Annotated in this window: 88 protein-coding genes and 1 riboswitch; of the genes, 67 read left to right on the forward strand and 21 right to left on the reverse strand. The window is 72.9% G+C overall.

Annotated features, from left to right (window positions below):
• Positions 1–220 precede the first annotated feature (220 nt).
• The 7 genes from aroC to nusB all read left to right on the forward strand — a co-directional run bounded on the left by aroC (position 221) and on the right by nusB (position 6,615).
• The gene (gene aroC, locus J7I94_RS16820; protein ID WP_215167931.1) at positions 221–1,405 is read left to right on the forward strand and encodes a chorismate synthase; all 1,185 of its coding nucleotides are present in this window, start codon (positions 221–223) and stop codon (positions 1,403–1,405) included.
• Entirely contained in the window at positions 1,402–1,917 is a 516-nt protein-coding gene (locus J7I94_RS16825; RefSeq protein ID WP_215167932.1) for a shikimate kinase, read from the forward strand. The genes aroC and J7I94_RS16825 overlap by 4 nt, the downstream gene beginning before the upstream one ends.
• On the forward strand, positions 1,914–3,008 hold the full coding sequence (aroB, locus tag J7I94_RS16830; RefSeq protein ID WP_215167933.1) for a 3-dehydroquinate synthase: 1,095 nt from the start codon (positions 1,914–1,916) through the stop codon (positions 3,006–3,008). Before J7I94_RS16825 ends, aroB begins: the two co-directional genes overlap by 4 nt.
• Before the next feature lie 244 nt (positions 3,009–3,252).
• A complete protein-coding gene (locus tag J7I94_RS16835; RefSeq protein ID WP_215167934.1) occupies positions 3,253–4,143 on the forward strand; it encodes a Pro-rich N-terminal domain-containing protein in 891 nt (296 codons plus the stop codon).
• Between the two features lie 302 nt (positions 4,144–4,445).
• Positions 4,446–5,552 carry an aminopeptidase P family protein gene (locus J7I94_RS16840; protein ID WP_215167935.1) on the forward strand — a complete coding sequence of 369 codons (1,107 nt, stop codon included), beginning with the start codon at positions 4,446–4,448 and terminating at the stop codon, positions 5,550–5,552.
• A gap of 65 nt (positions 5,553–5,617) precedes the next feature.
• Positions 5,618–6,184: an elongation factor P gene (gene efp / locus J7I94_RS16845; RefSeq protein ID WP_215167936.1), complete on the forward strand. Its 567-nt coding sequence runs from the start codon at positions 5,618–5,620 to the stop codon at positions 6,182–6,184.
• A gap of 2 nt (positions 6,185–6,186) precedes the next feature.
• Complete coding sequence (nusB, locus tag J7I94_RS16850; protein ID WP_215167937.1) at positions 6,187–6,615, forward strand: transcription antitermination factor NusB; 429 nt, start codon at positions 6,187–6,189, stop codon at positions 6,613–6,615.
• A gap of 187 nt (positions 6,616–6,802) precedes the next feature.
• Here nusB and bldD read toward each other — a convergent pair whose 3' ends face one another.
• Positions 6,803–7,306 carry a transcriptional regulator BldD gene (gene bldD / locus J7I94_RS16855; RefSeq protein WP_190206437.1) on the reverse strand — a complete coding sequence of 168 codons (504 nt, stop codon included), beginning with the start codon at positions 7,304–7,306 and terminating at the stop codon, positions 6,803–6,805.
• A gap of 308 nt (positions 7,307–7,614) precedes the next feature.
• On the opposite strand from bldD, the gene pyrR reads away from it, so the two are divergent.
• The 14 genes from pyrR (at position 7,615) to J7I94_RS16925 (ending at position 24,286) form a co-directional block, all read left to right on the forward strand.
• On the forward strand, positions 7,615–8,190 hold the full coding sequence (gene pyrR / locus J7I94_RS16860) for a bifunctional pyr operon transcriptional regulator/uracil phosphoribosyltransferase PyrR (protein WP_215167938.1): 576 nt from the start codon (positions 7,615–7,617) through the stop codon (positions 8,188–8,190).
• 90 nt (positions 8,191–8,280) lie between these two features.
• A complete protein-coding gene (locus J7I94_RS16865; protein WP_215167939.1) occupies positions 8,281–9,252 on the forward strand; it encodes an aspartate carbamoyltransferase catalytic subunit in 972 nt (323 codons plus the stop codon).
• A gap of 5 nt (positions 9,253–9,257) precedes the next feature.
• Positions 9,258–10,544, forward strand: coding sequence for a dihydroorotase (locus tag J7I94_RS16870; RefSeq protein WP_215167940.1), 1,287 nt, complete (start codon positions 9,258–9,260; stop codon positions 10,542–10,544).
• The gene (locus tag J7I94_RS16875; RefSeq protein ID WP_215167941.1) at positions 10,541–11,116 is read left to right on the forward strand and encodes a hypothetical protein; all 576 of its coding nucleotides are present in this window, start codon (positions 10,541–10,543) and stop codon (positions 11,114–11,116) included. Before J7I94_RS16870 ends, J7I94_RS16875 begins: the two co-directional genes overlap by 4 nt.
• Positions 11,113–12,255 (forward strand): glutamine-hydrolyzing carbamoyl-phosphate synthase small subunit, encoded by a 1,143-nt coding sequence (gene carA / locus J7I94_RS16880; protein WP_215167942.1) that lies wholly within the window; start codon positions 11,113–11,115, stop codon positions 12,253–12,255. The genes J7I94_RS16875 and carA overlap by 4 nt, the downstream gene beginning before the upstream one ends.
• Entirely contained in the window at positions 12,248–15,556 is a 3,309-nt protein-coding gene (gene carB / locus J7I94_RS16885) for a carbamoyl-phosphate synthase large subunit (protein ID WP_215167943.1), read from the forward strand. Before carA ends, carB begins: the two co-directional genes overlap by 8 nt.
• A gap of 71 nt (positions 15,557–15,627) precedes the next feature.
• A complete protein-coding gene (locus J7I94_RS16890) occupies positions 15,628–16,734 on the forward strand; it encodes a quinone-dependent dihydroorotate dehydrogenase (protein WP_215167944.1) in 1,107 nt (368 codons plus the stop codon).
• Positions 16,731–17,579 carry an orotidine-5'-phosphate decarboxylase gene (gene pyrF, locus J7I94_RS16895; protein ID WP_215167945.1) on the forward strand — a complete coding sequence of 283 codons (849 nt, stop codon included), beginning with the start codon at positions 16,731–16,733 and terminating at the stop codon, positions 17,577–17,579. Before J7I94_RS16890 ends, pyrF begins: the two co-directional genes overlap by 4 nt.
• A gap of 285 nt (positions 17,580–17,864) precedes the next feature.
• Positions 17,865–18,188 (forward strand): integration host factor, encoded by a 324-nt coding sequence (locus J7I94_RS16900; protein WP_003977346.1) that lies wholly within the window; start codon positions 17,865–17,867, stop codon positions 18,186–18,188.
• Between the two features lie 37 nt (positions 18,189–18,225).
• Positions 18,226–18,819 carry a guanylate kinase gene (gene gmk, locus J7I94_RS16905; protein ID WP_215167946.1) on the forward strand — a complete coding sequence of 198 codons (594 nt, stop codon included), beginning with the start codon at positions 18,226–18,228 and terminating at the stop codon, positions 18,817–18,819.
• Between the two features lie 65 nt (positions 18,820–18,884).
• Complete coding sequence (gene rpoZ / locus J7I94_RS16910; RefSeq protein ID WP_003988945.1) at positions 18,885–19,157, forward strand: DNA-directed RNA polymerase subunit omega; 273 nt, start codon at positions 18,885–18,887, stop codon at positions 19,155–19,157.
• A 134-nt stretch (positions 19,158–19,291) separates the two neighbouring features.
• Positions 19,292–20,494, forward strand: a complete 1,203-nt coding sequence (gene coaBC / locus J7I94_RS16915) for a bifunctional phosphopantothenoylcysteine decarboxylase/phosphopantothenate--cysteine ligase CoaBC (protein ID WP_215167947.1) — start codon at positions 19,292–19,294, stop codon at positions 20,492–20,494.
• A 240-nt stretch (positions 20,495–20,734) separates the two neighbouring features.
• Positions 20,735–21,943: a methionine adenosyltransferase gene (metK, locus tag J7I94_RS16920; RefSeq protein ID WP_215167948.1), complete on the forward strand. Its 1,209-nt coding sequence runs from the start codon at positions 20,735–20,737 to the stop codon at positions 21,941–21,943.
• Between the two features lie 183 nt (positions 21,944–22,126).
• Positions 22,127–24,286 carry a primosomal protein N' gene (locus J7I94_RS16925; RefSeq protein WP_215167949.1) on the forward strand — a complete coding sequence of 720 codons (2,160 nt, stop codon included), beginning with the start codon at positions 22,127–22,129 and terminating at the stop codon, positions 24,284–24,286.
• Between the two features lie 118 nt (positions 24,287–24,404).
• On the opposite strand, the gene J7I94_RS16930 is transcribed toward J7I94_RS16925, so the two are convergent.
• The gene (locus J7I94_RS16930) at positions 24,405–24,950 is read right to left on the reverse strand and encodes a hypothetical protein (protein ID WP_215167950.1); all 546 of its coding nucleotides are present in this window, start codon (positions 24,948–24,950) and stop codon (positions 24,405–24,407) included.
• Between the two features lie 308 nt (positions 24,951–25,258).
• Between J7I94_RS16930 and fmt the strand changes: the two genes are divergently transcribed.
• The 7 genes from fmt (at position 25,259) to J7I94_RS16965 (ending at position 32,377) form a co-directional block, all read left to right on the forward strand.
• The gene (gene fmt / locus J7I94_RS16935; RefSeq protein WP_215167951.1) at positions 25,259–26,191 is read left to right on the forward strand and encodes a methionyl-tRNA formyltransferase; all 933 of its coding nucleotides are present in this window, start codon (positions 25,259–25,261) and stop codon (positions 26,189–26,191) included.
• Positions 26,192–26,269: 78 nt separating this feature from the next.
• Positions 26,270–27,688 carry an RsmB/NOP family class I SAM-dependent RNA methyltransferase gene (locus J7I94_RS16940; protein WP_215167952.1) on the forward strand — a complete coding sequence of 473 codons (1,419 nt, stop codon included), beginning with the start codon at positions 26,270–26,272 and terminating at the stop codon, positions 27,686–27,688.
• A 315-nt stretch (positions 27,689–28,003) separates the two neighbouring features.
• Complete coding sequence (gene rpe, locus J7I94_RS16945) at positions 28,004–28,690, forward strand: ribulose-phosphate 3-epimerase (RefSeq protein WP_215167953.1); 687 nt, start codon at positions 28,004–28,006, stop codon at positions 28,688–28,690.
• 145 nt (positions 28,691–28,835) lie between these two features.
• Entirely contained in the window at positions 28,836–29,879 is a 1,044-nt protein-coding gene (locus tag J7I94_RS16950; protein WP_215167954.1) for a sugar-binding transcriptional regulator, read from the forward strand.
• A 28-nt stretch (positions 29,880–29,907) separates the two neighbouring features.
• The gene (locus J7I94_RS16955) at positions 29,908–30,282 is read left to right on the forward strand and encodes a barstar family protein (RefSeq protein ID WP_215167955.1); all 375 of its coding nucleotides are present in this window, start codon (positions 29,908–29,910) and stop codon (positions 30,280–30,282) included.
• Positions 30,283–30,461: 179 nt separating this feature from the next.
• Positions 30,462–31,904, forward strand: a complete 1,443-nt coding sequence (locus J7I94_RS16960; RefSeq protein ID WP_215168005.1) for a GuaB1 family IMP dehydrogenase-related protein — start codon at positions 30,462–30,464, stop codon at positions 31,902–31,904.
• Positions 31,905–31,924: 20 nt separating this feature from the next.
• Positions 31,925–32,377 (forward strand): Lrp/AsnC family transcriptional regulator, encoded by a 453-nt coding sequence (locus J7I94_RS16965; protein WP_215167956.1) that lies wholly within the window; start codon positions 31,925–31,927, stop codon positions 32,375–32,377.
• On the opposite strand, the gene secD is transcribed toward J7I94_RS16965, so the two are convergent.
• From secD to J7I94_RS16985, 4 genes are all read right to left on the reverse strand, one after another.
• Entirely contained in the window at positions 32,366–34,663 is a 2,298-nt protein-coding gene (gene secD, locus J7I94_RS16970) for a protein translocase subunit SecD (protein ID WP_215168006.1), read from the reverse strand. The genes J7I94_RS16965 and secD overlap by 12 nt on opposite strands.
• 148 nt (positions 34,664–34,811) lie before the next feature.
• The gene (locus J7I94_RS16975; protein ID WP_215167957.1) at positions 34,812–35,402 is read right to left on the reverse strand and encodes a hypothetical protein; all 591 of its coding nucleotides are present in this window, start codon (positions 35,400–35,402) and stop codon (positions 34,812–34,814) included.
• Between the two features lie 47 nt (positions 35,403–35,449).
• Positions 35,450–36,160, reverse strand: coding sequence for a response regulator transcription factor (locus tag J7I94_RS16980; protein WP_251075275.1), 711 nt, complete (start codon positions 36,158–36,160; stop codon positions 35,450–35,452).
• A gap of 2 nt (positions 36,161–36,162) precedes the next feature.
• On the reverse strand, positions 36,163–37,236 hold the full coding sequence (locus tag J7I94_RS16985; protein ID WP_308114591.1) for a sensor histidine kinase: 1,074 nt from the start codon (positions 37,234–37,236) through the stop codon (positions 36,163–36,165).
• Between the two features lie 295 nt (positions 37,237–37,531).
• Here J7I94_RS16985 and J7I94_RS38380 point away from each other — a divergent pair, with 295 nt between their 5' ends.
• The 6 genes from J7I94_RS38380 (at position 37,532) to J7I94_RS17020 (ending at position 43,255) form a co-directional block, all read left to right on the forward strand.
• On the forward strand, positions 37,532–37,861 hold the full coding sequence (locus J7I94_RS38380) for a TraR/DksA C4-type zinc finger protein (RefSeq protein WP_308114587.1): 330 nt from the start codon (positions 37,532–37,534) through the stop codon (positions 37,859–37,861).
• A gap of 64 nt (positions 37,862–37,925) precedes the next feature.
• Positions 37,926–38,240, forward strand: a complete 315-nt coding sequence (locus tag J7I94_RS17000; RefSeq protein ID WP_215167959.1) for a TraR/DksA C4-type zinc finger protein — start codon at positions 37,926–37,928, stop codon at positions 38,238–38,240.
• Complete coding sequence (locus J7I94_RS17005; protein WP_215167960.1) at positions 38,237–39,094, forward strand: rod shape-determining protein; 858 nt, start codon at positions 38,237–38,239, stop codon at positions 39,092–39,094. The genes J7I94_RS17000 and J7I94_RS17005 overlap by 4 nt, the downstream gene beginning before the upstream one ends.
• 216 nt (positions 39,095–39,310) lie before the next feature.
• Positions 39,311–40,624 (forward strand): MFS transporter, encoded by a 1,314-nt coding sequence (locus J7I94_RS17010; protein WP_215167961.1) that lies wholly within the window; start codon positions 39,311–39,313, stop codon positions 40,622–40,624.
• Positions 40,625–40,683: 59 nt separating this feature from the next.
• Positions 40,684–41,472, forward strand: a complete 789-nt coding sequence (locus tag J7I94_RS17015; RefSeq protein ID WP_215167962.1) for a carbon-nitrogen hydrolase family protein — start codon at positions 40,684–40,686, stop codon at positions 41,470–41,472.
• An 85-nt stretch (positions 41,473–41,557) separates the two neighbouring features.
• Positions 41,558–43,255 carry an NAD(P)/FAD-dependent oxidoreductase gene (locus tag J7I94_RS17020; protein ID WP_215167963.1) on the forward strand — a complete coding sequence of 566 codons (1,698 nt, stop codon included), beginning with the start codon at positions 41,558–41,560 and terminating at the stop codon, positions 43,253–43,255.
• A gap of 12 nt (positions 43,256–43,267) precedes the next feature.
• On the opposite strand, the gene J7I94_RS17025 is transcribed toward J7I94_RS17020, so the two are convergent.
• A complete protein-coding gene (locus J7I94_RS17025; protein ID WP_215167964.1) occupies positions 43,268–43,963 on the reverse strand; it encodes a DUF5995 family protein in 696 nt (231 codons plus the stop codon).
• A gap of 174 nt (positions 43,964–44,137) precedes the next feature.
• Between J7I94_RS17025 and J7I94_RS17030 the strand changes: the two genes are divergently transcribed.
• From J7I94_RS17030 to J7I94_RS17060, 7 genes are all read left to right on the forward strand, one after another.
• Positions 44,138–45,289: a glycoside hydrolase family 6 protein gene (locus J7I94_RS17030; RefSeq protein ID WP_215168008.1), complete on the forward strand. Its 1,152-nt coding sequence runs from the start codon at positions 44,138–44,140 to the stop codon at positions 45,287–45,289.
• Positions 45,290–45,575: 286 nt separating this feature from the next.
• Positions 45,576–46,970 (forward strand): uracil-xanthine permease family protein, encoded by a 1,395-nt coding sequence (locus J7I94_RS17035; RefSeq protein ID WP_215167965.1) that lies wholly within the window; start codon positions 45,576–45,578, stop codon positions 46,968–46,970.
• Positions 46,971–47,642: 672 nt separating this feature from the next.
• Positions 47,643–49,250, forward strand: a complete 1,608-nt coding sequence (locus J7I94_RS17040; RefSeq protein ID WP_215167966.1) for an alpha/beta hydrolase — start codon at positions 47,643–47,645, stop codon at positions 49,248–49,250.
• A 471-nt stretch (positions 49,251–49,721) separates the two neighbouring features.
• Positions 49,722–49,910: a hypothetical protein gene (locus J7I94_RS17045; protein ID WP_215167967.1), complete on the forward strand. Its 189-nt coding sequence runs from the start codon at positions 49,722–49,724 to the stop codon at positions 49,908–49,910.
• Complete coding sequence (locus tag J7I94_RS17050) at positions 49,907–50,833, forward strand: MBL fold metallo-hydrolase (RefSeq protein ID WP_215167968.1); 927 nt, start codon at positions 49,907–49,909, stop codon at positions 50,831–50,833. Before J7I94_RS17045 ends, J7I94_RS17050 begins: the two co-directional genes overlap by 4 nt.
• Positions 50,834–50,990: 157 nt before the next feature.
• On the forward strand, positions 50,991–51,932 hold the full coding sequence (locus J7I94_RS17055; RefSeq protein ID WP_215167969.1) for an AraC family transcriptional regulator: 942 nt from the start codon (positions 50,991–50,993) through the stop codon (positions 51,930–51,932).
• Positions 51,933–52,505: 573 nt separating this feature from the next.
• A complete protein-coding gene (locus tag J7I94_RS17060) occupies positions 52,506–52,970 on the forward strand; it encodes a thioesterase family protein (protein ID WP_215167970.1) in 465 nt (154 codons plus the stop codon).
• On the opposite strand, the gene J7I94_RS17065 is transcribed toward J7I94_RS17060, so the two are convergent.
• The gene (locus tag J7I94_RS17065; RefSeq protein WP_215167971.1) at positions 52,930–54,141 is read right to left on the reverse strand and encodes an MFS transporter; all 1,212 of its coding nucleotides are present in this window, start codon (positions 54,139–54,141) and stop codon (positions 52,930–52,932) included. The genes J7I94_RS17060 and J7I94_RS17065 overlap by 41 nt on opposite strands.
• 168 nt (positions 54,142–54,309) lie before the next feature.
• Between J7I94_RS17065 and J7I94_RS17070 the strand changes: the two genes are divergently transcribed.
• Positions 54,310–55,572, forward strand: a complete 1,263-nt coding sequence (locus tag J7I94_RS17070; protein ID WP_215167972.1) for an ROK family transcriptional regulator — start codon at positions 54,310–54,312, stop codon at positions 55,570–55,572.
• A gap of 192 nt (positions 55,573–55,764) precedes the next feature.
• Here J7I94_RS17070 and J7I94_RS17075 read toward each other — a convergent pair whose 3' ends face one another.
• Complete coding sequence (locus J7I94_RS17075; RefSeq protein ID WP_251075276.1) at positions 55,765–56,187, reverse strand: hypothetical protein; 423 nt, start codon at positions 56,185–56,187, stop codon at positions 55,765–55,767.
• A gap of 252 nt (positions 56,188–56,439) precedes the next feature.
• Positions 56,440–56,570: riboswitch (FMN riboswitch) on the forward strand.
• 156 nt (positions 56,571–56,726) lie between these two features.
• Here J7I94_RS17075 and J7I94_RS17080 point away from each other — a divergent pair.
• From J7I94_RS17080 to J7I94_RS17120, 9 genes are all read left to right on the forward strand, one after another.
• Positions 56,727–57,329, forward strand: coding sequence for a riboflavin synthase (locus J7I94_RS17080; protein WP_215167973.1), 603 nt, complete (start codon positions 56,727–56,729; stop codon positions 57,327–57,329).
• Positions 57,326–57,970: a nicotinamide mononucleotide transporter family protein gene (locus tag J7I94_RS17085; RefSeq protein WP_215167974.1), complete on the forward strand. Its 645-nt coding sequence runs from the start codon at positions 57,326–57,328 to the stop codon at positions 57,968–57,970. The genes J7I94_RS17080 and J7I94_RS17085 overlap by 4 nt, the downstream gene beginning before the upstream one ends.
• Complete coding sequence (locus J7I94_RS17090) at positions 57,967–59,256, forward strand: bifunctional 3,4-dihydroxy-2-butanone-4-phosphate synthase/GTP cyclohydrolase II (protein WP_215167975.1); 1,290 nt, start codon at positions 57,967–57,969, stop codon at positions 59,254–59,256. The genes J7I94_RS17085 and J7I94_RS17090 overlap by 4 nt, the downstream gene beginning before the upstream one ends.
• 101 nt (positions 59,257–59,357) lie before the next feature.
• A complete protein-coding gene (gene ribH / locus J7I94_RS17095) occupies positions 59,358–59,864 on the forward strand; it encodes a 6,7-dimethyl-8-ribityllumazine synthase (RefSeq protein WP_215167976.1) in 507 nt (168 codons plus the stop codon).
• 13 nt (positions 59,865–59,877) lie between these two features.
• Entirely contained in the window at positions 59,878–60,150 is a 273-nt protein-coding gene (locus tag J7I94_RS17100) for a phosphoribosyl-ATP diphosphatase (protein WP_004990764.1), read from the forward strand.
• Between the two features lie 41 nt (positions 60,151–60,191).
• On the forward strand, positions 60,192–61,040 hold the full coding sequence (gene hisG, locus J7I94_RS17105) for an ATP phosphoribosyltransferase (RefSeq protein WP_215167977.1): 849 nt from the start codon (positions 60,192–60,194) through the stop codon (positions 61,038–61,040).
• A gap of 19 nt (positions 61,041–61,059) precedes the next feature.
• Entirely contained in the window at positions 61,060–61,542 is a 483-nt protein-coding gene (locus J7I94_RS17110) for a PH domain-containing protein (protein WP_215167978.1), read from the forward strand.
• A gap of 269 nt (positions 61,543–61,811) precedes the next feature.
• The gene (locus tag J7I94_RS17115) at positions 61,812–63,203 is read left to right on the forward strand and encodes a hemolysin family protein (RefSeq protein ID WP_215167979.1); all 1,392 of its coding nucleotides are present in this window, start codon (positions 61,812–61,814) and stop codon (positions 63,201–63,203) included.
• Positions 63,200–64,318, forward strand: coding sequence for a hemolysin family protein (locus tag J7I94_RS17120; RefSeq protein WP_215167980.1), 1,119 nt, complete (start codon positions 63,200–63,202; stop codon positions 64,316–64,318). Before J7I94_RS17115 ends, J7I94_RS17120 begins: the two co-directional genes overlap by 4 nt.
• Positions 64,319–64,328: 10 nt before the next feature.
• Here J7I94_RS17120 and J7I94_RS17125 read toward each other — a convergent pair whose 3' ends face one another.
• On the reverse strand, positions 64,329–66,200 hold the full coding sequence (locus J7I94_RS17125; RefSeq protein ID WP_215167981.1) for an AAA family ATPase: 1,872 nt from the start codon (positions 66,198–66,200) through the stop codon (positions 64,329–64,331).
• 457 nt (positions 66,201–66,657) lie between these two features.
• Complete coding sequence (locus J7I94_RS17130; protein ID WP_215168009.1) at positions 66,658–67,266, reverse strand: uridine kinase; 609 nt, start codon at positions 67,264–67,266, stop codon at positions 66,658–66,660.
• 209 nt (positions 67,267–67,475) lie between these two features.
• On the opposite strand from J7I94_RS17130, the gene J7I94_RS17135 reads away from it, so the two are divergent.
• The 3 genes from J7I94_RS17135 to J7I94_RS17145 all read left to right on the forward strand — a co-directional run bounded on the left by J7I94_RS17135 (position 67,476) and on the right by J7I94_RS17145 (position 69,902).
• Positions 67,476–68,855: a peptidase C39 family protein gene (locus J7I94_RS17135; RefSeq protein WP_215167982.1), complete on the forward strand. Its 1,380-nt coding sequence runs from the start codon at positions 67,476–67,478 to the stop codon at positions 68,853–68,855.
• A 143-nt stretch (positions 68,856–68,998) separates the two neighbouring features.
• On the forward strand, positions 68,999–69,139 hold the full coding sequence (locus J7I94_RS17140) for an SCO1431 family membrane protein (protein ID WP_215167983.1): 141 nt from the start codon (positions 68,999–69,001) through the stop codon (positions 69,137–69,139).
• A gap of 64 nt (positions 69,140–69,203) precedes the next feature.
• Complete coding sequence (locus J7I94_RS17145) at positions 69,204–69,902, forward strand: TetR/AcrR family transcriptional regulator (protein ID WP_215167984.1); 699 nt, start codon at positions 69,204–69,206, stop codon at positions 69,900–69,902.
• A 10-nt stretch (positions 69,903–69,912) separates the two neighbouring features.
• Here J7I94_RS17145 and J7I94_RS17150 read toward each other — a convergent pair whose 3' ends face one another.
• Positions 69,913–71,142 (reverse strand): glycoside hydrolase family 18 protein, encoded by a 1,230-nt coding sequence (locus J7I94_RS17150; RefSeq protein WP_215167985.1) that lies wholly within the window; start codon positions 71,140–71,142, stop codon positions 69,913–69,915.
• Between the two features lie 351 nt (positions 71,143–71,493).
• Between J7I94_RS17150 and J7I94_RS17155 the strand changes: the two genes are divergently transcribed.
• A complete protein-coding gene (locus tag J7I94_RS17155) occupies positions 71,494–72,666 on the forward strand; it encodes an acyl-CoA dehydrogenase family protein (RefSeq protein ID WP_215167986.1) in 1,173 nt (390 codons plus the stop codon).
• Positions 72,667–73,040: 374 nt separating this feature from the next.
• Here the strand turns inward: J7I94_RS17155 and J7I94_RS17160 are convergent, their stop codons facing one another.
• Positions 73,041–73,478: a hypothetical protein gene (locus tag J7I94_RS17160; RefSeq protein ID WP_215167987.1), complete on the reverse strand. Its 438-nt coding sequence runs from the start codon at positions 73,476–73,478 to the stop codon at positions 73,041–73,043.
• A gap of 225 nt (positions 73,479–73,703) precedes the next feature.
• Between J7I94_RS17160 and J7I94_RS17165 the strand changes: the two genes are divergently transcribed.
• The 4 genes from J7I94_RS17165 (at position 73,704) to fxsA (ending at position 77,848) form a co-directional block, all read left to right on the forward strand.
• Positions 73,704–74,144, forward strand: coding sequence for an Lrp/AsnC family transcriptional regulator (locus J7I94_RS17165; RefSeq protein WP_004002750.1), 441 nt, complete (start codon positions 73,704–73,706; stop codon positions 74,142–74,144).
• A 47-nt stretch (positions 74,145–74,191) separates the two neighbouring features.
• Positions 74,192–75,796 carry an amidohydrolase gene (locus J7I94_RS17170; protein ID WP_215167988.1) on the forward strand — a complete coding sequence of 535 codons (1,605 nt, stop codon included), beginning with the start codon at positions 74,192–74,194 and terminating at the stop codon, positions 75,794–75,796.
• A 566-nt stretch (positions 75,797–76,362) separates the two neighbouring features.
• Positions 76,363–77,223 carry a polyprenol monophosphomannose synthase gene (locus J7I94_RS17175; RefSeq protein WP_215167989.1) on the forward strand — a complete coding sequence of 287 codons (861 nt, stop codon included), beginning with the start codon at positions 76,363–76,365 and terminating at the stop codon, positions 77,221–77,223.
• Positions 77,224–77,269: 46 nt separating this feature from the next.
• Positions 77,270–77,848: an FxsA family membrane protein gene (gene fxsA, locus J7I94_RS17180; RefSeq protein ID WP_215167990.1), complete on the forward strand. Its 579-nt coding sequence runs from the start codon at positions 77,270–77,272 to the stop codon at positions 77,846–77,848.
• Positions 77,849–78,000: 152 nt separating this feature from the next.
• Here the strand turns inward: fxsA and J7I94_RS17185 are convergent, their stop codons facing one another.
• The 4 genes from J7I94_RS17185 to J7I94_RS17200 all read right to left on the reverse strand — a co-directional run bounded on the left by J7I94_RS17185 (position 78,001) and on the right by J7I94_RS17200 (position 81,484).
• A complete protein-coding gene (locus tag J7I94_RS17185; RefSeq protein WP_003977404.1) occupies positions 78,001–78,375 on the reverse strand; it encodes an RNA polymerase-binding protein RbpA in 375 nt (124 codons plus the stop codon).
• 280 nt (positions 78,376–78,655) lie between these two features.
• Positions 78,656–80,002: an MFS transporter gene (locus J7I94_RS17190; RefSeq protein ID WP_215167991.1), complete on the reverse strand. Its 1,347-nt coding sequence runs from the start codon at positions 80,000–80,002 to the stop codon at positions 78,656–78,658.
• A gap of 52 nt (positions 80,003–80,054) precedes the next feature.
• Complete coding sequence (locus J7I94_RS17195) at positions 80,055–80,822, reverse strand: glycerophosphodiester phosphodiesterase (protein WP_215167992.1); 768 nt, start codon at positions 80,820–80,822, stop codon at positions 80,055–80,057.
• Positions 80,819–81,484: a YitT family protein gene (locus J7I94_RS17200; RefSeq protein WP_215167993.1), complete on the reverse strand. Its 666-nt coding sequence runs from the start codon at positions 81,482–81,484 to the stop codon at positions 80,819–80,821. Before J7I94_RS17200 ends, J7I94_RS17195 begins: the two co-directional genes overlap by 4 nt.
• Before the next feature lie 101 nt (positions 81,485–81,585).
• On the opposite strand from J7I94_RS17200, the gene J7I94_RS17205 reads away from it, so the two are divergent.
• Positions 81,586–83,085: a PLP-dependent aminotransferase family protein gene (locus J7I94_RS17205; protein WP_215167994.1), complete on the forward strand. Its 1,500-nt coding sequence runs from the start codon at positions 81,586–81,588 to the stop codon at positions 83,083–83,085.
• A gap of 53 nt (positions 83,086–83,138) precedes the next feature.
• On the opposite strand, the gene J7I94_RS17210 is transcribed toward J7I94_RS17205, so the two are convergent.
• Positions 83,139–84,881, reverse strand: a complete 1,743-nt coding sequence (locus tag J7I94_RS17210) for a hypothetical protein (protein WP_308114590.1) — start codon at positions 84,879–84,881, stop codon at positions 83,139–83,141.
• Positions 84,882–84,918: 37 nt separating this feature from the next.
• Complete coding sequence (locus tag J7I94_RS17215; protein ID WP_215167995.1) at positions 84,919–85,113, reverse strand: hypothetical protein; 195 nt, start codon at positions 85,111–85,113, stop codon at positions 84,919–84,921.
• 278 nt (positions 85,114–85,391) lie between these two features.
• On the opposite strand from J7I94_RS17215, the gene J7I94_RS17220 reads away from it, so the two are divergent.
• From J7I94_RS17220 to J7I94_RS17240, 5 genes are all read left to right on the forward strand, one after another.
• The gene (locus tag J7I94_RS17220; protein WP_215167996.1) at positions 85,392–85,784 is read left to right on the forward strand and encodes an ankyrin repeat domain-containing protein; all 393 of its coding nucleotides are present in this window, start codon (positions 85,392–85,394) and stop codon (positions 85,782–85,784) included.
• 344 nt (positions 85,785–86,128) lie between these two features.
• Entirely contained in the window at positions 86,129–87,547 is a 1,419-nt protein-coding gene (locus tag J7I94_RS17225; protein WP_215167997.1) for a HEAT repeat domain-containing protein, read from the forward strand.
• A 360-nt stretch (positions 87,548–87,907) separates the two neighbouring features.
• On the forward strand, positions 87,908–89,038 hold the full coding sequence (locus J7I94_RS17230) for a glycosyltransferase family 1 protein (RefSeq protein WP_215167998.1): 1,131 nt from the start codon (positions 87,908–87,910) through the stop codon (positions 89,036–89,038).
• On the forward strand, positions 89,035–90,198 hold the full coding sequence (locus J7I94_RS17235) for a glycosyltransferase (protein ID WP_215167999.1): 1,164 nt from the start codon (positions 89,035–89,037) through the stop codon (positions 90,196–90,198). Before J7I94_RS17230 ends, J7I94_RS17235 begins: the two co-directional genes overlap by 4 nt.
• Complete coding sequence (locus tag J7I94_RS17240; RefSeq protein ID WP_215168000.1) at positions 90,195–91,052, forward strand: SGNH/GDSL hydrolase family protein; 858 nt, start codon at positions 90,195–90,197, stop codon at positions 91,050–91,052. Before J7I94_RS17235 ends, J7I94_RS17240 begins: the two co-directional genes overlap by 4 nt.
• A gap of 30 nt (positions 91,053–91,082) precedes the next feature.
• On the opposite strand, the gene J7I94_RS17245 is transcribed toward J7I94_RS17240, so the two are convergent.
• Positions 91,083–91,916, reverse strand: coding sequence for a putative hydro-lyase (locus J7I94_RS17245; RefSeq protein ID WP_215168001.1), 834 nt, complete (start codon positions 91,914–91,916; stop codon positions 91,083–91,085).
• Positions 91,913–93,235: an MFS transporter gene (locus J7I94_RS17250; protein WP_215168002.1), complete on the reverse strand. Its 1,323-nt coding sequence runs from the start codon at positions 93,233–93,235 to the stop codon at positions 91,913–91,915. Before J7I94_RS17250 ends, J7I94_RS17245 begins: the two co-directional genes overlap by 4 nt.
• A 128-nt stretch (positions 93,236–93,363) precedes the next feature.
• On the opposite strand from J7I94_RS17250, the gene J7I94_RS17255 reads away from it, so the two are divergent.
• Both J7I94_RS17255 and J7I94_RS17260 read left to right on the forward strand, forming a co-directional pair.
• Positions 93,364–94,059 (forward strand): GntR family transcriptional regulator, encoded by a 696-nt coding sequence (locus tag J7I94_RS17255; protein ID WP_215168003.1) that lies wholly within the window; start codon positions 93,364–93,366, stop codon positions 94,057–94,059.
• Positions 94,060–94,333: 274 nt separating this feature from the next.
• Positions 94,334–95,863 (forward strand): hypothetical protein, encoded by a 1,530-nt coding sequence (locus tag J7I94_RS17260; RefSeq protein ID WP_215168004.1) that lies wholly within the window; start codon positions 94,334–94,336, stop codon positions 95,861–95,863.
• The last annotated feature ends 89 nt before the right edge of the window (positions 95,864–95,952 follow it).

Genomic DNA, 95,952 nt, shown 5'->3' on the forward strand with positions numbered 1-95,952 from the left:
GTCGGCGAGTGACGACAACGCCGCAGATGCGCGTGCCAGACCCCGCGTCTGCGGCGTGATCCAAACGACAGGCCCTAGGCGCCCGCGGGCGGTCCGCTGTCCGGTTGGTGGACCGCCGCCCAGGTCACATCGGGGGACATGGGAGGATTGGGAGCGGCGGATCAGGGCCGCGCACCCGGTCGCGCCGTGATGGACAGGGCGCGAACACCGAGGAGCACTGTTGAGCAGGTTGCGCTGGCTGACCGCGGGGGAGTCGCACGGCCCCGCACTCGTCGCGACGCTGGAGGGTCTTCCCGCCGGCGTGCCGATCACCACGGAGATGGTGGCGGACCACCTGGCGCGGCGGCGGCTCGGCTACGGGCGCGGCGCTCGGATGAAATTCGAGCGGGACGAGGTCACCTTCCTCGGCGGTGTCCGGCACGGCCTGACCCTGGGCTCCCCGGTCGCGATCATGGTGGGCAACACCGAGTGGCCCAAGTGGGAGCAGGTCATGGCCGGTGACCCGGTCGACCCGGAGGTCCTCGCCGGGCTCGCCCGCAACGCCCCGCTGACCCGGCCGAGGCCCGGCCACGCCGACCTGGCGGGCATGCAGAAGTACGGCTTCGACGAGGCCCGGCCGATCCTGGAGCGCGCCTCCGCGCGGGAGACCGCCGCGCGGGTCGCGCTCGGCGCGGTGGCGCGGTCGTACCTGAAGGAGACGGCCGGCATCGAGATCGTCAGCCATGTCGTCGAGCTGGCCGCCGCGAAGGCGCCCTACGGCGTGCTGCCGACGCCGGCCGATGTGGAGAAGCTGGACGCCGACCCGGTGCGCTGCCTGGACGCGGACGCCTCCAAGGCGATGGTCGAGGAGATCGACCAGGCCCACAAGGACGGCGACACTCTGGGTGGTGTCGTGGAGGTGCTGGCGTACGGGGTTCCGGTCGGCCTCGGCTCGCACGTGCACTGGGACCGGCGGCTGGACGCCCGGCTCGCCGCCGCGCTCATGGGCATCCAGGCGATCAAGGGTGTCGAGGTCGGGGACGGCTTCGGTCTGGCCCGGGTGCCCGGTTCGAAGGCGCACGACGAGATCCTCACCACCCCCGAGGGCATCAAGCGGGCGTCGGGCCGTTCCGGCGGCACCGAGGGCGGGCTGACCACGGGTGAGCTGCTGCGGGTGCGGGCGGCGATGAAGCCGATCGCGACCGTGCCGCGCGCCCTGAAGACCGTGGACGTCGCCACCGGCGAGGAAGCCGCCGCCCACCACCAGCGCTCCGACGTCTGTGCCGTCCCGGCGGCCGGCATCGTCGCCGAGGCCATGGTCGCGCTGGTCCTGGCGGACGCGGTGGCGGAGAAGTTCGGCGGCGACAGCGTGCCCGAGACCCGGCGCAACGTCACCTCGTTCCTCGACGCCCTGGCCATCCGATGAGCGCACCGCTGCTCGTCCTGGTCGGCCCGATGGGGGTCGGCAAGTCCACCGTCGGCGCGCTGCTCGCCGAGCGGCTCGGGACCGGCTACCGCGACACCGACGAGGACATCGTCGCCGCCGAGGGCCGCGCCATCGCCGAGATCTTCGTGGACGAGGGCGAGGCCGCCTTCCGGGCCATCGAGAAGGCGGCCGTGCGGCGGGCGCTCGCCGAGCACGACGGCGTCCTGGCCCTGGGCGGCGGCGCGATCCTGGACGAGGAGACGCGCGCGCTGCTCGCCGGGCACCGGGTGGTCTACCTCTCGATGGACGTCGAGGAAGCGGTCAAGCGTACCGGCCTCAACGCGGCCCGGCCGCTGCTCGCGGTCAACCCGCGCAAGCAGTGGCGCGAGCTGATGGAGGCCCGGCGGCACCTGTACGAGAGCGTCGCCGTGGCCGCCGTACCGACCGACGGCCGCACTCCCGAAGAGGTCGCCGAAGCCGCCCTGGACGCACTGGAGTTGAAGGAAGCATGAGCAGCGAGGCAGTCACCCGCATCCAGATCGGCGCCACCGCGGGCAGCGAGGCCTACGAGGTCCTGGTGGGCCGGCAGCTCCTGGACGAGCTGCCCGGTCTCGTCGGGCCCAAGGCCAAGCGCGTCGCCGTCATCCACCCCGAGGCGCTCGCCGAGACGGGCGACGCGCTGCGCGCCGACCTCGCCGGGCAGGGCTACGACGCGATCGCCATCCAGGTGCCCAACGCGGAGGAGGCCAAGACCGCCGAGGTCGCCGCCTACTGCTGGAAGGCGCTCGGCCAGTCCGGGTTCACCCGCACCGACGTCATCGTCGGCGTGGGCGGCGGCGCCACCACGGACGTGGCCGGGTTCGTCGCCGCGACCTGGCTGCGCGGCGTGCGCTGGATCGCCGTACCGACCACCGTGCTGGCCATGGTCGACGCGGCCGTCGGCGGCAAGACCGGCATCAACACCGCCGAGGGCAAGAACCTCGTCGGCGCCTTCCACCCGCCCGCCGGGGTCCTCTGCGACCTCGCCGCGCTGGACTCCCTCCCGGTCAACGACTACGTCTCCGGGCTCGCCGAGATCATCAAGGCCGGCTTCATCGCCGACCCGGCGATCCTCGACCTCATCGAGTCCGACCCCGAGGCCGCCCGCACCCCGGCAGGACCGCACACCGCCGAGCTGATCGAGCGGGCCGTCCGGGTCAAGGCCGAGGTCGTCTCCTCCGACCTGAAGGAGGCGGGCCGCCGGGAGATCCTCAACTACGGCCACACCCTCGGCCACGCCATCGAGAAGAACGAGCGCTACAAGTGGCGGCACGGCGCCGCCGTCGCGGTCGGCATGCACTTCGCCGCCGAACTGGGCCGCCTCGCCGGCCGCCTGGACGACGCCACCGCCGACCGCCACCGCAGCATCCTCGAAGCCGTGGGGCTGCCGCTGCACTACCGGCACGACCAGTGGCCCAAGCTGGTGGAGAACATGAAGCTCGACAAGAAGTCCCGCGGCGACCTGCTGCGCTTCATCGTCCTGGACGGCCTGGCCAAGCCCACCGTCCTGGAAGGCCCCGACCCCGCCGTCCTCCTCGCCGCCTACGGCGAAGTGGGGCAGTAGGTACCACCGCGCACCATCTGCCCGATTCGCCCCGCGCGCCGGGCACTTGGGGCCGCCCCCGGCCGTTCACCAAACGACGGCCGGGGGCGGTACCGTTCTGCGACAGAGGCGGGGCCGGCCCCGCTGTCAGCGCCCATCGCCCGCGGTGAGTGAGCCGATGGGGGCGCGCCGGTGCCGACCTCCGGCACCGGCCGCAGCGCCCCGGCGGCGGACCGAGCCCGAGAACGAGACGGAGTGGCACCGGATGCAGCACGCAGTGGGTTCTCCGCTGCCGCCGCCCCACCAGCCGGGGCACGGACCGGCCGCCGGCTGGTCACCGGCCGCACATCACCCGGAACCGCCCCCGGGAGCGCACCGGGCGTCCGCCCCCGTACCACCGCCCCCGGCACCCGGCTACCCGGGCCCGCCCCCGGCGACCCCGCCGGTCCCGCCGCACGCGCCGCCACCCCAGCACGCTCCCATCGCGCGGCACATCCCGCCCCCGCCGGAGACCACAGGGCACGTCCCGCTGCCCCCGGGTCCGCCCGTGGCCGCGTCCAGCGTGCCGCCTGTCCCCAACGCCGCCTCCGACCCGGCGACCAGCGTCCTCGCCGTACTGCTGATCGGCCCGGCCGGCGCAGGCAAGACCAGCGTCGCCAAGTACTGGGCGGACCACCGCCGGGTGCCCACCGCCCACATCAGCCTCGACGACGTGCGTGAGTGGGTCCGCTCGGGCTTCGCCGACCCGCAGTCCGGGTGGAACGACCACTCCGAGGCGCAGTACCGCCTGGCCCGCCGCACCTGTGGCTTCGCCGCGCGCAACTTCCTGGCCAACGGCATCTCCTGCATCCTCGACGACGCCGTCTTCCCCGACCGCCCGGTCGTCGGCCTCGGCGGCTGGAAACGGCACGTCGGGCCCGGCCTGCTCCCCGTCGTCCTGCTGCCCGGCCTGGACGTCGTCCTGGAGCGCAACGCCGAGCGGGCGGGCAACCGCCGCCTCACCGACGAGGAGGTCGCCCGCATCCACGGCCGGATGGCCGGCTGGTACGGCTCCGGTCTGCCGATCATCGACAACTCCCAGATCGACGTCCCCGAGACGGCCCGCGTCCTGGACGACGTACTGACCCGCTCGATCGCGAGCCCGCCGAGCTGGTGACGCAGGGGGCGCCCTCACGGAAGGGGCGCGGGGAACCGCGCACCGGCCCCCGCCGGTGGGCAGTCGACGAACCATACGTCGGCCGAAGAGGAGCCCGCAGACCTGCCGACGCGGAGAGCCGTCCCCGGCCGAAGGGGCGCGAGGCTGTATCACTGTGCGGCTCCGCCGCGTGGGCGCGCCCAGCCCCCACCGGCCGGCACGCCACACCCGCCCGTCCCCTCCCTCTGGGCGGCGGGCGCCCCCACCGCCCACTCGGCCTCTCCTGAGCGGCGCCCCCCGAGCGGAGCTCTTACGCTCGGCTCATGTCAGAGGTGTACGCGGCCCGCCGGACGCGCCTACGTGAACGCTGCAATGCGGGCGGCAGCGCGGCGGCGCTGGTCTCCCGGCCCGCCAACGTGCGCTATCTCGCCGGTGCCGCCCCGCGCGGTGCCGTCCTGCTGCTGGGTGCCACCGAGGACCTGCTGCTGTGCGGCGAGCCCCCGGACGACCGTGCCACCGACGGACGACCCGACGAGACCCTGCGGCTCCGGGTCCTGCCCGGTGCCGGCGCCGACACCGCCGTCGCCGCCGGCGGCCTCGCCGTGACCCAGGGCGCCGACTCCCTCGCCGTGGAGGAGCACCACCTCACCGTGGCCCGGCACCGCGCCATCGGCTCCGTCGCTCCCCGGCTCCGCCTGGCCGACCTGGGCCAGGCCGTCGAACAGCTGAGGGTGGTCAAGGACGAGGAGGAGATCTCCTGCCTGCGCATCGGCGCCGAGATCGCCGACCAGGCCCTCGGCGAGCTGCTCGAATCCATCCTCGTCGGCCGCACCGAGCGGCACCTCGCCCTGGAACTGGAACGCCGCCTCGTCGACCACGGCGCCGACGGCCCGGCCTTCCCCACCTCGGTGGGGACCGGCCCGAACTCCGGGCGGCCCGGTCACCGGCCCACCGACCGGCGGGTGGAGGAGGGCGACTTCCTCTCCGTCTGCCTCGGCGCCACCTACCGCGGCTACCGCTGCGAGATCGGCCGTACGTTCGTCATCGGCACCTCGCCCGCCGACTGGCAGATCGAGCTGTACGACCTCGTCTTCGCCGCGCAGCGGGCCGGCCGAGAGGCCCTGGTGCCCGGCGCCGCCCACCGTGACGTGGACCGCGCCGCCCGCCAGGTACTGGACTCCGCCGGGTACACGGAGAACCTCCCCGTGCGTACCGGACACGGCGTCGGACTCGAAATCGACGAGGACCCTCAATTGACCCCGGCGGCCATGGGTAAACTGGACGCTTGTGTGCCGGTCACCGTCGAACCGGGGGTCCACCTCCCCGGCCGGGGCGGTGTCCGGATCGATGACACGCTCGTCGTACGCCCCGAGGCGGACGGCGGACCCGAGCTACTCACCATCACGACCAAGGAGCTGCTCGCGCTCTAGCCTCGCGCTGTGCGCTTGCCCCGGGGTCGTCCACGTCACAGTCCAGTCCAGGAGATTCCGCAACCGTGGCTTCCACGAACGACCTCAAGAACGGCCTGGTGCTCAAGCTCGAAGGCGGCCAGCTCTGGTCCGTCGTCGAGTTCCAGCACGTCAAGCCCGGCAAGGGCCCGGCCTTCGTGCGCACCAAGCTCAAGAACGTGCTTTCCGGCAAGGTCGTCGACAAGACCTTCAACGCCGGTGTCAAGGTCGAGACGGCCACTGTCGACAAGCGCGACATGCAGTTCTCGTACATGGACGGCGACTACTTCGTCTTCATGGACATGGAGACCTACGACCAGCTCCACATCGACCGCAAGGTCGTCGGTGACGCCGCCAACTTCCTCATCGAGGGCTTCGAGGCCACCGTCGCCCAGCACGAGGGCGAGGTGCTCTTCGTCGAGCTGCCCGCCGCCGTCGAGCTGACCGTCCAGGAGACCGAGCCCGGCGTCCAGGGCGACCGCTCCACCGGCGGCACCAAGCCCGCCACCCTGGAGACCGGCCACCAGATCCAGGTCCCGCTCTTCATCACCACCGGTGAGAAGATCAAGGTCGACACCCGCAGCAGCGACTACCTCGGCCGGGTGAACAGCTAACCGTGGCCGCCCGCAACACGGCCCGCAAGCGCGCCTTCCAGATCCTCTTCGAGGGCGACCAGCGCGGCGCCGACGTCCTGACCGTCCTCGCGGACTGGGTACGGCACTCCCGGTCCGACACCCGGCAGCCGCCGGTGAGCGAGTACACGATGGAGCTGGTCGAGGGGTACGCGGAGCACGCGACGCGTATCGACGAGCTGATCGCCCAGTACGCGGTGGGCTGGACGCTCGACCGCATGCCGGTGGTCGACCGCAACATCCTGCGCCTCGGCGCGTACGAGCTGATCTGGGTCGACGGGACGCCGGACGCCGTCGTGCTCGACGAGGCGGTGCAGCTGGCGAAGGAGTTCTCGACCGACGAGTCGCCGTCGTTCGTCAACGGGCTGCTGGGCCGGCTCAAGGAGCTGAAGCCGACGCTGCGGAGAGCCTGACCGGCAAGGGGCGCCGCGGGGCTGCGGCATTCGAGTGACGTGCGGGCGGTACGTGGTTGCTCGCGCAGTTCCCCGCGCCCCTGGGAAGTCGCCCTCACCGGCGTGGCCTCGCACATGCCGCCGGGGTGGCCGGAACCGACTGGTTCCGGCCACCCCGGCGGCACGTTTCTGCTGGTACGGGCGGTGCTCAGACTTCCTCGTGGGACGCCACCGCGCGGCGTGCGTCCGCGTCCAGGACACCCCAGCTGATCAGCTGCTCGGTGAGGACCGAGGGCGACTGGTCGTAGATCACGGCCAGTGTGCGCAGGTCGTCCTGGCGGATCGAGAGCACCTTGCCGTTGTAGTCACCGCGCTGGGACTGGATCGTCGCCGCGTAGCGCTGGAGGGGGCCCGCCTTCTCGGCCGGCACCGTGGCCAGCCGCTCCAGGTCCAGGACCAGCTTCGGCGGCGGCTCGGCGGCACCGCCGGGCGTGGTGCCCGGAAGCAGTTCCTGCACCGGAACGCCGTAGAAGTCCGCCAGCTCGGCGAGGCGCTGCACGGTCACGGCACGGTCGCCGCGCTCGTACGAACCGACCACGACGGCCTTCCAGCGGCCCTGGGACTTCTCCTCGACACCGTGGAGGGAAAGGCCCTGCTGGGTGCGGATGGCGCGGAGCTTGGCCCCGAGCTGTTTGGCGTATTCGCTGGACATATGGCTCCCCGGACACTGTGTCGACGCGACGGGCTCGGTTTCCTGCCGCGCGGCTGGTAACTCACTGTGAGGTTACGCAGCGTTACTCTGCCGCGTCAAGCCGAACGGTCCGCGTCGACTCTTCCGGGCCGATGGCGACACGTTAGGCCATCCGAGTGACTGAGGTACTCCGATGGGATGACAGAGGCGCGATCGGGGTGGCGATGGGGTGCGGTGAGGGTGCCAGTCGGCACCTGCTACCGTGGATGGCGCAAATCCGACGTCCTTTAAGGTCCGTCCCGTGAGGCGGAGAAGGAGGTCCGTTTCCCATGGACAAGCAGGACACCCAGCCCGGTTCACCGTCCGACGCGCGGCCCGTGCTGGAAGGCCCCGACATCGCGCGGGTGCTGACCCGTATCGCCCACGAGATCGTCGAACGCGCCAAGGGCGCCGACGACGTGGTGCTCCTCGGCATCCCGACCCGGGGCGTCTTCCTCGCCCGCCGGCTCGCCGCGAAGCTGGAGCAGATCACCGAGCGCAAGGTCCCCTGCGGCTCGCTCGACATCACCATGTACCGCGACGACCTGCGCATGCACCCGCCGCGTGCGCTGGCCCGCACGGAGATCCCCGGGGACGGCCTCGACGGCCGCCTCGTCGTCCTCGTCGACGACGTCCTCTTCTCCGGCCGCACCATCCGCGCCGCCCTCGACGCCCTGAACGACATCGGCCGGCCCCGCGCGGTCCAGCTCGCCGTCCTCGTCGACCGCGGCCACCGCGAACTCCCGATCCGCGCCGACTACGTCGGCAAGAACCTCCCCACGTCGCTGCGGGAGACGGTCAAGGTCCTGCTCGCCGAGGAGGACGGTCGCGACACCGTGCTGCTCGGCGCCAAGACCGACCGGTAGCACCTCGGGCGCCGGGCCGCTTCGGCGTGCCCACGCATGCGCCGAGCTGCCCGAAACCTCCCGAATGAACTGCCTTACGGAGCCTGACAGATGCAGCGTCATCTCATCTCGGCCGCCGACCTCACCCGCGACGACGCCGTCCTGATCCTCGACACCGCCGAGGAGATGGCCCGGGTCGCCGACCGGCCGATCAAGAAACTGCCCACCCTGCGCGGCCGTACCGTCGTCAACCTCTTCTTCGAGGACTCCACCCGGACCCGGATCTCCTTCGAGGCGGCCGAGAAGCGGCTGTCCGCGGACGTCATCAACTTCACCGCCAAGGGCTCCAGCGTCTCCAAGGGCGAGTCCCTGAAGGACACCGCCCAGACCCTGGAGGCCATGGGCGTCGACGCGGTCGTCATCCGGCACGGCGCCTCCGGAGCCCCGTACCGGCTGGCCACCTCCGGCTGGATCGACGCCCATGTGATCAACGCCGGGGACGGCACCCACCAGCACCCCACCCAGGCCCTGCTGGACGCGTTCACCATGCGCCGCCGGCTGGTCGGCCGGGACGCCGGGCTCGGCAAGGACCTCGACGGGCGGCGCGTCACCCTCGTCGGCGACGTCCTGCACAGCCGCGTCGCCCGCTCCAACGTCGACCTGCTGCACACCCTCGGCGCCCAGGTCACCCTGGTCGCCCCGCCCACCCTGCTGCCGGTCGGCGTCGAGACCTGGCCCTGCGAGGTCTCCTACGACCTCGACTCCAGGCTCACCGAGTCCGACGCCGTGATGATGCTGCGCGTGCAGCGCGAGCGGATGAACGCCGCGTTCTTCCCGACCGAGCGCGAGTACTCCCGCCGCTACGGCCTCGACGGCGACCGCATGGCGAAGATGCCCGGGCACGCCATCGTGATGCACCCCGGGCCGATGGTCCGCGGCATGGAGATCACCGCCGAGGTCGCCGACTCCGACCGCTGCACCGTCGTCGAGCAGGTCGCCAACGGCGTCTCCATCCGCATGGCCGTGCTGTACCTGCTGCTCGGCGGCAACGAGCCCGCCCAGACCCGCACTGAGGAGAAGTAAGACCCATGAGCAAGATCCTGATCCGTGGTGCGAAGGTGCTCGGCGGCGAGCAGCGGGACGTACTGATCGACGGCGAGACCATCGAGGCGGTGGGCCAGGGCCTGACCGCCGAGGGCGCGGAGGTCGTGGAGGCGGCGGGCAAGGTGCTGCTGCCCGGCCTGGTCGACCTGCACACCCATCTGCGCGAGCCCGGCCGTGAGGACTCCGAGACGGTCCTGACCGGCACCCGCGCGGCGGCGTCCGGCGGCTACACCACCGTGTTCGCCATGGCCAACACCTTCCCGGTCGCCGACACGGCGGGCGTGGTCGAGCAGGTCTGGCGGCTCGGCACCGAGTCCGGCTACTGCGACGTGCGGCCCATCGGCGCCGTCACCGTCGGCCTGGAGGGCGCCAAGCTCGCCGAACTGGGCGCCATGCACGAGTCCGCGGCCGGCGTCACCGTCTTCTCCGACGACGGCAAGTGCGTGCACGACGCGGTGATCATGCGGCGCGCCCTGGAGTACGTGAAGGCGTTCGACGGCGTCGTCGCCCAGCACGCGCAGGAGCCGCGCCTCACCGAGGGCGCCCAGATGAACGAGGGCGTCGTCTCCGCCGAGCTGGGGCTCGGCGGCTGGCCGGCGGTGGCCGAAGAATCGATCATCGCCCGGGATGTCCTGCTCGCCGAGCACGTCGGCTCCCGCGTCCACATCTGCCACCTGTCGACCGCCGGGTCCGTCGAGATCGTCCGCTGGGCCAAGTCCCGGGGCATCCAGGTCACCGCCGAGGTCACCCCGCACCACCTGCTTCTCACCGACGAGCTGGTCCGGTCCTACAACCCGGTCTACAAGGTGAACCCGCCGCTGCGCACCGAGCGTGACGTCATGGCGCTGCGCGAGGCGTTGGCGGACGGCACGATCGACATCGTCGCCACCGACCACGCCCCGCACCCGCACGAGGACAAGGACTGCGAGTGGGCCGCCGCCGCCATGGGCATGGTCGGCCTGGAGACCGCGTTGTCAGTGGTCCAGGAGACCATGGTGGACACGGGTCTGCTGGACTGGGCCGGCGTCGCCGACCGGATGTCCGTCAAGCCCGCGCAGATCGGACAGGCAGCCGGCCAGGGCCGCCCCGTCTCGGCAGGTGAGCCCGCCAACCTCACCCTCGTCGACACGGAATACCGTGGCCGGGTGGACCCCGCGGGCTTCGCCTCGCGCAGCCGCAACACCCCCTACGAGGGGCGCGAGCTGCCGGGCCGTGTGACGCACACGTGGCTGCGGGGCAAGGCCACGCTCGTCGACGGGAAGCTCACGTGACACCTGTAATCCTGCTGGCCGCCGAGAAGCAATCGGCGGAAGTGACCGACTGGGCCGCCCGCATCGGCTGGGTCGTCGGCCTCGCCCTGTTCGTCGCGCTCGTCTACTGGCTGATGCGCGAGGGCTGGAAATGGCGCGGCACCCTCCAGGGGGACCTCCCGGAGCTGCCCGCCGCGCCGGAGGACCCCGGCCCGGCGACACTGGCTGTGCTGTCGATGAGCGGCCGCTACCACGGCTCCACCACCGCCGGTCAGTGGCTGGACCGCATCGTGGCCCGCGGCCTGGGCACCCGTAGCCGGGCCGTGCTGACGCTGACGGACGCGGGAGTCGACGTCGTACGCCCCGGCGCCACCGACTTCTTCGTCCCGGCCGCCGCCCTGCGCGAGGCCCGGCTCGACAAGGGCATCGCCGGCAAGGTCCTCACCGAGGGCGGACTGCTGGTCCTGACCTGGGAACACGGCGGCAAACTGATCGACTCCGGCTTCCGCTCCGACCACGCGGCCGAGCACAACGAGTGGGTCGACACCCTGAACGACATGATCAACAAGAGGGAAACGGAAGGCGCGCGATGACGACCTCCATAAGGGGAGCCGGCAAGACTCCCGCAGTACTCGTCCTGGAGGACGGCCGGGTCTTCCGCGGCCGCGCCTACGGGGCCGTGGGGGAGACCTTCGGCGAGGCCGTCTTCTCCACCGGCATGACCGGCTACCAGGAGACCCTGACCGACCCGTCGTACGCCCGGCAGATCGTCGTGGCGACCGCCCCGCAGATCGGCAACACCGGCTGGAACGACGAGGACGACGAGTCCCGGCGCGTCTGGGTCTCCGGCTACGTCGTGCGCGACCCCGCGCGCGTGCCGTCCAACTGGCGCTCCCGGCGCTCCCTGGACGACGAGCTGACCCGCCAGGGCATCGTCGGCATCTCCGGCATCGACACCCGCGCCCTCACCCGCCACCTGCGCGAGCGCGGCTCCATGCGGGCCGGCGTCTTCTCCGGCGACGCCCTCGCCGACGACGCCGCGCTCCTCGCGCGCGTGCAGGAGCAGCCGCAGATGAAGGGCGCGAGCCTCTTCGAGGAGGTCGCCACCCAGGAGGCGTACGTCGTCCCCGCGATCGGCGAGAAGAAGTTCACCGTCGCCGCGATCGACCTCGGCATCAAGGGCATGACCCCGCACCGCATGGCCGAGCGCGGCATCGAGGTGCACGTCCTGCCGGCCACCGCGACCGTCGAGGACGTCTACGCGGTCGAGCCGGACGGCGTGTTCTTCTCCAACGGCCCCGGCGACCCCGCCGCCGCCGACCACCCGGTCGCCCTCATGCGGGGCGTCCTGGAGCGCGGTACCCCGCTGTTCGGCATCTGCTTCGGCAACCAGATCCTCGGCCGCGCGCTCGGCTTCGGCACCTTCAAGCTGAAGTACGGCCACCGCGGCATCAACCAGCCGGTGCAGGACCGTACGACCGGCAAGGTCGAGGTCACCGCGCACAACCACGGCTTCGCCGTCGACGCTCCGCTCGACAAGGTCTCCGACACCCCCTACGGCCGCGCCGAGGTCTCCCACGTCTGCCTCAACGACAACGTGGTGGAGGGGCTCCAGCTCCTCGACCGGCCGGCCTTCAGCGTCCAGTACCACCCGGAAGCGGCCGCGGGTCCCCACGACGCCGCCTACCTGTTCGACCGCTTCGTTTCTCTGATGGAGGGCCAGCGTGCCTAAGCGCTCCGATATCCAGTCCGTCCTGGTCATCGGCTCCGGCCCGATCGTCATCGGCCAGGCCGCCGAGTTCGACTACTCCGGCACCCAGGCGTGCCGCGTGCTCAAGGCCGAGGGCCTGCGCGTCGTCCTGGTGAACTCCAACCCGGCGACGATCATGACCGACCCGGAGATCGCCGACGCCACCTACGTCGAGCCGATCACCCCCGAGTTCGTCGAGAAGATCATCGCCAAGGAGCGCCCCGACGCCCTGCTGCCCACCCTGGGCGGCCAGACGGCCCTGAACACCGCGATCTCCCTGCACGGCAACGGCGTGCTGGAGAAGTACGGCGTCGAGCTGATCGGCGCCAACGTCGAGGCGATCAACAAGGGCGAGGACCGCGACCTGTTCAAGGAGGTCGTCGAGGAGGTCCGCAAGAAGATCGGCCACGGCGAGTCCGCCCGCTCCTACATCTGCCACTCCATGGAGGACGTCCTCAACGGCGTCGAGGCGCTCGGCGGCTACCCCGTCGTCGTCCGCCCCTCCTTCACCATGGGCGGCGCCGGCTCCGGCTTCGCCCACGACGAGGAGGAGCTGCGCCGCATCGCCGGGCAGGGCCTCACGCTCTCCCCGACCACCGAGGTGCTCCTGGAGGAGTCCATCCTCGGCTGGAAGGAGTACGAGCTGGAGCTGATGCGCGACAAGCACGACAACGTCGTGGTCGTCTGCTCCATCGAGAACTTCGACCCCATGGGCGTGCACACCGGCGACTCGATCACCGTCGCGCCCGCCATGACGCTCACCGACCGCGAGTACCAGGTGCTGCGCGACGTCGGCATCGCCATCATCCGCGAGGTCGGCGTCGACACCGGCGGCTGCAACATCCAGTTCGCGGTCAACCCCGAGGACGGCCGGGTCATCGTCATCGAGATGAACCCGCGCGTGTCGCGCTCCTCCGCGCTCGCCTCCAAGGCGACCGGCTTCCCGATCGCCAAGATCGCCGCCAAGCTGGCCGTCGGCTACACGCTGGACGAGATCCCCAACGACATCACGCAGGAGACCCCGGCCTCCTTCGAGCCGACCCTCGACTACGTGGTCGTCAAGGCGCCGCGGTTCGCCTTCGAGAAGTTCCCGAGCGCCGACTCGACGCTGACCACGACCATGAAGTCGGTCGGCGAGGCCATGGCCATCGGCCGGAACTTCCCCGAGGCGTTCCAGAAGGCGCTGCGCTCCCTGGAGAAGAAGGGCAGCCAGTTCACCTTCGTCGGTGACCCCGGCGACAAGCAGCAGCTGCTGGAGGCGTCGGTCCGGCCCACCGACGGCCGGATCAACACCGTCATGCGGGCCATCCGCGCGGGCGCCACCCCCGAGGAGATCTTCGACTACACGAAGATCGACCCCTGGTTCGTCGACCAGCTCTTCCTCATCAAGGAGATCGCCGACGAGATCGCCGCCGCCCCCGGGCTGACCGCCGACCTGTTCGCCGAGGCGAAGCGGCACGGCTTCTCCGACCAGCAGATCGCCGAGATCCGCGGCCTGCGCGAGGACGTCGTCCGCGAGGTGCGGCACGCGCTCGGCGTCCGCCCGGTCTACAAGACGGTCGACACCTGCGCCGCCGAGTTCGCCGCCAGGACGCCGTACTTCTACTCCTCCTACGACGAGGAGTCCGAGGTCGCGCCGCGCGACAAGCCGGCCGTCATCATCCTGGGCTCCGGCCCGAACCGCATCGGCCAGGGCATCGAGTTCGACTACTCCTGCGTCCACGCCTCCTTCGCGCTGAGCGACGCCGGGTACGAGACCGTGATGGTCAACTGCAACCCGGAGACCGTCTCCACCGACTACGACACCTCCGACCGGCTCTACTTCGAGCCGCTCACCCTGGAGGACGTCCTGGAGATCGTCCACGCCGAGCAGCAGGCCGGACCGGTCGCCGGCGTCGTCGTCCAGCTCGGCGGCCAGACCCCGCTGGGCCTGTCCCAGGCGCTCAAGGACAACGGCGTACCGATCGTCGGCACCCCGCCCGAGGCGATCCACGCCGCCGAGGACCGCGGCGCCTTCGGCCGCGTCCTCGCCGAGGCAGGCCTGCCCGCCCCCAAGCACGGCACCGCCACCACCTTCACCGGCGCCAAGGCCATCGCCGACGAGATCGGCTACCCGGTCCTGGTCCGCCCCTCCTACGTCCTCGGCGGACGCGGCATGGAGATCGTCTACGACGAGACCCGGCTGGAGTCCTACATCGCCGAGTCGACCGAGATCAGCCCGTCCCGCCCGGTCCTGGTCGACCGCTTCCTGGACGACGCGATCGAGATCGACGTCGACGCGCTGTACGACGGCGAGGAGCTGTACCTCGGCGGCGTCATGGAGCACATCGAGGAAGCCGGCATCCACTCCGGCGACTCGGCGTGCGCCCTGCCCCCGATCACGCTGGGCGGCTTCGACATCAAGCGGCTGCGCGCCTCCACCGAGGGCATCGCCGCGGGCGTCGGCGTGCGCGGCCTGATCAACATCCAGTTCGCGCTGGCCGGGGACATCCTCTACGTCCTGGAGGCCAACCCGCGCGCCTCGCGCACCGTGCCCTTCACCTCGAAGGCGACCGCGGTACCGCTGGCCAAGGCCGCCGCCCGCATCTCGCTCGGCGCCACCATCGCCGAGCTGCGCGCCGAGGGCCTGCTCCCGGCCACCGGCGACGGCGGCGAGCTGCCGCTGGACGCGCCGATCTCCGTCAAGGAGGCCGTGATGCCGTGGTCCCGCTTCCGGGACATCCACGGCCGCGGCGTCGACACCGTCCTCGGCCCGGAGATGCGCTCCACCGGCGAGGTCATGGGCATCGACTCCGTCTTCGGCACGGCGTACGCCAAGTCGCAGGCGGGCGCCTACGGGCCGCTGCCCACCAAGGGCCGCGCCTTCATCTCGGTCGCCAACCGCGACAAGCGCTCGATGATCTTCCCGGCCCGCGAGCTGGTCGCCCACGGCTTCGAACTGCTCGCCACCTCCGGCACCGCCGAGGTCCTGCGCCGCAACGGCATCGGCGCCACCGTGGTCCGCAAGCAGTCCGAGGGCACCGGCCCCAACGGCGAGAAGACCATCGTCCAGCTCATCCACGACGGCGAGGTCGACCTCATCGTCAACACCCCGTACGGCACCGGCGGCCGCCTCGACGGCTACGACATCCGTACGGCGGCGGTGGCGCGGTCCGTGCCCTGCCTGACGACCGTCCAGGCGCTCGCCGCCGCGGTCCAGGGCATCGACGCCCTCAACCACGGAGACGTGGGCGTCCGATCACTCCAGGAACACGCGGAATTCCTGACCGCGGCCCGCGACTAGCAGCCCCGAGGGGGACACCGGAAACGGTGTCCCCCTCTTCATGAGGCTCTTCCCGAGGACACCACACCACCATGTACAAGACTTTCTTCTCTCTCGTCTTCAAACGGATGGACGCCGAGCGCGCCCACCACCTCGCTTTCCGCTGGATCCGGCTGGCCGCCCGCGTCCCCGTGCTGCGCACCTTCGTCGCCGCCGTGCTCGCGCCCCGCTACAAGGAGCTGCGCACCGAGGCCCTGGGCCTGCGCATGCACGGCCCCTTCGGCCTCGCCGCCGGCTTCGACAAGAACGCCGTCGCGATCGACGGCATGGCGATGCTCGGCTTCGACCACGTCGAGATCGGCACCGTCACCGGCGAGCCGCAGCCCGGCAACCCGAAGAAGCGGCTGTTCCGCCTCGTCCCCGACCGGGCGCTGATCAACCGCATGGGCTTCAACAACGACGGCTCCCGCATCGTCGCCGCCCGCCTGGCCACCCGCGAGCCCGTCTTCCGGACCGTGGTCGGCGTCAACATCGGCAAGACCAAGGTCGTCCCCGAGGAGGAGGCCGCCGGCGACTACGTGAAGTCCGCCGAGCGCCTCGCGCCGTACGCCGACTACCTGGTCGTCAACGTGTCGTCGCCCAACACGCCCGGCCTGCGCAACCTCCAGGCGACCGAGGCGCTGCGCCCCCTGCTGACCGCCGTCCGCGAGGCCGCCGACCGGGTGGTCACCACCCGCCGGGTGCCGCTTCTGGTGAAGATCGCGCCCGACCTCGCCGACGAGGACGTCGACGCGGTGGCCGACCTCGCCGTGGAACTCGGCCTGGACGGCATCATCGCCACCAACACCACCATCGCCCGCGAGGGCCTCGGCCTGACCTCCCCGCTCTCCGTCGTCAAGGAGACCGGCGGCCTGTCCGGCGCCCCGCTCAAGGCACGCTCCCTCCAGGTGCTGCGGCGGCTGTACGCGCGCGTGGGCGACCGGATCACCCTGGTCGGGGTCGGCGGCGTCGAGACCGCCGAGGACGCCTGGGAGCGCATCCTGGCCGGGGCCACGCTGGTCCAGGGCTACAGCGCCTTCATCTACCAGGGCCCGTTCTGGAGCCGGGCGATCCACAAGGGACTCGCCGCGCGCCTGCGCCAGAGCCCTTACGCCACCCTCGCCGACGCGGTCGGCGCCGATGTGAGGAAGCCCCGATGACCCGCATGACGGAGCCCTTCGGCGCGCGGCTGCGCCGTGCCATGGACGAACGCGGCCCCTTGTGCGTGGGCATCGACCCGCACGCCTCCCTGCTCGCCGAGTGGGGCCTGAACGACGACGTCACCGGCCTTGAGCGGTTCAGCCGCACGGTGGTGGAGGCGGTGGCCGACCGGGTCGCCGTCCTGAAGCCGCAGAGCGCCTTCTTCGAGCGGTTCGGCTCCCGCGGCGTCGCCGTCCTGGAGAAGTCCGTCGAGGAGGCCCGGGCGGCCGGCGCGCTGGTCGTCATGGACGCCAAGCGCGGGGACATCGGCTCCACCATGGCCGCGTACGCCGAGTCCTTCCTGCACCGGGACGCCCCGCTGTTCTCGGACGCGCTGACGGTCTCGCCGTACCTCGGCTACGGCTCGCTGAAGCCGGCCGTCGACATGGCGCGCGAGCACGGCGCGGGCCTGTTCGTGCTGGCGCTGACCTCCAACCCGGAGGGCGCCGAGGTCCAGCACGCGGTACGGGGGGACGGACGGAGCGTCGGCGCGACGGTGCTGGCCCACCTCGCGGCCGAGAACGCGGGGGAGAAGCCCCTCGGCTCCTTCGGCGCGGTGGTCGGCGCCACGCTCGGCGACCTCTCCTCGTACGACCTGGACGTCAACGGTCCGCTGCTCGCGCCCGGCATCGGCGCCCAGGGGGCCACGCCGGCCGATCTTCCCGGGGTCTTCGGGGCGGCGGTGCGCAATGTGGTGCCGAACGTCAGCCGAGGTGTCCTTCGTCACGGTCCGGACATCAGTGCGCTGCGCGCGTCCGCGGACCGGTTCGCCGAGGAGATCCGGGCCGCGGTGGCCGCGGTGTGACTCTCGCCGCATTCCCGGTGCTCACCGAGCGGTCCCGTCGGACGGGGTCCAGGACCGCTTGAGCCTGGATACATCCTCAAATCCGAGGCAGTATGTGGTAAATGTCCGTCCTCGCAGAGGCTGACCAGGACTTTTCCGCTGTTCTCGCTGACTCTTGCGGACTTGACCGCTAGTCTCCGGGAAGAGTCAACGGGCAAGCGTGTTGCTCGTAGCTCCCCTGGTGTGGGGCGACTAGGTTCCTCACCGGTCCGTATCCGACAGTTCGACATCCGAGGTGACGTAGGCGTGGCTCTTCCGCCCCTTACCCCTGAACAGCGCGCAGCCGCGCTCGAAAAGGCCGCCGCGGCTCGCCGGGAGCGGGCCGAGGTCAAGAATCGACTCAAGCACTCCGGCGCCTCCCTCCACGAGGTCATCAAGCAGGGCCAGGAGAACGACGTCATCGGCAAGATGAAGGTCTCCGCCCTCCTCGAGTCCCTGCCGGGCGTGGGCAAGGTCCGCGCCAAGCAGATCATGGAGCGACTGGGCATCTCCGAGAGCCGTCGCGTGCGTGGCCTCGGCTCCAACCAGATCGCCTCCCTGGAGCGCGAGTTCGGCAGCACCGGCAGCTGAGTCCGGACCACCCCGGTATTGCTGGAATAATCGCCGCATGGCTGCAACACCCCGGGGGACGACCCCCGTACCCCCGGAATCACGTCCGCGGCTGACCGTGCTCTCCGGCCCCTCGGGGGTCGGCAAGAGCACGGTCGTCGCTCATATGCGCAAGGAACACCCCGAGGTCTGGCTCTCGGTGTCGGCGACGACCCGTCGGCCGCGCCCCGGCGAGCAGCACGGGGTCCACTACTTCTTCGTCACCGACGAGGAGATGGACAAGCTGATCGCCAACGGCGAGCTGCTGGAGTGGGCCGAGTTCGCGGGCAACCGCTACGGCACGCCGCGCGCGGCCGTGCTGGAGCGGCTGGAGGCCGGGGAACCGGTCCTGCTGGAGATCGACCTCCAGGGCGCCCGCCAGGTGCGCGAGTCCATGCCGGAGGCCCAGCTGGTGTTCCTCGCCCCGCCCTCCTGGGAGGAGCTGGTGCGCCGGCTCACCGGCCGGGGCACGGAGCCGCCCGAGGTGATCGAACGCCGTCTCGCGGCGGCCAGGATCGAGCTGGCGGCCGAGCCGGAGTTCGACAGCACCCTGGTCAACACCTCCGTCGAGGACGTGGCGCGCGAGCTGCTAGCCTTGACGAACGTCGTGTGATCGTTACCGGTCACTGAGACTCGATCTCCGCGACTGAATCTTTCCCATCCATCGGAAGGTAGAGCGTGTCCTCTTCCATCTCCGCGCCCGAGGGCATCATCAACCCGCCGATCGACGAGCTCCTCGAGGCCACGGACTCGAAGTACAGCCTCGTGATCTACGCGGCCAAGCGGGCCCGCCAGATCAACGCGTACTACTCGCAGCTCGGCGAGGGCCTCCTCGAGTACGTCGGTCCCCTCGTCGACACCCACGTCCACGAGAAGCCGCTCTCGATCGCGCTGCGCGAGATCAACGCGGGGCTGCTGACGTCCGAGGCCGTCGAGGGCCCGGCGCAGTAACAGCAGCCTGGCGCAGTAGCAGCAGGCAAGTAGTATTTTCAGCTTCACGCTGACTTATCCACAGGCCCGGCAGCACGGCTGCCGGGCCTGTGGTGTGTGATGGGGGCATACGTTCTTCAAGGTCGGGAGAGACGGTGGACAAGCCCAAGGTCGTGCTCGGGGTCAGCGGCGGCATCGCCGCGTACAAGGCCTGTGAGCTGCTGCGCAGGTTCACGGAGTCGGGGCACGACGTCCGGGTCGTTCCCACCGCCTCCGCGCTGCACTTCGTCGGCGCGGCCACCTGGTCCGCCCTGTCCGGCCACCCGGTCTCCACCGAGGTGTGGGACGGCGTCCACGAGGTGCCGCACGTCCGGATCGGCCAGCACGCCGACCTGGTGGTGGTCGCCCCGGCCACCGCGGACCTGCTCGCCAAGGCCGCCCACGGCCTCGCCGACGACCTCCTCACCAACACGCTGCTCACCGCCCGCTGCCCCGTCGTCTTCGCCCCCGCCATGCACACCGAGATGTGGGAGCACCCGGCCACCCAGGAGAACGTGGCGACGCTGCGCCGCCGCGGCGCCGTCGTCATCGAACCCGCCGTCGGCCGCCTCACCGGCGTCGACACCGGCAAGGGCCGGTTCCCCGACCCGGCCGAGATCTTCGAGGCGTGCCGCCGCGTACTCGCCCGGGGCGTGAGCACGCCGGACCTGGCAGGCCGGCACGTCGTCGTCAGCGCCGGCGGCACCCGCGAGCCCCTCGACCCGGTCCGCTTCCTCGGCAACCGCTCATCCGGCAAGCAGGGCTACGCCCTCGCGCGCACGGCCGCCGCCCGGGGCGCCCGGGTGACGCTGGTCTCGGCGAACGCCTCGCTGCCCGACCCGGCCGGCGTGGACGTGGTCCCCGTCGGGACGGCCGCGGAACTGCGCGAGGCGGTGCTGGCCGCCCTGCCGGACGCCGACGCGGTGGTGATGGCGGCGGCGGTCGCGGACTTCCGCCCCGCGGCCTACGCGACCGGGAAGATCAAGAAGCGGGACGGTCAGGAGCCCGAGCCCCTCACCCTCGTGCGCAACCCGGACATCCTCGCGGAGATCTCCGCCGGCCGAGCCCGCCCCGGACAGGTGATCGTCGGCTTCGCGGCCGAGACGGACGACGTCCTGGCCAACGGGCGCGCCAAGCTGAAGCGCAAGGGGTGCGACCTGCTGGTGGTGAACGAGGTGGGGGAGCGCAAGACGTTCGGCGCCGAGGAGAACGAGGCCGTGGTGCTCGGCTCCGACGGCACCGAGACCCCCGTACCGCACGGGCCGAAGGAAGCCCTGGCCGACACCGTGTGGGACCTGGTGGCCGGGCGGCTCGCATGACCGTCCCGTCCGCCTCTCGGCCCACTCGCACCTCGTACATTCGTCCGTGGCGGCCCTGGCCAAGGGTGCAGCTCATTGGGCACAATGCGAGTGCCGCAGGTCACAGCCTTCTTGAGAGTCGAGACGGGTGGGCCCGCGACCGAGTGCGACCGATAAACTGTTCACGGACGTCGCCGGGTGCAGCTCCCCGTGCCGTCCGACCATGATCAGCCAGCAGCCGCTGCAACCCCAGGGAGCGTTGTGTCCCGTCGCCTGTTCACCTCGGAGTCCGTGACCGAGGGCCACCCCGACAAGATCGCTGACCAGATCAGCGACACCATTCTCGACGCGCTCCTGCGCGAGGACCCGACCTCCCGGGTCGCCGTCGAAACCCTGATCACCACCGGCCTGGTGCACGTGGCCGGCGAGGTCACCACCAAGGCCTACGCCGACATCGCCACCCTGGTCCGCGGCAAGATCCTGGAGATCGGCTACGACTCCTCCAAGAAGGGCTTCGACGGAGCCTCCTGCGGCGTCTCGGTGTCGATCGGGGCCCAGTCGCCCGACATCGCGCAGGGCGTCGACACCGCCTACGAGAATCGCGTCGAGGGCGACGAGGACGAGCTGGACCGGCAGGGCGCCGGCGACCAGGGCCTGATGTTCGGCTACGCCTCCGACGAGACGCCGACGCTGATGCCGCTGCCGATCTTCCTGGCCCACCGGCTGTCCAAGCGCCTCTCGGACGTCCGCAAGAACGGCACGATCCCTTACCTGCGCCCCGACGGCAAGACGCAGGTCACCATCGAGTACGACGGCGACAAGGCCGTCCGCCTCGACACGGTCGTGGTCTCCTCGCAGCACGCCTCCGACATCGACCTGGAGTCGCTGCTCGCCCCCGACATCCGCGAGTTCGTCGTGGAGCCGGAGCTGAAGGCCCTGCTCGACGACGGCATCAAGCTCGACACCGAGAACTACCGCCTGCTGGTCAACCCCACCGGCCGCTTCGAGATCGGCGGCCCCATGGGCGACGCCGGCCTGACCGGCCGCAAGATCATCATCGACACCTACGGCGGCATGGCCCGCCACGGCGGCGGCGCCTTCTCCGGCAAGGACCCGTCCAAGGTCGACCGCTCCGCCGCGTACGCGATGCGCTGGGTCGCCAAGAACGTCGTCGCCGCGGGTCTCGCCTCCCGCTGCGAGGTCCAGGTCGCCTACGCGATCGGCAAGGCCGAGCCGGTCGGCCTGTTCGTGGAGACCTTCGGCACCGCCAAGATCGACCACGAGAAGATCGAGAAGGCGATCGACGAGGTCTTCGACCTCCGCCCGGCCGCCATCATCCGCGACCTCGACCTGCTCCGCCCGATCTACTCGCAGACCGCGGCGTACGGCCACTTCGGCCGCGAGCTGGACGACTTCACGTGGGAGCGTACGGACCGCGTCGAGGCGCTGCGCAAGGCCACGGGGCTGTAGGCCCAGGGCGGTCTCATCCGTCTCGCACGAGGCCCGGCGATCCCATCGGGGCGCCGGGCCTCGGTGTGTCCCGGACTGCCGGACTGCACCGGCCTCCCGGACTGCCCAGGACCGGTGACCGGTGACCGGTGACTGGTGACCGGTCGCCGTCGGCTGTCAGTGGGCTTTGGTAAGAATGCAGGTGTGAGCAGCGAGAACGAGCAGACGGGCGGCGGCGCGCAGGGTGCGCCGCCCGAGCAGCTCGCGCTCATCCGGGAGAGCGTCCGCAAGGCCGCCGTGCCCCGGGCCAAGCCGCGGACCTGGCGCGGGGCGGCGCTCGCCCCAAAGCTGCCGGTCGCGCGGGTGCTGGTCGACAAGGGTGTGCTCCACCTGGACCGGTACTTCGACTACGCCGTGCCCGAGGAGCTGGACGCCGACGCGCAGCCGGGAGTGCGGGTGCGGGTGCGGTTCGGGGCCGGGCGGGGGCGGGTCAGGGACGGGCGGCGCGAGGGCGGCGGGCTCATCGACGGCTTCCTCGTCGAGCGGCGGGCCGAGTCCGACTACTCCGGGCCGCTGGCCGCGCTGGCGCAGGTGGTCTCGCCCGAGCCGGTGCTCGGGGAGGAACTGCTCGGGCTCGCGCGGGCCGTCGCCGACCGGTATGCGGGCAGCCTCGCCGATGTGCTCCAGCTGGCCGTGCCGCCGCGCAACGCGCGGGCCGAGCGGCGGGCCTCGCCCGACCCGCTGCCCCCGCCGCCCGCGCCGGCGGCGGGCTCCTGGGAGCGGTACGCGCACGGGCCCGCCTTCCTGGCGGCACTGGCGTCGGGCGGCACACCGCGCGCCGTGTGGAACGCGCTGCCGGGTCCCGGGTGGGCCGAGGAACTGGCGCGTGCGGTGGCGGCGGCCCTGGCCTCCGGGCGGGGGGCGCTCGTCGTGCTGCCGGACGGGCGGGCGGTCGCCCGGCTCGACGCCGCGCTGACCGACGTCCTGGGTGAGGGACGGCACGCGGTCCTCACCGCCGACGCCGGCCCCGAGAAGCGGTACGGGCAGTGGCTGGCGGTACGGCGGGGTTCCGTACGGGCCGTGATCGGGACCCGCGCGGCCATGTTCGCCCCGGTCCGGGATCTGGGACTGGTCGCCCTGTGGGACGACGGCGACGACAGCCACAGCGAGCAGCACGCCCCGCAGCCGCACGCGCGGGAGGTGCTGCTGCTGCGGGCGGCCCAGGACAGGTGCGCCTTCCTGCTGGGCGGCTGGAGCTGCACCGTGGAGGCCGCCCAGCTCGTGGAGAGAGGCTGGGCGAAACCGCTGGTCGCCGGCCGGGAACAGCTGCGGGCCGCCGCTCCGCTGGTGCGGACCGTCGGGGACGAGGACCTGGCCCGGGACGAGGCCGCACGGGCCGCCCGGCTGCCGACCCTCGCCTGGCAGGCCGTCCGGGACGGGTTGCGGCACGGGCCGGTACTGGTACAGGTGCCCCGGCGCGGTTACGTACCGCGGATGGCGTGTGCCGTCTGCCGGGCGCCGGCGCGGTGCCGGCACTGTTCCGGGCCGTTGGAAGGGCAGGAGGCCGGGGCGGCGTCGCGCTGCGGGTGGTGCGGACGGGAGGAGGCCGGGTGGCACTGCCCGGAGTGCGGGTCGTTCCGGCTGCGCGCCCAAGTGGTGGGGGCGCGGCGCACCGCCGAGGAACTGGGGCGGGCCTTTCCCGCCGTACCGGTGCGGACCTCCGGGCGCGAGCATGTGCTGGACACCGTGCCCGGGGCGCCCGCGCTGGTCGTCAGCACGCCGGGTGCCGAGCCCGTCGCCGAGGGCGGGTACGCGGCGGCGCTGCTGCTCGACGGCTGGGCCATGCTCGGCCGGCCCGACCTGCGGGCCGGTGAGGACGCGCTGCGGCGCTGGATCGCGGCCGCCGCGCTGGTCCGGCCGCAGTCGGCGGGCGGCACCGTGGTCGTCGTCGCCGAGCCGACGCTCAGGCCGGTGCAGGCGCTGGTGCGGTGGGACCCCGTCGGCCACGCCGTGCGGGAGTTGGGGGAGCGGGCCGAACTGGGCTTTCCGCCGGTGTCGCGGATGGCCGCCGTCTCCGGGCCGGCGGAGGCGGTGGCGGAGTTTCTCGGCGCGGTGGAACTGCCGGGGGAGGCGGAGGTGCTGGGCCCCGTTCCGCTACCGGTCACCGCCGTGGGCCGGGCGCGGCGACCGGGGGCGCCGCCGCCCGGGGAGCAGTGGGAACGGGCCCTGGTGCGGGTGCCGCCGGGGCGAGGGGCGGCGCTGACCTCGGCGCTGAAGGCCGCGCAGGCCGCGCGGATGGCGCGGGGGGGTGCTAACGGCGCGACGCGGGTATGGGTGCGGGTCGATCCGCCAGACATCGGGTGAGGCGGCGTGCGTCGGGTGCCGGGGGGAGACAAACCGAGGGAAGACGATCGAGGGGAGACACACACCGCTGCCCTCCCGGAAGGGGACGGGAGGGCAGAGAGCGGGGGAGGTGCGCCGGTCAGCCGTTGCGCGGGCCGGGGAAGGCGGTGGGCCTGGGGTCCTCGCGCAGCACGGGACTGCCCGCCGTCGGCTGGGTCGGCATGGAGCGGGCGGCGGGGACCGTGGGGACGGGGGAGATGCCCGCGCCCACGTTCACCGTGCGGGAGCCCGGGGTTTCCGGCGTGTGCTCGGATTGCGCCGGGGCGGGCTGGGCGGTGGGGCGGCGGGCGCCGTACCGGCGGTGCACCGCCTGCTTGGTGACCCCGAGGGCGGAGCCCACCGCGTCCCACGAGAAGCCGAGCGAGCGGTCGAAGTCCACGGCGGCCGTGACCAGGGTCTCGACGCTGTCCCGCAGCTCCTGGGCGAGACGGACCGTCGGCGCGGGGGCGCGCCCGTAGACGACGAAGCCCGTGGAGGGGCCGGAGCGGCGCGGGCGGTAGACGTTGCCCAACTGGGCGGTGAGCGTGCGCAGCGCGTCCACCTGCCGGCGGACCCGCTCGATGTCCCGCACCAGCAGGTGCAGGCTGGCCCGAGCCTGGGCGTCGTGAGTTGCGTGGTCGGCCATGAACAAGCCTCTCGAACCGGCGTTGAGGGGAATCGGGCCGCGCGGGCGACCCGTGTGGTCAACTCTTTCTTGACCAACGCGGGATCGCTCCGCGGGTCACGGGGTGGGGCGTGGGGGGTTGTTGTGCGCGCCCCCTGGGCCTTCGGCCTTCGGGTGTTTTCTCCCATCCGCGCACCACCCGTTTCCATTCGGTCGAGAGGTGAGCGTCGCCGGTGGGGGCCGGGCGCCGTCGGCGGCCCGCGGTGGTCCGCCTCGTAGACTGGTGCGCTGCTTGCCGACCGTTCCCGCCCGAGAGGCCCGTCCCACTCATGAAGCTGGTCTTCGCCGGTACCCCCGAGGTCGCCGTCCCCGCCCTGGACGCCCTGATCGCCTCCGAGCGGCACCAGGTGGCCGCCGTCGTCACGCGGCCCGACGCGCCGGCCGGGCGCGGGCGCCGGCTGGTCGCCTCGCCCGTGGCCGAACGGGCCGAGGAGGCCGGGATCGAGGTGCTCAAGCCCGCCAAGCCGCGCGACCCCGAGTTCCTGGAGCGGCTGCGGGAGATCGGGCCCGACTGCTGTCCCGTCGTCGCCTACGGCGCCCTGCTGCCCCCGGTCGCGCTCGACGTCCCGGTCCACGGCTGGGTCAACCTGCACTTCTCGCTGCTGCCCGCCTGGCGGGGCGCCGCCCCGGTGCAGCATGCCGTGATGGCCGGCGACGAGATCACCGGCGCCTCCACCTTCCTCATCGAGGAGGGGCTGGACTCCGGGCCGGTCTACGGAACGCTCACCGAGACCGTCCGGCCCACCGACACCAGCGGCGACCTGCTGACCCGGCTCGCCCTCGCGGGCGCCGGCCTGCTCGCCGCGACCATGGACGGCATCGAGGACGGCACCCTGAAGGCCGTACCGCAGCCCGCGGAGGGGGTCAGCCTGGCTCCGAAGATCACCGTCGAGGACGCCCGGGTCGACTGGACCGCCCCGGCGCTGCGCGTGGACCGGGTGGTACGCGGCTGCACCCCGGCACCCGGCGCCTGGACCACCTTCCGCGGCGAGCGGCTCAAGCTGGTGCAGGCGGTGCCCGCGGCCGACCGGACGGATCTCGCCCCGGGGCAGCTCGGCGTCGGCAAGAACAACGTGTACGTCGGCACCGGCTCGTACGCCGTAGAGCTGCTGTGGGTGCAGGCGCAGGGCAAGAAGCCGATGCGGGCGGCGGACTGGGCGCGCGGGGCGCGGATCGCCGACGGGGAGCGGCTGGGCGGCTGACCGACCTCGGGAGGGGGCCGTGCCCGGGCCGACGTAGGCTGATGGGTGCACCTCTTCCCACACCCGGAGCACCTTTTCGTGAGCGATCAGCCTCGTCGTCCCCGCAAACCCGGCAAGCCCTACCGGCGGCCCCAGAAGGATCCCGTCCGCATCCTCGCCTTCGAGGCGCTGCGCGCCGTGGACGAGCGGGACGCCTACGCCAACCTGGTGCTGCCGCCGCTGCTGCGCAAAGCGCGGGAGAACAGCGACTTCGACGCGCGGGACGCGGCGCTCGCCACCGAGCTGGTGTACGGGACGCTGCGGCGGCAGGGGACGTACGACGCGATCATCGCCGAGTGCGTCGACCGGCCGCTGCGCGAGGTCGATCCGCCGGTGCTGGACGTGCTGAGCCTGGGAGTGCATCAGTTGCTGGGGACGCGGATCCCCACTCACGCCGCCGTGTCCGCCTCCGTGGAGCTGGCGCGGGTCGTGCTCGGGGACGGGCGGGCCAAGTTCGTCAACGCCGTGCTGCGGAAGGTCGCGCGGGACGATCTGGAGGGGTGGATCGGGAAGGTCGCGCCGCCTTATGACGACGACCCCGAGGACCACCTCGCCGTCGTGCACTCGCATCCGCGGTGGGTCGTCTCCGCGCTGTGGGACTCGCTCGGCGGCTCCCGGGCCGGCATCGAGGAACTGCTGGCCGCCGACAACGAGCGGCCCGCAGTGACGCTGGTCGCCAGGCCCGGCCGGGCCACGACGGAGGAACTGCTCGGCGAGGAGGCGGCCGTGCCGGGGCGCTGGTCGCCGTATGCCGTGCGGCTGACCGAGGGCGGGGAGCCCGGGGCCGTCGAGGCCGTGCGGGAGGGCCGGGCCGGGGTGCAGGACGAGGGCAGCCAGCTCGTCGCGCTCGCCGTCGCGGGCGCGCCGCTCGACGGGCCCGACCGGCGCTGGCTGGACGGGTGCGCCGGGCCCGGCGGCAAGGCCGCGCTGCTCGCCGCGCTCGCCGCCGAGCGGGGCGCCTTCCTGCTGGCCTCGGAGAAGCAGCCGCACCGCGCCGGGCTGGTGGCCAAGGCGCTGGCCGGCAATCCGGGGCCGTACCAGGTGATCGCCGCCGACGGGACCCGGCCCGGGTGGCGGCCCGGCACCTTCGACCGGGTGCTCGTCGACGTCCCGTGCACCGGGCTGGGTGCCCTGCGGCGCCGGCCCGAGGCGCGTTGGCGGCGGCGGCCCGAGGACCTGGACGGGTTCGCGCCGCTCCAGCGCGGGCTGCTGCGCAACGCCCTGGACGCGGTGCGGGTCGGTGGGGTCGTCGGGTACGCGACCTGCTCACCGCATCTGGCGGAGACCCGGGCCGTCGTCGCCGACGTGCTCAAGCAGGTCCCCGGCGCCGAACTGATCGACGCCCGGCCGCTGCTGCCCGGCGTGCCGGAGCTGGGCGAGGGGCCGGACGTGCAGCTGTGGCCGCATCTGCACGGGACCGATGCCATGTATCTGGCGCTCATTCGCCGGACCGCGTGACGCCCGGGGCGACGACGGGGCCGCCCTCGGTGTCCTCCCGGACATGTCCGTCGTACGGCCGGGCCAGGCCAGGCCGCGCCGCCGTCCCGGTCGTCGGCGCCGCCGAGGCGGCCGGTGAGCTGCCGCGCGCACGGCACCGTCCCGAACACCGGCTGCCCGATGCCGCGTGTCCCCGTGCCCCGTGTCCCCGTGCCCTGCGTGCCCCGTGCCCCGTGCCCTGTGTCCGGGCGCCCGCCGCACACCCGGAGAGTGCCGGGACAGGGTCAGGTCCGTACCGGAGAGACCCGCCAGGGCCGGGCATGGCAGGCTTGGACCATGGCCGTGCAGATCAACCCCAGCATCCTGTCCGCCGACTTCTCCCGCCTCGCGGACGAGGCGAAGGCGGTGCAGGGAGCCGACTGGCTCCACGTCGACGTCATGGACAACCATTTCGTCCCCAACCTCACGCTCGGCGTGCCGGTCGTGGAGTCCCTCGCCCGCGCGACGGACACCCCGCTGGACTGCCACCTGATGATCGAGGCGCCCGACCGGTGGGCGCCCCAGTACGTCGAGGCGGGGGCCGGTTCCGTCACCTTCCACGCCGAGGCCGCCGCCGCCCCGGTGCGTCTGGCCCGCGAGATCCGGGCCAAGGGCGCCCGCGCCTCCATGGCGCTCAAGCCGGCGACGCCCGTCGAGCCGTACGAGGACCTGCTCCCCGAGCTGGACATGCTGCTGATCATGACGGTGGAGCCGGGGTTCGGGGGACAGGCGTTCCTCGACATCATGCTGCCGAAGATCCGGCGCACCCGGGAGCTGATCGCCAAGCACGGCCTGGAGCTGTGGCTGCAGGTGGACGGCGGGGTCTCCGCCTCGACCATCGAGCGGTGCGCGGAGGCGGGCGCCGACGTCTTCGTCGCGGGCTCGGCCGTGTACGGTGCGTCGGACCCGGCCGAGGCGGTGCGTGCCCTGCGCGGGCAGGCGCAGTCGGCGACCGCCGCCGCGTCCTGGGCGTGCGCTCACTGATGAACGCCGGAGAACGACCAAGAGTGACGACGGACGACGACCGGTGACCGCTGACGACGACTACTGAAGAACGAGAACGTGAACGGCTCCCGTCAGGGCTGATCGAGTGCGCCGTATCTGCGAGGATGAACGGCGAATCCAGAGTGTGAACAGCAGTGAGGAGAGCGCCGTGTCGGGTATGTCGGCGGGCCGCGCAGCCATGCGGATGGGACCCGCTGAGCTGGTCCAGGCGGCGGCCATGGCCCGCCGTTTCTACCTTGAGGGCAAGTCCAAGATCCAGATCGCGGAGGAGTTCGGCGTCAGCCGCTTCAAGGTGGCCCGGGTCCTGGAGACCGCCCTCGAACGGGACCTCGTACGCATCGAGATCCGGGTGCCGGCCGAGCTGGACGCCGAGCGCTCCGACGCGCTCCGTGCCCGCTACGGCCTGCGCAACGCGGTCGTCGTGGAGTCCCCGGCGGACGCCGAGGAGACCCCCGACCCCGAGAACCTGGGGGAGGTCGCCGCCGACCTGCTCGGCGAGCTGGTCGACGAGGGCGATGTACTGGGGCTGGCCTGGGGCCGTTCCACCATCCACATGGCGGCGGCGCTGGACCGGCTGCCGCCGTGCACGGTGGTGCAGCTGACCGGCGTGTACGACGCCGGGACCGCCGAGCGCGGCTCGGTGGAGGCCGTGCGCCGCGCCGCCCAGGTCTCCGGCGGCGACGCCCACCCCATCTACGCGCCGATGCTGCTGCCGGACGCCGCGACCGCCGAGGCGCTGCGCCACCAGACCGGCATCGCGCGGGCCTTCGAGTACTTCGACAAGGTCACCGTCGCCTGCGTCTCCATCGGCTCCTGGGAGCCCGGCATCTCCACGGTGCACGACATGCTCAGCGACGAGGAGCGCGGCCACTACGCCTCGCTCGGCGTCGCCGCCGAGATGTCCGCGCACCTCTTCGACGCCGAGGGGCGCCGGGTCGGCCGGGACCTGGGGGAGCGGTGCATCACGGTCAAGGCCGACCAGCTCCGCCGTATCCCCGAGGTCGTGGCGATCGCCGGCGGGCAGCGCAAGGCGGCGGCCATCGACGCGGTGCTGCGCTCGGGCCTGGTCACCAGCCTGGTGACGGACACCTCCGCCGCGGACTACCTGATGGCGGCGGGCCCGGCCCCCAAGGCCGCGCTCAACCGGGCTGACCCGGACGGCATGTGACGAAGCGTCAGAGATTCAGGGAGTGCGTATGACGGAGGGTGGTAGCGGGGCGACGCGGGACCCGGCGGGCCGGATCGTGGTCACGCTGGACCTGGCCGGGGTCACCGACAAGGCGGGTCTGATGGACCGCTGCGCCCGGTCGCTCGGCCTGCCCGAGTGGTTCGGCCGCAACTGGGACGCCCTCGCCGACTCCCTGGCCGACCCCTCCGTCTGGCCCGAGGGCGCCGGGGAGCGGGGGCTGCTCCTCGTCGTGGAGAACTGGCGGGAGTACGCCGAGGCGCGGCCCGAGGAGTGGCAGATCGCCGAGGAGGTGTTCGCCGAGGCCACCGACCGCGGCCCCGGCCTCTTCGTCACCCTGGGGCCCGGAGGGCCTGCGGCTCCCGGAGGGCCTGCGGCTTCCTAGGGCCTGCGGCTCCCGGAGGCTCACCGGGTTTCGGAGGTTCCTCCCAACGGTCCTGCGGACAGCCTGGACGTTCTGCCCGGGGCGGGACACGTGTGCGTCATGGGAGAATGAAGTACGTGCTCTTTCCCCCTGGCTGACCTGTCCGGGGGCCACCTCTGATCGACTGGGATGTGCAGCACGTGCGTTTCCTCAACGACATCCAGCCCTCGTACGACCTGACGTACGACGACGTCTTCATGGTGCCGAGCCGCTCGGCCGTCGGCTCGCGGCAGGGCGTGGACCTCCGCTCCCCGGACGGCACGGGCACCACCATCCCGCTGGTCGTCGCCAACATGACCGCCATCGCGGGGCGCCGCATGGCCGAGACGGTGGCCCGGCGCGGCGGCCTCGTGGTCATCCCGCAGGACATCCCGATCGAGGTCGTCACCGACGTCGTCACCTGGGTCAAGAGCCGGCACCACGTCCTGGACACCCCGATCGTGCTGGCCCCGCACCAGACGGTCGCCGACGCGCTCTCCCTGCTGCCCAAGCGGGCGCACAACGCCGGGGTCGTCGTCGACGAGGACGGCAGGCCCGTCGGCGTGGTCACCGACAGCGACCTGAGCGGGGTGGACCGCTTCACCCAGCTCGAAGAGGTCATGTCCAAGGACCTGCTGCTGCTGGACGCCGCCATGGACCCGCGCGAGGCGTTCAACACCCTCGACGCCGCCAACCGGCGCTTCGCCCCCGCCGTCGGCGCGGACGGCAAGCTGGCCGGCATCCTCACCCGCAAGGGCGCCCTGCGTGCCACGCTCTACACCCCGGCCCTCGACGCGGACGGCAAGCTGCGCGTCGCCGCCGCCGTCGGCATCAACGGCGACGTGGCGGGCAAGGCCCAGCAGCTCCTCGGCGCCGGCGTGGACACCCTCGTCATCGACACCGCCCACGGCCACCAGGAGTCGATGATCAGCGCCGTCAAGCTGGTCCGCGACCTGGACCCGAAGGTGCCGATCGTCGCGGGCAACATCGTCTCCGCCGAGGGCGTGCGCGACCTGATCGAGGCGGGCGCGGACATCATCAAGGTCGGTGTCGGCCCCGGCGCCATGTGCACCACGCGCATGATGACCGGCGTCGGCCGCCCGCAGTTCTCCGCGGTCCTGGAGTGCGCCGCCGAGGCGAAGAAGTACGGCAAGCACGTGTGGGCCGACGGCGGCGTCCGGCACCCCCGTGACGTGGCGATGGCGCTCGCCGCCGGCGCGTCCAACGTGATGATCGGCTCCTGGTTCGCGGGCACCTACGAGTCCCCGGGCGACCTCCAGCACGACGCGAACGGCCGGGCCTACAAGGAGTCCTTCGGCATGGCCTCCGCCCGCGCGGTGCGCAACCGCACGTCGGAGGAGTCGGCGTACGACCGGGCCCGCAAGGGGCTGTTCGAGGAGGGCATCTCGACCTCCCGGATGTTCCTCGACCCCGCCCGCCCCGGAGTCGAGGACCTCATCGACTCGATCATCGCGGGCGTCCGCTCCTCCTGCACCTACGCCGGTGCCGGCTCCCTGGAGGAGTTCGCGGAGCGAGCCGTCGTCGGCGTCCAGAGCGCGGCCGGCTACGCCGAGGGCAAGCCGCTGCACGCCAGCTGGAGCTGAGCGGGCGGGTACGCGGTCCCATGCTGAACGATCTCGACGAACGCATCGTGCACGCCCTCGCCGAGGACGCCCGCCGCTCCTACGCGGACATCGGGCAGTCGGTCGGGCTGTCCGCGCCCGCCGTGAAGCGGCGCGTGGACCGGCTGCGCGCCACCGGCGCCATCACCGGGTTCACCGTCCGGGTCGATCCCGCCGCCCTCGGCTGGGAGACCGAGGGCTTCGTCGAGATCCACTGCCGCCGCAACACCTCGCCGGAGACCATCCGGCGAGGTCTGGAGCGCTACCAGGAGGTCGTCGCCGCGTCCACGGTCACCGGGGACGCGGACGCGGTCGCCCAGGTGTTCGCCTCCGACATGCGGCACTTCGAACGGGTCCTGGAACGGATCGCCGGTGAGCCCTTCGTGGAGCGCACCAAGTCCGTCCTGGTGCTGTCGCCGCTGCTGCGGCGCTTCTCGTCGGGCTCACCGGCCTGAGCCGCCGGTCGGGACACCTCTGCGCCGGCCCGTCGTGAGGGTGAGCGGGGCCGCCGTGAAGACGGACGACCAGGTGCCCACCGCCAGACCGATGAGCAGGGCGAGGGCGAAGTCGGTGAGGGCGCCGTCGGCGAGGACCGCGAGGGCGGTGATGACGAGGGCCGCGCCCATGCCGGTGTTGACGGTACGGGGCAGGGTCTGCAGGATCGCCCGGTTCGTCAGCAGCGGCAGCGGGGTGGTGCGGTCGCGGGCGAGGAGTTCGCGGACGCGGTCGAAGAGGACGACGGAGTCGTTCACGGAGTAGCCGACGACCGTGAGCAGGGCGGCCAGGAAGACCCCGTCGACCGGTTTGCCGAGCCAGGCGAACACACCGGCCAGGATCAGCACGTCGTGGGCGAGCGCGCCGACGGCCGCGACGGCGAACCGCCGGCGGAACCGGACCGTGAGATACAGCAGTTGGGCGCCGAGCGCGAGGCAGAGGGCGATGAGGGCGTTGCGGCGCAGTTCGTCGCCCAGGCTGGGGCCGATCCGCTCGTCGCGGACCTTCTCCGCCGTGCCGCCGAGCCGCCCGACGGTCTCGGTGAGGGTGGCCGTCTCGGCGGCGCTCAGCCGCTCGGCGCGGACCGTGAGCCGCCGGTCGCCGGAGGACTGGACGAGCGTACGGGGGAAACCGGCGTCGGCGAGGGCGGTACGGGCCCGGTCGGGGTCGACGGGGGCGCCGGTGGAGTACTCGACGAGCCGGCCGCCGGTGAACTCGATGCCCAGGTCTAGGCCGCGGACCAGGATGCCCGAGGCGCTGAGCACCAGAACGGCGGCGGAGGCGGCCAGCCAGCGGCGCGGATGCCGCATCAGGTGCGGGTCGCGGCGCAGCAGCCGGTCGCGGACCCAGCCGGTGCTCGCGATCCCGGTGATACGGGGGCGGCGGCGCACGGCGGGACGGCCCACCGCGTACTCCGCGAGCACCCGGGTGATCAGCAGGGCGCTGATCATGGAGGCGAGGACGCCGATGCCCAGGGTGACGCCGAAGCCGCGCACCGGGCCGGAGGCGAAGAGGAACAGCAGGGCCGCGGCGATCAGCGTGGTGATGTTGGAGTCGGCGATGGCGCTGAGCGCCCCGCGGAACCCGGCCCTGAGCGCCGAGCGGGTACTCGGGCGCCCGGCGGCGGCGTGGGCTTCGCGGGCGCGTTCGAAGACCAGGACGTTGGCGTCCACGGCCATGCCGATGGCGAGGACGAACCCGGCGAGTCCGGGCAGGGTCAGGGTCGCGCCGAGCGCGGCCAGCGCGGCGTAGGAGATCAGGCCGTAGCAGGCCAGGGCCACGATCGCGAGCAGGCCCAGGAGCCGGTAGACGGCGATCACGAACAGGGCGGTCAGGGCGGTGCCGATGACGGCGGCCCGGGCCGCGGCGCTGAGGGCCGCCTCGCCGAGGGTGGCGCCGACAGTGCGCTGCTCGATCGTCTCGACCGGTACGGGGAGGGCGCCGCCGGAGATGAGCAGGGACAGTTCGCGGGCCTCGGCGTCGTCGAAGGAGCCGGTGATCTGGGTGGAGCCGCCCGGGATGCCGGTCCCGCAGGTCACGCCGGGGTCGACCTGGGGCGAGGAGATGACCGTGTCGTCGAGGACGATGGCGACCCGGCGTTCGGCGGCGCCCGCCGGGTGGCAGGCGGCCTCGGCGGTGAGGCGGGTCCAGCGGTCGCGGCCGGTGTCGGAGAAGTCGACGGTGACGTGCCGGCCGGCGCCGCTCTGCTGGTCGAACCGGGCGGCGGCGCCCTTGACGTCCTCCCCGGTCAGAGCGGCGGCGGCGAGGCGCAGGGGGTGGCCGGACTCGTCGGGGAGGGTGCGTGGGGTTTCTGCGCCTTCTGTGCCTGCTGTGCCTCCTGTGCTTCCTGTACTTCCTGTGGTTTCTGCGGTTTCTGAGGTCTCCGAGGTGTCGGTGTCGCCGAGGACGGGGTGGACGGTGAGCTGCGCGGTGCGGCCCAGTACGTCGGTGGCCTTCTCCGGGTCCTGTACGCCGGGCAGTTCGACGAGGATGCGGTTCTCGCCGGAGCGGACGAGGGTGGGTTCGGCGACGCCGAGCGCGTCGATCCGGCCGCGCAGTACCTCCAGGGTGCGGTCGGTGGCCTCGGGGCCGGCGTCGGTGGCGGGGGTGGGGCGGGTCTCCAGCACGATCTGGGTGCCGCCGCGCAGGTCGAGACCCAGGCGGACCGGTGCGGTCAGGGCGATGGCCAGGGATACGGCGATCACGGCCAGGGCGAGCAGTGAGCGGGTGCGGGTGCGGGTGCGGATGTGTGTGCGGATGTGTGTGCGGGTGCGGGTGTTCTTGCTTCGGCGTGATGAGTTGTTCCGGCGTTTCAACGCGAGCCTCCGGCAGGCATGCCGCGGCGGTCGCGAGCGCGACCGCGACGGAAGAAGGAAGGGGTGGGGCGGTGAGGTGTCAGGTGCCGGAAGCGTCGGGAGGAGCCCGGCCGCGGTCGTGGGCCGGGCGGCCGGGGGAGACGGGAGGGCACGCGGAAGGTGCCGGGACGTGCGGGCGGGCGGCGGCCGGGGTGGCCGTGCCGTGGGGGTCGGCGGTGTGGTGGTCCGGCGGGGACGGGCGCTCGGCCGAGTGGGGGTGCCGGGTCCTGAGCTGGGGCACGCAACCGACGGCACAGGGGTCGTCGGCGCGGGGGGCGGCGTCCGCACGCTCGGCGTCGGGTGCGTCGGGTGCGTCGGGTGCGTCGGGTGCGTCGGGTGCGTCGGGTGCGTCGGGTGCGTCGGGTGCGTTGGGTGTGTCTGGTGAGACGGCTGCGTCTGGTGTGGTGGCTGCGTCTGGTGTGGCGGCGGTGTCCGGGGGCCGGCCAGGGCTGGTGGACGTACGTTCGGCCGTCGCGGCCGGGCCGGGCAGCTCGCCGGCGCCTGGGTCGGCGTACGCGGGGAACGTCGGTGTCAGCAGGACGGCGAGAAGCGCGAGGAGCGCGAGGAGCGCGGAAAGGGTCGCCGCGAACCGGTGAGCGGCGGTCGGGACGGCGTCGGGCGTAGGGCGCACGCGCCGTCCCTTTCCGGGGTGGTCGGACACGGGATGCCGAGTGGGCGTCAGGGCTCGATGAGCCCGGCGCGGATGGCGTACCGGGTCAGCTCCAGGCGGTCGCGCAGGCCGAGCTTGTGCAGCAGGTTGGCCCGGTGGCGGTGCACCGTCTTGACGCTGATGAACAGGATCTCGGCGATGTCCTTCGAGGAGTGGCCCTCGGCGACCAGCTTGAGGACCTCCTCCTCGCGCGGGGTGAGGAGCTGGTCGGGGTTCTCCTCGCCGTGCCGGACCCGGTCCAGATAGTTGCGGATCAGGGCGGTGACCGCCCCCGGGTAGAGGAACGGCTCGTTGCGCATCGCGGCCCGGCAGGCGGCGACCAGATCGCGGTCGGCGACGGACTTCAGCACGTATCCGCAGGCACCGGCCTTCAGCGCCTGGAACAGGTACTGCTCGTTGTCGTGCATGGTGAGCATCAGGATGCGCAGGCCCGGCTTGAGCGCGGCCAGTTCCCGGGTGGCCTGAAGGCCTGTCAGCCGGGGCATGGCGATGTCCAGGACGGCCAGGTCGACCTCCGTGCCCCGGGCCGCCTCGACGGCCTCGGCGCCGTCCCCGGCCTCGGCGACGACCTGTAGGTCCGGCTCCCGTTCCAGGATCAGGCGTACGCCGCGGCGTACGAGGGCGTGGTCGTCGGCGAGCAGGATGCGGATCGGCGGCGCCGGGGCCGCGAACGGCGCCGGGACCGGGGTGGGTTCAGGGGGCTGGGCCGGATCGGACATGGTCAGGACTTCCTGGGGACGGGGGTGATGAGACGGATCCGGGTGCCGGAACCGGGGGTGGAGGTCAGGTTCAGGGTGGCCCCGGCGAGCAGGGCCCGTTCGCGCATGCCGCGGATGCCGGCGCCCTCGCGGGCGGCCTCGATGCCGCGCCCGTCGTCGGCGATCTCCAGCACCACCGCCTGGCCGGCGCGGCGCAGGCCGACCTCGACGCGCCGCGCGTCGGCGTGCCGGGCCGCGTTGGTCAGGCTCTCCTGCGCCACTCGGTACAGCACCAGCTCGGTCTCCTGGTCGAGGGCGGGCAGGTCGGTGTCGAAGCGGCGTGCCACGTACAGGCCGGTGTGGACGGCGAAGTCCTCCGTGAGCGAGGTCAGCGCGCTGACCAGCCCCAGGTCCTCCAGGACACCCGGGCGCAGGCGGCGTACCAGACGGCGGACCTCGTCCAGGCTGTCGCGGGTGATCTCCTGGGCCTGCCGCAGTTCCTCGCGCAGCGGCCCGTCGGCGTCGTCCGCGGCACGCCCCAGCACCAGCAGGATGGCGGTCATGCTCTGCCCGACCTCGTCGTGCAGTTCCTGGGCGATGCGGCGGCGTTCCGCCTCCTGGGCGAGCAGCACCCGCGCGCTGGAGGTGGCCCGTTCGTGCTCCAGGCGGTCGAGCATGGCGTTGAACGTGCGGATCAGCTCAGTCACCTCGCCTCCGCGACTGCCGCTTTCGCGACGATCACTGCCGCTTTCGCGACCAGTGCCGCTTTCGCGATCACTGCCGCCCTCCCGGCCATCGCCGGCCCCGCGACCACCACCGGGGCCCGCGCCCCCGCCCCCGCCGGGTACGGGCAGCCGCTGCCCGGGGCGGAGCAGATCCACCGTGGCCATCAGCCTCGTCAGCCGGCCCAGCGGGGCCAGTCCCCAGCGCAGCAGGGCGGCGTTGGCGACCAGCATGACGGCGAGACCGCCCACCAGGATGACCGCCTCGGTCAGCAGCACCGGCACCGAGACCGTCACCGGTGCCCACAGCAGCAGTGCCGTCGCGGTGCCCAGCACCAGGGCGTTGAGCCCGAAGATCCGCCAGAACAGCGACACCGGGAAGTACTCCTCGTTCCGTGCCGCCCCCAGGTGGGCGCCACAGCCTGCGATCACGATCGATACCGGCTCACTCTGCCTTGCTTCCTGCGCGCGGTCGATGGGTCTTGACCCCCATATCCGAGGCCTCGGGCACCCCTCCGCCGTCGCCACATGGTTACTGCGCTCCGGAGTGAATGGGGACCGCGCCCGATGGGTTTCCGCCGTGAGGACGAGCAGAGTCGAGGACGAGCAGAGCCGAAGGCGACCGGGCGGCGGCAGCCGTGCCCGGTGCCCCTTGGAAAGGACCCTTCCCGTGCCTCCCGATACCTCCCGGACCGACCCCCGCGCCGGACGGCTGACCGCCGACGACGCGCGCCGACGCCTCGAACACGCCCGCAGCAGCCGGGTGGCCCAGCTCCGGGCCCTCGACGAGGGCGGGCGCACCGCGGCGGACCACCTGCTCGCCACGCAGGCCGAGGCGATCGGCAAGGTCCTCAAGGAGATCGACGAGGCGTTCGCCCGTGTCGACGACGGTTCCTACGGCACCTGCCTGGGCTGCTCCAAGCCGGTCCCCGTGGAGCGTCTGGAGATCCTGCCCTACACCCGGTACTGCGTCGGCTGCCAGAGCCGTGCCACCGCGTGAACCCGGTCCGTCTTCCTCTCCCGCTCCCGCCTCGCTCGAAGGCAGGGAGGGACGAAGGGGTGAAGTGGTGAACCACCAGACCGTCGGCGACGGTGCCGTGCACCTGTCGCCGGAGGACCTCGCCGCGTTGCGGCGGAACCTGTGCGAACAACTGGACCTGGCCCGGCGCCCCGCGGCGCCGGGCCAGGCCCCCGTCCCGCTCTCCGCCTCCGCCCGCATGGTTCTCGCCGACGTCCGGGCGGCACTCCAGCGCATCGCCGAGGGCCGCTACGGCATCTGCCACCTGTGCCGGCGGCCCGTCGGCCGGGACCGCCTGATGGTCGTGGAGCAGGCCCGCTACTGCGCGCGGTGCCAGCACGTACGGGAGCCCGGGCGATGACCGTCGCACGCCGCCCCCGCACCGACCCCGGGGCCCGGCACCGGCCCTGGCCGCTGTGCCGGCGCTGCTGCGGCCTCGCCCTCGACCTGGGCAGCGTCCGTACCCGCGCCTGGATCTCCGGCCGCGGCGCGATCCTCGACGTGCCCACCGTCACCTTCCCCGGCGCCGGGGCCCACCACCCGGTCCAGCGCGGCGCGATCGTCGACGTCCCCGGGACGGCCCGCATGCTCGACCGGCTGCTCGGCCACCGGCTGCCCCGGCTCACCCGTCCCCTGGTGGTGGTCACCACGCCCGTGCTGGACGGCCCCGTCTACCGGGAACGCGCCCGCGCCGCCGTGCGGGTGCTGCGCCCGCGCGCGGTGCTGACCGTACCCTCCGCCCGTGCCGTCGCCCTGGCCGCGGAGGCCGACCTCACCCGCCCGTTGCTCGTGGTGGACATAGGCGCCCACCTCACCGAGGTCGTCCTCCTCTCCGACGGCGCCGTCTTCGACGCCCGCCGCACCGCCCTGGGCACCGTCGACCTGGCCGACGCCGACGCCGACACGGACACGGACACGGACGCTGCGGCGGAGATCGGCGAGGCCGTCGCGACCATGGTCGCCTCGATGCTCCGGCAGGACCGTACGTTCCTCACCGCCGACGCCCTGAGCCGCGGCGCCCTCCTGGCGGGCGGCGGCGCCCTGCGCCCCGACCTCACCCGCCGGCTCATCGACCGGCTGAGGGCACCCCTGCGGGTGGTTCCCGCGCCGCACACCGCGGCCGTCCGCGGCGCCGCCAGGATCCTGCGGGCCGCGCACGGCCACCCGTCGGCGGGCGGCACGCTGCCCCCGGGCTTCGGCCCGCTGCCCCGCTGAGCCCGTGGTCCGCCCCGCTGCCCCTGTGATCCCCAGCCCCAGCCCCGGCCCCGTCCCCGCGACCGCCACAGTCCCGGCCACGGGTGCCCGCGCCACGGGGCGGGCGACTACCCTCGTTGCCATGACCCGCCGACATTGACCCACCGGCCGCGCCTCCCGCGGACCGCCCAGGACGCCGTACCTCCGACGTCCGAAGCGGCTCCCCGGGAAGGCCTCATGACACCTTCACCCGCGCGCGTGCCCGCCCCCGGCGGTGTGCGGCGCCTCTCGACCGTCCTCTGCGCCTACGCGTTCTGCGACGACTTCGTCCTCCTCTACCCGGTGTACGCGCTGCTCTTCAGCGACGCCGGACTCTCCCTCGGGCAGATCTCCTCCCTCTTCGTCCTGTGGTCGGTCACCGGCGTGGCCCTGGAGGTGCCCTCCGGCGCCTGGGCGGACGCCGTCTCGCGGCGCCGGCTGCTGTGGCTCGGCCCGCTGCTCACGGCCGCCGGCTTCGCCCTGTGGGTGCTCGTGCCCTCGTACCCGGCCTTCGCGCTCGGCTTCGTGCTGTGGGGCGCCGGGGGAGCGCTCGGCTCCGGTGCCCTGGAGGCGCTGGCCCACGACGAACTGGAGCGGCTCGGCGCGGCCGACCGTTACGCCCGGGTCATGGGCCGGGTCCGCGCGGTGGGCCCGGCGGCCACCGCCGCCTCGATGGCCCTCGCCGGGCCGGTCTTCGCCTGGGGCGGGTACCAGGCCGTCGGCGCGGCAAGCGTCCTCGCCTGTCTGCTGGCGTCGGCCACGGCGGCCCGGCTCCCCGAACACCACGAACCGTCCGCCCGGGGCACGGGCGCGGGCTGGACGGCGTCCCTGCGCGCCGGGCTCGCCGGGGCCCGCGCCGACCGGTCCGTGCGCGGCGCGCTGCTGCTGGTCCCGGCCGTCACCGCGGTGTGGGGAGCGCTGGACGAGTACACGCCGCTGCTGGTCCGCGACACCGGCGTGGCCGAGGCGACCGTCCCCTGGCTGCTGCTGGTCGTCTGGTCCGGCGCCACGGCCGGCGGCCTGCTGGCGGGCGTCGGCGAACGCCGCCTCGGCACCACCGGGCTCGCCGCGCTGCTCACCGGCGCCGCCGGCGCGCTGGCCGTGGGCGCGTTGATTGGCGGCCCGGCCGGGATCGTCCTGATCGGCCTGGCCTTCGGCGGCTTCCAACTGGCCACCGTGATCGCCGACGCCCGCCTCCAGCGCCGTATCGACGCGACCGGTCGGGCGACCCTGACCTCGGTGGCGGGGCTCGGCACGGAGCTGGGCACCGTCGCGGTGTACGGCGCCTACGCGGCCACCGCGTCGGCGGCCGGCCACGGCGGCGCCTTCGCCTGGGCGGCGGTGCCGTACCTGCTGACGGCGGGGGTGCTGGCGGCCACGGTCCGGCGGAAGCGACAGCCGCCCCGGGAGGAGGGCGCGCAACGAATCGCCGTGAACCGGCCCTCCGACGCAACGAACCGCTCACCCGCGCGCAACGCCTGCTCCTTGTCCCGGCGGGAGCGGCGACCGTAGCGTCTTCCTGGCTCCCGCCTCCCCCTCCATCACCCCTCCGTCCCCGGTGAGGATCACCCATGCGCACCGCCCTGCTCCAGAGCTCCGGCCACCCCGGCTCCGTCGCCGAGAACCTCGAGGTCCTCGACGAGGCCGCGGGCCGGGCAGCCGCCGCGGGCGCCGGGCTGCTGGTGGCGCCGGAGCTGTTCCTGACCGGGTACGCCATCGGCGACGACGTGGCCCGGCTGGCCGAGCCCGCCGACGGCGACGCGGCCGACGCGATCGCCCAGACGGCCACCCGGCACGGCCTCGCCGTCGCCTACGGCTACCCCGAACGGGACGGCGACCGCGTCTTCAACTCCGCCCAGCTGATCTCCGCCGACGGCACCCGGCTCGCCGGCTACCGCAAGACGCACCTCTTCGGCCGCTACGAGCGCGACCACTTCACCCCCGGTGACCGGCCCGTCGTCCAGGCCGAGCTGGACGGTCTGACCGTCGGCCTGATGATCTGCTACGACGTCGAGTTCCCGGAGAACGTCCGCGCCCACGCCCTGGCCGGCACCGACCTGCTCCTGGTGCCGACCGCGCAGATGCACCCCTTCCAGTTCGTCGCCGAGTCCGTGGTCCCGGTGCGTGCCTTCGAGAACCAGATGTACGTCGCGTACGTCAACCGGGCCGGCGCGGAGGGCGAGTTCGACTTCGTCGGCCTGTCCGTCCTCGCCGGACCGGACGGCATCGCCCGCGCCCGCGCCGGCCGCGCCGAGGAACTGGTCCTCGCCGACGCGGACCCGGCCCTCCTCGCCGCCTCCCGCGCGGCCAACCCGTACCTGACCGACCGCCGCCCCGGCCTGTACGGCTCCCTCGCCTGACACCCCGGCACTTCCCGGCACTTTCTCCGCGTCTTCCCGACCTTCCCGGCACTTCCGGCATATCCGCGCAAGGAGTCCGCACCCCATGACGTCCACGGTGCCCAACGCCGTCGAGCACACCGACGGGCAGCAGCCGCCGATCACCATGTTCGGCCCGGACTTCCCGTACGCCTACGACGACTTCCTCGCCCACCCGGCCGGGCTCGGCCAGATACCCGCGACCGAGCACGGCACCGAGGTCGCCGTCATCGGCGGCGGACTGTCCGGCGTCATCACGGCGTACGAGCTGATGAAGATGGGCCTCAAGCCGGTCGTGTACGAGGCCGACCGGATCGGCGGGCGCCTGCGCACCGTCGGCTTCGACGGCTGCGACCCGGACCTGCGGGCCGAGATGGGCGCCATGCGCTTCCCGCCCTCCTCCACCGCCCTGCGGCACTACATCGACCTGGTGGGACTGGAGACCCGGCCCTTCCCCAACCCGCTCGCCGAGACCACGCCCTCCACCGTCGTCGACCTCAAGGGCGAGACCCACTACGCCGAGACCCTCGCCGACCTGCCCCAGGTCTACCGGGATGTCGCCGACGCCTGGGCCCGCTGCCTCGAAGAGGGCGCCGACTTCTCCGCCATGAACCGCGCCCTGCGCGAGCGGGACGTGCCGCGCATCCGGGAGATCTGGTCACGGCTGGTCGAGAAGCTCGACAACCAGACCTTCTACGGCTTCCTCTGCGACTCCGAGGCGTTCCGGTCCTTCCGGCACCGTGAGATCTTCGGCCAGGTCGGCTTCGGCACCGGCGGCTGGGACACCGACTTCCCCAACTCCATCCTGGAGATCCTCCGTGTCGTCTACACCGAGGCCGACGACCACCACCGCGGCATCGTCGGCGGCTCGCAGCAACTGCCGCTTCGGCTGTGGGAGCGCGCGCCGGAGAAGATCGTCCACTGGCCGCACGGCACCTCGCTGCGGTCCCTGCACGCCGACGGCTCGCCCCGCCCCGCCGTGACCCGCCTCGACCGCACCGCCGGCGACCGTGTCACCGTCACCGACGCCGCCGGCGACATCCGCACCTACCGGGCGGCCGTCTTCACCGCCCAGTCCTGGATGCTGCTGTCGAAGATCGCCTGCGACGACGCGCTCTTCCCCATCGACCACTGGACCGCCATCGAGCGCACCCACTACATGGAGTCCAGCAAGCTGTTCGTGCCCGTCGACCGGCCGTTCTGGCTCGACAAGGACGAGGAGACCGGCCGGGACGTCATGTCGATGACGCTCACCGACCGCATGACGCGCGGCACGTACCTCCTCGACGACGGCCCCGACAGGCCCGCCGTCATCTGTCTCTCGTACACCTGGTGCGACGACAGCCTGAAGTGGCTGCCGCTGTCCGCGCACGAGCGGATGGAGGTCATGCTGAAATCGCTCGGCGAGATCTACCCGAAGGTCGACATCAGGAAGCACGTCATCGGCAACCCGGTGACCGTCTCCTGGGAGAACGAGCCGTACTTCATGGGCGCCTTCAAGGCCAACCTGCCCGGCCACTACCGCTATCAGCGGCGCCTGTTCACGCACTTCATGCAGGACCGGCTCCCCGCGGACAAGCGGGGCGTCTTCCTCGCCGGCGACGACATCTCCTGGACGGCGGGCTGGGCCGAGGGCGCCGTCCAGACCGCGCTGAACGCGGTCTGGGGCGTCATGCGCCACTTCGGCGGGACGACCGACCCCGGCAACCCCGGGCCCGGTGACGTCTACGACGCCATCGCTCCCGTGGAACTCCCGGAGGACTGACTGACACGGAAGTCAGCCCGGCAGTGGTGTGAGCAGCATGCGGCCCGCGAAGCCGACCGCCTCGTCGAGCCGTTCGGTGATCTCCCCGACCAGGTCGGGCAGCCGGCGCATCGTCCACAGGGTGCGGGCGGCGACCCAGGCGGCGTCGCGGGCCCGCTCCAGGCACCAGGAGTTGAGCAGATGGGTCAGCGGGTCGGCGATCTGGAGGAGATCGGGACCCGGCATCAGATCTTCGCGGACGCGCTCCTCCAGCGACACGAGGATCTCGCCCACCCGGTCGAACTCATCCTCCAGGTCCCCGGGTTCGCAGTCGAGCGTACGACAGGTGTCCACGACGGCGAGCGCCAGGTCGTGCCCGATGTGCGCGTTGATGCCCGCGAGCGCGAACTGCGGCGGACGTACCTGGGGATGACGGCGGAACTGGAACAGGGGCCGCCAGCAGGCAGGCGGCCGGCGCCCGACCTCCACCGCGTCGACGGCGCCGAGGTAACGCTCGGCGAACCGTACGTCCAGCGTGCTCGCGGCCAGGGCGTCCGGGAACCGGCCGGTGTCGATGTCCCGGTCCACGGCTTCGGTTACGGTCAGATAGACCCGGTTGAAGACCGCCACCCCGTCCCGGGCTGGCAGCGTCGCGTCAAGAGCGCGCATCCGGGCGAGGACGGTGTCCATCGAGTCGATGGCCGTGGAGACGTGTCGACAGTGCGCCATGGGGGCAGAGTCGCAGCTTCAGGGGGACGGAAGGAACGGCGGGCCCGTCGCTTCCCCGGAACGGGGTAACGCGCCCGCCGCGTGGGGGAGGGGATCCGTATCGTGTCCGGCCTTCGTACCAGGCGGCTGGCCGCGCGCAGGGCCGCGCGCCGGCGTGCCGCCCGCCGTGGCCTCATGGTCGCCGTGGCCGCCGTCGTCACCGTGACCGGCACGGTCGCCGGGACGCTGTCCGCGCTGGAGGAGGACGACGCCGGCGGCGGCCGTGCGGACGAGGCCCGGCCGTCGGTGACCCGGTCGTTCCGGCCCGTCCACGAGCACGTCCCGCCGTCGCCCTCACCCTCCCCGCCGGTCTCGCGCTCCGCGCCCGCGTCGTCCGCGCCGCGGACGAGCCCGACACCCACGCCCACGCCCACGAAGACCACCGGGGAGCCGCGTACGGCCGCCCCGGCCGCCCGGCTCTACCGCCACCCCGACTCCCAGGTGCTCGACTGGGTGACCGCCCACCCCGACGACCCGCGGCACGCGGTCATCGCCGACCGGATCGCCGACCGGCCCGCCGCCGTCTGGTTCGCCGACTTCACGCCGGAGACCATCACCGGCCGGGTCCGCGCCGTCACCTCGGCCGGGGCGGCCCAGGGCCGGGTCCCGGTGCTCGTGCCGTACGCGATCCCCGACCGCGACTGCGGCGGTCACTCCGAGGGCGGGGCACCCGACCTCGCGGCCTACGACGACTGGATCGACCGCTTCGCCGCCGGGCTGGGCCCGCAGGAGGTCATCGTGATCCTGGAGCCCGACTCGGTCGCCCAGGCCGGCTGCCTGTCCGCCGCCGACCGCGCCGACCGCTTCGCCTCCCTCGCCCGCGCCGGCCGCGTCCTCAAGGAGGCCGGCCCCCGGACCCGGGTCTACTACGACGCCGGTCACTCCGGCTGGCACGCGCCCGGCAAGCAGGCCGGCTGGCTCAGGCAGGCGGGCGCCGCCTCGGCCGCCTCCTCCGACGGCGTCTTCAGCAACGTCTCCAACTTCCGCACCACCGCCGACGAGACCGCCTACGACCGCGCGGTGCTGGACGCCCTCGGCGGACCGGCGCACCTGGGCGCCGTCGTCGACACCAGCCGCAACGGCAACGGCGCCCCGGCCGACGGCGCCTGGTGCGACCCGGCCGGGCGCCGGATCGGCCGCGCCCCGACGCTGACCACCGGCGAGGACCGGATCGACGCCTACCTGTGGGTCAAGCTGCCGGGGGAGTCGGACGGCTGCAAGGGCAGCCCCGGCACGTTCAGCCCGTCCTACGCCTACGACTTGGCGCGCGGCGAGTCCTCCTCGTAGCCGTCGTCAGTCCTTGTCGTAGTCCTTGTCGTAGTCCTTGTCCTAGGTCGACGTGCCCTCGTCGAGCAGCGGCTCCTGCGTCTTGAGCAACCACGTTCACATCACTGAACCTGGGCGAGACCTGACCCGCGTACCATCTTCGAGGCGTGGACCAGGAGATCCTCTGAGGAGAGAGCCAGGTCACGCGGACAGTGACCCGAGCGCCCTCCGCCCTCGGGTCGATGTGAACGATTGACCGCTCATCTTGTACTTTTCCGTTCGGTAAGTACAGAACGGAGAGTAACGAATGTCCGGTTTCGGATGGAAGCTGCACGGAGACGGCAGGACCCTGGGACCAGGTGAGGTCGTCCGGCCGAACGAGCGGCTCACCTGGACCCGGACGATCGGGCTGGGCGCGCAACACGTCGTCTCGATGATCGGTGCGTGTTTCGTCGCCCCGGTACTCATGGGTCTCGACCCGAGCCTCGGCCTGATGGCCTCGGGTGTCGCGACCCTGTTGTTCCTCGTCCTGACGCGTGGGCGAGTCCCCAGCTACCTGGGCTCGTCGCTCTCCTTCGTCGGCGTCGCCGCCGTCATCGGCAGCCAGGGTGGCGGGCCGGCGGAGCTCACCGGCGCCTTGTTCGTCGTGGGGCTCGCCCTGGCCGTGGTCGGTCTCGTGGTCCAGCGCCTGGGCGCCAAGGTCATCCACGCGGTGCTGCCGCCGGCGGTGACGGGCGCCGTCGTCATGCTGATCGGCTTCAACCTGGCCCCGGTGGCCGCCTCCAGCTACTGGCCGCAGGACCAGTGGACGGCGCTCGCCACCATGCTCTTCACGGGCCTCGCCCTGGTCGTCCTGCGCGGCTTCTGGTCCCGGATCGCCATCTTCCTCGGCCTGGTCTTCGGCTACCTGCTCTCCTGGATCCTCGACCTCTCCCTGGGCAAGATCCACTCCATCGACGGCAGCGGCAAGGTCGTGGACCACTGGCGCCTGGACCTGACCTCGGTCAAGGAGGCCGCCTGGGTCGGTTTCCCCGACACGCACGCGCCCTCGTTCAGCGCGTCGGCGATCGTCGTGGCCCTCCCGGTGCTGATCGCCCTGGTCGCCGAGAACGCGGGTCACGTCAAGGCGGTCGGCGAGATGACCGGCGACCCCCTCGACGACAAGCTCGGCACCGCCATCGCGGCGGACGGCGCGGCCACCATGGTCTCCACGGTCGCCGGTGGCCCCGCCACCACCACGTACGCCGAGAACATCGGCGTCATGGCCGCCACTCGCGTGTACTCGACCGCCGCCTACATGTGCGCCGCGATCGTCGCCCTGTTCTTCGGCCTGTGTCCGAAGTTCGGCGCGTTCGTGGCCGCGATCCCGGGTGGAGTGCTGGGCGGCATCACCGTCATCCTCTACGGCATGATCGGCCTGCTCGGCGCTCAGATCTGGGTGCGCAACAAGGTCGACTTCAGCCAGCCGCTCAACCTGATCCCGGCCGCCGCCGGCGTCATCGTCGGTATCGGCGGCGTGACGCTGGAGATCACCGACAACTTCGAACTCAACGGCATCGCGCTCGGCACCCTCGTGGTGCTGACCGGCTACCACGCGCTGCGCTGGCTCTCGAAGGCCGCGGGCACCTCGCAGGGCGGGCTCCTGGACGCCGGGACGACCAGCTACGACGACGCGGATCAGGGAAGCGGGAAGACCAGCTGACGGAACGGGCGCATCGGGCGCGAGCGGGGCTGTTCAGCCGCTGTTCGCGCCCGTTGTCGTCTCTGCGGGCGGGGCGTCGGGTGCGCGTCCCAGGCCGAGAGCACCTGGAGCAACGCTCGTCACCGCCGCCGCCGTGCGGCGCTCTCGATCGGAAACGGAACCGCATCACCTGCGTTTGCCGAGACCCTTCTGGAACTGCTCACCACGGAGAACAGCGGTCCGACCGCTCTGTACGTCACCCTCAAGGCACAGATGACGGATCCGCTACGGCCGAGCCGAGTGCCGGTCACCACTCATACCGGACCTGAGGGGGGATCGGCCGCTTCGCCGAACATGTACGCCCCTCTGCCGCCCCCGCGTCCCCCGGGCGCGAGCGCGAGCGCCTCGAGCTTCTCACCCCCGCGAGCACGAGGTCCTCCTCTTCACCTGACGGCCCGGTGATGCCGTGCGGCGCGGCAAGCCGGCAGCAGCAGCAGCTCGTTCCCGCCCGCAGCTCATCCGATACGCCCCACGGCGGCCCCCCGGTTCTCAGGATCGGCCCAGGGTCCCCCGAGCGAGCTACCCGCCTGTCCTCTCTGGGGTGACGCGCGCCTCCGGTGGTCTCTTGTTGACTCGACTCGTCAACACAACGGCCGGGCAAGGCCGACCACCCCAGTAGCCAAGGACAACACCATGACCACAACACACAGTTCCGCGCGGCACGGTTCCCCCAGAGGCCGCCGAATCGCCGCAGCTCTGCTGGTTTCCACGCTGGCGGGAACCGCACTGGTCGCGTGTGGTGCCGACGCCGAGGGCTTACGGCCGGCCAAGGTCTCCGGCAAGAGCGTCGGCGAGACCGCGGGCGACGCCGGGATCACCTGGGGCGAGTGCCCGGCCCTGGCCGAGGGAAAGACCCGTGACCCCCACCTGGCCTGTGGAACGTTGGAGGTGCCACTCGACTACCAGAACCCGGCCGGCATGAAGATCGACGTGGCGGTCTCCCGACTGTCCACCGCACAGCCCGGGAAGCGACGTGGAGTTCTGCTGCTGAACCCCGGCGGGCCGGCCCTGGGCGGTCTCGACATGCCCGGAACCATGGCGTCCACTCTGCCGAAGTCCGTGCTGGACCGCTACGACCTGATCGGTTTCGACCCGCGCGGCGTCGAACACAGCACCCCGCAGAGTTGCGGCCTGCAGGACCCCAGCGTGGCCGGGCTCTTCCCCTACCCTGCCGCGGACGGCTCGATCACCAAGAACGTGGCCCTCGCCAAAGCCGCCGCCAAGCAGTGCGCCGACACGGTGGGCAAGAACCTGCGGTACTACAACACCGCCAACACCGCCCGCGACATGGACCGCATCCGCCAGGCGCTCGGTGAGAAGAAGATCTCCTACTGGGGCCAGTCCTACGGCACCTACCTCGGCGCCGTCTACCGCTCCCTCTTCCAGGACCGCACCGACCGGATGATCCTGGAAGGCAACGTCGACCCCACCAAGGTATGGGCCGACCAGGTGGCGGACACCTGGGGCAAGGGCATGGCCGACCGGTTCCCCGATGCCGCCCGCGTCGCCGCTGCCCAGGCAAGCACCCTCGAGCTGGGCACGAACGTCGCGCAGGTGACCCGCACCTACCTCACCCTCGCCGACCGGCTCGACCGCACGCCCGCAGCGATTCCCGGCTCATCGGTGTCGCTGGACGGGGCGCTGCTGCGGAACATGACCTACGCCCTGCTTCTGGACAACAACACCCTTCCTGTACTCGCCAAGTTCTGGAAGGCCGCCGACAACCTGACCCACGGCAGCACCACGGCCGCCGACACCGCGGTTCTCGAGCAGGTGTTCGCCGACACGCCGACGTCCCCGGGCATCCCCGCGGACAACCAGGCCACCATGTTCATGGCTCTCACCTGCGGCGACGCCGAATGGCCGCACGACGTCGACGGCTATGCCGCCCGCACCGCCGCCGACCGCGAGAAGTGGCCGCTCACCGCGGGCATGCCCGCCAACATCTGGGCATGCGCCTACTGGGACAAGCCGGTTGAGGCGACCGTCGAGGTGGTGAAGGGCGGCCCGCGCAACACCCTGATCCTGCAGAACCGCCGGGACAATGCCACCCCGTGGGAAGGCGGCGTCGGGCTGCACAGGTCCCTCGGCGCCGGCTCTGCCTTCGTCGGCGTCGACAACGGCGGGCACTACGTCTACGGCGAGGGCTCCGCCTGCGCCGACAAGGCCACCGTCGGCTTCCTGGCCACCGGCCACCTGCCGCACAAGGACGTCTACTGCACCGACGTCACCCAGAAGTGACCCGCCGGGACGCGGTGCCTCCCTGTCCGGCCCGCTGTCCGGTTGGCGTCGCGTCGATGGGGCCGTGCCCGTCGGGACAAGGCGGCACAGGTGCGTGACGCCGTCGGCGAGCAGACGGGCAAGGACGCCAGGGCGGCGTCGTTCAGGTGGAGTTTCCGGGGTGACAGGGTGACAGGGTGTCAGGACCGGGGTTGTGTCGCGGAGTGCTCGCCGGAGGCTGACACGAAGGCAGGCACGACCCCCGGTGCACGAGGTGTCGAGTCCCGATCACCCCGACGGAAGACCGTGCCTGCCCGCTCATCCTCCGCTCATCCTCCGCTCATCCCGGCTCATCCCGGCTCATCCCGGCTCCTCCGGACCCAACCCGCCGACGCCGCTCCGGCCGCCCCCGATGCCCCCCCAGCCCGCAGACCTGCCTGGCCCAGGTGCCCGGCCCTCGCCGGACTCTTCCACGACCAGCACCGCGTCCTCGTGGCGCAGGTGCTCGACGACGAAGCCCTCAAGGCCGTCGCGGACCGCGCCGACGTGGGCGCGAACGCCTGTGCCCGACGACAGGGCGGCACCTGCCCCAACCGCAGATGTGTGAGACGCTCAGTTATTTTCATGAGCAGTTTGGGCATTGAGGCGATCTTTGCGGCCTTCTTAAGGTTTGGCGTATGACGAACAACGACAAGCGTGTGCAAACCATCATGTTGGGCGATGTCGAGATCATCCGGGTGGTCGAGTGGCATGAACCGTTCCTGCCCGCTTCCGTGTTCCTGCCCGAGGTCGGCGCCGGCACATGGGCCGAGAACAAGGACTGGCTGGCACCGGACCACTTCGAGCCGGACAGCGGCAGGACGGTGGTCGCACTGCAGTCATGGGTTCTGCGCAGCGACGGGCGAACCATACTGATCGACACCGGGGCGGGCAGTGATCGCGAGCGACCGGGTATGGCGCCGTACTTCCACCGGCGCCCGAGCGATTTCCTCGACGTGCTGGCGAGCGCCGGTGTACGCCCGGGGGATGTCGATGTCGTCGTCAATACTCACCTTCACGTCGATCACGTGGGCTGGAACACCACCGACGAGGGCGGACAGTGGGTGCCTACCTTCCCCAACGCCCAATACCTCATTCCGGGCGCCGACGACGCCTACTACGGTCCGGACAACGCGCGGAGGCAGGAGCTGGCGGAAGTCGATCGCATGATCTACGACGACAGTGTCGCGCCCGTCCATCAAGCCGGACAGGCCCTGCTGTGGGACGGCCTGCATCGCATCGACGCACATCTCACTGTGGAGTCCGCGCCCGGCCACACTCCCGGCGCGTCCGTGGTGCGACTCGCCTCCGGTGGCGACCGGGCGGTCTTCGCCGGAGACACTCTGCACAGCCCGGTGCAGATCCTCGCCCCCTGCTGCAACAGCGGCTCATGCCTCGACCCGGCGCAGGCGGTGGCCAGTCGCCGCAGGATTCTCGAACGGGCCGCCGACGAACGGGAGCTGCTCATCCCCGCGCACTTCGGCGGCGCGGGAGCCCTTGAGGTCCGTCGAGAGGGTGGCGGGTTCACCCTCGGCCCATGGGCCGCGTTCGACCAGACGAGGTAGAGCGTCCATGAGGGTTCGTGCAACAGTCGACGGGCCGTCGTAGCGCCCGCCGACCGGGGATGCCTCGGGCCTTGTGCCCTTCGGGACCGGCCAACCGGCCCTGACCGGGGCCCTGGCGGTCGCGCGGTGCCGCGCCCACGCCACCTATCCTCTCCGGGTGGATGTGGTGAGCGACGCGATCTCCGCTGTGCGTCTCGGGCACCCCTCGTTCCGCCGGGTGGGGATGCGGGGCAGTTGGTGCGTACGGCTGGACCCGTACCACGGCGCGGGTGTGGGCGTCGTCATGAAGGGCAGCTGCTGGCTGCTGCCCGACGACGGCCCCCCGGTACACCTCGGCGTGGGTGACGCGGTGATGCTGCCCCACGGTACGGGCTACCTGATCACCGACTCTCCCGTCGACCCGCTGGCCGCGACGCGGAAGGCAGTCCCGCTGGAGCAGTGGCTCGCGGAGACGGATTGGCCGGTCCGACCCGACGACGAAACGGAGTTGCTCTGCGGAAGCTACCGCCTGGACGGCAGCCGCCGGCACCCGCTCATGGAGGAACTGCCGCAGGTCATCCACCTTGTCAATCGAATGGGCAGCCACCTCGAACTACGCGCCGCGATCGACCTCCTGGCCGGCGAGCTGGATCAGACACGGCCCGGCTCCAGCGTCGCCCTCCCAGGCCTGCTCGATCTGCTCTTCGTCTATATGATCCGCTCCTGGATGGCCGAGGACACCAACGGAGCATGGGCCCGGGCGCTGAGCGACCCGGTGACAGCCACCGCCCTGCGAGCGTTGCACTCGGAGCCCGCCGCGCCGTGGACCAATGAAAGCCTGGCGGCGACAGCGCGAGTCTCCCGCCCCACCCTGGCACGCCGGTTCAGCACGCTGGTCGGCCAGCCTCCGATGGCCTACCTCACCTGGTGGCGTCTGACTCTCGCCGCCACCCTCCTCCGGGACACCTCAGCAACCCTGTCGACCATCGCGGACCGCGTCGGTTACGGCACTCCGTACGCACTGTCGCACGCCTTCGAGAGGCAATTCGGTACCACGCCGGGACGGTACCGGACGACGACAGCGAATCGCTCGCCGACCGCCGACGGCAGTGCCGGCTGATCGCGCCTCCTGGTGAGCGGGAACGCCGCGCAGTCCACAGGCGGCCGCCCTCGTCACGATCGGCGTCTCCACAACGGGAGCTGTCGACGACGAGGGGACGATCAGGCCCGTGGCCTTCGCGTCCGCTGCCGGCGTCTCGCTCGACGCGTTCGCCGTGCGCCTGATCCTCGTTCCGGCCGTGATACTGCTGCTCGGTGGAGCCGCCCGGTTGTTCGCCTCCCCGGCCGCTGGACCGCTTCACGCCCTACCTCGGCCCTCGGCCTGGAAGGCTCCGTCCTCACCGGACCCGGCCGGCCGCGGGCGCACCCGACGCCCTGAGACCGAGCTGTTCCACGGTCCTGGCGCGTGGGTCCACGCCGGAAGCTCCTGCAGATCGTCAAGCGACTGTCAGGGGTTGTCGCTGTGAGACGCCGAGCTCCATGTGGCGTCGCCTGCTTCGTTCCGTGCGGCTTGTCCCGGCCATTGCCGGGGTTGACGGGCGTGCGCCGGCCCGGTGAGCGCCTGCTTAGGATGAGCGGAGCCGCTGGTGGTTGACGGCGGCAATCATCTCGTACGTCCCCAGGAGCACCACCCATGACAGCCGAAGCCCCGGCCGCGCCCATACCCGCCCTCTCGTACGGCCGGCTGGTCCCCGTCACCGTCCACTTCGACGACCTGGACGCCCTCGGCCTGCTGCACAACGCCCGCTACCCGGTGCTGGTCGAGCGGGCCTGGGGCGAGCTGTGGGAGGAGCACGGCTACCGGTACGCGGGCGACTGGGCGGCGGCCGGCGACGCCTGCAACGCGGTGAAGGAACTGCGGATCACCTACGAGGCGCCGGTCACCCGGCCCGGCGGGTACGCCGTCCACCTGTGGCTGGAGCGGCTGGGCCGGACCGGGCTGACGTACGGCTTCCGGTTCTGCTCGGCGGACGGGGCCACCACCTACGCCCACGGCACCCGGGTCCTGGTCCGGCTGGACGCGGCGACGATGCGGCCGGCGCCGTGGAGCGAGGAGTTCAGGGCCGTCGGCCGGGAACTGCTGCGTCCGGCGGACTGACCTGCACCGGGGTGCGGTCCCCGGCGCGCAGCACGCCCGCGAACGCCACCAGGCCGCAGGCCAGCACGGTCACCAGCCCGAACGACACCACCAGGCTGGTGGCCTCGGCCAGCCCGCCGATCGCGCTGGGCGCGATCAGCCCGGAGGTGTACGTGATGGTGGCGACGCCCGCGATGGCGAGGGACGGGTTGCTGCCGCTGCGGCCCGCCGCCGCGAAGCAGAGCGGGATGACCACGGCGATGCCCAGGCCCAGCAGCGCGAAGCCGGTCATCGCCACCGCCGGGTGGCCGCCGATGACCACCAGCAGACCGCCGAGCGCGGCCAGTACGCCGCTCACCCGGACCGAGCGCACCGCGCCGAACCGGTCCACGATCCGGTCACCGGCGAACCGGGACAGGGCCATGGTCAGCGTGAACCCGGTGGTGCACGCCGCCGCGAGCCCCGCCGAGGTGTCCAGCTGGTCCCGCAGGTAGACCGCCGACCAGTCCAGGCTCGCGCCCTCCGCGAAGACCGCGCAGAACCCGACCGCGCCGATCAGCACCGCCGACCTGGGCGGCAGCGCGAACCTCGGCGGGGCCTCCTCGTCCTCGGCGGGCTGGAGATCCAGTACCCAGGAGCACATGACCAGACCGAGCACCGTCAGGACGGCGGCGGCCAGCAGGTGGTGCAGCCGGGCGTCCGCGCCGAGGTGGGCGGCGAGTGTGCCGCCCGCCGAACCGATCAGGGCGCCCGCGCTCCACATGCCGTGCAGCCCCGACATGATCGACTTGTCGAGACGGTTCTCGACCTCGACGCCGAGCGCGTTCATCGCGACGTCGGACATGCCGGAGGTGGCCCCGTAGACGAACAGGGCGAGGCAGAGGGTGGCGAGGTTCGGGGCCAGCGAGGGCAGGACCAGGGACAGCGTCCACAGGGCCAGCAGGCCGCGCAGGGCGGTGCGGGCGCCGAAGCGGTGACTGATCCGGCCGGCCAGTGGCATGGCGAGGGAGGCGCCGAGCGCGGGGAAGGCCAGGGCCAGTCCCAGCTGGCCCGCGCTCACCCCGGCGTGGTCCTGGATCCAGGGCACCCGGGTCGCGAACGAGCCGGTGACGGAGCCGTGCACCGCGAAGACGGCCGCCACGGCGTAGCGGGCGCGCCGTACCTCACGCAGTTGGTAGACCACCGCACTCATTCTCGGGCCCCTCCCTCGTCTCCGCTCCCCGCACCCGGTGTGCGGCGGCGAGCGTGCGCGGCCGTGCCACCGGCCGACCGCGGGGCGTAAACTATCAGGAAGGTTGCCTTATAGATAGTGGGTATCCTCCGCGGGCCGCCCCGCCCGTCCATCTGGAAGGATCCCGGCATGCCCGCCACTCCGAGCACCGCCCGGGCCATCAACGACCGGCTCGCCCTCAGCCTGTTCCAGCGGGAGGGCCCGTTGACGGCCGCGCAGCTCAAGCAGTTCACCGGCCTGTCCCGGCCGTCCGTGGCCGACCTCGTCGAACGGCTGACCGCCGCCGGTCTGATCGAGGTGGTCGGCGAGGCGGGGGAGCAGCGCCGGGGCCCCAACGCCAAGCTGTACGGGATCGTCGCCGGGCTGGCCCACCTGGCCGCCCTCGACGTGCGCACCGAGGGCGTCTCGGTGCTCGTGTCCGATCTGGTCGGCGGCGTGCTGGCCGAGGCGTCCGGGCCGATCCGCGACGACGCCGGGACCGGACCGGCGGTGGAACAGGCGGTCGCGCTGGTGGAGCAGGCCGCCAAGGAGGCCGGGGCGGACCGGCTGCACACGGTGGGCATCGGCGCCCCCGGCCTGATCGACCCGGCCAGTGGCGACCTGCGCGACTCCGGCGGCCTGCCCGCCTGGCACCGCCGCCTGATGGCCGCCGTGCAGGAGCGGTTCCCGGAGTCCCGGGTCAGCGTCGAGAACGAGACCAACCTCGCCGCCCTGGCCGAACAGCGCGACGGCGCCGCCCGGGACCGGGACACGTTCGTGCTGCTCTGGCTGGACCTCGGCATCGGCGCCGCGCTCGTCCTGGACGGGGCGCTGCGGCGGGGCGCCTCCGGGGGCGCCGGCGAGGTCGGTTTCCTGCCGGTGCCGGGCACGACCGGCCTGCCGTCGGCCACCGACTGCGACGGCGGCTTCCACTCCCTGGCCTCGGCGTCGGCGATCGTCGCCCTCGCGGTGGAGCACGGGCTGACGGTGCCGGACGGCGGCCGGGCGGCGCCAGCCGACCCGACGCACGCCTCCGCCCCGGTCCGCGCCGCGACGCACCTCCCTGCCCTGCTCCGTGCCGCGACGCACGCCCCCGCCCTGGTCCGTGCCGCGGCGCGCGGCACGGACCCGGCCGCCGGGCGCTTCCTCGACGCCCTCGCCGACCGTGTCGCCCTCGGCGTCGCCGCCGTGGTCTCCGTCCTCGACCCAGGCTGCGTGGTACTGGCCGGGGAGGTCGGCCGCGCGGGCGGCGACGCGCTGGCCGGCCGCGTCCAACGCCGCCTGGCCCGGATGTCCCCGCTGCGCACGGAGGTACGGGCCGGCCTGCTGGGCGGCGAGGCCGTACTGCGCGGGGCGCTGCTGACGGCCCGCGACCGCGCGCAGGACGAACTGTTCGCACCGCCGGGGAGCTGAACCGGCCCGCATCACCGGACAGCCGGCCCGCATCACCGGAAAGCCGGCCCGCATCACCGAACAGTCGGCCCGCATCACCGGAAAGCCGCCCCGCACCACTGGACAGTCGGCCCGCATCACCGAACAGTCCGCCCGCATCACCGGAAGCCGGCCCGCACCACCGAACAGCCCGCCCCGCACCAGGCCGGACCGTCAGCCGGCCTCCGCGCTCCCTCGCGACGCCGCCAGCCACAGCAGTACCGCCGGCAGTACCACCGCCGTGCCCAGCAGCGCCATGAAACCCGCGCCGCTCGCCGCCGACAGGGGCGACAGATGCCCGGCGTGGAAGACCAGGTGCGGCACCGAGGAGGCCAGGTAGGCGACCAGCGCCGTCAGCACCAGCCGCCGCTCCATCGTCGCCACCGCCGCGCACAGCACCACGGCGAGCGCGAGACCGGCCCCGCCGAAGTCCCGCAGCAGATGCTCGTTGTAGGGCGGCAGATGCGACACCCAGGGCCACTTCCAGAACAGCTCCGGCAGCAGCAGCACCCACAGGCCGAGCACCAGTTGGGTGCCGGCGAGCACCCCGAGCCCCGCCCGCACCAGCCCGTCACGTCCGACCGTCGTCCACCGCACGGCGGTAAGCCTTCCCCGCCGTCGGCCGCGTTCACCACGGACAGGGGTGGCCCGGCGGCGGGCAAGGGCCGTCGTCACCGCCGCCGGACCGGTCACAAGGGGGAGGTCGCGCAGACACTAGAGAGGACTAGACCAAAGCGTCAATAGGTACGGTCCTGTCGCCGGCGAGAAGGCAGGGAGATGTGAGTCACCCCACAGCCCCCGCCCGTCTGGGTGACGATCAGACGTGGCACACTGGCTCTGTACCAGAAGCAGCGCACTCCGGGGTCGGTGAAAGTCCGAACCGGCGGTTACAGTCCGCGACCCGGTCGCCTCCAGCGACCGGTTGACCAGGTGAAATTCCTGGACCGACGGTTAAAGTCCGGATGGGAGGCAGTGCGCGGCGGACGAGCATTGTGCGCGTCGCCGGCTGTTTCGGGCCCGTCCCCGAGGGACAGGTCCGACCGACGAGCGCCGTACCGGTGCCGTCGTCCGTACGTCCTGTCGGCTGTCGACAGATGCCCCGGAGTCCGTGCCCAAGAGGCAGGAGGACCCGGGAAGTGTTCACCGGAATCGTCGAAGAGCTGGGCGAGATCACCGCCGTCGAGACCCTCGGCGACGCCTGTCGCTTCCGACTGCGCGGCCCCGTCGTCACCGAGGGCGCGCGGCACGGGGACTCCATCGCCGTCAACGGCGTCTGCCTCACGGTCGTCGACCACGAGGGCGACGAGTTCACCGCCGACGTGATGGCCGAGACCCTGAACCGCTCCAGCCTCGGCGCCCTCGCCGTCGGCTCCCGCGTCAACCTGGAGCGCCCCACCGCCGTCGGCGCCCGCCTCGGCGGCCACATCGTGCAGGGCCACGTCGACGGCACCGGCGAGATCATCGAGCGCAAGCCCTCCGAGCACTGGGAGATCGTCAAGATCTCCCTCCCCGCCCAGCTCGCCCGCTACGTCGTCGAGAAGGGCTCCATCACCGTCGACGGCATCAGCCTCACCGTCGTCGAGGCCGGCCCCGACTTCTTCACCGTCAGCCTCATCCCGACCACCCTCGCCCTGACCACGCTCGGCGTGAAGCAGCCCGGCGACCCGGTCAACCTCGAAGTGGACGTCATCGCCAAGTACGTCGAGCGGCTGCTCGCCGGCCAGGGGGAGACCAAGTGAACTGGCTCAACTCCGAGGCGTTCGTCCTGTTCGACCAGCACATCAAGTGGTCGGACATGATCGGCAACGTGATCGGTCTGCTCGGCCTCGCGCTCGGCTGGCGGCGCTCCCTGTGGACCTGGCCGGTGCAGTTCCTCTCCGGCCTCATCCTCTTCGCCGCCTTCGCCACCGCCCACCTCTCCGGCAGCGCCGGCAAGCAGATCGTCGTCATGGTGGTCGCCGCGTACGGCTACTGGCAGTGGAACCGGGGCCGGCGGCAGGCCCAGGACGGCACCGTCGCCGTCCGCTTCGCGACCTGGCGCGAGCGCGCCGCGCTGCTCGGCGCCGCCGCCGTCGGCACCCTCGCCGTCGGCGGCCTGTTCACCGCCTACCCGAGCCTGTCCTGGGACCCCTGGCCGGACGCCTACGTCTTCGTCGGCACCATCGTCGCCATGTACGCCCAGGCGCGCGGCATGGTCGAGTTCTGGTTCGCCTGGCTCCTGGTCGACCTGGTCGGCGTCCCGCTGAACTTCGCCAACGGCTTCGCCTTCTCCGGCTTCGTCTACGTCATCTACGGCGCGCTCGTCCTGTGGGGCCTGCGCGACTGGTGGCTGCGCTCCCGCAGGGGTCCGCGGCCCGTCATGGAAGGAGCGCCCGCATGAGCGCGGCACCTATCCTCTACAGCGCCGACGGTCCCGAGGACCTGATCCTCGACCCCGTCGAGCAGGCCGTCGCCGACATCGCCGCCGGCCGCCCGGTCGTGGTCGTCGACGACGCCGACCGGGAGAACGAGGGCGACCTCGTCATCGCCGCCGAGAAGGCGACCGAGGAGGTCCTCGCCTTCATGATGAGCGAGTGCCGCGGCCTGATCTGCGCCCCCATGGAGGGCGACGAACTGGACCGGCTCCGCCTCCCGCAGATGGTCGAGGACAACACCGAGTCGATGAAGACCGCCTTCACGGTCTCCGTGGACGCGACCGCCGCCCACGGAGTCACCACCGGCATCTCCGCCGCCGACCGCGCCACCACGCTCCGCCTGCTGGCGAGCGGCACCGCCGAACCCACCGACCTGGTCCGCCCCGGCCACGTCTTCCCGCTGCGCGCCCGCCCCGGCGGCGTCCTGGTCCGCGACGGCCACACCGAGGCCGCCGTCGACCTCGCCCGCCTCGCGGGCCTGCGCCCGGCCGGTGCCATCGTCGAGATCGCCGGCGAGGACGGCCGGATGCTCAGGCTGCCCGAGCTGATCCCGTTCGCCCGCAAGCACGGCCTGACGATCATCTCCATCGAGGACCTGATCGCCTACCGCCGCAGCGCCGAGCCCACCGTCCGCCGCGAGGCCGAGGTCCACCTGCCCACCGCCCACGGCACCTTCACCGCGTACGGCTACCGCTCCACCGTCGACGGCGTCGAGCACGTCGCCCTGGTCCACGGCGACCTCGGCGACGGCGCCGACGTCCTCGTCCGCGTCCACTCCGAGTGCCTGACCGGCGACGTCTTCGGCTCCCAGCGCTGCGACTGCGGCCCCCAGCTGGACGCCTCGCTGGCCCGCATCCAGGCCGAAGGCCGGGGCGTGGTCGTCTACCTGCGCGGCCACGAGGGCCGCGGCATCGGCCTGATGTCCAAACTGCGCGCCTACGAGCTCCAGGAGCGCGGCCGGGACACCCTGGACGCCAACCTGGAACTCGGCCTGCCCGCCGACGCCCGGGACTACGGCGCCGGCGCCCAGATACTCAAGGACCTCGGCGTGCGCGGCGTCCGCCTGCTGACCAACAACCCCGACAAGAGCGACGCGCTGGCCCGGCACGGCCTCACCGTCACCGGCCGCGAACCGATGCCCGTCCAGGCGGGCGAGCACAACCTCCGCTACCTGCGCACCAAGCGGGACCGGATGGGACACGACCTGCCCTGGCTGGACGCCACCACGGTGTCCACCTGCGGCAACCAGTAAGCACGACGAAGCACAGCAACAAAGCACAGCAACAAAGCACAGCGACAAAGCACAGCGACAAAGCACAGCGACAAAGCACCACAGACACACCGAGGAGAGACGTGAGCGGCAAGGGCGCACCGGACCTGTCCGTACGCAATGTGGGTGACCTGCGGGTCGCCGTCATCGCGGCGCAGTGGCACGAGAAGGTGATGGACGGCCTGGTGGACGGCGCGCTGCGCGCCCTGCACGAGCTGGGCATCAGCGAGCCGACCCTGCTCAGGGTCCCCGGCAGCTGGGAACTGCCGGTGGTCGCCAAGGGCCTCGCCGAGCGCGGCTACGACGCGATCGTCGCCCTCGGTGTCGTCATCCGCGGCGGCACCCCGCACTTCGAGTACGTCTGCCAGGGCGTCACCCAGGGCCTCACCCAGGTCTCCGTCGACACCGGCGTCCCCGTCGGCTTCGGCGTCCTGACCTGCGACACCGAGGAACAGGCCCTGGACCGGGCCGGTATCGAGGGCTCCAGCGAGGACAAGGGCCACGAGGCGGTGACGGCGGCGGTGGCGACGGCGGCGACGCTGCGTTCCGTATCCGAACCCTGGCGCCAGGGCGGTCCGCACAACCCGTAGAGTGGACGCCACCATGTCCAAGAAGACGTTCGAGGAGCTGTTCACCGAGCTCCAGCACAAGGCCGCCCACGGCGACCCCGCCACCTCCCGCACCGCCGAGCTGGTCGACAAGGGCGTCCATGCCATCGGCAAGAAGGTCGTCGAGGAGGCCGCCGAGGTCTGGATGGCCGCCGAGTACGAGGGCAAGGAAGCGGCCGCCGAGGAGATCTCCCAGCTGCTGTACCACGTCCAGGTGATGATGGTCGCCCGCGGCATCTCCCTGGACGACGTCTACGCCCACCTGTGAACCGACCCACCACCCCCCGTTGAGCAAAGGAAGCCGACCTCATGCTGCGCATCGCCGTCCCCAACAAGGGTTCCCTCTCCGGCCCTGCGGCGGACATGCTCCATGAGGCCGGCTACCGGCAGCGCCGCGAGTCCAAGGAACTGCGCATCGTCGACCCGGGCAACGAGGTCGAGTTCTTCTACCTCCGCCCCCGCGACATCGCGATCTACGTCTCCTCCGGCCGGCTCGACATCGGCATCACCGGCCGCGACCTGCTGGTCGACTCCGGCGCCGACGCCGAGGAGATCCTCCCCCTCGGCTTCGCCCGCTCCACCTTCCGCTACGCCGGCAAGCCGGGCGCGGCCACCGGCGTCGAGGACCTCAAGGGCAAGACGGTCGCCACCTCCTACGAGGGCATCGTCGCCCGGCACCTCGCCGACAGCGGCGTCGACGCCTCCGTCGTCCACCTCGACGGTGCCGTCGAGACCGCGATCGAGCTGGGCGTCGCCGAGGTCATCGCGGACGTCGTCGAGACCGGCACCTCGCTGCGCAACGCCGGTCTGGAGGTCTTCGGTGAGCCGATCATGAAGTCCGAGGCGGTCGTCATCCGGCGCACCGGTGCCGACACCGAGGACGCCAAGGCCCAGCAGTTCCTGCGCCGCCTCCAGGGTGTCCTGGTGGCCCGGACGTACGTGATGATGGACTACGACTGCCGGGTCGAGCAGCTGGAGAAGGCCGTCGCGCTCACCCCGGGTCTGGAGTCCCCGACCATCTCCCCGCTGCACAACGAGGGCTGGGTCGCCGTCCGCGCGATGGTCCCCGCCCGGGACGCCCAGCGGATCATGGACGACCTGTACGAGATCGGCGCCCGGGCCATCCTCACCACGGCCATCCACGCCTGCCGCCTCTGACCACCTCCGGAGCGATCTCATGGCGGACGCCACCCCCGGGCGGACCACCGGCGGGCAGCCGGAGCTGCCCGCCCTGCCCGTCACCTTCCGGCCGGGCCGCACCCGCGCCGTCCTGCTCGCCGCCGCCGTCGTGCTGTTCGTGGTCCTCACGACCGTCGCGATGCTGCTGAAGGGCCTCGGTCCGGGCGAGCGCGCCAGCTTCGTACTGACCGCGCTGCTCCTGGACGCCGTGCTGCTGATCCTCGCCCGGCCCAAGGCCGTCGCCGAGGAGTCCGGCGTCACCGTCGTCAACCTCACCCGCCGGCGCCGACTGGACTGGGCGGAGATCGTCCGGGTCAACCTCCGTTCCGGCGACCCCTGGGTCTTCCTCGACCTGAGCGACGGCACCAGCCTGCCCGTGCTCGGCATCCAGCCCGGCATCGCCAAGCAGCGGGCCGTCGCCGACGCCCGTACCCTGCGGGCGCTCGCCGAGGCCCGCTCGACCGGCGGCCCGGGGGCGTGAGCCACCCGCTCCCGGGCGCCCCCGAGGTGCGCTCCGGAGCGTCCCGGGGGCGGATCGGGGACCGATCGGGGTCGTCCACCCTGCCGCACCCACCCCGTTCGTGATTAATCTGGAGGGCGGCGGCGCGACAGGAGCGCCTCCCTCCCTGTCGCTCCGCCCGGTGCACAGGGGTTCCTGCTACCCGAGGAGTGACTCCCTCCGGCGATGGACGGATCGTCCTGCAGTACCTGCGCCGCCCCCGGTCGTGACACGACACAGGCGGCGGCATCATGACCATCCCCCTGCTGCTCCTGGCAGCCGCTCTCCTGCTGATCCTCGCCAACGGATTCTTCGTGGCGGCCGAGTTCGGCCTGGTGACCGTCGAGCGCGCGGACGCCGAGCGGGCCGCCGCCGACGGTGACCGGCGGGCCCACCGCGTCGTCGAGTCCCTGAAGGAGCTGTCCTTCCAGCTCTCCGGCACCCAGCTCGGCATCACCATCACCTCCCTCGTCGTCGGCATGCTCGCCGAACCGGCGCTCGCCCAGCTCCTGGACGGCCCGTTCACCGCCCTCGGCATACCCGGGGGCGCGGTGCCCGGCGTGGCCGTCGTGGTCGGCATGCTGCTCGCCTCCGCCGTACAGATGGTGATCGGTGAGCTGGTGCCCAAGAACTGGGCGGTGTCCCGGCCGTTGCAGGTCGCCCGTTTCGTGGCCGGCCCGCAGCACGCCTTCGCCCGGCTGTTCCGCCCGGTGATCGCCGCGCTGAACACCGTGGCCAACCGGCTCGTGCGCACCCTCGGTGTCGAACCGGCCGAGGAACTGGCCTCCGCCCGCACCCCCGGCGAACTGGTCTCCCTGGCCCGCCACTCGGCGCGGGCCGGCGCCCTGGAACAGGACACCGCCGACCTGTTCGTGCGGACCCTGTCCCTGGGCGAGCTGACCGCCCAGCACGTCATGACCCCGCGCGTGAAGGTCAGCGCCCTGCACTCCTCGGCCACCGCCGAGGACGTGGTCAACCTGACCCGCGCCACCGGACTGTCCCGCTTCCCCGTCTACCGCCGGCGGATCGACGAGGTCGTCGGCATGGTCCACCTCAAGGACGCCCTCGCGGTGCGGGCCCACGAACGCCTGCGCACCCCCGTCGCGACCATCGCCCGCCCGGCGCTGCTGGTCCCCGAGACCCTGCCCGTACGGCCACTGCTGGCCCGGCTGCGCAGCGAGCAGCCCATCGCGGTCGTCGTCGACGAGTACGGCGGCACGGCCGGCGTCGTCACCCTGGAGGACATCGTCGAGGAGATCGTCGGCGAGGTCCGCGACGAGCACGACGGGCAGGACCTGCCCGAACTCGCCGCGGCCCCGCCCGAGGACGGCCGGCCCGCCTGGGACGCCGACGGCAGCTGCCGCGTCGACGTCCTGCGCCGCGTCGGCCTGGAGGTGCCCGAGGGGCCGTACGAGACCGTCGCCGGCCTCGTCGCGGACCTGCTCGGCCGCATCCCCGCCGTCGGCGACCGCGCGGAACTGCCCGGCTGGCGGCTGTCCGTGCGCCGGGTCGGGCACTACCGCGCCGAGCGGGTACGGCTCGTGCGCACGGCACCCGTCGCCGTACCGGCCGTTGAGACGGCGGAGACCGCGGAGACGGCGGAGACGGCGGAGACGGCGGAGACCGCGGAGGCCGTCCGATGAGCGTCCTCCAACTCCTGCTGGCGGCGCTGCTGGTGCTCGCCAACGGCTTCTTCGTGGGCGCCGAGTTCGCGTTGGTCTCGGTGCGCCGCAGCCAGATCGAACCGCTCGGCACCGCCCGCGCCCGCCAGGTGCTGCACGGCCTGGAACACCTGCCGCAGATGATGGCCGCCGCCCAGTTCGGCATCACCGTCTGCTCGCTCACCCTCGGTGCCGTCGCCGAACCGACCGTCGCCCACCTGCTGGAGCCGGTCTTCACCTGGATCCACCTCCCGCACGGCGTGATCCACCCGCTCGGGTACGTCATCGCGCTGGCCCTCGTGGTCTTCTGCCACCTGGTCATCGGCGAGATGGTCCCGAAGAACCTGGCGATGGCCGCACCCGAGAAGGCCGCGCTCTGGCTCAGCCCCGGCCTGGTCGCCTTCGCCCGGCTCTGCCGGCCGGTCACGGCCGCCCTCGGTGCCTGCGCCCAGGGCATCCTCAGGCTGTTCCGGGTCGAGCCCAAGGACGAGGTCGAGGCCGTCTTCACCAGCGAGCAGCTCAACCGGCTGGTCGAGGACGCGGGACAGGCCGGTCTCCTCGACCCCGAGGAGCAGGAGCGCCTGGAGGACGCCCTGGAGCTGGGCTCCCGCCCGGTGACGGACGTGCTCCTGAAGGGCGAGTCCTGGGTGACGGTCAGTCCGTCGGTCACCCCGGGCCGGATCGTCGAGCTGACCGCGCGCACCGGGTACTCCCGCTTCCCGGTCGCCGCCGAGAACGGCGCCTTCATGGGGTATCTGCACGTCAAGGACGTCCTGGACCTGGAGGACTCCGACCGGGCCGTGCCCCAGCAGGTCTGGCGTCCCATGACCACCCTGCGGCCCGAACTGCCGCTCGACGACGCGCTCACTGTGATGCGCCGGGCGGCCACCCACCTCGCCCAGGTGGTCGACACGGGCGGCCGGGTGCTCGGCCTGGTCGCCCTGGAGGACGTACTGGAACTGCTGGTCGGCGAGGTGCGGGACCCGGCGCACCGGGAGACGGCCGAGACGGCCGAGACGGCCGAGGCGGCCGATACGACCGATACGACGGTGGCCGAGCCGCGCACCAGCGGGTCCCCCGAGGAGGTGCTCGCTTGAGTCATGCGCGTCACAGCGCCGACGGGTCCTGCGGCCCGCGCCCGGAGAGCACCTCCCCGTACGCCTGCATCAGGTCCGGCAGCCGCAGCGTCGCCAGGTCCTCGCGGGTGAGCGCGCCGGGATAGGCGGACAGCCGCAGATCCCGGTACGCGCAGCTCTTCTCGTAGAGCGTCCGCAGGAACCGCCCGTTGCCCAGCTCGTCGATCCACCCCTGCTCGACGACGTGCCCGGCGATCGAGCGCAGCTCGTCGAGCGCCTCCTCGTCCCACAGGTCGCCGTTCTCGGCGGCCAGCACCTCGCCGATCGCGGTCAGCTCGGAGGGGCGGTAGGACGGGAAGTCCACACGGGTGGTGAACCGGGAGGAGAGCCCCGGGTTGGCGGCGAGCAGGCGGTCCATGCCCTCCGGGTAGCCGGCCAGGATCACCACGAGGTGGTCGCGGTTGTCCTCGGCCCGCTTCAGCAGCACCTGGAGGGCCTCGTCGCCGTACGCGTCACCCTTGCCGTAGCCGGAGTTGGACAAGGCGTACGCCTCGTCGACGAAGAGGACTCCGCCGAGCGCGGAGTCGATCAGCTCGTTGGCCTTCACGGCGGTCTGCCCGAGGTACTCGCCGACCAGGTCGGCCCGCTGCGCCTCCACCAGGTGGTCGCCGCCGAGCAGTCCGAGGGCGTAGAAGACGCGGCCCAGGATGCGGGCCACGGTGGTCTTGCCGGTGCCGGAGGGGCCGGAGAAGACGAAGTGCCGTTTCGGCGGCTGGACCGGCAGGCCCTGTCCGGCCCGCAGCCGCGCCATGTTCAGCTGTGCCGACAACGCCTTGACCTGCCGCTTCACCGGTTCCAGGCCCACCATCCGCTCCAGCTCGGCGAGCGCCTGCTCCAGTAAACGCGGATCGGTGGGACCGGTGGGCAGGGACGGGTCGGGCGCCGCGGTCTTGTGCCGCACCGAGGGGTCGGCCGCCGCGGGCGGGGGAGAGGCGGGCGGTCCGAAGGCGGACAGTTTCAGATCCCGTTCCTCGGTGCCGAACAGCGGATCGAGGCTGTCGGGGCCATCGATCCCGTCCACGGAGTCCTGCCCGGCGCCGGACAGGGTCAGCGCCGCCATGTCCCCGGTGTCCTCGTACTCGTCGCCCTCGGCGATCGCCGCCAGCCGCGCCGAGGTGTCCATGAACCCGGGGTCGACCCGGTGCACCGCGCGGTACAGCGGCAGGGCGGCGGCGCTGCGGCCGGTGCCCTCGCGGGAGCGGGCCAGCCAGTAGCGCAGCTCCTTGCGCTGCGGCTGCTCGCTGCGGCACCGCATCAGCGCCCCGGCCAGCAGCGGCTCGGCCTGCCCGTACATCTCCAGGCGGACCCGGGCCATGCCGCCGAACAGACCCGCCTCGATGCCCAGCAGCGGGTCGCCGAGCAGCGGATCGGTGTGCCGGACGAGCTGCTCCCAGTCCTTGACGAGATAGGCCCGGCAGGCGTGCAGGAAACGGACGTGGTGGTCGGTGTCCACCGGCGGCAGCCCGGCCAGCGCCCGGTCCAGCTCCGGGACGTGGCGGCCGTCCAGCCAGTGCGAGGCGTGCGCGAGCAGCAGGTCGCGCGGGCTCTCCAGCACAGGCTGCACCCACCAGCCCAGCCAGTACCAGGAGTTGAGCGTACGGCCGTGGCGGGCGCGCTGCTCGCCGAACCGGTCCCGGTGCCGGAACATCCTGAGCAGCGCGGCCGTCGTGTCGACGCGCAGCGCGTGCAGCCCGAGCCATCCGTCGGCCATGCCCGGATCGATCCGCACCGCGGTCCGGAACTCCTCCTCCGCCTGCGGATAGGCGCCCATCGTGTAGGCGTCCACGCCTCGCAGCCAGGCGAGGTCGGCCGGGGCCGGCGGGCCCTGCGTGCCGAAGTCCATCACGTCCCCCACAAACCGTGCCCCCGTCGGTATGCCACCAGGCCGTGGCCCGCCTTGCTCCGACCGCTGAACCGCTGTGCCCCGGAACGGAGTTGCCAGGTGCCCGGGGCAGTCGTCCGCGGGCCGCACCGAGGGCATCGTACCTGCGGGGGTCTTCCCTCCGAAGAGGGCCGTGACATGCGGTTGCGCGGGGTGGGAGCAGACGGGGCGCAGGGGAGCGCGGTAACCGAGGGTAAGCGGTCGGCGTCGCCGGACACTCCGAAAAGGGGTGATGTAGACAGAACGAAGCCCCCGATCACGGGGGAACAACCGGGGGCTTCGTGTCTGTCGGCGACCCCGAAAGGCCGCACATTGAGAACGTAAGACCTGTACGGCCCTTGGGTCAAGCCGAGTTGGGGCTTCCCGGGAACTTGCCAGGTAGGCGTCTTCACGAGTTCGACACAACGGCGGCGACCGGTCACTCCGCGTGAGGGTCCGGCCCCTGCGGCCCCGTCCCGGCAGGCCCGGCGAGCACCTCGTACCCCTCTTGCTCCTTTTGTCCCGAACGCACCAGGAGGTTGGCATGGGGGCGCGAAGGGTCACGGCGGAAGTGCTCGCGCTCGGCCGGGACCCACCCGTCCCAGAACTCCCGCTGCTCCTCGCCGTCGCGGGCCCGCCCCCTCGCCCATGCCTCCTCGGGCGGCAGCTCCAGCCACAGCAGCGCGGCCAGCCAGGGGCGCAGCGCCCGACGGCCCGCGCCCACCCCTTCCATCAGGACCACCGGGGCCGGCGGCAGCGCGCGGGGCGGGCCGAAGCGCCGGGCGCGCCAGTCGTAGGGGGTGTAGCGGGCGGTCCCGCCCCGGCTGAACGGCTCGATCACCTGCTCGAGGAGCCGGCCGGTCCAGTCGAACAGTTCCTCGTGGCTGGCGATGTCGTCGAGGTGCAGCACGGGCGCGCCGCCGAGCGCCCGTGCCAGCCGCCCGGCGAACGTGGACTTCCCGGAGCCCGCGTGCCCGTCGACACCGATCAGACGGACCGGGCCGCAGGACGGGGGCAGCCGTCGGAGGCGGGAGGCTAGTGCGTGGATGACGGGTCCTGGGTGGTGTGGGCGGCGGTCGGTCGCGCAGCACTCTAACCGCCACCGTCCCGCACCCTCCGGGGCGCCCGTGGCGAAGGGCGGTACGCACGGGCGTGGCGTGGGCGAAACGCTGGCAGCGGCGGGCGGCGGCGGGCCATAGTGGGCGCACAACCGTGCAAGGACCTGCCCCGACTCGGACACCTGGGGGTCTTCCGCCCATGAGCAGAGCCGAACAGCCGTCCCGCAGAGCCGTCCTGGCCGTCGCGGTCGCCGCCGCGGTAGCGGGCACCGCCAGCACTTCGGCCGCGGCGGTCCCGGCCCCCGCCGACCCCGCGGCCGGCGCGGACACCGGTGGGTCGGACACCGCCCGCCGCGTCGACCACCGTTCCTGGACCACGTACCGCGACTGGCGCGGCGGAACCGCGCGGGGTACCCGTGCCGTCGCGGGCGACCGCCCTGGCCTCGTGCTCGGCACCCCCGCCGGGATCGTGTCCTATACCGACCCGCACACCGGCCGGAGTGCCGACTGGGAGTACGCGACCTGGACCTCGCCCGTCCACCGGCTCGCCGTGCCCGCGACGGAGGCCGTCGTGTCCTGGAACGCCCACACCCCGGACGGCACCTGGCTCCAGGCCGAACTGCAGGGCACCTACTCCGACGGCACGGACACCCCCTGGTACGTGATGGGCCGCTGGGCCGCGGGCGACCAGGACATCCGGCGCACCTCGGTGGACGACCAGAGCGACGGCAGGAGCAGCGTCTGGACGGACACCTTCGCCGTCGACGACGCCTCGACGGGCCTGCGCCTGGCCTCCTGCCGGCTCCGCCTGACGCTGTACCGCCGGCCCGGCACGCGCACCACCCCCACCGTCCGGCGGCTCGACGCGATGGGCTCGGACATCCCCGACCGCTTCACCGTCCCCGCCTCCGTACCGGGTCTCGCCCGGGAACTGGCGGTCCCGCGTTACTCGCAGGAGATCCACAAGGGGCAGTACCCCGAGTACGACAACGGCGGCGAGGCCTGGTGCAGCCCCACCTCCTCCCAGATGGTCATCGAGTACTGGGGCGGCCGGCTCACCGAGGAGCAACTGGCCTGGGTCGACCCCTCGTACGCCGACCCCCAGGTGTGCCACGCGGCCCGCCACACCTTCGACCACCAGTACGCCGGCTGCGGCAACTGGCCGTTCAACGCCGCCTACGCGGCCACCTTCGACGGCCTCCAGGGCGTGGTCACCCGCCTCGGTTCGCTCACCGACCTGGAGAAGCTGATCGCGGCCGGCATCCCGGTCATCACGTCCCAGTCGTTCCTGGCCGAGGAGCTGACCGGCGCCGGCTACGGCACCGCCGGGCACCTGATGACGGTGATCGGCTTCACCGCCGACGGCGACGTGATCGCCAACGACCCCGCCTCCGAGAGCAACGAGGCGGTGCGGCGCGTCTACCGGCGGCGCGAGTGGGAGAACATCTGGCTCAGGACCAAGCGGTACAACGCCTCCGGCAACGTCGCCTCGGGCACCGGCGGCGTCTGCTACCTGTTCTTCCCGGCCCGCCCGACCCCGCACCAGCGCGCGGCGCTCGCGGCGGTGGGCGTGCGCTGAGGCCGCCCGGCGACGGTCCCCGGCCGCGCGGGCCGGGGACCGCCCTGTGACCGACATCTCTGCCGCGACGGCGCTTTTCGGTGGCAAGGTGGACGGATCGGTGGGGGGAAGCCATCCGGTACGTCCGACCTCTGCGAGAAGCCATGACCGCACACAGCGCCACTGCCACCCGCGTCCGCACCGGCGGCCCCCGGGAAGACGGCCCCCAGATCCTTGAGCACGTCATGGGCTGGACCCTCGTCGTGGTCGTCGCCATGCTCGTGGTCCAGCTCGGCCTGCTGTGACCTGACCCACGTCCCGGCTGCCATACTGCCAAGGTCCGCAGCCCGCCGCAGACCAGGGTCGATCTTGGATACCAGCCAGCAGAGCGCCGAACCGCCCACCACGGCTCCGCGAGCCGGACACGCCCCGCCCCGGGCCCGCGGCACCGAGCGCTCGCTGGCCCGCCGCGGCGAACTCATCGCCATCGGCCGGAGCCTGTTCGCCGACACCCCCTACGACGCGCTCTCGATGGACGACATCGCCCGCGAGGCCCGCGTCGCCAAAGGGCTGATCTACTACTACTTCCGCTCCAAGCGCGGCTACTACCTGGCGATCGTCCAGGACTCGGCCGCCGACCTGGTGACCTTCGCCGCCGGCGGCCTCGACCTCGAGCCGGTGGACCGGGTGCACCGCACCGTCGACGGCTATCTGCGCTACGCCGAGCACAACCAGGCCGCGTACCGCACCATCGTCTCCGGCGGCGTCGGCTTCGACGCCGAGGTGCACGCCGTCCGGGACCAGGTGCGCGAGGCGATCGTCACCACCCTCGCCGAGGGCGCCTACGGCCGCGCCGGCATCTCGCCGCCGGCCCGCATGGGCCTGCTCGCCTGGGTCTGCGGCGTGGAGGGCGCCACCCTGGACTGGATCGGCCGCCCCGAACTGTCCCGCGAGACCATGTGCGCCCTGCTGGTGAAGACCCTCGGCGGCGCCCTGCGCGCCATCGAGGAGGTGGACCCGGCCCATCCGGCACCGGAGCCCGCCCGCCGCGACGGACGGGCTCCCTGAGGCACGAGGGTCAGCTGATCGCGTTGATCAGCTCACCGTCCGCCGTGTCACCGCTCAGCTCCCAGAAGAACGTGCCGCCCAGGCCCTCCTGGTCCTTGTACGCCATCTTGCCCGCGACGGTCGCCGGGGTGTCGTAGCTCCACCAGTCGTCGCCGCACTTGGCGTACGCCGTGCCGCCCACGGTGCCGGTCGCCGGGCACTTCTCCCTCAGCACCTTGTAGTCCTCGATGCCCTGCTCGTACGTCCCCGCCGCCGGGCCGGTCCCGCTGCCGCCCGGAGCCTCCTGGGTGACGCCGGTCCAGCCGCGTCCGTAGAAGCCGATGCCGAGCAGCAGCTTGTCGGACGGGATGCCGAGGCCCTTGAGCTTCGCGATCGTCGCCGAGGTGTGGAAGTCCGCCTTCGGGATGCCGTCGTAGGAGGCCAGCGGCGAGTGCGGGGCGGTCGGACCGGTGGCGTCCCAGGCGCCGAAGAAGTCGTACGTCATCGGGTTGTACCAGTCGACGTACTGCGCCGCGCCCGCGTAGTCGGCCGCGGCGATCCGGCCGCCGGACGTCGCGTCGGCGGTGATCGCCGCGGTGACCAGGTACTCGCCGCCGAACTTCGCGCGCAGCGCGGCCATCAGCTCCCCGAACGCCTCCCGGCCGCTGGTGTCGCAGGTCAGACCGCAGGCGTTGGGGTACTCCCAGTCGATGTCGATGCCGTCGAAGACATCCGCCCATTTCGAGTTCTCGACCAGGTCGTAGCAGGACTGGGCGAACGCGGCCGGGTCCTTCGCCGCCTCGGCGAAGCCGCCGGACCAGGTCCAGCCGCCGAAGGACCACAGGACCTTGAGGTCCGGGTGCTTCTCCTTCAGCTTCAGCAACTGGTTGAAGTTGCCCTTCAGCGGCTGGTCCCAGGTGTCGGCGACCCCGTCGACCGACTCGTCCGCCGTGTACGCCCGGTCGGTCGCCGCGTAGGAGTCGCCCAGGGCGCACTTGCCGCCGGTGACGTTGCCGAAGGCGTAGTTGATGTGGGTGAGCTTCTCGGCCGAGCCGGAGGTCTCGATGTTCTTGACGTAGTACTTCCGGTCGTAGGTGCCCCATTCGGTGAAGTAGCCGATGGCCTTGGAGCCCGCGGCGGCCCGCTCGGCCGTGGGGGCGGCGCTCGCGGTGCCCGCGCCGGCCAGCAGACCGGCGCCGAGCGCGGCGGTACAGAGCGCGGAGACGACTCTCCTCAGGCGGGGGTGGTTCGGGAAGTGCATCGGGTTGGCTCCTCGTGGGGGGAAGAGGGAACGCGCCGATTGGCATGAACGCGGTAACGCGTTGGGCGGTCACAGTAGGAGGACTAGACCAGTCCGGTCAATGGTTCGGACCATTTCCCGAACGGGTGCGTTCCGTTTGCGGTCCCCGGAAGGCGGCCTCAGCATTTCTTGAAGTGAGCGGTCGTTAACTGGTGACTGACCGCTGCGGATCGGGCATACTCACCGCAGAGTCGCTGGTCAGCGGCTTCCGAGACCCGGAAGTGCGCGCTCTGGCCACGGCCGACCGACCCGGCGAGCCGCCCACCCACGGCGCCGCCCGCCGGTGCGCCCCACAGGGAGGAGAGCGTCGCCATGCACGACCGCGCCCCGCAGCCGGTGGAACGTCACCTGCCCACGGACGAGGCCCGGGACCTGATCTCGCTCGTCCGTGACATCGCCCAGCGCGAGATCGCGCCGAAGGCGGCCGAGGAGGAGGACGCCGGACGCTTCCCGCGCGAGGTCTTCACCCTGCTCTCCGCCTCCGGTCTGCTCGGCCTGCCGTACGACGCCGAACACGGCGGCGGCGACCAGCCGTACGAGGTCTACCTCCAGGTCCTGGAGGAACTCGCCGCCGCCCGGCTCACCGTCGGCCTCGGCGTCAGCGTCCACACCCTCGCCTGCTACGCGCTGGCCGCCCACGGCACCAAGGAGCAGCGCGTCGAGCACCTGCCCGCGATGCTCGGCGGCGGCCTGCTCGGCGCCTACTGCCTCTCCGAGCCGTCCGCCGGCTCGGACGCCGCCTCGCTGCGCACCCGCGCCGTGCGCGACGGCGACGACTGGCTGATCACCGGCACCAAGGCGTGGATCACCCACGGCGGTGCCGCCGACTTCTACACCGTCATGGCGCGCACGGGGGAGGAGGGCCCGCGCGGCATCACCGCCTTCCTGGTTCCCGGGGACGCCGAGGGGCTGAGCGCGGCGGTGCCCGAGAGGAAGATGGGGCTCAAGGGCTCGCCCACCGCGCAGGTCCACTTCGACGGCGTACGCGTGCCGGACGCGCGGCGGATCGGGGAGCCGGGCCAGGGCTTCTCGATCGCCCTGTCCGCGCTCGACTCGGGGCGCCTCGGCATCGCAGCCTGCGCGATCGGGGTGGCACAGGCGGCGCTCGACGAGGCCGTGCGCTACGCCACCGAGCGCCGGCAGTTCGGCAGGCCGATCGCCGACTTCCAGGGGCTGCGCTTCATGCTCGCCGACATGGCGACCCAGATCGAGGCCGGCCGCGCCCTGTACCTGGCGGCGGCCCGGCTGCGCGACGCGGGACGGCCGTTCGCCCGGCAGTCGGCGATGGCCAAGCTGCACTGCACCGACACGGCGATGCGGGTGACCACCGACGCCGTGCAGATCCTCGGCGGCTACGGCTACACCGCGGACTTCCCGGCCGAGCGGTACATGCGCGAGGCGAAGGTCCTGCAGATCGTCGAGGGCACCAATCAGATCCAGCGGATGGTCATCGCCCGCCATCTCGCGGGGCCGGAGGAGCGCTGAGGTCGCCGGGTCCGCCCGGGGGCGCCGCGAGCTCGGCCCACTCGGGGTCGTGGCGCCCGGGCAGAGTGCGGCCGCGGTCGGCCCAGGTCCGCATCAGCTCGCGGTAGATCGGCGGGTCCGGGGGCTGGGGCGCCGGCGGAAGCACTCCGGCGGGCACCGGGACGAACACGCGCCGCCGGCGCCCGGTCGCCGTGAACGTGGGGGTCATACCAGGGCAACGTGCGAAACGCCGGACAGGTCACCGGCGCGTGGAATCGCGCGTGAGTTCACCGGGGTCCGGGCGCGCGCCCCCGGTGACGGTGTCGCGGAGGTCCGGCGGCCGGGCAGGGGGACCGGCCGGCCGCGTCCTCGGCCGGCCGAAGGCCGCGCGCGGCTCAGGCGGCGTCGCGCCGCATCACCGGCACGCGCATCGGGCGCGAACCCGGGCCGCCGACGTGGGAGAAGGGCTGCATCCGCCAGTCCAGGCCCTGAGGAAGCGTCAACAGCAGGGCGGTGTCCTGCTCCTGGGGCCGGAAGGACTCGTCCGCGGGGCGGGCGTCGGTCGCCCGGCGGCCGGTGCCGGCGCAGACCGTGAGCCCGAACGGGTTCCACGGCGAGGCGCACAGCGCGTGCTCCGGCAGGACCTCCTCGTCCGCCAGCAGGGCGATGGGCTGCGCGCAGTCCGGGCAGATCACCCGGTACATCTCGAAGGTGTCGTAGGCGTCGAGTTCGTCCTCGTCGAAGGCGTCGGGTTCGACACCCTCCGGCGTGGGCTCGACGGCCGGCTGCTGCCGCTTGGGCGTGGTACGACCAGGGCGCTGAAGACTCTGCATGGGATTCTCCCCCTCGGGCTGGGCCGTGAAGGCACTGCGGCCTCGACCACAGCAAGCACTTCCCGTCACCCATCGGCGGTAATCACGAGAACATCACGGAGACTGTTCGGGGCCTGTGGCGTTCGTCACATGCCGCCCGCAGGTGCCCTGCGCCCCCGCGCACCGGGCGGGGCCCGGGGCATTCAGGTGTCCGGGGAGGTCAAGCGCACTGTAGGTTCTTGCGCCATGGAGGAGCTGGACCGACAGATCGTGCAGCTGCTCGTCAAGGACGGGCGGATGAGCTACACCGACCTGGGCAAGGCCACGGGCCTGTCCACGTCGGCCGTGCACCAGCGGGTGCGGCGGCTGGAGCAGCGTGGCGTCATCCGCGGGTACGCCGCGGTCGTCGACCCGGAGGCCGTCGGGCTGCCGATGACCGCTTTCATCTCGGTGAAACCGTTCGACCCCAGCGCCCCCGACGACATCGCGGACCGGCTGGCCGGCGTCCCCGAGATCGAGGCGTGCCACAGCGTGGCCGGCGACGAGAACTACATCCTCAAGGTGCGCGTCGCCACCCCGCACGAACTGGAGGAACTCCTCGCCCGGCTGCGCTCCCTGGCCGGGGTGTCCACGCGCACGACGGTGGTGCTGTCCACCCCGTACGAGGCGCGGCCGCCGCGGATCTGACGGACCTGTGTGCGGGGTGACCCCGGCGAGGGGCGAGACTGGTGTCCATGAGTGAGTCCAGTGCCCCGACCGAGACCGTCCTGCTGCGCCGCGGAGAGGTCCACAGTCCCGCCGACCCCTTCGCCACCGCCATGGTCGTCGAACGCGGCCAGGTCGCCTGGGTCGGCTCCGAGGGGGCCGCGGACGCCTTCGCCGACGGCGTGGACGAGGTCGTCGACCTGGACGGCGCGCTGGTCACCCCGGCGTTCACCGACGCACATGTGCACACGACCACCACCGGCCTGGCCCTCACCGGCCTCGACCTGTCCGACGCGCCCTCCCTGCCGGCGGCCCTCGCCCGGGTACGGGAGTTCGCCGCCGCCCGCCCCGGCGACCGCGTCCTGCTCGGTCACGGCTGGGACTCGGCCGCCTGGCCCGAGGGACGCCCGCCGACCCGCGCCGAACTGGACGAGGCCACCGGCGGCCGTCCCCTCTACCTCAGCCGCATCGACGTCCACTCGGCCGTCGTCACCACCGCTCTGCTCGACCTGACGCCGGGCGCCCCCGGCCGGGCGGACGCCCCCCTGACCGGCGACGCCCATCACGCCGTACGCGCCACGGCCCTCGGTGCCGTCACCCCGGCCCAGCGCGCCGACGCCCAGCGCGCCGCCCTCGCCCACGCCGCCTCGCTCGGCATCGGAACCGTTCACGAATGCGCAGGCCCGGAGATCTCCTCGGAGGACGACCTGACCGGCCTGCTGCGGCTGGCGGCCGAGGGGGACGGCCCCCGGGTGGTCGGCTACTGGGCCGAACAGGATGTCGACAAAGCGAGGGAGCTGGGCGCGGCCGGCGCCGCGGGCGACCTCTTCGTCGACGGCTCCCTCGGCTCCCACACCGCCTGCCTGCACCACCCGTACACCGACGCGGACCACACCGGCCTCGCCCACCTCGACGCCGACGCGGTCGCCTCGCACGTCGTGGCCTGCACCGAGGCCGGGATCCAGGCGGGCTTCCACGCCATCGGCGACGCCGCCCTCACCGCGGTCGTCGAGGGCGTGCGCGCCGCCGCCGAGAAGCTGGGCCTCGCCCGTGTCCGCGCCGCCCGCCATCGCGTCGAGCACGCCGAGATGCTCACCCCCGAGACCATCGCCGCCTTCGCCGAACTCGGCCTGACCGCCTCCGTGCAGCCCGCCTTCGACGCGCTGTGGGGCGGCACGGACGGCATGTACGCCCGCCGCCTGGGCGCCGACCGGGCCCGCACCCTGAACCCCTTCGCGGCCCTGCTGCGCGCCGGTGTCCCGCTCGCCTTCGGCTCCGACAGCCCCGTCACCCCCCTCGACCCCTGGGGCACCGTCCGGGCCGCCGCCTTCCACCGCACGCCGGAGCACCGGATCTCGGTGCGCGCCGCGTTCACCGCACACACGCGCGGCGGCTGGCGGGCGGTCGGCCGGGACGACGCGGGCGTCCTGGTCCCCGGCGCACCCGCCGACTACGCCGTCTGGCGCACCGGCGACCTGGTGGTCCAGGCCCCCGACGACCGGGTCGCCCGCTGGTCGACCGACCCGCGCTCCGGCACCCCCGGCCTGCCCGACCTCACCCCGGGCCGCGACCTGCCCGTCTGTCTGCGCACCGTCGTCGGCGGACGGACGGTCTTCGTACGGCCGGGCGAGTGAGCCCCGCCCCCGACGGGGCGACGATCTTTCCTCCGTCCCTGTGTCGCACCGCCCGGCCCGCCTCGCCGCTGACCAGGGCATTGATCCGATCACCGCAGGTCAAACGGCTGTTGACAGCCGACGGAGCCGGGCCGGTAGGTTCGGCGGAGTCCACCACCGGACGCCCGACCGGGGAACTACCGCGCACACGCCGCGGCGCCGCTGGGTCAGGGACGGTGTGCCGCACCGGCGCACCGCCACTGTGAGCCAGGCCCAGCACTCGCGCCAGGCGAGGGAACGTTCCGGCCGGTCGGGAGGTGTGACCCGGGTGGGGCCCGGGCGCTCAGTAGACAACGGCTCTAGGTCGATCCGCAGCCAGCGGGTCCCGGGTCGGCCCGAAGGGCGCCGGGCCCCCATCCGCAGTCGAGCCCCGCGGAGTCCTGCGGACTTCCGCCGGGTCCTGCCCCAGAAGACCGATTACTACCCAGGTCTTGTGGAAACGACACCACCATACGAACGTCCTGTCACGTCATCGCAGGCCCCGGCCACTATGGTGGTGCTCTGCGTACGGACTCGGAGGGGCAGCAGTGAACGACGGTGACGGGACGCGAGCGGCAGCGGGCCAGAAGAGAAGGTTCGGCCCCCTCGGCACGCCCCTGGTGATCATCCCGACCTACAACGAGTCGGAGAACATCAAGGCGATCGTCGCCCGCGTGCGCGAGGCGGTCCCCGAGGCGCACGTCCTGGTGGCCGACGACAACAGCCCTGACGGCACCGGCAAGCTCGCCGACGAACTCGCCGTCACCGACGACCACGTCCACGTCCTGCACCGCAAGGGCAAGGAGGGCCTGGGCGCCGCCTACCTAGCCGGGTTCCGCTGGGGGCTGGAGCGCGACTACGGCGTCCTGATCGAGATGGACGCCGACGGCTCCCACCAGCCCGAGGAACTGCCGAGGCTGCTGACCGCGCTGAAGGGGGCCGATCTGGTCCTCGGCTCCCGCTGGGTGCCGGGCGGCCGGGTGGTGAACTGGCCCAAGTCCCGCGAGGTCATCTCGCGCGGCGGCAGCCTCTACTCGCGCCTCGCGCTGGACCTGCCGCTGCGCGACATCACGGGCGGCTACCGGGCCTTCCGGCGGGAGACCCTGGAAGGCCTCGGCCTGGGGGACGTGTCCTCGCAGGGCTACTGCTTCCAGGTCGACCTGGCCCGCCGCGCGGTCAAGGCCGGCTACCACGTGGTCGAGGTGCCGATCACCTTCGTCGAGCGCGAGCTGGGCGACTCCAAGATGAGCAAGGACATCCTCGTCGAGGCGCTCTGGCGGGTCACCGCCTGGGGCGTCGGGGAGCGGGTCGGCAAGATCATGGATCGCGACAGGCCGGACCGCGACAGGCCGGACCGGGACAAGGCGGACCGGGACACGGCGGACCGGCCGTCCTCCCGGACCCCGTGACCGGGCCCTTATCCCGCGCTGAGCCGGGTCCGGGCACACTGGAGACATGACGACTGGCGCGCACACCCCCAGCCACCCCGCCACCCGGCCCCGCCGCTCCCGCCTGCGCACGTTCCTGCCGCTGGGCGCCGCCGCCTGGCTGGTGCTGGAGATCTGGCTGCTGACGCTGGTCGCGGGGGCGTCGAACGGCCTGGTGGTCTTCCTGGTCCTGCTGGCCGGCGTCGTCCTCGGCTCCGTGATCATCAAGCGGGCGGGACGCCGTGCCTTCCGCAGCCTCCAGGAGACGCTGCGCCAGCAGCAGGGCGGGATGACGCCGGCGGCCCGGCCGAACAGCGAGGGCAACGGCCTGATGATGCTGGGCGGCCTGCTCGTCATGATCCCCGGCCTGGTCTCCGACGCGGCCGGTCTGCTCCTGCTGCTGCCCCCGGTCCAGAAGGCGGTGAGCCGGTACGCGGAGCGGACCTTCGAGCGCCGCCTGCGCGCGGCGGGCCCCGGCACCCTGGGCGACGCCTTCCGTCAGGCCCGTATGCACCGCCCGGACGGCAAGGTCGTCCCGGGCGAGGTCATACGGGACGACGAGCGAGGACCCGCGGACCAGGACCCGCACCCGCCCCTGACCCGCTGACGTCCAAGGGGCGGGGCGCCACCGCCCGCCCCGCACAGTGAAGACCGCGGGCGCCGTACGTCACAGCAAAGACCGCGGGCGCCGTACGTCGAAACGTACGGCGCCCGCGGTCACTCACGTGCGCTGCATCGGGCCCTCAGGCCCCGCAGGGACTACGCACTCTTGCGGCTGTCCCGCGGATGCACCGCGATGTTCATCGCGCCGGAGCGCAGAACCGCCAGCCGCTCCTCGAGGACCTCTTCGAGTTCCTCGCGGGTGCGTCGTTCCATCAGCATGTCCCAGTGCGTACGCGCGGGCTTGGCCTTCTTCTCCTCAGGGCCGTCGCCGTCCACGAGGAGTGCCTGGGCCCCGCAGACCTTGCACTCCCACTCCGGCGGAATCTCCGCCTCGACCGAGAAGGGCATCTCGAACCGGTGCCCCTTCTCGCATGCGTACTCCACGGCCTGGCGCGGGGCCAGGTCGATGCCGCGGTCCGTCTCGTAGCTGGTCACCACGAGGCGCGTGCCGCGAAGAGCTCGCTCACTCATGAATCGTGCCTCCCGGGCTTGTCGCCCACAGGACAGGTGTCGCTGTCGTCGTCATCCGGTCAACGTCCGGTCGGCGGTAAAGATTCCCGTCCCGAGTCCCGTTCCGGGGCCATGTGTCGCCGTCGTGGCCGCAGCCTTTGTCAACCAGTGCAGTACCCACAGGCGTCCGGTATGTCACCTCTCCTCGGAGATGTCACCCGACGTTTCGGCATCTTTGACGCGCAGTAACGGTACGCCTGGCAGGCCAAAGGCGTACACTACCGCCCTTTCCCGCCAAGTGCTAAATCCTTTCGGGAACGGGATTGCCCGCGTCGCGGATCGCCCGTCCGACCGGCACCCGCGCCAGCAGCACGAAGCCGATGACGAAGAACGCCACCAGCGAGATGATCGCGTCCCGGTAGCTCCCGGTCAGCTGGTAGGTCAGCCCGAACAGCAGGGGCCCCAGCCAGCTCATGCCGCGGTCGCTGATCTCGTACGCGGAGAAGTACTCGGCCTCCTTGCCGGGCGGCACGAGGTGGGAGAAGAGCGAGCGGGACAGGGCCTGGCTGCCGCCGAGGACCAGGCCGATCCCGGCGGCCAGGGCGAAGAACCACACCGGGGCCCCGGCGGGCAGGAAGTACCCGGCCGCGAGGGTGACCGTCCAGGCCGCCAGCGAACCGAGGATCGTGCGCTTGGCGCCGTACCGCCGGGCCAGCCGGCCCAGCAGCAGTGCCCCCGCCACGGCCAGTACCTGGACGAGCAGGACGGCCACGATGAGCGTGGACTGGCCCAGTCCCAGTTCCTCGGAGCCGTAGACCGACGCCTGGGAGATCACCGTCTGGATGCCGTCGTTGTAGACCAGGTACGCCAGCAGGAAGGCCAGTGTCAGCGGGTGGCGGCGCATGCCGCGCACCGTGGCCGCCAGTTGCCGCAGGCCCGGCAGGGCCGCCTCCCGCGCGGGGGCCCGGCGGTCCCGCAGCCGGCGCAGCGGGATCAGCGCGAAGGCGCCCCACCACAGGCCCGCCGACGCCAGACAGATCCGGACCGCCGCGCTCTCCGTGAGCCCGAAGGAGTCGTGCGCGGTGTACAGCACCAGGTCGACGACCAGGACCAGCGCCCCGGCCGCGTAGCCGAAGGCCCAGCCGCGGGAGGAGACGGCGTCGCGCTCCTCGGGCGGCGCGATCTGCGGCAGGTAGGAGTTGTAGAGCATCGTCGCGACCGACTGCGCCGCGTTGGCGATCACCAGGAGCGCGCCGCCGAGCAGATAGCGGTCGCCGTCCAGGAAGAACATGCCGGCCGTGGCCGCCGCGCCGACGTAGGCCGCCGCGCCCAGCAACGGCTTCTTGCGGCCCGTGCGGTCGGCGGCGGCACCCACCAGGGGCATCACCAGCACCGCCACGATCACCGACAGGGAGACCGCGTACGCGAAGAACGACCCGGCGCGCACGGGTATGCCCAGCGGATGGACGAACCCGTCCCCGTCCGCCGCCGACTCGGCGACCGAGGTGAGATAGGGGCCCAGGAACACGGTGAGCACGCTCGTCGAGTAGACCGAGCAGGCCCAGTCGTAGAAGTACCAGCCGCGCTGTTCGCGCCGGCGCCCGGCGGCCTCGTCGGCCGCCTGTGTCCGCACGGTGTCGGTGCCCACCCGTGCCCTCGCCTTCCCCGTGGACGCGCGATGTCCGGACCGGACGCGGGTCTCAGACCCAGACGCCGCGGTCCTCCATGACCTTGCGCAGTATGTCGATGTGATCGGTCATGATGCCATCCACGCCGAGGTCCAGGAGCCGGTGCATGCGCTCGGGTTCGTTCACTGTCCACACGTGCACCTGGAGCCCGCGCGCGTGGGCCGCGCGTACGAAGCGGTGGTCCGCCACCGGGATGCCCGACTGGGCCTCGGGCACCTGCGCGGCCACCGCCGGGCGGCGCGGCGCACCCGGCACGCCCCAGGAGCACAGCCGCAGCCCCAGTACGCCCCGGGTGCCGTACGAGGTGGCGAGGCGGGGGCCGGCCAGCCGCTGGGCGCGCGCCACGCGCGCCTCGGAGAACGAGCCGAGGCAGATCCGGTCCCAGGAGTTCGTGCGCCCTATGAGGTTCAGGAAGGGGAGCAGGGCCGGTTCGGCCTTGACGTCCACGTTCCAGCGGACCTCGGGGAAGGTCTCCAGCAGTTCCTCGAAGAGGGGGAGCGGTTCGCTGCCCGCCACGCGCGCGTGGCTCACCTCGGTCCACGGCAGCTCGGCGATCCGGCCGGTGCCGTCGGTGACCCGGTCCAGCGTCGCGTCGTGGAAGGCGACCAGCTTGCCGTCCCGGGTGGCGTGCACGTCGGTCTCGATGTACCGGTAACCCGCCTCGACCGCGCGCCGGAACTGGCGCAGCGTGTTCTCCAGGCCGTCGGCCGCGCCGCCCCGGTGGGCGAAGGCGATCGGGCCGGGATGGTCGAGGTAGGGGTGGCGTATGGGGGTGGTCACCGACGCAGTATGGCCGCCCGGGGTTGACCGGTGGCAACCACCGTGCTGCCGCCGGATGCCGGGGGGACGGCGAACACGCGCAGGAACAGCTGGGCGAGCGGGCCGATCGTCACCGCGTACAGCAGGGTGCCGATCCCGACGGTGCCGCCGAGGGCGAAGCCCGTCACCACGACCGTGATCTCCACCGCCGTACGCACCAGGCGGACGGACAGGCCGGTGCGCCGGTTCAGGCCCGTCATCAGGCCGTCGCGCGGTCCGGGACCGAACAGTGCCGCGATGTACAGGCCGGTCGCCGCGCCGTTGAGGACGATCCCCGCGGCCAGGAACGCGATCCGCGCCGCCGTGGCGTGGACGTCCGGGACCAGCGCCAGTGTCGCGTCCATCGCGGCCCCGATCACCAGGACGTTGGAGACGGTGCCCAGGCCCGGCCGCTGCCGCAGCGGTATCCACAGCAGGAGGACGGCCGCGCCGACGACGGTGAGGACCGCGCCCATCGAGAGGCCCGTGTGCTCCGCGAGGCCCTGGTGCAGCACGTTCCACGGTTCCAGACCGAGGCCCGAGCGGACCAGCAGCGCCGAGCTGGCCCCGTAGAGCAGCAGACCGCCGTAGAGCTGGGTGAGCCGTCGGGTGAGGTGGCTCCGGGTGGACTGCCGTGCGGACATGCTGTGCCCCCTGGGGTGAAAACGTGGCTTGACCTGTGTCACCCTGTGGCCTGGAAGCAGAAGCCATCCAGGGCCAATTCGCGGAAGGTGGACTGATTCGCATGGCGCAGTGGACTTCGGCCGTGGGAGCCGCGCAGCTCGCGCGGCTGCTCGGCTCGCAGCAGGAGCGCCCGGCCGGACCCGGCACCCGCCGCCCGCCCGCCTACCGGGCGCTGGCCGACGGCGTCCGGCTGCTCGTGCTGGAAGGACGGGTACCGGTCGCCGCCCGGCTGCCCGCCGAGCGGGAACTCGCCCTCGCCCTGTCGGTCAGCCGCACCACGGTCGCCGCCGCCTACGAGGCCCTGCGCGCCGAGGGCTTCCTGGAGTCCCGGCGCGGCGCGGGCAGCTGGACCGCCGTCCCGCCCGGGAACCCGGTGCCGGCCCGGGGGCTGGAGCCGCTGCCGCCCGAGGCGCTCGGCTCGGTGATCGACCTGGGCTGCGCGGCGCTCCCGGCCCCCGAACCCTGGCTCACCCGCGCCGTCCAGGGTGCCCTGGAGGAACTGCCGCCGTACGCGCACACGCACGGTGACTACCCGGCCGGGCTGCCCGCGCTGCGCGCCACCCTCGCCGACCGCTACACCGCGCGGGGCATCCCGACCATGCCCGAGCAGATCATGGTGACCACCGGAGCGATGGGCGCGATGGACGCGATCTGCCACCTGTTCGGGGGCCGCGGCGAACGTATCGCCGTCGAGTCGCCCTCGTACGCCAACATCCTCCAGCTGATGCGGGAGGCGGGCGCGCGGCTGGTGCCCGTCGCCATGGCGGACGGCCTCGACGGCTGGGACCTGGACCGGTGGCGCCAGGTGCTGCGGGAGGCCGCTCCCCGCCTCGCCTACGTCGTCGCCGACTTCCACAACCCGACCGGCGCGCTCGCCGGGGAGGACCAGCGGCGGCAGCTGGTGGAGGCGGCCCGGTCGGCGGGGACGGTGCTGGTGGCCGACGAGACCATGAGCGAGCTGCTGCTGGACGAGGACGTGGCGATGCCGCCCCCGGTGTGCGCCTTCGACCCGGCCGGGTCGACCGTGGTCACCGTCGGTTCGGCCAGCAAGGCGTTCTGGGCCGGGATGCGCATCGGCTGGGTGCGGGCGGCCCCCGACGTGATCCGCAGCCTCGTCGCCGCCCGCGCCTACGCCGACATGGGCACCCCCGTCCTCGAACAGCTGGCGGTGAACTGGCTGTTCGGCACCGGCGGCTGGGAACGGGCCGTCGAAATGCGCCGCGCGCAGGCACGGGAGAACCGGGACGCGCTGGTCACGGCGGTACGGCGGGAGCTGCCCGGGTGGGAGTTCGAGGTGCCCGCGGGCGGGCTCACCCTGTGGGTGCGCACGGGCGGCCTGTCGGGGTCGCGGCTCGCCGAAGCGGGGGAGCGGGTCGGGGTCCGGGTGCCGTCCGGGCCGCGGTTCGGGGTCGACGGGGCCTTCGAGGGGTACGCGCGGCTGCCGTTCACGGTCGGCGGCGCGGTGGCCGACGAGGCGGCCCTGCGGCTGGCCGCGGCGGCGCGGCTGGTCGAGAGCGGGGGCGTCGGCGGGGCGGAGGCGCCCCGGACCTTCGTGGCGTGACGCGCGGCGCCCCCGTGGAGGGGGCGCCGCGGGGGGACGGCCGGGAGGTACGGCTACGGCTTGATGAGCGTGGGCACCGACTTCCTCCCCCGCCGCTTCCCTCGCCTCTTCGTCTCCTCCTCCGGCCCGGCGAGGGTCGGGACCGGCCTCGCCTCGGCCGGTTCGGGCTCGGGAGAGGCCGCTTCCGGTTCGCCGGGCTCGGCCGGTTCGGCCGGTGGAGCCGGTTCCGCCGGGACCTCCTTCTCGCTGCCCGGCACGTCGGGCACGTGTTCCCCGTCGGCCGGCGTGGTGCGCGGCGGGAGCAGGTCCAGGACCGCCTGCCGGTGGCTGTCGCTGGTGGCGTCGTCGTACGGGTCCGGGGTGGCCGGCACCTGGAGGCGCAGGACCGGGCCGGTGCCCAGCCGGGCGTAACCGCGGCCGGGCGGGACCTGGTCGACGGGCGTGGTCCCCGGGGGAGCGCCGAGCGCGGCCGTCAGTTCGTCGGGGTCGGCCGCGCCGAGGACCACGCGCGCGCGTGTGTGCTGCCGTACGGCGTCGCCGAGCGTGTCGCGGGTGTCCAGCTGGTCGGCCACCACCACCGTCACGTGCGCGGCCCGGCCGTGCCGCAGCGGGACCTGGAGCAGGGCCTGCGGATCCTTGCGGCCGTCCACGCCGGCCAGGTGCGTGAAGGCGCTCGGCCGGTCCAGCAGGAGCCACAGCGGCCGCCGGGTGTCCTCGGGCGGCGGCCGCCCCTCCTGCCGGGCCCGGTTGACGGCGATCAGCCGGCGCTCCGTCTCCTGGGCGGCCCACTCCAGGCTGGTCAGCACCCCGGTGAGGCCGCACTCGACGGCCAGGACGCCGTCGCGTCCGGTCAGGCAGGCGTACTCGCCGGTGCCGCCGCCGTCGACGATCACCAGGTCGCCGCCGTGGTGCAGGGCCTGGAGGGCGACGGAGCGCAGCAGCGTCGAGGTGCCGGTGCCCGGCCGGCCGAGGACCAGCAGATGCGGCTCGGTGGAGCGCACGCCGGTGCGCCAGACGACCGGCGGTACGTCGCGCCGCTCCTCGCCGTGGGTGAGCGGCAGGGTGCGCTGGACCCGGGTGGGGTCGGTGAAGCCGAGGACCGTCTCGCCGGGGGCGGTGACGAAGCGCTGGGCGGCGATGTCGGTGGGCAGCGGGGCGAGGGCGGTGAGGGTGAGGTGGTTGGCCTCCTCGTCCCAGGTGAAGCGGTACTCGCGGCCCCGGCCTGCCTTCGCGGTGAGCAGGTGCTCGATCCGGGCGCGGGCGGCGGCCTCGCCGTCGGTGAAGTACGCCGGGTAGTGGACCACCAGGTGCGCGAGACGGCCGTCGTCGTCGAACTCGTAGGCCGGGAAGGCCTTCTCCCAGCCGCCGCCGTGGGTGTACAGCGGATCGGGGTCCTCGGCGAGCGAGAAGTAGGGGACCAGGGCCTCGTAGAGCGAGGTCAGGCGCCGGGTCCGGGCGTCGTCGGCCTCCTCGGGCGCGGCCGGGACGCGGTTCCTGCCCTGCCAGGCCGCCGCCGCCATCAGCGCGACGGCGGCGAGCAGCGGGCCGTACGGCATCAGGCCCACGACCAGGACGACCGAGGCCACCAGGAAGAGCAGCGCGCCGCGCCGGTCCTTGGGGGTCTCGGTCCACCTGTGCCGCGCGGCCGCGGCGAGCCGGCCGAAGCCGCGGGCGATCGTGATCAGCGGCTGGAGGACGTCGGTGGCGCTGTCGGCCGCCGTCCGGGCCAGCTCCCGGCTCCGGGCGAGCTGTGCGCCGCCGTTGCTCAGAATGCGGGGGAGGGGGCGCCGGGCCACTGCTGCCTCCTGGAGGTGCGGACGAGGGTACGGGCGGTCAGAACTTGAGTCCGCCGAGGAGGCCGGCCAGGCTCTCGCCGCCCGCCTTGATGCTCGGGGCGACGGCGGTGCTCGACAGGTAGAAGCCGAACAGCATGGCCACCACGGCGTGCGACGCCTTCAGGCCGTCCTTGCGGAAGTAGATGAAGACGACGACGCCGAGCAGGACGACGCCTGAGATCGAGAGGATCATGTGAGTTCTCCTGGTTCGCGGGGACAGTCACCATGAGTACTTCCAGGATCACAGCATGTATCCATATGATTAAAGGTGCAAGTGGGTGAAAATCGGGCGTTTTGCCCCGCGTGGCGGAGCGCCTCTTGAGCTGGTCGGGCCGTGGTGATCTTTACCTCGGGTGCCCCCGGCCATGTGTCCCACGAGCCAGTACCCTGGCGATTCACTCGCACGGCCGCCCCGCTCGCGGCCGCGAACCCATGGATGAGCGTCCGAGAGACGAGAGAGGTGGTCCGCCGATGACCGAAGCCCCTGACCCCGAGGTCGTCGAGTTGGCGACCAAGATCTTCGATCTGGCCCGGCAGGGACAGACCGAGCCGCTCGCGGCCTACGTCGACGCGGGCGTCCCGGCCGACCTCACCAACGACCGCGGCGACTCCCTGGTGATGCTCGCCGCGTACCACGGCCACGCCGGCACGGTGCGCGCCCTGCTGGAGCGCGGCGCCGAGGCCGACCGGGTCAACGACCGGGGGCAGACCCCGCTCGCCGGGGCCGCCTTCAAAGGTGAGACCGAGGTCGTCAAGGCCCTTCTGGAGGCCGGCGCGGACCCTGCGGCGGGCACCCCCTCGGCCGTCGACACGGCCCGCATGTTCGACCGCGAGGAACTGCTGGAGCTCTTCGGCGCGCAGTGAGGCGGCACGGGGGCCCTACGGGGGGCGGACGTACGGGGACCGGCCGTACGGGGGCCAGCCCTACGAGGGCCGGCCGTACGGGGGGGCGCCGATATTTCGGTCGCGGCGGGACGAAGCGCGGGGTCATCATGACGACGTGGTTCACGGACGTGACGGCTGGGCAGGTGTTGCCGCACCGCGCGGACCGTGACCCGGTCCGCAAGGGCCACCGACGAGAGGCAGAGGAAAATGGTCTTCGGCAAGCAAGAGACGGCGGGCGCTCCGACGTGTTGTCGCGCGGTCAGGTGAACGCGTGCTCACCCGGTTGCGTCGACGCTTGATGTCTTGATGTGAGGCTGTTTCCCATGTTCGATCCGGTCATAGCGCCCAGCGGTACGCTGCTCGGCCTGCTCCAGCGGGGCCGCGGCGACGGCACGCTGCACGCGCTCACCGCGCCGCGCGCCGAGGCGCTCGCGGCCCTGCACCACTGCGTGCTGCACGACCCGCGCCACGACTGGCAGGTGGAGAACCGCTCCCTCTACTACGCCCGCCTCTTCCTCGACCTCGACGGCGAGCTGGACGCCGTGGAGGCCCACCTCTTCGACGCCGAGGACGTCCTCGACCCCGAGGAGTCCCGTACGGGGCTGGCCCTGGCGTTCCTCGGGCACCTCGCCTCCTACGGGCGGCGGGACGCGCTCGACCTGCTGCGCCGGTACGCCGCCCGCGGCACCAACTGGGCCTGGGCCCTGGACGAACTGGCGCTGCGGGACGACGACGCGGGACTGCGCGCCCTCGCCGAGCCCGTGCTCGCGCGGTTCACCACCGACCCCGAGGGCGAGGCCGAGCTGGCCGCCGCCGTGCGGGACGCCTTCGAACCCAGGCCCTGGCGGCTGTGGGCCGAGGACAGCCGCGAAGCGATCGCCACGCGCGTGCGTGCCGCCCAGGAGGCCGGCTGCTTCGACCGCTGGCAGCGGCAGCTGCGGCCCACCGGGCCTCGCCCGGGCTGGAGCGTGGCCGCCGTCTTCGAGTGGGCCCAGCAGGGCCTGGAGCGTGGCACCGCGCTCCATGTGCCGGCCGCCCGGTGCCTCACCGCCGTCGCCGGCCCCGAGGACCGGCCCGAGATCGTCGAGGCCGCCCGGTCCGGTACCGAGGCCGCCCGCTGCACCGCCTTGCGCTATCTCGCGGACAGCGACGATCCCGGCGCCCTCGGCCTGATCGAACACGCCGTGGCCACCGGTACGGCGGGCGTGGTGGAGGCCGCCGTCGCCGCGTTCGAACGGATGAGTGCTCCCGCCGCCGTGGACCGGGCCCGCGGCTGGGCCCGCCGGCCCGACGCGCTGGGCGCCGCCGCCGGCCGGGTACTGGCCTGTCGCGGCGGCGCGGCCGACCGTGACCTGGTCCTGGCCGCGCTGCGCGAGGCGGTACGGGGCGAGGGCCCCGACGCGCCGACCCTGTGGACCCTCGTCGACGGCGCCGGACGGCTCGGTATCGGCTGCGCCGCCCCCGTACTGCGGCACGTCTACCGGGAGACCGGCTCCTCCCACCTGCGCGGCCGGGCCGCCCGGGCGCTGGCCGCCACCGACCCGTCCTTCCCGGCCGGGTTCGCCGTGGAATGCTTGTGGGACTGCGAGGAGACCACTCGCGAACTCGCCGCCCGGCACGCCGAGACCGGTGACGACCGCGTCGTCGAACGGCTGCGCAGGCTCGCCGCCGACCCGGCCGAGGAGGCCGAGGTGCAGACCGCCGTACGGAGCCGGATCGGGCCGGACGCGTCCGCGGTGTGAGCCTGTGGCATGAGTTTCGTCCAGTGAGTTCCGCGAGGGGGCCCGCGAGGGGGCCCGCGAGGTGAGTTCGGTGGAGCCGCCGCTCCACGCCGTGTGCCGGGCTGTCCGTACGCCGTGCGCCGGGCTGTCCGTGCGCCGGAGACGCCCGCGTGAACGGGGAGCGCGCTGTCGTGCACGGGGGCGCCCGAGGGTGACGGGACAAGCATGCGCGCGCCGGGTGAACGAGGGGTGGCCCGCGGGTCAGGCGGGCGTGGACACGGTCTGACCTGCTCGGGCGGGCAGTTCAACGCTCACGGGCCGTTCCTCGGCCGGAAAGATCCACGTTGACGCGACCACGTCCAGCGCGGCGACAACACGGGTATGCGTGTCGTCATCGTGACCGAGTCCTTTCCCCCCGATGTGAACGGCGTGGCCCACTGCGCGCTCCAGACCGCCCGACACCTCGTCGACAGCGGTCACGTTCCCCTCGTCGTCGCCCCCGCCCCGGCTCCCGGCACCCGGCCCGACCCCCTCGCGGTGCCGTGCCCGGTCGTCCACGTCCCCTCCCTTCCGCTCCCCGGCTACCCCCAGGTCCGCGTCGCCCTCCCCAGCCGACGCCTCGCCGCCGCCATCGCCGCACACCGTGCGGACGTCGTCCACCTGGCCAGCCCCTTCGTCCTCGGCGTCCGCGGCATGGCCGCCGCCGCCCGGCTCGGCGTCCCCGCCGTGGCCGTCTACCAGACCGACCTCGCCGGATACGCCCGTACGTACATGGGGGCCGGCGAGGCGGCGGCCTGGCGGCGCATCCGCTCCGTGCACTCCGCCGCCGACCTCACCCTGGCCCCCTCCAGCGCCGCCCTGCACGACCTCCGGGCGCACGGGGTGCCCCGGGTCCGGCTCTGGCCGCGCGGGGTGGACACCGCCCGCTTCCGGCCCGAACTGCGCGACGAGGCGCTGCGCCGCGAACTCGCCCCGAACGGCGAGCTGATCGTCGGCTACGTGGGTCGGCTCGCCCCCGAGAAGCAGGTCGAGCTGCTGTCCGGAGTCTGCGCCCTGGCGGGCGTCCGCGTCGCGGTCGTCGGCGACGGGCCCAGCCGCACCGGCCTGGAGCAGGCCCTGCCCGGCGCCGTCTTCCTCGGCCGCCGCACCGGCGACGACCTGGCCCGGTTCTTCGCCTCCCTGGACGTCTTCGCCCACACCGGCCCCTTCGAGACCTTCTGCCAGACCGTGCAGGAGGCCATGGCCAGCGGGGTCCCCGTCGTCGCGCCCGCCGCGGGCGGCCCGCTGGACCTGGTGGACCACGGCCGCACCGGGCTGCTGGTGCCGCCCCGGGACGCGGACGCCGTACGCGACGCGGTGGCGGCGCTGGCCGCCGACCCGGCGCTGCGCGCCGCCTGCGGGACTGCCGGACGGGCGGCCGTCGAGGGCCGTACCTGGGCGGCCGTCGGCGACCGGCTGATCGGCCACTACACGGACGTCCTCGCCGCACGGAAGGCGGTGCTGGCCGCATGAGCGCCCTCAGGATCGTCCGGCTCGCCAACTTCGTCGCCCCCGCCTCCGGCGGCCTGCGCACCGCCCTGCGCGAGCTGGGCAAGGGATACCTCGCCGCCGGACACGAGCCCGTCCTCGTCGTCCCCGGCGAGCGCGCGAGCGACCAGGAGACCGAGCAGGGACGGGTGATCACCGTGCCCGGCCCGCTGCTGCCCGGCACCGGCGGCTACCGCGTCCTCACCGACAGGCGGCGGGTCGCCGCCCTGCTGGAGGAACTCGCCCCCGACCGCCTGGAGGTCTCCGACCGCACGACACTGCGCTGGACCGGCAAGTGGGCCCGGCGGGCCCGGATCCCCGCCGTGATGGTCTCCCACGAGACCGCCGACGGCGTCCTGCGCACCTGGGGCCTGCCCGAGGGGGCGGCCCGCCGCGCCGCCGACGCGCTCAACATCCGTACGGCGCACACGTACGCGCGCGTGGTGTGCACCACCGAGTTCGCCGAACGGGAGTTCCTGCGGATCGGCGCCCGCAACGTCGTACGCGCCCCCCTGGGCGTCGATCTCGTCGCCCGGCACCCGGGGCTGCGCGACGCGCGGGTGCGGGCCCGGTACGCGCGCGAGGACGAGACGCTGCTCGTGATGTGCTCCCGGCTGTCCGTGGAGAAGCGGCCCGGGACGGCCCTGGACGCCCTGGAGGCGCTGCGCCGGCGTGACCGGCGGGCGGTCCTCGTGGTGGCCGGGGACGGCCCGCTGCGCGCCCGGCTCGAACAGCGGGCCCGCGAGCGGCGGCTGCCCGTCGAGTTCCTCGGGCATGTGGGCGACCGCGGTCTGCTCGGCGCGCTCCAGGCTTCCGCCGACGTGTGCCTGGCGCCCGGACCCGCCGAGACGTTCGGGCTCGCCGCGCTGGAGGCGATGGCCTGCGGTACGCCCGTGGCGGTCAGTGCCTCGTCCGCGCTGCCGGAGGTGATCGGCTCCGCCGGGGCCGTCGCCGCCGACCACGGGGAGGCGTTCGCCGACGCCGTGGACCTGCTGGCCGGGCGCCCGGAGACGGGGCGGCGGGCGGCGGCACGCGCGCGTGCGGAGTGTTTCGGCTGGGACACGGCGGTCGCCGCGTTCCTCGCCGCGCACGACGCGACGGCGGTAGCACCCTCTCGCCGGGGCGTGGCGGAGGGCGTGGCATGAGACGGCCGCGGTACGTGGCGCTCGGCGACTCGCTGACCGAGGGGGTGGGCGACCCGGTCGCGGGCGGCTGGCGCGGCTGGGCGGCGCTGCTCGCCGGGTCGCTCGCCGGGGAGGACGAGCGGCCCGTGGAGTTCCGCAACCTCGCGGTCAGCGGAGCGCAGACCCGGGACGTGCTGGAGGCGCAACTGCCCGCCGGGCTGGCGCTGCGGCCGGACCTCGTGTCCGTCGTGATCGGCGTCAACGACACCCTGCGCCGCGCCTTCGACATCCACGCCGTGGCCGCCCGGCTGGACGAGGTGTACGCGGCGTTCAGCGCCCAGGACGCCGTCCTCCTGACGGCCTGTCTGCCCGACCCCGGCACCATGCTCGGGCTGCCGGGCGCGCTGGCCCGGCCGCTGGCCCGGCGGCAGCGGGCCGTCAACACGGTGGTCCACGCGCTGTCCGAGCGGTACGGCGCCCTGCACCTGCACGCGGGCGACGGCGACTGGGTCACCGACCGCGCGATGTGGAGCGCGGACCGGCTGCACCCCGGTGAGCGGGGGCACCGGCAACTGGCCGTGCGCGCCCACGGGCTGCTCGCCGCGCACGGGCTCGCCCGGGGGCCCGCGCCCTCGCCCGAGCCCGGGTCCCCGGCGCCCACCCGGTCGGCGAGCCTGTGGTGGCTGGCCACCGCCGGCACCGGCTGGGTGGCCCGACGCTCCACCGACCTGCTGCCGCAGCTGCTGACCCTGGCCGCCGACGAACTGCGCCACCGCGCGCGCGGGACGAGCGCCCGGCTCGACCTGCGCGCGTCCGCGGCGGTCTCGGCGGCCCTGGCGGCCCTGTCGGTCCCCGATCGCCGGGAGGTCGCCTGAGGCCGGCGGGGCGCGCCGGTGACCAAGGAGTCACACCACCCGGTACTGCTCGTCACGCGCGTCCGTGATGAACATCTGGCCGGGCGCGTGGGTGATCGCGAACGGCGGGCGCGAGGCCATGACCGCCGCCTGCGGGGTCACCCCGCACGCCCAGAAGACCGGGATGTCGTCCGGCTCCCGGTCCACCGCGTCGCCGAAGTCGGGCCGGTCCAGGTCTTCGACGCCGAGCGCCGACGGGTCACCGCAGTGCACCGGGCCGCCGTGCACCGCCGGGAGCAGGCTGGTCTCCCGGATCGCCGCGGACAGGTACCGCGGCGGCACCGGACGCATGGACACCACCATCGGCCCGTGCAGCCGCCCGGCGGGAGCGCACTGCCGGCCGGTGACGTACATCGGCACGTTGCGGCCCTGCTCGACGTGGCGGATCGGGACGCCGGCCCGGGACAGCGCCGACTCGAAGGTGAAGCTGCACCCGATGAGGAACGAGACGAGGTCGTCCCGCCAGTGCGCGCGCACGTCCGCCGGCTCCTCCACCAGCTCACCGTCCCGCCACACCCGGTAGCGCGGCAGGTCGGTGCGCAGATCGGCGCCGTCGGCCAGCGCGGTCGTCCACCCGCCGGCGTCCGTCACGTCGAGCACCGGGCAGGGCTTCGGATTGCGGGTGCAGAACAACAGCATGTCGTAGGCCCAGTCGGCGGGTACGGAGATCAGATTGGCCTGGGTGTGACCGGCCGCAACTCCCGCCGTGGCGCCGGTCAGTCCCTCCCGGAAGCGGGCCCGGGCCGTTTCCGGCCGCCACGCGTGCGCGTGCTCGTCGACGAGCGTGACCGCGCGGTCCTCCGTCACCTGGTGCGTGCTGTTCATGCCAGCTCCTTTCCGCGCGTCTCGGGCAGTCCGAGCAGCGCGATCGCCGCGACGCCGTAGCCGATCGCACCGAAGACCAGCGCGCCGCCCACGCCCCAGCTGTCGGCCAGGAAACCGACCGTCGTGGGGAAGACGGCGCCCACGGCCCGTCCGGTGTTGTAGGTGAATCCCTGCCCGGTACCGCGCACCGCCGTCGGGTACAGCTCGGCCAGGTAGGAGCCGAAGCCGCTGAAGATCGCCGACATGCAGAACCCGAGCGGGAAGCCGAGCACGAGCAGGAGGGTGTCGGCGCCGGCCGGGATGTTGGCGTACGCCAGGATGCACAGGGCCGACAGCAGGGCGAACAGCCAGATGTTGCGCCGGCGCCCCAGGCGGTCGGTGAGGTGGCCGCCGGTCAGATAGCCGATGAAGGCGCCCGAGATCAGGAACGTCAGGTACCCCCCGGTGCCCACCACCGACAGGCCGCGCTCGTCCTTCAGGTACGTGGGCACCCAGGTGGCCAGCGTGTAGTAGCCGCCCTGGACGCCGGTGGACAGCAGCGCGGCGAAGACCGTGATCCGCAGCAGTCCGGGGGCGTCGCCCGTGCCCGGTGCGAAGATCGCCCGGAACGAGCCCTTGCCGGGACTCCGTTCGCGCGCGGCGGCGGCCTCGGGCGCGTCGTGCACACTGCGCCGCACCCAGACCACGAGCAGCGCGGGCAACGCGCCGGTCCAGAACATGATCCGCCAGGCCAGCGCGTCGTCGGCCACCGAGAACACCACCGTGTACACGATCGCGGCCAGTGCCCAGCCCACCGCCCAGGAGCTCTGGATCGCGCCCAGGGTGCGCCCCCGGTGTTTCGCGCTCGCGTACTCGGCGACCAGGATCGCGCCGACCGCCCACTCGCCGCCGAAACCGAGCCCCTGGAGCGCCCGGAAGACCAGCAGCGTCTCGTAGTTGGGCGCGAAACCGCAGGCCACCGTGAACACGGCGTACGTGATCACCGTGAGCAGCAGCGCCCTGACCCGGCCGATCCGGTCCGCCAGTACGCCCGCGAGGGCGCCGCCGACCGCCGAGACGACCAGCGTGACGGTGGTGAACAGCCCGGTCTGGCCGCTGTCCAGGCCGAAGTACGCGGCCAGCGCGACCATGCTCAGCGGCAGCGTGAAGTAGTCGTAGGAGTCGAGGGCGTAGCCGCCGAACGCGCCGGCGAAGGCCCGGCGGCCCCGCGGGCCGAGGGCGCGCAGCCAGCCCAGGGCCCCGTCGTCGGCGCCGCGATCGTCGCTGTCGGGGCGCGGGACGACGGTGAGCGGGGCCTGCGGTGGAGGAGTTGTGCTCATGGGCACCTCGCAGAAGGAGGACGGAGGGTGCTTGCTGATGAGCTGATGTCCAGCACCGTAGAGGATTGTTCAACGATCCCTCAATACCCCTGTTGTTTCGTTCTTGTGTCTGAGGTTGAATTCCGGGCATGGCAGAGCAGCTGGCGCAACTCGCCGACGACCGCGCCCTCCTGGGGCGCACCAGTACCGCCGAGCGGGTCTCGGACATCCTGAGGAGCCGCATCGCCGACGGCTTCTTCCCACCCGGCACCCGGCTGTCCGAGGACAGCATCGGCGGCGCGCTCGGGATCTCCCGCAACACGCTGCGGGAGGCGTTCCGGCTGCTCACCCATGAACGCCTGCTGGTGCACGAGCTGAACCGGGGCGTCTTCGTCCGGGTCCTGACCGTCGACGACGTCGAGGACATCTACCGCACCCGCGCCCTCGTCGAGTGCGCCGTGGTCCGCGGGCTCGGCGAGCCGCCGTACCGGCTCCAGGGGCTCGCCGGGGCCGTCGAGGACGGGCGGCGAGCGGCCCGGGAAGGCGACTGGAAACGGGTGGGCACGGCCAACATCCACTTCCACCGGGAGCTGGTCGCCCTGGCGGGCAGCGAGCGCACCGACGAGGTGATGCGCAGCGTCTTCGCCGAACTGCGGCTCGCCTTCCACGTGGTGGACGACCCGCGCCGCCTGCACGAGCCGTACATCGCGCGCAACCACGAGGTCCTCCAGGCCCTGGAGGCCGGCGACCGGGAGGGCGCCGAGCGGCTCCTCGCGGGGTACCTCGCGACCTCGCTGGAACGGGTGCTGGAGGTCTACCGGCGACGGGTCGGCGAGGACGGCTGACCGGCTGACCGGGAGGGCGACCGGGGGCTGCCGAGCCGGGAGAGGGGGGCCGCTCCGCCGGGGGCGGACTGCTCTGCCGGGGGCGGTCTGCTTCGCGGGCCGGGGCGGGGGCTGCCTTGCCGGGCGAGGGTGCGGACTGCTCCGCTGAGGGGGCGGGGACCGCTACGCCGGAGGAGGGTGCGGACCGCTCCGCCCGGGACGTCTACGGTCGTCCGCCCGGGGACGTCTACGGTCGTTTGGGTCGTTGTCAGACCTAGGACCTAGTCTGTGCACCGTGACTTCGCCTGCATCGACGGACAGCGCTCCGCCCCAGCTCAGCGCGGGGCCGCGCCCCGCCATGGGCCCGGCCGCCGACGAGGGACTGGCGCGGCGGCTGCGCGCGCTCGCCTGCACCGCCCCGCTGCACGATCTCGACGCGCGCAAGGTCAACCTCGCCGGCGAGTACTCGGTGTACGGCATGGCGGAGGTCGCCCTCGCTGCCATCGACCTGGTCACCCTGAACATGGACTTCGACACGGGCGCCGACCACGACCAGATAGTGGCCCGGCTCGTCCCGCGCGTCGCCGCCCAGGCCCCCCGCAGGCCCGCCGTCGAGCACGAGCGGGTGGCCCGCTGGGTCCTGGAGAACCTGATCAACGTCGGCAGCGTCGACCGCGGCTTCCGCGCGGTGTACGGCACGTTCGAGCCGGACGGCAGCTACGTGCGCCGCGACTACGACTTCAAGCTGATCGAGGAGGTCCCCGGCCCCGGCGGCACCGTCTACCTGCGCACCACCGACGAGGCGGTCAACGTCCTGGTCGGCGCCCTGGACACCGACGTCACCAGCGCCCAGATCGCCGCCGAGGTGAAGCTGGAGGTGCTGATCAGCCGCGGCCGGCTCGCCGACGCCCAACTCGCCGCCGAGCAGGCCCGCTACCGCACCGTGCAGTACTCGGAGACCCTGCGCCGCGCCCTGGACGCCACCCGGCGCAACGTCCGCGCGGTGGACTGGCTGGAAGCCGTCCCCGACATGATCGCCGAGGCCCTCGACCACGTCGCCGACCGCTACCGCCACGAGAACGCGATCCTCACCAACATCCGCAAGGCCCGCGACGAGTCCGAGGAACCCGAGCACAAGCGCCGCGCGGCCGAGCTGGTCGACATCGTCAAGGACTGCATCCGCCGCCACACCCAGCTCCAGTCCCGGCTGCTGGAAGCGGGCCCGCTGTTCCGCGCCGAACAGGACCGGCAGGCCTTCGCCACCCCCCTCGCCTCCTCGGGCATCGACCTCTACGGCCACCTCGTCGCCCCCGTCCTGCCGCTGCCCGTGGAGCGGGCCCTGCGCGTCACCGACGCCTTCTTCGCCCGCGGCACCGGTCTGCGCACGCCCGTCTCGGTCCGGGTCGGCGACCTCGTCGACCTGCTGCTGACCCCGCCCGTCGAGCGTGAGCACCTGGGCGCCGAGATGCCCGAGCCCGACCTGATCGCCACCCCGGACGACAGCCGCTTCAGCGAGGAGCAGCTGGCGGCGGCCAAGGAACTGCTAGACCTGCCGCACGACGCCCCGCGCCGGCTCTCCGGCCTGCTGGCCGAGGCCCGTCGCCGCGAGGGTTCCGACCTGGCGTACCTGGTCGCCCTGCTGGCGGTGCACGCCGCCAGCCCGCCGGTCGGCACCGCCTACCGGCAGGGCGAGGAGAAACTGCTGTTCGCCGTGGACGACGGTACCGAGCTGGACGACCCCGAGTTCGGCGGCGCCGACCTCATCGTCGGCACGGCGCTGCTGGACGCGGCCGGCATGGCGGCGGACCGGACGGAGGCGGCGTGACCGGGGCCGGGCGAGCGGGCGAGCGGGCGGCGGTGATCACCAGCCGTGACCGGCGCCGCGCCGTGCCGGGCGGGAGGGTTCTGTCCGTG

Origin of the sequence: Streptomyces sp. ISL-12 (assembly GCF_018614415.1) — a bacterium.
In the GTDB taxonomy this organism is placed as follows: Bacteria; Actinomycetota; Actinomycetes; order Streptomycetales; family Streptomycetaceae; genus Streptomyces.

Bases quoted from the DNA above. Each gene is read 5' to 3' on its own strand.
- J7I94_RS16825 (WP_215167932.1), top strand. From the start codon at position 1,402: ATGAGCGCACCGCTGCTCGTCCTGGTCGGCCCGATGGGGGTCGGCAAG.
- aroB (WP_215167933.1), top strand. From the start codon at position 1,914: ATGAGCAGCGAGGCAGTCACCCGCATCCAGATCGGCGCCACCGCGGGC.
- J7I94_RS16835 (WP_215167934.1), top strand. From the start codon at position 3,253: ATGCAGCACGCAGTGGGTTCTCCGCTGCCGCCGCCCCACCAGCCGGGG.
- J7I94_RS16840 (WP_215167935.1), top strand. From the start codon at position 4,446: ATGTCAGAGGTGTACGCGGCCCGCCGGACGCGCCTACGTGAACGCTGC.
- bldD (WP_190206437.1), bottom strand. From the start codon at position 7,306: ATGTCCAGCGAATACGCCAAACAGCTCGGGGCCAAGCTCCGCGCCATC.
- pyrR (WP_215167938.1), top strand. From the start codon at position 7,615: ATGGACAAGCAGGACACCCAGCCCGGTTCACCGTCCGACGCGCGGCCC.
- J7I94_RS16865 (WP_215167939.1), top strand. From the start codon at position 8,281: ATGCAGCGTCATCTCATCTCGGCCGCCGACCTCACCCGCGACGACGCC.
- J7I94_RS16870 (WP_215167940.1), top strand. From the start codon at position 9,258: ATGAGCAAGATCCTGATCCGTGGTGCGAAGGTGCTCGGCGGCGAGCAG.
- carA (WP_215167942.1), top strand. From the start codon at position 11,113: ATGACGACCTCCATAAGGGGAGCCGGCAAGACTCCCGCAGTACTCGTC.
- J7I94_RS16890 (WP_215167944.1), top strand. From the start codon at position 15,628: ATGTACAAGACTTTCTTCTCTCTCGTCTTCAAACGGATGGACGCCGAG.
- pyrF (WP_215167945.1), top strand. From the start codon at position 16,731: ATGACCCGCATGACGGAGCCCTTCGGCGCGCGGCTGCGCCGTGCCATG.
- gmk (WP_215167946.1), top strand. From the start codon at position 18,226: ATGGCTGCAACACCCCGGGGGACGACCCCCGTACCCCCGGAATCACGT.
- J7I94_RS16930 (WP_215167950.1), bottom strand. From the start codon at position 24,950: ATGGCCGACCACGCAACTCACGACGCCCAGGCTCGGGCCAGCCTGCAC.
- fmt (WP_215167951.1), top strand. From the start codon at position 25,259: ATGAAGCTGGTCTTCGCCGGTACCCCCGAGGTCGCCGTCCCCGCCCTG.
- rpe (WP_215167953.1), top strand. From the start codon at position 28,004: ATGGCCGTGCAGATCAACCCCAGCATCCTGTCCGCCGACTTCTCCCGC.
- J7I94_RS16955 (WP_215167955.1), top strand. From the start codon at position 29,908: ATGACGGAGGGTGGTAGCGGGGCGACGCGGGACCCGGCGGGCCGGATC.
- J7I94_RS16965 (WP_215167956.1), top strand. From the start codon at position 31,925: ATGCTGAACGATCTCGACGAACGCATCGTGCACGCCCTCGCCGAGGAC.
- J7I94_RS16980 (WP_251075275.1), bottom strand. From the start codon at position 36,160: ATGTCCGATCCGGCCCAGCCCCCTGAACCCACCCCGGTCCCGGCGCCG.
- J7I94_RS17005 (WP_215167960.1), top strand. From the start codon at position 38,237: ATGACCGTCGCACGCCGCCCCCGCACCGACCCCGGGGCCCGGCACCGG.
- J7I94_RS17010 (WP_215167961.1), top strand. From the start codon at position 39,311: ATGACACCTTCACCCGCGCGCGTGCCCGCCCCCGGCGGTGTGCGGCGC.
- J7I94_RS17015 (WP_215167962.1), top strand. From the start codon at position 40,684: ATGCGCACCGCCCTGCTCCAGAGCTCCGGCCACCCCGGCTCCGTCGCC.
- J7I94_RS17020 (WP_215167963.1), top strand. From the start codon at position 41,558: ATGACGTCCACGGTGCCCAACGCCGTCGAGCACACCGACGGGCAGCAG.
- J7I94_RS17025 (WP_215167964.1), bottom strand. From the start codon at position 43,963: ATGGCGCACTGTCGACACGTCTCCACGGCCATCGACTCGATGGACACC.
- J7I94_RS17030 (WP_215168008.1), top strand. From the start codon at position 44,138: ATGGTCGCCGTGGCCGCCGTCGTCACCGTGACCGGCACGGTCGCCGGG.
- J7I94_RS17035 (WP_215167965.1), top strand. From the start codon at position 45,576: ATGTCCGGTTTCGGATGGAAGCTGCACGGAGACGGCAGGACCCTGGGA.
- J7I94_RS17040 (WP_215167966.1), top strand. From the start codon at position 47,643: ATGACCACAACACACAGTTCCGCGCGGCACGGTTCCCCCAGAGGCCGC.
- J7I94_RS17050 (WP_215167968.1), top strand. From the start codon at position 49,907: ATGACGAACAACGACAAGCGTGTGCAAACCATCATGTTGGGCGATGTC.
- J7I94_RS17060 (WP_215167970.1), top strand. From the start codon at position 52,506: ATGACAGCCGAAGCCCCGGCCGCGCCCATACCCGCCCTCTCGTACGGC.
- J7I94_RS17065 (WP_215167971.1), bottom strand. From the start codon at position 54,141: ATGAGTGCGGTGGTCTACCAACTGCGTGAGGTACGGCGCGCCCGCTAC.
- J7I94_RS17070 (WP_215167972.1), top strand. From the start codon at position 54,310: ATGCCCGCCACTCCGAGCACCGCCCGGGCCATCAACGACCGGCTCGCC.
- J7I94_RS17090 (WP_215167975.1), top strand. From the start codon at position 57,967: ATGAGCGCGGCACCTATCCTCTACAGCGCCGACGGTCCCGAGGACCTG.
- J7I94_RS17100 (WP_004990764.1), top strand. From the start codon at position 59,878: ATGTCCAAGAAGACGTTCGAGGAGCTGTTCACCGAGCTCCAGCACAAG.
- hisG (WP_215167977.1), top strand. From the start codon at position 60,192: ATGCTGCGCATCGCCGTCCCCAACAAGGGTTCCCTCTCCGGCCCTGCG.
- J7I94_RS17110 (WP_215167978.1), top strand. From the start codon at position 61,060: ATGGCGGACGCCACCCCCGGGCGGACCACCGGCGGGCAGCCGGAGCTG.
- J7I94_RS17115 (WP_215167979.1), top strand. From the start codon at position 61,812: ATGACCATCCCCCTGCTGCTCCTGGCAGCCGCTCTCCTGCTGATCCTC.
- J7I94_RS17120 (WP_215167980.1), top strand. From the start codon at position 63,200: ATGAGCGTCCTCCAACTCCTGCTGGCGGCGCTGCTGGTGCTCGCCAAC.
- J7I94_RS17125 (WP_215167981.1), bottom strand. From the start codon at position 66,200: ATGGACTTCGGCACGCAGGGCCCGCCGGCCCCGGCCGACCTCGCCTGG.
- J7I94_RS17135 (WP_215167982.1), top strand. From the start codon at position 67,476: ATGAGCAGAGCCGAACAGCCGTCCCGCAGAGCCGTCCTGGCCGTCGCG.
- J7I94_RS17140 (WP_215167983.1), top strand. From the start codon at position 68,999: ATGACCGCACACAGCGCCACTGCCACCCGCGTCCGCACCGGCGGCCCC.
- J7I94_RS17150 (WP_215167985.1), bottom strand. From the start codon at position 71,142: ATGCACTTCCCGAACCACCCCCGCCTGAGGAGAGTCGTCTCCGCGCTC.
- J7I94_RS17155 (WP_215167986.1), top strand. From the start codon at position 71,494: ATGCACGACCGCGCCCCGCAGCCGGTGGAACGTCACCTGCCCACGGAC.
- J7I94_RS17160 (WP_215167987.1), bottom strand. From the start codon at position 73,478: ATGCAGAGTCTTCAGCGCCCTGGTCGTACCACGCCCAAGCGGCAGCAG.
- J7I94_RS17165 (WP_004002750.1), top strand. From the start codon at position 73,704: ATGGAGGAGCTGGACCGACAGATCGTGCAGCTGCTCGTCAAGGACGGG.
- J7I94_RS17170 (WP_215167988.1), top strand. From the start codon at position 74,192: ATGAGTGAGTCCAGTGCCCCGACCGAGACCGTCCTGCTGCGCCGCGGA.
- fxsA (WP_215167990.1), top strand. From the start codon at position 77,270: ATGACGACTGGCGCGCACACCCCCAGCCACCCCGCCACCCGGCCCCGC.
- J7I94_RS17185 (WP_003977404.1), bottom strand. From the start codon at position 78,375: ATGAGTGAGCGAGCTCTTCGCGGCACGCGCCTCGTGGTGACCAGCTAC.
- J7I94_RS17200 (WP_215167993.1), bottom strand. From the start codon at position 81,484: ATGTCCGCACGGCAGTCCACCCGGAGCCACCTCACCCGACGGCTCACC.
- J7I94_RS17205 (WP_215167994.1), top strand. From the start codon at position 81,586: ATGGCGCAGTGGACTTCGGCCGTGGGAGCCGCGCAGCTCGCGCGGCTG.
- J7I94_RS17215 (WP_215167995.1), bottom strand. From the start codon at position 85,113: ATGATCCTCTCGATCTCAGGCGTCGTCCTGCTCGGCGTCGTCGTCTTC.
- J7I94_RS17220 (WP_215167996.1), top strand. From the start codon at position 85,392: ATGACCGAAGCCCCTGACCCCGAGGTCGTCGAGTTGGCGACCAAGATC.
- J7I94_RS17225 (WP_215167997.1), top strand. From the start codon at position 86,129: ATGTTCGATCCGGTCATAGCGCCCAGCGGTACGCTGCTCGGCCTGCTC.
- J7I94_RS17230 (WP_215167998.1), top strand. From the start codon at position 87,908: ATGCGTGTCGTCATCGTGACCGAGTCCTTTCCCCCCGATGTGAACGGC.
- J7I94_RS17235 (WP_215167999.1), top strand. From the start codon at position 89,035: ATGAGCGCCCTCAGGATCGTCCGGCTCGCCAACTTCGTCGCCCCCGCC.
- J7I94_RS17240 (WP_215168000.1), top strand. From the start codon at position 90,195: ATGAGACGGCCGCGGTACGTGGCGCTCGGCGACTCGCTGACCGAGGGG.
- J7I94_RS17245 (WP_215168001.1), bottom strand. From the start codon at position 91,916: ATGAACAGCACGCACCAGGTGACGGAGGACCGCGCGGTCACGCTCGTC.
- J7I94_RS17250 (WP_215168002.1), bottom strand. From the start codon at position 93,235: ATGAGCACAACTCCTCCACCGCAGGCCCCGCTCACCGTCGTCCCGCGC.
- J7I94_RS17255 (WP_215168003.1), top strand. From the start codon at position 93,364: ATGGCAGAGCAGCTGGCGCAACTCGCCGACGACCGCGCCCTCCTGGGG.